We start from the raw sequence: 115,343 nt of genomic DNA, 5'->3' as shown, positions 1-115,343 counted from the left end.
TGTGATGGGACTGGCGGTAGCAGCCCCGGCGCAGACGACTCACAACCTGAAAGTGAATGTTCCGTTTGAATTCCAATTCGGCTCGCAGACGTTTCCGGCTGGTCAGTACACATTCACCCAGCCCGAACAAAATGTAATGGTGCTGCGCGATGCGCGTGGACGCGCTGTCGCCCAGGCTCTCACGGCAGGAATCGAATCGCGCGCTACTTTCAATGAGTCAAAGCTGAAGTTCGCGACCGCGGATGGAATGCACATTCTGTCCGAGGTATGGGACGGCAGCGATACCGGCCAGCAGCTTACGCACGTCAAGGAGCAGGTCGTCATGGCGAAGCGTCGCTCGACCGATTCTCGCGAGGCGGCGGAAGGAAGCCAACCGTAACAACGTTGCTCGGTACTTAGTTAGATCAGTCAGGAGAAGAGTGAATGAGCTCCGTACGTACTGTGGCTAACCCGGCTGCGTTGAATGGACATATTGAGGAAGTGGTCCATTCAGCGCAGCACGAATTAATTCAGCTTCTACGCCAGCGGTCTGAACTCATGAAACGCATCGGGACCGTGAAACAGACTCTCGTCTATCTCGAGAAAGTCTTTGGTGACGAAGTACTGACTCCAGAGGTGCTGCATTTGTTGGGACGCATCCCGGCCCGCAAGCAGCCCGGACTCACGCGGGGCTGTCGCGCGGTTTTGATGGAGTCAACGACGCCTCTGGAAGCGCGTCAAGGATTACGGGAAATGCAACGCCGATTCCCGGGTCTGATCGAACATCACAAGACTCCGCTTGCGTCGGTGACGACCGTATTCAATCGTCTGGTCGCGTCCGGAGAGGTAAGGGCGTTTTCCAACGGCAAGGGACGCCGGGTCTGGGAGTGGATCGCCGAGTCCCGGAACGCCGCCGACCTCATCCTCGCATCGACTGCTGAAGAAGATCAGGCGACACCAGAACAGTTGGCGACGAAACAATGAATGGCCTCTGCTGGCAAGAATATTCCGGCCCATAAGGGGCCGGTTTTATTTTGTCGTCTTTTGTCTCCGGGTTTCGATATCTCAAATAGTACCCCGCTTGGCCCACCGCACTGGCGCGGACGCCTGGGAGGGATGTTCGCGCCAGATTTGGGTTCAGGAAGGGGGCGTTCTCGTCACTTCTTCCGCAACGACTAATTTCCAGGAGATTCTATGAAGAAACTCATCATCGCCATCATTGTTCCCATTCTCTGTTCGTTCAGCTTCGCTCAATTTCCGGGCGTAAAACGAGTCCATTCAGCAGTCAGCCCCCGACAGCAGGCAGCGGCCGGATTGGCGCAAAAGAGCGCCTCACAATCCAGGTTTCATAGTCCGACGGCCACCGGCGCATGTTCCTTCACCTTTACCTCGGGCACAAACCTCAGCTTTTTGAAATATTGCGTGACCGCGAATGGCAACATCACGCAACTGGAAACTCCTGAAGGCCAGGAACACATCAACGTTGGGCCCGACGGTATCAACGGTGAGGGGTACGGCATCTGTGACTTCGATGCCAACGTTGAATATGACGACTACGCGGAGTTTGGGGATACCGGTAATTGGAATTCTCCGGTCGTGATCAGCCAAAGCGCGAAGATGCTCAAGATCGCGCGTACGACCGCGGACGGCGCATGGACGTTAACCCAAACCATTTCCCAGATCGCCGGCGGGTCGCCGTCGGTCAAGATCGTGATGGCGCTGAAGAACAACGCGAAAGTAACGAAAACAGCATTGCTGCTCCGTTACGCGGACGTGGATGCGGATGGCCTTTTTGCCAACAATCTGGATGCGACTCTTGGAAGCGCGTTCGCCTGGAATTCGATCAGCTTCAACAATCCGTTCGGATTGGTATTGCAGAATGTTGGGACACCGCAGGCCGGATTGCTGACGGGATTTGTCCAAGCGGGTCCGGGTGGGCCGTCACCCTGCAACATCCAGAGCGCCGACGGTCCGCTGGTAGACACCGATGGATCGGTGGCCATGGGGTACGGCCTTAGGGTTCCACCTGGGGCGTCGAAGACCGTGACGGTCGCTTATAAGGGTTTGTAAAACGTCGACCGCCGGCCCCGCAAGGGGTTGGCGTGTGAAAGCGACTAGAGGTAGCGTCTATCTCCCAACGGAAGGATGCTCAACGTATGTCTATGAGTCTCGATCAACAGATTGAGGAATTGGTGCAGATGGTTGCCGGGCGCCTGGATCTTTGTCCGGTGATGAGCAACGGACTCCGCTGTATCCTGCCGGCAAATCATTTGCCTGCGGAGGAGCACGAATTTAGGATTGAATTCCATCCGTCGACCGAAGCGCCGAGTTGCAGGGAGGATGAGAATGGAAGCTCCACCGTCGCGAGAACCGAATACCGTTGAGCCGGAAGGCCCGCGGTCGCTGCGCGTCATCGAAAAGCCGAAGAAGACGGAGTATCCGGCATACGCTGACATCTACATCGATCTCCTGCCCGGCGACGGACTTGTCCTGCGGCATCTGCAGGACAACCTGAAATCCACGACGGTGTTTCTCGCATCGATTCCAAAAGCTCGCCTGATGCATCGCTATGCCGAAGGGAAATGGACGATCAAAGAAATCGTCGGACATGTTGTCGACGATGAACGCATTTACGCTTACCGGGCTCTGCGCTTTGCCCGTAACGATGCTATCGAGCTTCCTGGATTTGACCAAGACCTCTTTGCGCGGTATTCAGGCGCGAATGACCGCGACATGACTGATCTCCTCTCCGAATTTGTGAGCGTGCGGCAATCGACTATCGCCCTGTTTAACAGCCTCGATGACGCGGCACTCATGAGGACGGGCGTCGCTGACGGAAATCGCGTGAGCGTGCGCGCCCTTGCCTATCACATCGCCGGCCACGAACTGCGGCACGTGGACATCATCAAACAGCGTTATCTGAAATAGGTCTCGATCACTTCCCGTTCCCGCCGAGCCACGGCCCGCCAGTTGTAATCAGAGTTTTACCTCCTCGGAAGATGTCGCTTTTGCCCTTCCTTTTTCGATCTTCCTAGTAGAGGCCCGGTCCTCAGCAGCAGCAATTGTGCTGACGATAGCGGCCCTCTATTCCACCTCAGAAACAAAAAGGATCTACCGATGAATGGCATCGATCAAGTAACGCGAATCTACAGTGACAAGGATGCACTCGAGAACATCGTGATGCATGCTTTTGAAATGCCTTCCGTATTTCGCAAGGCGCTTCTACTCTGCGACCTGCGAGGGTTCTCGGTTGATGAGGCCGCTGCCATTCTCGGTATCAGTTCTACCGCCGTGACGTTGCGTCTTGAACGGGCACGCCGTGAGTTGAACGTACGGTTGGCGGTCGCTTCCTAGTCTGCACCTCCAGGAAACAATCGGATTGCGGCAGGGGAACACGCAACTTCCCCTACAATCATCCCATGTCGCTATCCTTGCCAACTTCGTACAGCAGGAATTCGCTACGCGCATCTTTCGGTTTCCTGATCATCATGTCCTCTTGTATGACGGCCGCAGCGCAGAATGCCGGCGCCGCATCGCAGCAGGTTCATCCCAACCTCTGGCCTGTCGGTCATTCCAGCGTCAAGCAAGATCGCGCCATGGAGGATCGTATTGCTGACCTGCTCTCCCGCATGAGCATTGAGGAAAAAGTGGGACAGGTCATCCAACCGGAGTTTAAGTCCATCACACCGGACGATGTCCGCAAGTATCACATTGGCTCGATCGAGAATGGGGGCGGCTCCGTGCCGGGGGGCAATAAACACGCCTCGGTCGCGGATTGGGTGAACCTTATAGAGCCCTATTACGAGGCATCGGTTGATCCCAAGGCGCACACCGTTGTGATCCCTCTGATCTGGGCGTCCGATGCCGTTCATGGTCACAACAACGTCTTCGGGGCGACAGTGTTTCCGCACAATATTGGTTTGGGCGCGGCGAATGATCCGGACTTGCTGCGACGGATCGGCGCGGTTACGGCTGCCGAAGTGCGTGCAACCGGCATGGACTGGACTTTCTCGCCAACGATCGCAGTCGCGCGCGATGACCGCTGGGGACGCTCCTACGAAAGCTACAGCGAAGATCCCAAGATTGTTGCCGATTACGCCCGCGCCGTAGTCGAGGGGCTTGAAGGCACGGACAAGGCTTTCCTCAATCAGGACCACGTCATTGCAACCGCCAAACACTTTCTTGGAGACGGCTCGACCGATGGTGGCCGTGATCAGGGCGACAGTCTAGCGACGGAGGCTGACCTGGCGCGCCTGCACGGCGCCGGTTACAAGACTGCAATTGATGCCGGCGTGCAATCCATCATGGCGTCTTACAACAGCTGGCACGGCGTCAAGATGCACGCCAGTAAGGGGCTGCTGACCGACGTATTGAAAGATCACATGGGATTCGACGGTATGATCATGGGCGATTGGCTGGCCCAAGGTCAGATACCCGGCTGTACGAATTCAGATTGCGCGATCACATTCAATGCGGGGCTCGACATCTTTAACCAGCCGCAGGATTTCAAACTGATGCACGCCAACCTGGTGCGTGACGTTAAGGCGGGCGTGATCCCGATGAGCCGTCTCGATGATGCAGTGCGGCGCATCTTGCGCGTCAAGTTGCGGGCTGGCGTATTTGATGAACCAGCGCCGAAAGACCGGCCCAATATGTTCAAGGGCGTCGGATCGCCCGAGCATCGGGCCATTGCGCGCGAGGCAGTACGCAAGTCCCTGGTGTTGCTGAAGAACAATGGTCCGGAAAATAGAAAGCCGGTGTTGCCCATCGACGCTGGAGCACGCATTTTAGTAATCGGTGATGGCGCCGACAGCGTCGCCATGCAATCCGGGGGGTGGACGTTGTCATGGCAGGGCAACGACAACGGTCCCGGCGATTTCCCCGGCGCGACGTCAATCTACAAAGGCATCGCCGATGCTGCGCATGTTGGCGGCGGTGAAGCCGTTCTCAGTGCGGATGGTAGTTTCACGCAAAGGCCGGATGTCGCCATCGTGGTTTTCGGCGAGACGCCTTATGCCGAGTTCCAGGGGGACCAGACCGATGTTGCTTTGCATCACGACAACGTTGAAAGTCTGGAGTTAATTAAGAAGCTGAAGTCACTAGGAATTCCCGTGGTGTCTGTGCTGTTGTCGGGGCGGCCTCTTTATATCAATCCCCAAATTAACGCCTCCGACGCCGTGGTCGCGGCCTGGCTGCCCGGGTCCGAAGGTGAAGGCGTCGCCGATGTGCTGCTTGCCGATGCCAAGGGGCAAGCACGCTACGATTTCCAGGGACGACTCGCCTTTTCATGGCCGAAGCGCCCGGATCAGACGCCGCTCAATGTCGGTGATGCCCAGTACGATCCACAATTTGCTTATGGCTTTGGCCTGAGCTACTCGCGGCCGGCGAAAACTCCAATCCTGGATGAGGTCGCAATTACCACGCGCTTCGGCGAACGAAATGTTTATATCACCAAAGGCGAATCGTGGAACGGCTACAGCATGAGCATCGGCGACCACAATGCGCCGCACATGGACTACGTCGGCACGACCACGACTCTCTATGGCAATGCCTCGCTGACGCTCAGTCCCGCCGGCGACAAGAGTCTCCACCTGGTCTGGAACGGCAAGTCGAGAGCATGGTTTGAGGTTGCGGCGAAGACGCCAACCGATATCAGTCGCGAGGCGAATGGCGCGATGATGCTGGCGGTGACTCTGACGCTCAACATTACGGTTCCACCCTCGGAACGCAAAGGCGCGGTTAAAATGGGCCTTGGCTCTGCGTTGCTCGACATTACGAAGAATCTGTCCGACCGTCCCTCAGGATCGCTGCAGAAGATCGCAGTGCCTCTGTCATGTTTTACGAAACCACATCATGCCGATGGTCAGGACTTGAGCCGCACCCCGTCAGTCCTGCGGATCGAAAGCGATGTGCCACTCGATGTCGACTTGATCGACGTGCGGTTGATTGAAGCACAGGGACCTTCCACGTGCCCGTCGGAATAACTAAGGAGCTATGAAACCGGCTTACCCGGTGCTACGTAACGCTTTTGAAGTATTGTCCGGGCCAATTGCGCCCGGTAGTTTGTGTCGCAGCCCTAAAGGAGGACGGTGGCTATGAATTTCAAGAAGGCAGGGAAGCTCGCGCTTGCCATAGTTTTGGCAAGCGGTGTTCTGGCACTGGGGAGTGAAGGCGGCAAATCGATCACTGTCAAAGGCTACGTTCTGGATTCGGCGTGTGCCTTCACCAAGGACTTAAAGAAGCCAATCAGCGGCGAGTGTGCCACCGCGTGTGCAAAGGCGGGTTCTCCTCTGGTGATCCTGGGAGATGGCGGCACGATCTATTGGCCCATTTCCGATGCAACGCCATCCAGCGGACAGAATGACAAACTGTTGCCGTTTGCCGGACAGAAAGTCACGGCGAGCGGAAAAGTGTTTGCCCGCGGCGGGTCGAGCGCCCTGGTCATCGAGAAGATCGAAGCGCAAGCCGATCAGAAATAGACTCTTCGCTAAGGTTGGTTACCCGCAATAACCTTCAGCATAAGTGTGCCATTTTTTACCCGAAAGTCGCACACCCAATGCCCCGAAGCATCGCTGGAGTTAGGGACTACACTAAGCTTGTGAGACATTACACAACCGAACCGATGAATGGCGGCATCACGTTCAAGTGCGTTTCCTGCGAGCACAGCGTGAGCACGCTGGATTATGACACCGCGAATGGCAACCGGCGCACGCAAGCGGCAAAAGCGATGAATCAGCATTCTGCTGAGTCGCATATCCCTTCCTCGCGACCGGCTTCGATGCCTTTCTCCGATGGCCGCAACCGGTATTGATCGTCACGCCTGAAGTGGCGCTCGGTGCCACGCCAGCGCGACTTTGGCGTCCTGGCGGGCGAGATTGGATGTCACGATGGTAGCGCCGAATACTCTTACTCCCAAACAAGTCATGACGGTTCGATGCCCAGTATGCCTGGCTTTGCCCAGAGAGCAATGCAAACTCAGCACAGGCAAGCCTTGCGTGAAGACTCACATGGACCGGCGCCTGCTCGCAGCAAAGATGACGCGAGATGAGAATTTCGGCCAGGCGGCGGTGCGCGTTGTGAAAAATGCGACGACTCGTACCATGGAAATCTTCTTCTCCCAACGGTAGTTTCTCGCCAGGAAATGGGGACCTTATGCTGGATATCCGAAGCAAGCCTCACAGCCTGACTTTCTTTCAGATTCACAAGAACGGCCAAGCCGTCGAGGGAGACAGTTATCCCACTCTCGAGCAGGCGTCTGCCGCGCTCGAACGGGCTGGGCAGGGCGGAGAAGTCACAGAAGTGGACGCAACCGACCGGGTTACCCGGCGCTATACGTTGGAAGAATCACGAGCGGCCGCGCGAAAATTCCGCCACGACACCCACGCTACCGGCCACCAAGGCTACGAATAGGATCGCCACATCCGCTCCGCAATATCCGCGCGTTCTTCGCAGGCGTTTCCAGTCGTGGTTCCAACCGAACTGATTCGCATCGTCCCCATTTAGCATAGGTGCGTGCAGAAGCCGAGGACAGGTCTGGCGCGCGCTCTATCGAAGATGGGTTATTGCTCGCGTTCGCAAGCCGCCGCTTTGATCAAGTCGGGGCGTGTGACGCTGAACGGACGCCTCGTCCGCGATCCCGAGACGCCATCGCGGGTCGAGCACGATCACATCGCGGTGGACGGCGCGCCGGTCGAAAAACGGGCAAGAATCTACTTGATGATGAACAAGCCTCGCGGCCTGGTCACGACCGCGTCCGATGAGGAAGGGCGCGCGACAGTTTACGACCTGCTCAAATCAATCGATACAGCGTCTCCGGATTGGGTGGGCCCGGTGGGACGGCTCGACAAGGCCAGCGAAGGCCTCTTGCTGTTCACGAATGACTCGAAGTGGGCAGCGCAGATCACCGATCCAGATAGCCACCTGCAGAAGTGCTATCACGTGCAAGTCGATTGTGTTGCGGGAAACGAATTGCTCACCCGGATCCGGCGGGGCGTCAGCGCAGGAGGTGAGCGCCTGAGCGTGAAGTCGGTGGGCATCCTGCGCGCCGGGAGCAAGAACAGCTGGCTGGAGATTCATCTCGACGAAGGCAGGAATCGCCACATTCGTCGTTTGCTGGATGGTCTGGGCATGCATGTCTTACGGTTATTGCGAACATCGATTGGTCCGCTGGAGCTGGGCGAACTGAAGAAAGGTATGGTGCGCCGTCTGACCAGCGCAGAGAAAAGAATGATCGACGAGGCGTTGGAAGTAGGGGAGGGATTGGTATCCGCCAAAAGCAACAGGCGCGTGCCGAAGAATGTGGGGTGAGGATGGCGACGGCACGCGCCCTATTAAGTTGAATACAGGTTAGCTTTTGGCAAGACCAATGTCAATGTAAATCTTTTGTATTCAATGCGTTACGGGTTTATTTGGATCACTCTTTCATGCTTCCCGCAAGTGCGTGGATCACACTTCCACGTGATCTACGTTTTCAGCTTCCGGCGGGAAGGCGAGGTGGCCTTTTCAGGGGTGAGACCGTGCTTTTGATGATAGTCTTGAGCCATGCGAAGGACTTTCCGTTCGTTGCTGTACATCAGGTGACGCGCCGCTTCGAGCAGAGGAGTCCAGACCGCTCGTTTCACTTCCACGCGCATCGCGGCCGTGACATCGTCGATTTCTCCTGAGATATAACCCAGCACGTAGAACGTCACGATTTTGAAAACCTTTTCGCCATCCCCCCAATTACGGACATAGACATACCTGGTATCCGCAAGTTTTGCGATGATCTGCGCGACAATGCCGGTTTCTTCGTGGACCTCGCGAACTGCGGTGACGGGAGCCGTTTCGCCGGGATCGACCAATCCCTTAGGAAGGGCGAGAGTGGCTTTGGTGCGTTTGCGAGGGGACTTTGCAGTGGCTGCACCCTCTTTTTCGGAGGATTCTCTTTGCGGTTCAATCAGCGCGACATGCCATACGCCCTCGATTTCTCGCAGCACCACGCCGCCGGCTGAGATTTCGCGAACCATGTCGCCCCAAGGTATCAGGATTTTCCGAGTTGCGTTGCTGCTTGTTGAATCCGTTGCCAGGCTCGTTCCACATGGCGCGCCTGGGTCTGTGTTTGTCCAATGCAGATCCGCAGCGTCAACTTGTTGTCGAGCCGGGTGTGCGTCAGATATAAATCCCCGCTTTGATTCAGTTGGTCCATTAGCTTCTGGTTATCGGCGTCTGCCGAGCGCAGACGGAAGCAGATCAGGTTCAGCGGGACTGGCGCGGCCAGTTCAAAACGTGGATCACTTCGCACCCAACGGGCGAACAGTTGCCCGAGGCGGATGTGTTCACGAACATGTTGCTGCAATCCCTCGATTCCGTAGTGCCGGATCACAAACCACAGTTTGAGCGAGCGGAAACGGCGCCCAAGTGGGATTTGCCAGTCGCGATAGTCGATCACGGCGCCCGATTCGGTGGCCTGGTTGCGGAGATATTCAGGCAACACGGACAGAGTCTGAATCAGGTGCTTGCGGTCGGCGACGTAGAAGCAATCGCAGTCAAAGTTGGTGAGCATCCACTTGTGAGGATTGAAGCAATAGCTGTCGGCAAATTCCATGCCATCGTGCAGGAAGCGGAACTCGGGACACAGCGCAGCGGTCCCACTCATGGCGGAATCCACATGCAGCCACAGATTGTGCTCGCGACAAATCGCGCCAATTTCGCGAACGGGGTCAATCGCGTTCGACGACGTCGTGCCCACCGTTGCGCAGACAAAGCAGGGAAGCAGGCCAGCCTTCTTGTCGTCTTCGATTTGACGAGCGAGCGCATCGGGACGCATCGCGAAGTTCTTGTCGACTTCAATGGCACGGAGGTTTTCAGAGCCAAGGCCCGCTATTTTCACAGCCTTCTCAACTGACGAGTGGGTCTGCGTCGATGCGTACGCGACCAGCCTTCCATCACAGCCGCGGCGGTTGCTGGCATACTGCGTCGCACGTTCTCGAGCAGCAAGCACCGCGCATAGGGACGCGCTCGAGGCGGCATCCTGAATCACGCCGCCGCCCGTATTCGAAGACAGAAATTTGTCCGGCAGACCGAGCATGGGGACGAGCCAGTCGAGAACGTGCGTTTCCAGTTCGGTGCAGGCAGGGCTGGTCGACCAAAGCATGCCCTGAATACCGAGTCCCGTGGAGAGGAGGTCGCCCAGGATGGCTGGCCCTGACGTGCTGGTCGGGAAATAGGCATAAAAATTCGGCGACTGCCAATGCGTGATCCCGGGAAGAATGATGTTCTCGATGTCGGCAAACATCTTTTCGAACGGTTCGCCCTGCTGGGGCGGGGACGGAGGCAACTTGGCGCGGATTTCGCCGGGTTTCACGCGAGAGAGCACCGGGAAGGACTCGACGCGCGCATAGTAGTCGGCGATCCAGTCGACCATCGCGTGACCGTGCCGGCGGAATTCTTCGGGAGTCATGTGGGAAGGCATAAATTCGTAATGTGGTTAATAGTAATTTGGAATCGAAACCGAGCTTTCATCCTGAGCGAAGCGAAGGACCTGCTTTCTTCGGCGCGCGAAGGAAAATCAGATCCTTCGCTCGTCCTCGCCTTCGGCTCAGGACGGCTCAGGATGACAGTTGCAAATAGGGCATCCTTCCTTAATCGCAATTCCGGCGGCGATTCACGCGTTCGTACTATGTCATTCAAATTACCAATTACAAACTAACAGTCACCTCAGTCCAGTTTTCCGTAGAAGACCCGCGTGTTGTACTCGAACTCGATCTTCCCAGCCTGGGCGTGAACGTCAAAGATTCTCCGCAACTCTTGCATCATCGGCGCATGGTTCGGATGTCCGGCGAGGGGCGCGTAGGAACTTGAAAGCAAGCGTCCGGCGGCACCCTCGAAATCAAATTGCTGGCGCATCTCAAAGGTTCGTTCGCGATAGAGGGCAGGCGCGAAGAATTCATGGATGATCGCAGTCGTACGTTCGTGGCGGATTTCTTTGTAGTCGGTCCCGTAAGTCTGAAGAAGTTGCTCGTAGTCCAGCAAGAATGGTGTCGCGTCGGTGCGGCGCTCGTTCCAGATAAGGATGCACCATCCACCCGGTTTCAGGATGCGCGCGAATTCGGCCCGTGACCGTTCGCGGTCAAACCAGTGCGCGGCCTGGGCAGCGGTAACGAAGTCCACCGATCCAGTTCGCAGGGTGGTCTCTTCGGCGGTGCCGGCGATCGAAGTCAGGTTGGGGAATTTCTGCAGTAAGCGATCTCCTGCCTCGCGCATGGCGGCGTTAGGTTCGACTGCAAATACGCGGTTGCCATTCTCGAGCAAGAGCTTGGTGAAAGCTCCAGTTCCAGAAGCGATGTCGGCAACAACATGTTCTGGCCGCAATCCGCAATCTGTCTCCAGAAGTTCGATAACTTGCGGCGGATATCCAGGGCGGTAGCGGACGTAATCTTCCACTCGATCGGAAAAACGGGCGGTTGGAGCCGGGCTCATGACTTTTCAGTGTAACGCGCCCACTGTGGAATCTTCCCCGCGATACAATCTTCGTTTCATGGCCAACGACCGGGTTCGTGGGGTGATCGAGAGTGGACTGGTCAGCGTCGGCGGTCCGGCGCCTGATTTTGAATTGCCGGCGCTGGTTGGTGGTGTCCGGAAGAATATGCGCCTGGCGGAATTTCGCGGCAAGTCCGTGGTACTCGCCTTTTATCCGTTCAACTGGCAGGAGGCTAGCCTGCGCCAGATGACGGCTTTCCAGGCTGACCGTGCACGCGTGCTGGCAAGTAACGCGGAAACGGTAGCCGTCAATGTTGAATCGATCATGAACACGACCGCATGGGAACGGGCTGAGGGGCCCTTCGATTTTCCTTTATGCAGCGATTTTTGGCCGCATGGCGCCGTCAGCAAGCGCTACGGCGTTCTTCGGCAGGCGGGAAGGGATGCCGGCGCCAGCGAACGCGCTATCTTTGTGATCAATCCCAGTGGAGAAATCGTGTTCTGCAGAACCTATGAACCGGAAGAAGTCCCGTTGCTGGATGACGTTTTGCCGTTGCTGAAGAAGAGTTGATATTTCGTAAACGCTATTTTCCAGGAGCCACATGAAACTGGTGTTGAGCGCGGTCCTCTTGTTGATGTTGATCGGTTCGGGTGTGCGTGCGTCCGATGGTCACGGTAAAGAGAATGGTCAGGCCGAAGGGGCTAACCTCGTGGGCTTTCGTGATGTCGCGGGCGAGCGGGATATTGAAAAGCGTTTCCTTGCGGTGCCAGAGGCAAAACTTGCCGAGGAGCATCTGCGCATCCTGACGCAAGCGCCCCATATTGCCGGATCGCCGGAAGACAAAGCCACCGCCGACTATGTGGCCAGGAAATTCCGCGAAGCCGGACTGGATACGGAGATTGTGGAATACAGAGTCTGGCTGAATTATCCGGCGGAAATCAGTGTCGACATGATCGCGCCGGAAGGCGTGACCATGCATGGTCCCCGGCCAGAGCATGTGGACAGCGATCCGTTTCAGGACGACCCGCGCGTGATCAATAGTTACAACGGAATGTCGCCGTCGGGTGATGCCGAGGCGGACGTTGTTTATGCCAACTACGGCGCACCCGAAGACTTCGACAAGTTGAAGCAGATGAATGTCGACGTGCACGGAAAGATTGTGATCGTGCGTTATGGCCAGAATTTTCGAGGAGTGAAAGCCTTCGTCGCAGAAGAACGAGGCGCGGCCGGTGTGATCATTTATTCCGACCCGAAAGACGACGGCTACTACCGCGGAGATGCCTATCCCAAAGGCCCGTGGCGTCCTGCAAGCGCAACGCAACGTGGATCGGTCGGGTACATGTTCCAGTTTGCGGGCGATCCGACCACTCCCGGGATTGCATCGGAACCATCCTTGCCAGATTCGAAACGAGTGACGCCGCCACAGTCCGCGCAACTCTCGAAGATTCCGGTAACGCCTCTTTCCTATGCCGACGCTTCGCCGATTCTGGAGCATTTAGGTGGACCGCCTTCGCCGCGTGAATGGCAGGGAGCGTTGCCATTCACGTATCACGTTGGGCCGGGGCCGGCGAAGTTGAAGATTCACCTGAAGCAGGACTATCAATTCCGCACGATCTGGGATGTGATCGGCAAAGTGCGTGGAACCGTGTCGCCGGATGAGTGGGTGGTCGCGGGCAATCATCGGGATGCGTGGGTGTATGGCGCAGTCGATCCGAACAGCGGCACAGCGGCCATGCTCGAGTCCGTGCACGGACTGGGTGAACTGCTGAAATCGGGATGGAAGCCCAAGCGCACCATCGTGATTGGAAGTTGGGACGCGGAAGAAGAAGGCCTGATCGGCTCGACCGAGTGGGGCGAGGGGCACGTCAAAGAATTAGGTACGGCCGCCGCATATTTCAATATGGATGTTGCAGTCTCCGGTCCGAAATTTGGAGCGTCGAGCGTGCCCACGCTCAAGCAATTCATTCGCGAGATCACGAAAGACGTTCCTGCTCCGCAGGGTGGTACTGTGTACGACGCATGGAAGAAGACCAGTCAGCCGAGTGCGGAAAATACGCGCTCGCAGGAATCGTTGACCGGCGTCTATAAGCCGCCGGTGGCGCAGGTTCGCACCGATGTACCGGTCGGCGATCTGGGCAGCGGCTCGGACTACACTGTGTTCCTCCAGCATCTGGGTGTACCGTCGACGGACATCGGGTCGAACGGAGATTACGGTGTCTATCATTCGGTGTTCGACAACTTTGCCTGGTTCAAAAAATTCGGCGATCCCGATTTTCGCTACGTGCAGCAGATGGCTCGAGTGTTTGGCCTGGAGATGATCCGCATGGCCGACGCCGATGTTCTTCCATACGACTATGAAGACTACGGCAAAGAAATTTCAGTCTATCTTGATGCCGCCAGGAACAAATCCAAAGAACGCTTTGGAAACAAGTCGCCGGATTTCACAGCTGCGGTAGAGGGTGCGCATCATTTGGAGCAGGCCGGCGCCAGGATGTCGCAGAAGCAGCGCAAGCTGCCGAACGATCCAGCACGCATTAACATAGTGTTGCGAGAGACGGAGAGGGCTCTGCTGATTCCCGAGGGCCTGCCCAATCGTCCGTGGTATCACCACTCGATCTATGCGCCGGGGCAGTACACCGGTTACGCTGCGGTGGTGATTCCTGGAGTGAACGAAGCGATTGATGCCGGTGACGCAGGCCGCACCGAACAACAAATCGCTGCGCTGGCAGCCGCGTTGCATCGCGCCGCCATGGCTTTGGAAGCGTACCGGTAAACGACGATGGCATTGTGGAACGCGATGAATCCCGAGATGGCGCTGAGGCACGTGCTGGAAGATCTTCCCACGGCGGCGACGGCGACATTTCTCGCGCTCTTTCCGATTGTGAATCCGCCGGGCGGCATTCCGATGTTCTTCACGTTGACAGGAGAATTCACGCGCGAGGAGCGCAATCGTACGGCCTTGCGGACCGCATTCTACGTAACCGCAATCCTCGTGACGTTCATGCTGGTCGGCCGTTTCGTGCTGAGTTTTTTCGGCATCTCGCTGCCCGTCCTGAAAATTGCAGGTGGATTGATCGTAGCGAATACGGCATGGGGCATGGTAACGGCCACCAGTCGCATGACGACCGAAGAGAGCAGCGAAGCTCTGACCAAGCAGGATATTTCGCTCACGCCGATGGCGATGCCGATGTTGTCCGGTCCCGGCTCGATCGGAGTCGTGATGGGTCTGGCGGCACACGCCAATGGCTTTCTAGCCTACATGGGAATGGTGATCGGAATTGTCCTGGTGGGGCTTTCTGTGCTGATGTTCCTGCGTCTGGGTGGGCCGCTCGTGAAGCGACTCGGTCCCACCGGCATGGGCGCCATCACTCGCATCTTCGGTTTCCTGATCCTGTCGATTGCCGTGCAGTTGGTGTGGGACGGCGTGGCAGATTTCAAGTAGACAGTTTTCTCGGACGTAGGCCAACCTGATTGGTTGAGCCTGCTACTTTCCTGCCTTGCCCGTTCCCGACGGGGATTCCTTTTCCATCGCGCGGCCGACAATTCCGGCGCAGGATTCGACGAATGCTTGCTCCGATGGAATGAAAGCATTCGCAAAATAACTCTCGATACACAACTCCGCCATGACCCGTTTCTTCACGAAAATCGGCACCACGATATTGGACTTCACGAGGTCCGACCCCAGATAGCGTGGATCGGACGCCACATCATTAACGGCCACGGTCTTCCCGGAAGTTGCGGCCGCCCCGCACAATCCTTTGTCGAGAGGAATACGCAGGGTGGGATTGAAGCTGCCCGCGCAGGGACCAAGCACCAGGGCATTGAACGCGGGTGCTTCCATCAGATAAAAACCGACCCAGTTGTAGCGCGTCATCTTCTCATGGAGTTCGTGCGCGACCTGTTGCATGAGAGATTGCGCGCCAGTGGCGGAACGAGCGAGCGTTTCGAATTCCTTCAAAAGCTCTTCAGTCTGTGACATTGAGATCGAGGCCTCCCTTGGGCTCGTAAGCAGGCACACGTCTAACGTTCATTTGGCTGACAAATGCGATCGCAGGTACGTTACTTGATCGTAACCAGCTTGTCGACTAACTCCGAGTAGTCCTTCTTCTCCAGCCCATGAACTTCCTTGTTGTAGTCGTCCACCTTGCTCGAGTAGTTCATGGAGCAGAACTTCGGACCACACATCGAGCAGAACGCTGCCGTCTTGTAGCCTTCCTCGGGAAGCGTTTCGTCGTGCATTGCGCGGGCAGTTTCGGGATCAAGTGAGAGTTCGAATTGTTTTTCCCAATCGAACTTGTAGCGGGCATAGCTAAGAGCGTTGTCGCGGTCCTGTACGCCGGGGCGGCCGCGTGCGATGTCGGCGGCGTGGGCCGCGATCTTGTAAGCGATGATGCCGTCTTTCACATCTTTTTCGTTGGGCAGTCCCAGGTGTTCTTTGGGCGTGACGTAGCAAAGCATGGCCGCGCCGTACCAGCCGATCATCGCTGCGCCGATCGCCGAAGTGATGTGGTCGTATCCGGGAGCGATGTCGGTGACGAGCGGGCCGAGCGTGTAGAAGGGTGCTTCATAGCAGAGTTCGTGCTCTTTTTCGACTTGCTCTTTGATCTTGTGCATCGGGATGTGACCGGGGCCCTCGATCATGACTTGCACGTCGTGCTTCCAGGCAATTTTCGTCAATTCACCCAGGGTCTTGAGTTCGGCGAACTGGGCTTCATCGCTGGCGTCGGCGATGCAGCCGGGACGCAGGCCGTCTCCGAGTGAAAAGCTGACATCGTATTTCTTGAAAATCTTGCAGATGTCCTCAAAGCATTCATAGAGAAAATTCTGTTTGTGGTGATAAGCCATCCATTGGCCGAGAATGGCGCCGCCGCGGCTCACGATCCCGGTGATGCGTTTTGAAACCATCGGCAAGTATTGAATAAGAACGCCGGCGTGGATGGTCATGTAGTCGACGCCCTGCGCGGCTTGTTCTTCGATCACTTCCAGCATCACGCTCGCGTTCAAGTCCTCCACCCGCTTCACGCGCGAGATCGCTTCATAGATAGGAACGGTCCCGATCGGAACTGGAGAGTGGCGCAGAATGGCTTCGCGAATTTCGTGGATGCCGCCGCCAGTGGAGAGATCCATCACCGTGTCGGCGCCGTAGTGGACGGACGTGTGCAATTTCTTCAGTTCCTCACTCACGTTGGAAGTGACGGCCGAATTTCCAATATTGGAATTGATCTTGCACAACGACGCGACGCCGATGCACATCGGCTCGAGTTCCGGATGGTTGATATTGGCTGGGATGATCATGCGTCCGCGGGCAACTTCGTCACGCACCAGTTCGGCCGTTATCTTTTCGCGATGGGCGATGTATGCCATCTCTTCCGTAATGACCCCTTGCCGCGCATAGTGCATCTGCGAAAAATTACCATCGCGATTTTCTGCGCGGCGTTTAGCGAGCCATTCCAAGCGCGGCGTGGGGACCGTGCCAGAGCCGTTGCTGCCATTGCCGTTGCTTGCGTTACCGTTCACTGCGGACATAATCGATTTCACCCATCCTTGGAAGATACAAACTTGGATTATACGCCGCGCGGATGACATCGAATCGGTCCGACATCCGGCGAAATTCCACTCGATCTATTGGAGGCAGGACGCGCGAGAGCGGACTTCACTTTCTGGCGAAAGCGCTGAAGTTGGCGGTGAATTGGTTGTTCGTCGTGCGCGCCAGGCGCTCTAGAACCAAGGCCAGGCCGTTCAAAGCGGGAGTGGCGGTGTAACGCAGGATGGAGCGTAGGAGCCGTGGACTGAATGTGATCAGGGAGACATTCAATGTCCGCACCAGCCCGGAAATCGTGGAACCCTCCGCCGCGATTTCGACGTTGGAAAAGTTGCGCAGCAACAATTGCAGCGAAGACGGCAGAAATCTCCAATATTCCGGGTCCGAATCGCGCGGGAAAACCGCCGGCGCACTGAGGAACAGGCATCCCGACGGACGCAGGACTCGATGGATTTCGTCGATCGCTTCTTGCGGAACCGGAACGTACTCCAGCATCTGGGTACAGAACACCAGGTCGAAGTGATTGTCGGGAAAAGGGAGAGCCTCGGCTTTCCCGACAGCGCTCACCAATGGCCCAGCCACCAGGTCTAACGAATAGTAATCGCGAATTCGGCCGTTGAGCAGGGGACGGTAGGGTTGGATGCGTCCACCCACGTCAAGCACCCGCAGAGTGTTGCCTTCCACGCGGGTGACCCAGGTTGCGAATAGCTTACGGCGTGCCGTCAGGATCAACCAATTCGGGTTTGTAATGTGGGGATACAACCGCTCGCAGGCTTCGCGAGCCACCCACTCGGTAGTCTCTCGATTTCTCATGCAGCGGGCCCCTGCGTGGTTCCTGCACGAGGAAACAATCTTGCTTTAAGGGCGTCCGCGACGACTCGATCATCGTCGTCCAAAAATAGGAGGGAAGTTGCAATAAACACCGCATACCCAAGGACCAAGGCTGCCACAATTGTCGTCCACGCCGGCCACGCGGTGCTCGCGAAATGGCGAACGAGCACTACGAATGCGGTCATCAGAACGCAAGGAACGAGCAGGGCGCGATACTTGCGCAGAGAAGGGCCGATGACGAGAGTGCGATGCACTTCTCCGAGATACCAAAGGTTGCTGGCAGCCGCCACCATCGCGCCGGCCAGGGCCGCGCCGAGCAGCCCAATGCGCGGAATCAAGATGATATTTGCGGACACGAGTATTAGCGCCATCACAAATTGAATCCGCAGCAGCTTCTTTTGGTTTCCCGACATGAGCAAAAGGTAGCCGACGGATCCGACACCACAATTGACTAATTGTCCAAACGTACCCACCGCCAGGACCGGCCAGCCCGGCACAAAGTCAGGACCGAACATTCCCATGATGGATGGCGCAAACAGGATCATCACGGCGGCGAGCGGCAGAGTCAATCCCAGGGTCCATTTGACGAGAGAGCGAAAGAGTCGCGCGAGTAGTTCCATGTCGCCACGAGCGTGCAACTCCGCGATGGTTGGCGAAAAAATCTGATTGACCGACTGCAGTGCCAGCGGCACGAATCCGACCAGCGCGGCGGCGATGGAGTAAATGCCAACCTCGCGGGCATGCAGGAAAATACCCAGAACGATCTTGTCGGTTTGGCCCAGACAAAATTCCAAAACCTGCACAGCAAACAGCGCCAACGAGAAGGAGACGATCTCTCGTTCCAGCAGCGGTAGCTCGATTGCGGGCGGACGCGCTGCTTGGGGAGTCAGTTGCCATGCGGCTCTCCCCAATAGAATAAGCACTACAAAGGCGCTGACGATCTGGGCAATGAGATATCCCTTGAAGCCAAATCCTAGGGTGAGCAGGCCAATCGTGACTGCCATCATCATGGATTGGCCGACGAAACTGGTGATGATCGTGCGCCTGGCGACGTCTTTGTAGCCGGCCAGCACTTGCCCCAGAAAGCCGGTTAGAGCCCCAGTGATCATGATTACGACAAAGAACTGCTGGTACGACGAGAGCGCTGGCGTGTGATAGAGACGCTCTGCGATCCACGATTTGAGCAGCAGTACCGCGAGACCGACCAGCGAGTTGGCGACGAGCAGAATGGCGAGTCCCGACCACAGAAACTGGCGCAACTTTCTGGATTCGCCAGTCGCGGAATACACCGCCACGAAGCGGCTGGCAGCCTGTGGAAGTCCGGCGGCTGCGATCACCGATGCCAGTCCGACTACCGTCATTCCGAGCGCATAGATGCCCAGCGCTTCCGCACCAAGAACCCTGGCCAGATAGATTTTGAAGAAATATCCTGCCCCAGTCGTGAATATCGTCCCCAGCAGGAACACCGAGGATTGCCGCGAGATGCTGCCGACGTGGCTTCGGAAGCCAGAGGACGGCGTCGACGCGATGGGTGAAGTGGCCAAAATGCGTTGTCAGTATTTTTTCGAATTGACGGTGATGGCGGCGGCCGCCAGCAAGTGAGTCTGGACCGCTCGCCTCAGTTCCGCAAGGTCTTGCCCGTCTTCAGAGTGTACTGAATCCGTTCTTGCGTCTTCTTCTCTCCACACAGCGACTTGAAGGCTTCTCGTTCCAGGTCGAGCAGATATTGTTCACTGATCGGAGTTCCCGAGGTGATGTTCCCGCCACAGATCACTTCGGCAATCTTGTTGCCCAATTTTTGTTCGTGGTCGCTGACGAAGGCGCCCTGTCGCATCAAGTACACGCCCATCTTGAGAGCGGCAAGGATATTTTCTCCCGGCGCAGGAATGTCCGTTCTCATGACTGGAGGCTCGTACCCGGCGCGCACCAATTCGAGCGCACGGGCTTTGGCGTCAAAGAGCACCCGTTCGCGATTCATGGTGATGCGATCGGAATTCGATAAGAATCCCAAGCCGCGCGCTTCATGTGCCGAAGTCGCGACTTTTGCGGTGGCGATGGTTTCGAAAATCTTCTTCATTGCCTCCAGCATCTCAACCGAGTCCCCGCGGCCGTCGGATCGGATCGCACGGGCACTGTCCACGGCGCGGAGCAACATCTCTTTACATCCACCGCCGCCGGGCAGAAGGCCGACACCTACTTCGACCAGTCCCATGTACAGTTCGGCGTGAGGTTGGAGGGCTGCCGCATGGAGGGAAACCTCGCAGCCTCCGCCGAGTGCGAGGCCAAAAGGCGCGATCACCACCGGCTTGGCGGAAAACTTGATTGCTTGCGTCATGCCCTGAAATTGGCGAATGGCGAGGTCGACCTCATCCCACTCTTCTTCCTGGACCGACATCAGCAGCAGCATCAGGTTCGCGCCCACTGAAAAGTTCTGCGCGTCATTAGTGATGACAATGGCGTCAAAATTGTCGCCCGGGCCGCCGGGCTTCAGGGTTTGTGTGATCAGCGAGACGATGTCCGCGCCCATCGAATTCATCTTGGAGTGAAATTCGATGCAAGCGACGCCTTCGCCAAGATCCACCAGCGAAGCTCCTGAATTCTTCTTCACGACCCCGTTTGATTTTTTCGCCACTTCGACCGACCAGACACCCGATGGGACCTGCACTGCTTCACGTTTGCCAGTGCTCAGATCCCAGAAGGTCCTACCGGACGCCGATTTTGGGTCGTCCGCGCACCAGGATTTTTGTCCTGCTCCAAGCAACTTCTCTACGTTTGCGGCGATCGGATGGCCTTCGTTCTTCATGCGAGCGACGGTGGCTTCGACTCCCGCCGCATCCCAAAGTTCGAAGGGGCCGAGTTCCCAGTTAAAACCGAGTCGCATGGCTCGATCAATTTCAACGACGGTGTCGGAAATTTCTGGAATGCGGTTAGCGGCATACGTCCAAAGATCGGAGAGAGCCGACCATAGGAACGCGCCCGCCTTGTCTCCTTTTTGAGGGGAGTTGCCTTCGAGGCCCAGCAGCATGCGCACGCGCGCCCCAGTCGCCTCCACATTCTTTGCCATTTCGAGGGCGGCGAACTTCGCCTTCTGACGCGGACGATATTCGAGCGTTTTCCAATCGATTCCTTGACGGTCGTCCTCGCCGCCTTCGCCTTTTACTTTCTTGTAGAAGCCGCCCTTGGTCTTGTCACCCAATAATTTGCGGTCCAGCATTTGTCGATAAAAGTCGGGTAATTTGAGATCGCCGCGCTCGTCGAGAGGCTTCTCTCCAGTCATGTTCCGGACGACGTGACCGAGTATGTCGAGACCGACCATATCGATCGTGCGGAACGTGGCCGAGCGGGGCCAGCCCACGGCTTGACCGGTGAGCGCATCGACCTCCTCGATGCTCATGTCCATTTCCTGCATCAGCCGCATCACGTTGAGTACGGAGAATGTTCCAATCCGGTTGGCGATGAAGTTCGGTGTGTCCTTGGCGAGCACCACTCCCTTGCCAAGTTGCGAGTCGCAGAAATGGGTGACGGCTTCGATCAACGACGGATCTGCGTCCGCGGTGGGAATTAATTCCAGCAGGCGCATGTAACGCGGTGGATTGAAAAAATGAGTTCCGAACCACGAACGTCGAAAGTCTTCAGAAAAGCCCTCCGCAATCTGTGCGACTGGCAGCCCGCTTGTGTTGGTGGTAATGATCGTGCCCGGCTTGCGGATGGCTTCTATTTTTTTCAGCAACGTGCGCTTGATCTCAAGATTTTCAACGACCGCTTCGATTATCCAGTCCACATCGGCCAGGCGTTTGAGGTCATCTTCGAAATTTCCGACTGCGACCAAGCGCGAAAGGGAAGCGTCATAGAAGGCGGCAGGCTTAGATTTGCGGGCTGCCTCCAGTCCGGCGGAAGCGATTGTGCTGCGGCCTGCGGTGTCTGCGGCGGGAGGAACGATGTCGAGCAGGAGCGTTGGCACTCCCGCATTGGCGAAATGAGCTGCGATGCGAGCGCCCATGGTGCCGGCGCCAAGGATGGCAACCTTGTGAATCCGTTTCATGAGAGCACACTCCGAATATGAAGAACCGATAACGACATCTGACGAATTGTGGAAGAAAGGCTACTAAGGAAGTTTATCTATCACCCAGTCGTTCTTGCCAGTGTCGATGACGATGATCTCGGAGAATTGGCGACGAACTCTCGTGCCCGTACGGGTGACGAGGACGACGGTGAACCTGTAACGGCCGCGAATCCCTTGTCCGCGTGCGATTTCAAAGGCTCGGTCGGTGCTCCCCGCAAAGAATTGTTCAAACTTTTCCGGATCATGCGAATGGCGCACTCGATCACTCAGCAGCACCATGCCAGTTTCAAGATCATCGGCTTGCCAGGCATGGAGGAATCGATTGGCGGTTGCCAGGGCGAACACGTAGTCCGGGCTGGGTGGAGGGGGCGGAGTGGAATGACGTTTGCCGGCCCAGCCCGTCACCGTGAGAAGCAGGAGCAGCGCAGCAGTTCGCTTGATTTTCGTCCTCAGGGAATACCTCATCGTCGAGAGCGGGCAGGCTTCTATTGCATGTAAAGGAGAGCTTTGACCGCACGCTCCCGGCTTCATTCGGATCGACTTCTTGTGGGTGACCAGCCTACCTCTCGGTCTCCCGGGAAGTTGCACCTAAAGCACGCAGCGCCCCAGCGGAGTATAACAATAACTAATGGTGGAGTCTGACCTATCCGTTAAGTAGTAGGTAAGAGGGATTTCTATATGAGTACGCCCTACGGGTTGCAGATCACGGAGAATTGTGTGATGTGCAAGCTTCGTCATGCCGGATTCTTTTGTGATCTTCCTAAGCAGGCCATCGATGCCCTCGACAAGATCAAGTATGCCAGTGCGTTTCCGCCGGGAGCGATCCTGTTCGTGGAAGGCCAGGCGCCTCGCGGCGTCTATATCATCTGCAATGGACGCGTAAAACTGACCACCACGTCGCGCGACGGCAAGACGCTTATCCTCCGGATTGCCCAGGCCGGACAAGTCCTAGGATTGCATGGCACAGTATCGGGCAAACCCTACGAGTTGACAGCGGAGACTCTGCAACCCTGCCAGCTGGACTTCGTGCGGAGAGAAGATTTTCTGAAGTTCCTCCAATCCCATGGTGATGCTTGTCTGCATGCCGCGCAGCACCTCAGCCAGGACTGCCAGGGCGCTTATGAAATGATCCGCTCGCTAGGCCTCTCGCATTCCGTTTCAGAGAAATTGGCTCGGCTGCTGTTGGAGTGGGCAAGTGACGGCGAACAAACGGGTGAAGGCATTCGAATCAAGATCGCGCTGACGCACGAAGAAATCGCCCAGCTGATCGGCACTTCGCGAGAAACAGTGACCCGCGTGCTCGGCGAGTTTCGCGAGAAAGAGTTCGCTCAACTTCGCGGCTCCACGCTGCTGATCCGCAACAAAGCGGCGCTCGAAAAACTGATTGGAGCTTGAGTGCGTCGTAGTTCCGCAGCATGATAGACTCCGCTTTCTGCCGCAAAAATCATGTCGTCCGAAATTTTTTCTGCCAGCCGCCTTGCCATTGAAATTCAGGCCAAGTCTATTTCTCCCGTAGAAGCCGCCGGCGTTCACCTCGAGCGCATCGAGCGCCTCAATCCCAAACTGAATGCATTCGTAGACTGGCAACCGGAGCGCATCTTGGAGCAGGCACGCGCTGCCGAAAAAGCGGTGATGCGCGGAGATGAGCTGGGCCCGCTCCATGGTGTTCCTCTTTCCATCAAATCTTCGATCGACGTCGCAGGCCATCGCTGCGAAGCGGGGACTCGCCTGCGTGCCGGTTATGTAGCGGCTCAGGATGCTCCCCTGGTTTCACGCTTGCGTGCTGCCGGCGCCGTGATCCTTGGAGTCACGAATACTCCGGAGCTTCTCATGGCATGGGAGACGGATAACCTTCTTTACGGACGCACGAATAATCCCTGGGACTTGTCTCGCACGGCTGGTGGTTCCAGCGGTGGAGAATCGGCGGCGATCGCTGCCGGACTCTCAGCGGGCGGTGTCGGCAGCGATGGCGGTGGATCCATTCGTGAGCCTGCACACTTCACCGGAATCTGCGGCCTGAAGCCGACTCCGGGACGCATTCCATCAACCGGACATTTCCCGAAATCCGGCGGACCCTTCGCATTAATTGGAGTGGTCGGACCGATGGCGCGCACGGTCGGTGACTTGAAACTATTATTCGACGCGATGGCCGGGCCCGATGATGGTGATCCATCCTCCGCTCCCGTGCCGCTACGCAAGATTCATGAAGCGGAATTCCTCACCACCAGCATCGGAGTCTTTGAAGACGATGGCCGTACTCCGGTAACTCCGGAGACAAGGCTGGCGGTCCGCCATGCGGCGAATCTCCTGCTACAAAGTGGATTTCAAGTTGATTCCTTTCGCCCCGAGGGGCTGGAAGAATCGAGGCAGCTCTGGTGGAGCTTGTTTGGAACCGCCGGCGGCATGATCCTTGGCCCGATGTTGCGAGGGCGAGATTCGGAATTGAGTCCACTCTTGCGACAGTTTTCTTCCTGGACTGCTGCTGAGCCAGCGCATTCGGGCGATTCCCTGCTCGCAACTTGGTTGGGGCGCGATGAGATTCGCGGCAAGATTCTGCAGCAGATGCGGAAGTATCCCGTGCTCTTATGTCCGACGGCTGCGATCCCCGCATTTCGACACGGTGAGCGCGAATGGCAGGTGGAAGGGAAGACCGTGAAGTACCTTGACGCGTGGAGCTACTGCGAATGGTTCAACCTGTTAGGCTTCCCGGCCGCAGTGGTGCCGATGGGGAAGTCCTCCGAGGGCTTGCCAATCGGAGTGCAAATTGTAGGCCGGCCATGGGAAGAAGAATTGGTTCTCGCCGTTGCTGCGAAACTGGAAGACGCGCGCGGCGCGTGGCAAGCGCCACCGAATTTACTCTAGCGCAAGTTTCTGCGCGGATTTGTCGCACGGCTCTACGTAGCCATGCTTCCTAGTATGTTTGTACTATTATCCGGCTCGCCGGGGATGAAATAGGCTGGCCATCTTACGAATTGTTGCTTGCGTGGGGCAAAACAGTTTTTTCTGATGCATAGTGCCGATATGTCCGAGCCCAAAATCTCGACTGCGCAGAAAATACTGCGCGCCCTGATGTTGCTGCTGCTATTCAGCGCCCTGTATCTATATCCGTTCCCGCAAGCCAATGTCCTCTATCCCGCCATCGTGCTGATGCACGTCGTTGGCGGCGTCGTCGCGACGGTCTTTCTACTTGTGCTGCTCTGGCCGCTTTTGCGCCAGGGGAATCTTGTCTGGAAGATGGGATGGCTCCTGCTCTTGGCGGGCGCAATTCTTGGATTGTTTCTGATTCGGACAGGCACTCCGCACAGCGAATTCAGATGGTTATACGCGCATATCATCGCCAGCGTTGCAGGCATCGGATGTTTGCTCGCCGAGGCAATCGGAAAACGGGGCTGGTTGAGTTCAAACGCCTTCGTCCGAGTGGTTGTTTGCCTCGCTGTAGTTGCGGGCGTGGGTTGGGCCGCGCGCTATCAGCGCGAGACGCGTTGGTTGAGCTATTACGTGATCAAGAATCCCACGCTGCCTCCTGCGACGATGGACGCGGAAGGCGATGGTCTACAAGGTGCGTTCTTCCCCAGTTCCGCGCAGGTTTATGGCGGACAGAAAATTCCCAGCAAGTTCTTCATGGAGTCCGATTCCTGCAAGCGCTGCCATGAAGATGTGTATAAGCAGTGGTATAGCTCGGCGCACCATTTCTCTTCGTTCAACAACCAGTGGTATCGCAACTCGATCGAGTACATGCAGGACGTCGTCGGCACCAAGCCTTCCAAGTGGTGTGGCGGTTGTCATGATCCAGCCGTGCTCTATGCCGGGAAAATGGATACGCCGATCAAGCAGATCGTGCACAGTCCGGAAGCGCAGGCCGGATTGGGCTGCATGATGTGTCACGCCATCGCCGACGTGAAGAGCACGATGGGGCAGGCAGATTTTTTCCTGGAATATCCCAAGTTGCATGAACTTGCGGCCAGCAAGAATCCGGTTGTGGTCTACCTGCATGACATGATCACAAAACTGAATCCGGAACCGCACCGGCGCGTGTTTCTCAAACCTTTCATGCGCGACCAGACTGCCGAGTTCTGTTCCTCCTGCCACAAGGTTCATCTGGATGTTCCGGTCAACCACTATCGGTGGATTCGCGGCTTCAACGAGTATGACAACTGGCAGGCCAGCGGCGTTTCGGGTCAGGGCGCGCGATCGTTTTATTACCCGCCGAAGTCCCAGGGGTGTGCCGATTGCCACATGCCTCTCGAGCCTTCGAATGACATGGGCAATGTCGCCGGCAAGGTCCATTCTCACCGCTTCCCGGCCGCGAACACCGCGTTGCCGACCGCGAACGAAGATCCCGAGCAGTTAAAGAAGACAGAAGATTTCCTGACCAGCGGGGCTCTTACGGTCGACATCTTTGCGCTGTCACCGGCGCGTGAAGTGAAAGCCGGAGCGACTGCGCAGCATGAAGTCTCGACGACGTTTGCAGTTGGCGAGGAAGCGGAAGCGAAAATCACGCCGGGAACGGTTGGAGAAGCCGTGCCCGTCACCGCCCCGCTGGATCGAGTGCAGCCCTCCGTGCGACGCGGCGACACGGTGCGCGTGGATGTCGTTGTCCGCACAAAACGAGTCGGCCACTTTTTCCCAGGCGGTACCGTCGATGCGTACGATACGTGGCTCGAACTGAAAGGTGTGGACGAGCGCGGACAGGTCGTTTTCTGGAGCGGCGAAGTCGAGAACAATGGAAATGGTCCGGTCGAGAAGGGCGCGCACTTCTACCGTTCGTTGCAAGTTGATGCACACGGCAATCGCATCAACAAGCGCAACGCATGGGCAACTCGCTCGGTTGTCTATGTACGATTGATTCCGCCTGGCGCCGCCGACACTGTTCATTTCAGGATGAAGATTCCGAATGCCAGCGGCACGGTTGGCGGCAAGATCACGTTAACGGCGCGACTGCTCTATCGAAAATTCGCGTGGTGGGGAACGCAGTTTGCTTTTGGCGGAGTTCCGGAACCGAATCAGCCCGCCGCAGCCGTGACGCCCGATTACGACGACAGGAAATTTGCGGTTAACGGCTCGCTGCAAGGTGTTTCAGCAAAACAAGAGAAAATTCCAGATCTGCCGATCGTGACCGTCGCGCAGAATCAGGTTGCAATCGATGTTCTACCAGCGGGCGCTCCTACGCCTCAACCCAAAACCGATCTTCGCAAGGAAGACTGGCAACGCTGGAACGACTACGGCATCGGACTGCTCCTCCAAGGCGATCTGAAAGCCGCGCAGGTGGCGTTTGAAAGAGTCACGCAGGTCGACCCGCAAAACCCCGATGGCTGGGTCAACATCGGACGCGCCGCTCTGCAGGAAGGTGACGTCGAGCGCGCCCGCACGGTGCTTGAAAAAGCCTTCACGCTCAGTCCCGATCTCGCAAGAGCGCACTTTTTTTATGCGGGTGTCCTGCGTCAGGCGGGCGACTATGACGGCGCCGCACAACATCTCGGAAAAGTGCTGGCGCAATACCCGCGCGACCGGGTCGCGTTGAATAATCTCGGGCGAGTGCAGTTCCTGCAGCGCAAATACGCGGATGCGGTGAAAACTCTGCAGCGGGTGCTCGCGATTGATCCCGAGGATCTGCAGGCGCATTACAACCTGATGCTCTGCTACAACGGACTCGGCGACGAGAAGATGGCCAAGGAGCATCAGACCCGCTACATGCGATTCAAAGCCGACGAATCAGCCCAGACGATTACCGGCCCATATCGTCAGCTCAATCCCGAAGACAACAACGAGCGCCAGAATATTCACGAACATGTCTCCGTGCAGCTGCCGGTCGGGTCTGTCAAGACCGTTGCATCGTTGCCGGCTCAAAAGCGACGGCACATTCCCAGCGACGGCGGTATGGCCTCGGGAGTTGGCCGGTGATCGGAAGCTCAACGGAAATGTTTACCGCAGAGTCACAGAGGCACAGAGAAGAAACTTTTAGGTCTTCCATTTCCGCTTTTCTCTGCGTCTCTGTGACTCTGTGGTGCATGGTTTTGGCCACGTCGAATGCGGTTTTTGGGCAATCCATCACCTTCCGCGACATCACCACGCAGGCCGGCATCCAGTTCACCCACAACAACGCCGCTTTCGGGAAAAAGTGGTTGCCGGAAACGATGGGCCCCGGCTGTGCGTTCATCGACTACGACAACGATGGCTACCCCGACATCCTGCTGGTCAACGGGCAGGATTGGAAGGGCCACGCGAAGAGCGGTCCGACGACTCCCAAGCTGTATCACAACAATCACGACGGCACATTCACCGACGTCACGCGTAAGTCCGGGCTGGGCATTGCACTCTTTGGACTCGGTGCGGCAATCGGCGACTACGACAACGACGGTTTTGACGACATCTTCATCACCGCGCTAGGCCAGAGTCATCTGTTCCACAACAACGGGAACGGAACTTTCAAGGACGTCACTGCGTCCGCCGGCATGGTCGGGCCAAACGAATTTTCAACCAGTGCCGCCTGGGTCGATTACGACCGCGACGGAATACTCGACCTTGTCGTTTCCAACTACGTGCAGTGGTCCGAGCAGGGCGATCTGTATTGCACGCTCGACGGCGCACACAAATCCTATTGCACGCCGGAATCCTATAAAGGCACGTCGGCGCGGCTTTGGCATAACCTGGGTGGCGGGAAATTCGAAGATGCGACGCAGAAGGCAGGATTTTACGATCCCACCTCGAAGAGCCTGGGCATTGCGATCCTCGACTACAACGACGACGGCTGGCCCGACATCCTGATCGCGAACGATACGCAGCCCAACAAGCTTTACCTGAACAAGAAGAATGGCACGTTTGAAGAGCGCGCCGTTTCGGCCGGCATTGCGTTCAGCGAGGATGGCATCGCCCGCGCCGGCATGGGCGTGGATGCTGCCGACTACGACCGTTCCGGTCACGCCAGCCTGATCATCACAAATTTCTCAAATCAGATGCTTTCGCTTTACCACAATGAAGGCAACGGCCTGTTCGTGGACGAAGCGCCGCGCTCCGACGTGGGCCGCGCGACGCTGGTCACCCTCGGCTTCGGATGCTTCTTCTTTGACTACGACAATGACGGCTGGCCCGACATCCTGATTGCCGACGGCCACATCGAAGATCAGATCGAAAAGGTGCAGAAGCGCGTGAGCTACGCGGAGCCTCCGCATCTGTTCCGCAATCTGGGGAACGGTAAGTTTGAAGAAATGACCACGAAAGTGGGACCCGCGTTCGCCGCGCCGAAAGTGGCGCGGGGAGCGGCGTATGCGGACATCAACAACGATGGCGCCCTCGACGTGTTACTGACCACGAATGGCGGTCCGGTACATCTCTATCGCAGCGAAGGCGGGACAAATAAGAGTCTGCGCGTCAAGTTGGCCGGTACGAAATCGAACCGGGACGGCATCGGAGCGGTCGTGCGCGTGTCGGCCGGCAGCGACAAACAATCGCTGACCATGAAGTCGGGATCGAGTTACCTGTCGCAGAGTGAACTGGTGCTGACGTTTGGGCTGGGATCGAAAACGAAGGCCGACGCCGTCGAAGTGCAATGGCCCAGTGGACAGGTAGACAAACTCTCGAATGTTGCCAGCGCGCAGACGGTGACGGTCGAAGAGGGCAAGGGTGTTGTGAGTGCTCGGCCCTACACGAAAAAGTAGCGCCGGTCACGAGCCCTAGCAATCGCGTTTCCAGCAAAATCCAGCCCACGCTCAAGTAGAATCACTCGTAACCCAAGATGATCAAGAAATTCAGCATCGCCCTCACTGCTGTCCTCGCCGCGTCCCTTCTCCTGCTCATGATCGGCGCCGCTGCTCCGGCCGATTCTCACGAGGCTGCTCGCTTGAACAACATTGGCGTTGCCTACATGAACCAGCAGTTGTTCGAAAAGGGGTTGAAGGCATTCGAGGCGGCGGCAGCAAAAGATCCAAATCTGAGAGTCACGGCACTGAACCGCGGAGTGGCGCTCCTGAACTTGCAGCGCGTTGACGAAGCGAAAACACTGCTCCTGAAGGCCTCGCAGGACGATCCGCAAGACGCGCATCCCTGGTACAACCTCGGCCTCTTCTACAAAAACTCCGACAGCCCGCAAGCCGCGGTCGAAGCCTTTCGCCGCGTCACCGAGATCGATCCCTACGACGCCGACTCCTGGTATTTTCTCGGCTCGACTTATGCGCAGGTGAAACAATATCCAGAAGCCATTGAGTCTTTCCAGCACGCACTGAAGGTCGATCCGCTACATGCCTCCGCGCAGTTCGGACTGTCTCGTTCCTACCAGCAATCCGGACAAGCCGAACAGGCCCGCGAAGGCCTGAAGAAATTTCAATACATCACGCAGAACAAATTAGGCACTCCGATCAGCCTCGCGTATGGCGAGCAGGGGAAGTATTCGCGGGCAGAAGAGTCTCCGGTGGTGGTTGAAAAAGTGCTGGCGCAGATTCCGGTGAAGTTCGTGGATGTGACGGAGATCGCGGGGCTTCCGTCAAAGGTGGAAGCAAAGAGCGCCGACGGCGGTGCGTGCTTTCTCGACTACGACAATGACGGTCACATAGATCTTTTCCTTGCGCGCTCAGGATCAGGTGGTGGACCTGCGCTTTTTCATAATCTCGGAAACGGAAAGTACGAAAACGTCTCTGGAAAATTAGGTCTGGATCGAAGTCTTCGTCTCACTGCCTGCACCGCCGGAGATTACGACAATGATGGCTTTTCGGATCTCGCCCTCGCAACCCCCGAGGGTGTGGTCCTGCTTCACAACGACAAAGGCGACAAGTTGACGGACGCGACGCAGGCTGCGGGAATTCTCAGTGAAAGAACGGCAGGAAGCAGCGCAGTGTTGTGGCGTGGCGTGAGCTTCGTGGACTACGATCACGATGGAGACATCGATTTGCTAGGTATCCGGCAAGCGGTTCTTCCCGTCGTAGGCGACGAACCTCACGCATCTTCATTTCCAGCAAGAATGTGGCGCAACAATGGCAACGGTACTTTCACGGATGCAACGGAAAGTTTGGGACTGATTCAGGCCAATGCAATTAGTGGAGTGGGAACGGACTACAACAATGACCGCGCCGTCGACATCGCGGTAGCAGGTTCGGAGCAGGCGCCGACTATTTTCGAGAATCCCCGTGAAGGCAAGTTTCCGGTCCGCCAGCCCTGGTCGTCGCCCATGCCGGGTTCCACGATCGGTCTCGCGGTACTCGATTCCAACCACGACGGATGGATGAACATCGCGTTCACTCACGACAGTGCACCGGGCATCAGCCTCTGGGAAAACAAACTGGGGAAGAAGTTTGATCGTGTACAACTTCCCAATGTGGGATGGGTTCGCGCCTACGGCGTGGCTGCCATCGACTACGACAACGACGGCTGGGTCGACCTGGTAGCTGTCGGCGAAACGAAAGATGGCCGCGGCGAAGTCCGCCTATTCCGCAACCTCGGCCCCGACGGATGGAAAGATGTTACCGCCGACGTCGGCCTCGACAGGATTCAACTGCAAGAGCCGCGCGCTATTATTGCCGGTGACTACGACAACGATGGTGCAGTCGATCTCCTGATCACGCAGAATCATGGTCCCGCCGTCCTCCTCCGCAACGAGGGCGGGAACAAGAACAACTCTCTCCGACTGGCACTCAAGGGCCTCAATGACAACAAGACCGCCATCGGAACGAAGGTGGAAGTATTCTCGGCTGGCTTGCGACAGAAATTCGAAGTGTACGGATCGTCTGGATACCTCGGACAGAATTCGCCCTATCTGACCATCGGCCTCGGACAGGCCAAAGAAGCGGATGTCGTCCGCATGACGTGGCCAACGGGCGTTTTGCAGGATGAAATCGAAATCGCCGCCAACAAAGTTCAGAATTTTCTCGAGATCGATCGTCGCGGCAGTTCGTGTCCCACCCTCTTTGTATGGGACGGCACGCACTACCAACTTGTCGGCGACATGCTCGGTGCGGGCGTAGTCGGTCACTGGGTTGGACCGAATGAACGCAACATTGCCCGACCGACGGAGTACATCAAGCTCGACCGGAACACTGTCCGCGAAAGAGATGGCAAGCTGAGTTTCCGGTTCATGGAGCCGCTGGAAGAATCCGTGTATCTCGATCGAGTGCAATTGATTGCTGTCGATCATCCGGCTGGTGTGGATGTTTATCCCAACGAATATTTCGCGAGCAATCCTCCGTACCCACCGTTCAAGGTTGTGTTCAGCAGCGAGCAGGATGCGCGTCCGCCCGCCGGAGCATGGGACGAGCATCATCACAACGTTCTCCCTGACCTGCTCGCGCACCGCTATTTCGGCGATTTCAAAGTGCTGTCGTTTTCAGGTTTCACCGAGCCCCACTCTCTGGAGCTTGATCTCGGCGAGACCTATCGAGGCGGCCCGCTATGGTTGCTGATGCACGGCGAGATTGAATACTTTACCGCGACCAGCATGTACGCCGCCGACCAGGCGCACCTGCAACCCTTCGCGCCGTATGTTGAGGCGCAGAATTCAGATGGGAAATGGGTTCGCGTAATGGATGATCTGGGATTCCCCGCAGGCGGACCGCGCACGATGACCGCTGATCTAAGTGGGAAGTTGCCAGTCGGTACGCGGCGTATCCGTCTGACCACGAATCTGCAGATTTATTGGAACAGCATCCTCATCAGCCATACGAATCAGAACCAGAGCGCTCGGCTCACTCCAGTGCCGCTCTCGCGTGCCGATCTCAGCTTCCACGGATTCCCGCTCAAGATTGAGAACCAGCCGCCGGGCAATGTGGAATACATCTACGAGAAAGTCAGCGCGACCGGGCCCTACACGCGTCCGGCTGGAGCGTACACACGCTATGGCGATGTGCGTCCCTTGCTCAATGTCAGTGACGACAAGTTTGCGGTGTTTGGATCCGGCGACGAAGTGGCACTCGATTTCGATCCGGCCACGTTGCCGACACTTCCGACCGGCTGGGTGCGCGACTATTTCTTCGCGGCGCATGGCTACGAGAAGGATATGGATTTTTACGCGTATCGCGGCGAATCGGTCGAACCGCTGCCATTCGGTGCGATGGGAACGTATCCGTATAAAGGGAAGTCATTCCCCGGTGACGCCGAGCACTTGAACTATCTGCTGGAATACAACACGCGCTTCATGTCCGGGAATGAGGCTGGCGGATATTCGTTCCAGTATCCGCAGTAGGCACCATTTTTGAGGAACTGTCATCCCGAGCGGAGCGAGGGATCTGCATTTCGCAGCTAACTACAGATCCCTCGCTCCGCTCGGGATGACAGTTCCTATAAAGCGTTCACTGGGACTACAATCACCGTGCATGCGGGCCGGACAGATTTACATTTTGTCGATCGTCTTGACCAGCCTGCTTTGGGCCCAGACCGAACCAAACGGCGCGATGGGACTTTCAGCAAAAGTCCCACCGACACGCGGTGAAAAACCCAACGCACTGTCGAAGCCAAACTCTCTCGTCCCGACCTTTCGCGACATCGCCCTACAGGCAGGTCTGACCACCTCCCACATTGCCTCTCCTGAAAAACTCTACGTGATCGAGTCCATGAGTGGCGGCATCGGACTCTTCGATTGCGACAACGATGGCAAACTCGACATCGTCATGGTGAACGGATCGTCCGTCGATCGTTACCGGCAAGGTGGCGATGCCCTGATCACGCTTTGGCATCAGGATGCGAATCTAAGATTCACTGACATCACGCTGAAGGCTGGGCTCACACGAAAAGGATGGGGTATGGGTGTCGCCGCGGCCGACTTCGACAACGATGGCAATCTCGATCTCTTCGTAACCGCCTATAACGGGAATGCGCTCTACCGCAACAAAGGCAACTGTACCTTTGAGGATGTGACTGACAAGGCGGGCGTGCGCGGCGGTAGGTTCTCCACTGGTGCGGCATGGGCAGACTACGACCGCGATGGTTATGTCGATCTGTTCGTGTCACGCTATGTCCAAGTCGACATGAACAGCCTTCCGGTGCCGGGATCGACCAAATTTTGTCACTTTAAAGGTGTACCCGTGCAATGTGGGCCATGGGGCATGGAAGGGGAGACCGATCTGCTCTATCACAATCGCGGCGACGGGACGTTTGACGAAGTCTCGAAGAAGGCAGGAGTGGACGATCCCGACAAATACTACGGTCTGACCGCGGCTTGGAGTGACTACGACAACGATGGTTGGCCCGATCTATTTGTCGCCGACGATACAACGCCCAATCATCTTTACCACAACAACCACGACGGTACATTTACCGACGATGCGATGGTGGGCGGCATCGCGATGAACGGCGAAGGGCAAGCGCTTGGTTCGATGGGAGCGAGTTGGGGCGACTACGATCACAGTGGTCGACTCTCGATGCTTGTCACCGAATTTGCCGATCAGCCGAACACGTTGTATCGCAATCAGGGTCCGCGCGGATTTGAAGACGTTGCGATGCAATCCCGTCTTGGTCAGGCGAGTCTTCCGCTGGTTGGTTGGGGAACAGCGTTCTTCGACATGGATAACGACGGCTGGCTCGATCTGTTCGTCGTGAATGGACACGTGTATCCGCAGATGGATGGAGTGAAGGGAAGTGCTGCCTACGCGCAGCCCATGTTGCTGCATCGCAATCTGCGCAATGGAACGTTCGAGGAAGTCACGAAGGCTTCTGGCCTGGCTGACATGCCCCTGAAGTCCCGGCGGGGCGCGGCGTTTGGAGACATCGCCAATAACGGCAACATGGACGTCGTCGTACTGAATGTCGGAGAGGCGCCGTCTCTCTTTTTCAACACCAACCAGATCTCAAACCATCGCGTGCTGTTTCGTCTGATTGGAAGCAAGAGCAATCGCGCAGCCATCGGCGCACGAGTGACCATTCATGCGGGGGCGATGACGCAGTTCGACGAAGTCCGCAGTGGCGGCAGTTACTTGTCACAAAGCGATCTGCGGTTGCACTTTGGATTGGGATCCGCTGCCAGGATCGATCTCGTAGAAGTACGCTGGCCGACCGGAAAAGTTGAAAGTTTCAAGGACGTTGCCGGGGACAAGATCTACACCATCGTGGAAGGGAAGGGAATCAACGATGGTGCGGCCTTCAGCGATATAGGGTTTCCCAAGTAACCGGAAATTCTCAACCACGGGGAGCACGGAGGTCACAGGGGAAACCGAGTCTTCTCTGTGATCCCCGTGTCCTCCGTGGTTCAAGTCTTTGAATTTACTTCCCGTAATTCGCGGGCAAAGCCTTCGCGAGGTCCTTCCATCCCACCATCACAAAATTCTGGTCCTTAAGGAACTTCTGAAACTCTGCGCTCTTCACCATATCGACATCGTGCTGTCGCCAGGCTGCTCCCCAATCGGGATGATCGAAAGTTGCGCCGCGCATTTCTTCATCGTCGTAAGCGAGGTGGACAATGACTTCGTACACGCCAGCGGGCAGTGGCGCGAGTTGCTTCTCGTACCATGCGGTCCAATCCTTCGCGTCGATGCCCGGATTGATCTCAATCACTTTCTGCACCAGCATCTCTTCCTTCGGTGCGGACACTCCGTGCGGGCCGTGATCGCCGTCCCATGCTTCCAGAATAGGAAGGGCGTAGGTGTATCCCATCTTCTGGTAGACGCGGAATAAGTCGGTGGTCGTAAACAGGGCGCCCATGTGGGAATCCAGATGGGTCAGGTGGATCTCTGCTGCTTTTGCGCGATCGATCTGCGCATGCAGTTCTGTCTCAACCTCCGCCACGTTTGCATTCTTCGCAACGGCATCGGTTTCGAGCGGCAGGTTGCCGTCAGGTGAAAGAAGACTAGGGACTTTGTCGGTCGAACTTACGGGGCCCCAGCGCAGCGTGGTCCACTCGCTGTTGAGTGCTTGGTGAATTCCAAGATCGGCGTCGGGATGATCTTTCGCCCAACGCGCAACCTCAGGAAACCACGGACACGGAACGAGAATGCTGGAGGAAGTGATCCAATGCTTTTCCAGAGCCTCGAAAGTCGCTCGGTTCACAGAGTGGTTCATGCCCAGATCGTCGGCATGAATGATCAGCAAACGCGCAGATGCGGGATAGCCCAGCCGCTCTTGAACTGTTATTGCCGGCGTCTGTGCCATCACAGTAATTGTCAGACAGAGGATGAGGATGAAGAGAAGGCAGTAAAGATTTGCTGGGTGACGATGAGTCATAAAGGTTTATCCGTGATGCGGGAATTCTCGCCTACTACCTCTACTCTAGTAAAGAATCGTTTTAATATATTTTTTTAGAGTTGACAGATGACGGCATCCATATAAGAATCCAGAAGAAATTTTTCGGGTGCGAGCCCGGAGATCCCTTCCCCAAACCCCGTTATCCTGTTGGATAATGGGGTTTTAATTTTAAGGTGAATTGATGACTTCTTCCGCAAGCACAGGTTCTGGCACAACGATCGACGCCCCACGCCTCAAACGAACTCTTACGCTCTGGGACCTGATTCTTTACGGCATTATCGTGATTCAGCCGACCGCGCCCATGCCGGCCTATGGAGTTTTCAGCAACGCCGGGCAAGGGCATGTCGTCACCTCGATTCTGATCGCGATGATTGCGATGGTCTTCACGGCCATGAGCTATGGCCGCATGGCGCGAGTCTATCCGAGTGCCGGGTCCGCCTATACCTATGTGGGCCGCGCTTTGCACCCTTCGCTTGGCTATGTGACCGGATGGAGCATGACGATGGATTACATCCTTAATCCGTTGATCTGCACGATCTGGTGTTCGAAAGCCATGGCTGATCTGTTGACGGGAACTCGCTATCAGCTTCCTTATCCTGGCCTGCTCTGGCCGATCATTTTTGCGGTGTTGTTCACAGTACTGAATCTGCGCGGCGTGAAGACCTCGGCCCGGATCAATCAAACGCTGTGCGCCATCATGGGCGCGGTGATTATTGCGTTCTTCTGGTACACGATTCGCTACATCTTCCACCTGCCCCAGTATCCGGAGTCGTATTTCTTGCGCCCGTTCTTTAACCCCGAGACCTTCACGGTGGGCCGGGTGTTTCACGGAACCTCGGTCGCGGTACTCACCTACATTGGGTTCGACGGCATCTCGACGTTGTCGGAAGAAGTCGAAAATCCCAAGCGGAATATCTTCCTGGCCACGGTGCTGGTCTGCGTGATTACTGGGTTTCTGGCTTCGGCAGAGGTATACGGCGCGCAGCTACTCAGCAAGCAGTACATTTTTGGGGATGCCGAAGTGGAGAACGCATTCAGCCACGTGTCCGCGATTGCCGGGGGCCCTTTGCTGACGAAAGCGATCAGCCTCACGTTGCTCATTGCCACCATCGGATCCGGCATGGGAGCGCAACTGGGAGCGGCTCGCTTGCTGTATGGCATGGGACGCAGTGATGCGATCCCAAGGAAGTTCTTTGGCGCCATCCACCCGAAAACTCGCATTCCTGCGAACAATGTGATCTTCGTCGGCGTGATTGCGCTCATTGGCGCTTTTATCGTGAGCTACGACAATGGCGCGCAACTGCTTAATTTTGGCGCACTGATTGCATTCATGGGCGTCAATTTAGCAGCGCTTACCCACTACTATGTTCGGGGCGCGGATCGTACGCTCGGACAGTTGATCCCGCCGGTGCTGGGCTTCGTGATCTGCTTCTTTATCTGGATTCACCTGTCGAAACTGGCACTGATTGCCGGTTCAATCTGGATGATCGCCGGCATCGCGTACGGGGCGTGGAAAACGAAGGGCTTCCAGAGCAACTTGGTGAACTTCGACGTGCCCGCGGAAGAGTAATGCAGTAATGCAAGGTCAGAGGTGAGAGGTCAGATTGAAGAGGTCGTTCGAACTCGTAGGAGTTCACCTCTGCAATCCGACCTCAAACCTCTGACCTCAGTTCCTACTCCACGTTCCATCCCTGCACTTCAACCTCCGGCTTCGCGTTACCAAGATCGGCAATGCGATACGTCGCCGTGATCTCGCGCTTTTCGCCAGGGAGCAATGAGACGTAGTTGTCCTGCCAGACCGCCGGAAGGATTTCATCGCCGCCTTTGCCCTTGTTGACTTTCATCCGGACAAAGAAAGCAACACTTTTGCTGGGATTTTCAAGCGATACTCGCGTGATCGCTTCGTGCCCTTTGTTCTCGGTGCGGCTGGAAACATTCAGCTTCACCTTGGGCAACTGCGCGAGCGCCGTATAGTCGGCATAGGTTTCCGTCGGTGTGGTGTACCAGTTGGATTTGGTCCAATCGATGGTTTCGTTCTTGGTGGAGAGCCAGTAGAAGTTCGACCCGACCAATTTCCCGCTGGCGTCCATTACGCGCAGATCCACGAAATAGGCCGTGGACAGGCCGTCCACTTGCGGCAGTTCCAGGACCTTCGCCGTGCTGTCGGCGGGCGCGTCGAGAGTAATTTCTTTCGAAAACTTCTCGGTCGCATCCACGTTCAGGATACGGGCTGTGAGTTTCAGTCCCTTCGCATCTTCGTATTTGCTGCTGACCAGCCATACGGAGTGATCATCGTATCCGTAGACCGGATCGAACGGCTGCGTGGCTTTCTTAGCGCCGAAATATCCGCCGCCCGGCTGCAAATAATAGTCGTAGAGATGCCAGATCATCGAAGGCCAGGCATTGTTAAGCATCCACTGGATCACGCCGGTCGAAGTGTATTTATTGCGGCTATACGCCTCGAACATCGCGCGTACGCCCTCATAGGTCATGAGCTGCGAACGGTACGTGAACTGTTCGGCGCTCGTCGACTTGCCGTAGCGATTGTCCTGCGCGTCGATGAAGACCTGGATGGTCTTGAACGCACCACCGCCGGCGTGGAAATTCCAGTACTCGTCAATCGGCCAGATGTGGTCTTTCGGCACCATTTTCCGGATGCTTTCAATCGGCGGCACGGCTGGTCCCATGCTGGTTTCGGAATTGAAGCCGTAGGCACCGCCGCATCCGCCCGCGTTGCAGCCCTGTTCATTCAACGGGCGGTGTGGATCCGTTGCCCAGTAGGACGGCGCCACATACTCGTATGGACCTGACATCTTCACGCCGCTCGCGCCCGTGATGGTCGCCGGCTTCGCGGTGGCAGAGGACACAATCGGATTCGGCCAGAGCAAATCCTTTTCGATCTTCAAGTACATCTCTTCGACGTCGGGCGGCGGCGGATTGTCGCTGCCGTTCAACCACATCACCATGCTCGGATGACTCCGGAGCCGGTACATCTGGTCGCGCAAGGAAGCCTTGGCGATATCGAAATCTTCCGGCGCCCAATTTCCCCAATGCTCCCAGTGATCGCAGCAGCACCACCCAGCCATGACCAGAATGCCCATCCGGTCAGCCGTCTCGTAAAACAATTCCGGCTCGAGCTTGCCTTCCAGTCGGACCGTGTTCAGGCCCATATCCTGCACGTACTTGAACTCGTCGACCATGCGCGCGGGATCGGGACGAACCATCATGTCCGGAGTCCAGCCCGCCCCGCGAATCAGGATGTTCTTTCCGTTGACCTTGAACAGGAGCTTGAAGCGATTGGGCGCGTGCTCGGCAACTTCCGAAGTGATCTCGCGGATACCAAATTGACTGTGTCCGGAGTCCGAGACTTTGCCGTTTACCTCAAAGGATAAGTCGAGGTCATACAGATTCGGCGTCCCCATCTGGGTCGGCCACCACAAGCGCGGATTGGAAAAATTCAATTGTGAGAAGCTGCTGGGAGTGAAAACAACATCCTTGCTTTCACCAGCTGCCAGCTCCACATCCTGGCTGAATTCAACTTTCTCAATCTTGCCCTTGAGAGTTCCCTTGACCGGCTGATTGGAACCATTCTTGAGCAGCGCCGTGACGGTCAGGTGAGCGGCATTGTTGCCGGGAGAGTCCACCTTCGACACAACCGCCGGATAGCGCACTGCGACTGGTCCGCTGGCTTTCAGGTACACATCTCGCCATACGCCCATGTTCTTATCGGGAGGGGCCGGGTTCCAGTCGACAAACGTGATCGCCAGGCTGGTGTCCGTCGGAGCCCATATCTGGGTGGCAATGACGTTCTCGCCGGGCTTCACATCCGCCGTGACATTGAATTCGTAGGTGCGCCAAGCTCCCACGACTTGATTGGAGTTGGCGATCTGCTTACCGTTCAGCCAGATATTTCCACGATAGTTGATGCCTCGAAAATTCAGCCAGACGGTTTTGCCCGAAAAATCTTTGGGCAGGGTGAATTGCTTGCGATACCACCACGACACGGCGTACGGGCTGTCGGGAGGCATGGGTACATTCGAAAAATTAAAGCCGACTGGATACGACACGCCCGGATACTGCCGGAGGTTCATTCCGAAGAGTGGGTCGGGGAGCAGCCCATTCTTGACCTGGGCCGCGACCACGGTGGAAGGAACATTGGCTTTGATCCAATCCTTCGGCTGAAACGAAGGAGCAGCGATCGCCTCGCCCTTCTCCGAGACTTTGGCAGAGGATTGCAGTGCCCACCCGTCATTCAGGGAGAGCTTTTCATCAGCGGACTTGGAGGCTGGCTGCGCGTAACTCGTAGCACACAGCAAGATGGCGACAACAGCCGAAAGCAGGGGCCGGATCATGTTCATGGAATCCCTCGGAAAAGGCTAAATGTATGCGCCACCTATTCTGCCGGAACAGAGCGTTAGTTCCTAGTGATTTTATTAATACGTTTCAATAAAGAGATTTTGCCGAATTGCCGTGCTTCCGTCGATGTGGCATGAGGGACAGAGCCGCGCTGGTTTATAATCAAGAATTCCGGTTTTTGATCTGGAGCGACCTGAATCATGATTCGAACTCTTCAAAGCGCAGGGCCAACCCTGAAAATTATCCTGGGCGGGATGCTTCTCGTCATTTGTGCTGGCATGGTGATCACGCTCATTCCGGGCGGTGTAGCCTCCAGTTTCGGTATTGGAGCACCTCCCAAGGGCGTTGTCGCCACCATTGGCGATGAGGAAGTGACCTCGCTCGAAGTCCAGCGCGAAGCCCGGATGATGGTTCGGCAACAGTTTCCCAAGGGCGGCGAGCAGGCGGCCATGTTGCTGCCATTCTTTGCCGGCCAGGCTGCCGAGCAATTGATCAACGAGAAGGCCCTGGTTGCCGAAGCACACCGTATGGGACTGCGCGTCAGCGACGACGAATTGCGTGACGAACTAAAGAACGGCCCGCTCTCAACCATGCTGTTCCCTGATGGCAAGTTTGTCGGCCAGGCGGAATACGAAAACTTTGCGCAGCGCGCCGACTTGACGATCCCGCAATTCGAAAATCTCGAGAAGGAATACATCCTGATTCGCAAGTTGCGCGCTCTGATTTCCGGCAGCGCGTTCGTCGGTGATCCGGAGGTCCGCGCGGAATTCGATCGCCGCAATACCAAGATCAAATTCGACTACGCCGTTCTTACGCAGGCTGACATTCTGAAGGGCTTGCATCCGACGGATCAGGAACTGAAAGCTTTCTACGATCGCAACAAAGTCACCTACAACAATTCAATTCCGGAAAAGCGCCAGATCAGATACGCCATCATCACCGCCGTTAAGCCGGAAGACATGGCGGTGAATAACCAGGAATTGCAGGCGTATTACGACCAGCATCGGGATGAGTATCGCGTGCCCGAGCAGGCTAAAGTCACCCACATCCTCATCAAGACTCCTTTGCCCGGTGCGGACGGCAAGGTCGATGAGAAGGGCGTCGAAGCGGCTCGCAAGAAGGCCGATGATGTTTTGAAGCAGGTAAAAGCGGGTGGCGATTTCGCGAAATTGGCATCGCAATTTTCCGAGGACACGGTAAGCGCGAAGAACGGTGGAGAACTCGGCTGGATTGGTCGAGGCCGCACCGTTCCCGAGTTTGAAAAAGCCTCATTCTCGCTCGCCAAGGGACAGACCAGCGACCTGGTGAAGAGCAGCTACGGCTTCCACATTATCCACGTGCTCGACAAGCAGGAAGCACACGTCAAGACGCTCGCGGAAGTGAAGGACGAGATTGAAGGCAAGGTACGGGAAGCGAAATCCGCACATGCCAACGAAGTCGCAGCGAATTCGCTGTTGAGCCAGGCTCGTACGGACGGCCTGGAGAAGGCAGTCGCAGCCAAGGGTTCGCATCTCGTCACCACAGAGTTCTTCAGCCGACAGGATCGCCTCCCCGGGTTGGAAGCGACTCCAGAATTAATGGAGACGATTTTCAACGAGCGTGAAAAGGCCCCGGCAGACGCTGTCCAGGTTCCGCAGGGCGCGGTGATCTTCGAATTGGTAGCGACCAAGCCACCCGCGACACCCACGTTCGAAGAGGCGCATGCTCGCGTGGAAACGGAATTCAAGAACGAACGAGCGAGTTTCCTTTTGCAACAGAAGACGCAGGAACTCTCTGACCGCGCTAAGGCAGGTCACGATCTGAAAAAGGCCGCGAAAGAACTCGGGGCTGCGGTGAAGACCAGCGAACTGGTTGCGCCAGACGGACAGGTTCCGGATGTCGGTTCGCTGGCGGGTGCAGCAAGTTCCCTGTTCAGCCTGAAATCAGGCGAGATCAGTGGCCCCATCACTACGGGTGCGAATGGAGTGGTTGGGCAAATCGTCGACAAGAAGGCTCCCACTGACCAGGATTTTGCGGCGCAAAAAGATCAGATTCGGCAGACTCTGGTGGACGCTAAGCAGAACCAGATGTTCTCGCTCTTCGTTTCGAACATGCGTAAGGACATGGAAAAGTCCAAGAAGCTCAAAGTCAATCAGGAAGAAATCAAGAACCTGACCAAACGCGGCGCCGAAGAAGGATCATAGAAGCCAGTTGCCAGTTCTCAGTTCCCGGTTCTCAGCGAAAAATCGCTGAGCCGGGACTGGGACCTAAAAAGTTTGCCTGAGAACTGAGAACTGAGAACCGAGAACTGGTTTTAATGTCTTTTCCCCGCGCCAGCGGCATCCTCCTCCATCCCACCTCACTGCCTTCCCGCGGTGGGATCGGCGACTTTGGTCCAGCCGCCTACGCGTTCGCCGACTATCTCGCATCTGCGAAACAAGGCCTCTGGCAAGTCCTTCCATTGGGGCCGCTAGGCTACGGAAACTCTCCTTACTCCTCAACATCTGCGTTTGCGGGCAGCCCGCTCCTGATCAGCCTGGAGCGCCTGGCTGACCACGGCTGGATCGACCGCGCGCAAGTCAGTTCCAGTTCCGGCGCCATCGAACCGGTCGACTATCAACGAATTTTCAAACAGAAGATGCCGCTAATCTTCGAAGCGGCTCACAATTTCCTGCAATCGGCTTCGCCGGCCGCTCGTAACCGTTTCGACAGATTTCGCGAAGGCAATCGCTGGTGGCTCGACGACTTCGTCCTGTTTGACGGCTTACGTTCGCATTTGAAGCTGGAGAGTTGGAACCGGTGGCCGCGTGAATTGGCGCACCGTGATCCTGACGCGCTGGAGAAGAAGCGCACCGAACTACACAACGATCTGGAAACTCGCAGCGTGGTCCAATTTTTCTTCTTCGAGCAGTGGCAGGCGCTCCGCGCCTATTGCGCCGAGCGTTCGATTCGCATGGTAGGAGACATCGCCATCTTCGTGAATCTTGACAGCGCCGATGTCTGGACTCATCCCGATCTGTTTCGCCTCACTCCTGAACTCGAGCCCGAAGTCGTTGCCGGCGTTCCGCCAGATTTTTTCAGCAAGACCGGACAGCGCTGGGGGAATCCTCTCTACCGTTGGGACGTGATGCAGACGCAAGGCTATTCGTGGTGGATCGACCGGCTGCGCTGGGCAACTCACAACTTCGACTACATCCGGCTCGATCATTTTCGCGGGTTTTCGCAATTCTGGGAAATTCCCGCCAATGAGAGTACGGCGATCAATGGACACTGGGTCGACGGCCCGAAAGACGATCTGTTTACTCATCTTCGGGATGTTCTTGGAGGCCTGCCGTTCTTCGCCGAGGATCTCGGTTACATCACACCCGATGTCCATGCATTGCGTGAGCGGTTGAACATTCCTGGCATGGCCGTGTTGCAATTCGGTTTTGGCGACGCCGGCGCGCATGCTCACCTTCCTCATCAGTTCTCCGTCGACAAAGTCGTATACACCGGCACGCACGACAACGATACGATCCTGGGATGGTGGGAGTCGGGCACGTCGGAGGAAGAACGACGGCATGCCAGTTCGTACTTTGGCCCCAGCGACGACGGTGTGAACTGGGCAATGATCCGGTGTGCGATCAACTCAGTCGCTGGTCTATGCGTAGTACCGCTCCAGGACGCTCTTGGGCTGGGCAGTGAAGCTCGCATGAATATTCCGAGCAAGCCCGAGGGTAACTGGCGTTGGCGTTTCCGCCCGGAAATGCTACGCGCCGAGCTGGCCGCGAGGCTTTCTGCAATTGCGGAAGTAGCAGACCGCCTCCCGCAGCCCTTACCCAAAGTTACCGTTGAAGAGTGGATAGCCTGACCAATCGCGGTCTCCGGGACTCTCATTGCCATTACCCTCGTGTGCCGCCTGCCGTTGGTATTGTGACCTCCGTCACGATTCGCCAAACTACAAATCGAGTATCTTTCAGGGAGTTACTTTAGGGACACTGTTCACGAACCTTTAACCGTTTCTTCACACGGCTGCAAAGGGAGCTAGGCGAAAATTTGTTATGCGCAGATCGCCAAGCATGAGGAACCGCAGGCGGGACTTCTGGACCGGCTCGCCGCAACTTCCCGGACTTCCCGCGTTCGCGGGCAAGCTGATTCCGATGGCCGAAATGCGCGAATTGTACGAGCGCGTGCGCTCGGCGCCGAACGGATTTCGCCTGGAAACTCTCCTGGAAGAGATGCAGGTGGACTTGGAACTCCAGCCGGCCGATCTAGAACGCATTCCTGCCAAAGGGCCCCTGGTCGCCGTTGCGAACCATCCGTTTGGCGTGCTCGACGGTGCTGCTCTAGGAGTGCTGCTATCGCGCGTTCGCCCGGACGTGCGGGTCATCACCAACTCATTGCTGGAAGGAATCCCTGAACTCAGCGAGCACTGTTTTTTCGTTGACCCCTTCCATTCGCCCACTTCGGTGGAAAAGAACCTCAGGGCATTGAAGCAGGCCATCGAGTGGCTCCAGCAAGGTGGAGCGCTGGCTGTATTCCCGGCGGGCGAAGTTTCACAGTTCAATGTTGGACAAGGTCAGATCGCAGATCCGGCATGGAACACGGTTGCCGCCCGTCTGATTCGCAAGACCGGAGCCAGCGCGCTTCCCGTATATTTCTGTGGACACAACAGCGTGACGTTTCAGTTGTTGGGCATGATCCATCCACGGCTGCGAACGCTGGTGCTCATTCAGGAATTTCTGCAACAGCGCGGCAAGAAGCTGGAAGTGCGCGTGGGCACTTCGATCCCTTCGGAATTGATCGTCAACATCGAGGATGACCGGGAAGCCACCGAGTATTTGCGCCTCCGGACCTACCTGCTCGCCCAGCGCGGCAAGAAATCGCTCTCTCTTCCCACCCGGATGCGGGCTGTGCTCCCGAAAAAGGCCCAGGAGGCAATCACCGCTGCTGTGCCGCAGAGTCTCCTGGTGCACGATATTGAGGCTCTGCCAGCCGACCAACTGCTGACTGAGAGCAGCGAATTTGCCGTGTATGCGGCCCGTGCCGCCGAGATGCCGCATCTGTTGGAAGAGCTCGGACGTCTGCGCGAAATTACCTTTCGCGCTGCGGGAGAGGGCACCGGCAAACGCACCGACCTCGATCAATTCGACAACTACTATTGGCATCTATTGCTCTGGAACAAGCCGAAGCAGGAACTGGCGGGAGCGTACCGCGCCGGTAATACCGACGAGATTATTCGCGCGCACGGGATTAAGGGTCTCTACACGAACACCGTATTCCGTTACGACGAACGCTTGTTCATGAAGATCGGTTCGGCTCTCGAACTCGGCCGTTCGTTTGTACGCGCCGAGTATCAGCGGCAATATGCACCGCTGCTGCAGTTGTGGAAGGGAATAGCCCGGTTCGTTGCTGCCCGTCCAGAAACTCCCGTGTTGTTCGGGGCGGTCAGTATCAGCAACGAATACAGCCGCCTGTCGCGCGAGATGATCGTGCAATACTTCGAGTCCCGTGATGATGGTCGCGAGTTTGTCGATCTCATTCAGCCGCGGACGCCGTTCCGAACTCCGAAATTGCGCGGCTTGGATTGCCGGGCCTTGTGCGATGCGTTGCACAACCTCGACGAATTGGGTGAGCCCATCTCTGACGTCGAAGAAGATGGTAAAGGCGTGCCCATTCTGATCCGTCAGTATGACAAAGTGGGTGGGAAACTGGTCGGCTTCAACCTCGACCGCAAGTTCTCGGATGTCGTCGACGGTCTGGTGATCGTCGATCTTCGCGAGACCGATCCCTCGGTTCTGGAACGTTACATGGGCAAGGAAGGCTATGCTGGCTTCCGCCGTTTCCACAAGATGGATTAGTTCTGTTCAAGCCGTGACAACAATTCCCGTGCACGGTCCCTTACCCAGTCGGTGATAGCTGTGGCGAACGACGCCGTCGAAATACACCGAGTCCCCTTCTTCCAGAACAAACTTGTCTGAGCCAATCGTAAGTTCCAATTGGCCCGCCATGAGGTAGATCAATTCCGCTCCAGGATGCTGGTGGGCTCGGGCCTTCTCCGGGGAAATCGGTTCGAATTCCGCATAGAAACCGTTCAACCTTCGTTCGGTTGCTTTGAAGTCGAGGCTCTCAAAATTGTAGGCAACGCTGCCGCCGCCCGGACTGGCGGGAAAGCGCAAACGCTCGCCTTTACGCGCAATCGCCACCACGTGCCGCTTGCGCTCGTCGGTGAAGAAGTGTTCGAGGCCGACACCGAACACCATGGCGATCCGCAGCAAGGTCGGCAACGTGGGAAACAGCTTGCCCCGTTCGAGTTTCGAAAGCATGGCCGCCGAGAGTCCCGTGTGCTTGCCCAGTTCCACAAGTCCCATGCTCTTGCGGAGCCGCAACGCCCGCAACTTCTCTCCGATGGCATAGGGACGAAGACCGTCATTGATAGTTTTAGTGCTCACATGCCTCCTGTTTTCCTGGCAATCCAATAACCACCCAGAATTTCACCGGCATTGAAATGGATTGCAAATCCTAGCTGATTATCCTGTTGAGATAATAAATGTTCTCTATAGTTAATACATCGCACCCGTGAAAAAAGAAAGCCAAAAGGTGCTTTTCCAGAAAAAGTAAGGCGTAAAAAACGAAGGAGAACAAAGTGAAGGCAACCAGTTTTGCATTGATCCTCAGCGTCCTCGCAGTTGCCATCCCGGCTTCGGCCGGTTCGGCAAAAAAGGACATCGTTGATACGGCCGTAGCCGCCGGCTCATTCCACACCCTGGCTACCGCGCTGCAAGCGGCCGGTTTGGTCGAGACTCTGAAGGGCAAGGGCCCTTACACCGTATTCGCACCGACCGACGAAGCATTCGCCAAGTTGCCCGCGGGCACAGTGGAGACACTTCTGAAACCCGAGAACAAGGAAAAGCTGAAGTCGATTCTTCTCTATCACGTGGTTTCCGGCGACGTGACCGCGAAGCAAGTGATGACGCTCTCTTCGGCAAAGACCGTCGGGGGCCAGGACGTCTCCATCAGCGCAGCCAGCGGAACGGTCATGGTCAATGACGCCAAGGTAATCAAGGCCGACGTAATGGCCTCGAACGGCGTGATTCACGTGATCGACACCGTGCTTTTGCCCAAAGAATAGGAGAAAGGAAAATCAACATGAAAACTCTTGATGTCATCGCAGGTGTACTTCTGGTGGTGGGTGGACTCAACTGGGGGCTGGTGGGTGCAGCCCACTTCGATCTGGTGGCGACGATCTTCGGCATGAAGTTCGGCGAAACCTCCTCGCTCAGCGCGGTCGTTTATGTTTTGGTTGGACTGTCGGCCTTGTACCAGGCAGTTTCTTTCAAGGCGATCCAGAGCCGCTGGGGACACCAGTCGGCGCACGCTCGCTAAGTTCAATGTGATGCGGAATGGCATGCCTGACTGCCATTTCTGCTTGCAGGGCAGCCACCAGACTCGGTGGTTGCCCTTTTTTCTGCGCCGATCAGCAGTCAAGGAAATCGAAGTGCGTTCGATATTCGGGTTCGGCTTTCGCGATAGGAGATGGTGAGCATCGAGTGTATCCGCACCAAGGTTTCTACTGATTTCTCGCACCGCCTTTACTAATCGGCTCCACCCATTGAAAATGAAAAGGTACCCTGTCGGCGGCGCTCTGTTTACCCTGTGCCGCGCGGCCGGAATAACGCAAGGAGCCTTCATGTCTGCCACTGGAGAATTTATTCGTATGATGAACTACGTCGACGACATCGCCGCAACGCTGCGGCGGATCACCGTCGGCGTTCCATCGATGACCGAAGAAGAACGCAAACGCCTGTCGGAATACATGCGCAAGTCCGACCCCAACTTTGTCACGGTGCTCCAGCAACTGGAAGGCGGAGGAAAGTAGTGTCTGACGTGAAGACCGTCGCCGTGATCGGGGCGGGCCTGATGGGGCGGGGAATTGCCCATGCCGCCGCCCTCGGCGGCTATCGCACCATTCTCGAAGATCTCCTTCCCAACGCGCTGCGCAAGGCAGAAACGGAAATCCGCGCCAATCTCGACAAGGCTGTCGAACTCGGCAAAGTCAGTGCGGGAGCGGCCGAAGCTGCATTTGCGCGGATCGAGTATGCGGGTTCCGTCGAGCAGGCGGCGCGCGAAGCCGATCTTGTTATCGAGGCCGTTCCCGAGGAGATGGAATCGAAGATCGAGATCTTCACCTTACTCGACAAGATCTGTCGCCCGACGACGATTCTCGCGTCCAACACTTCTTCCCTCAGTGTCACGGAAATTTCCAGCGTTACCTACCGCGCCAAGAAATGCATTGGAATGCACTTCTTCAATCCCGTACACAAGATGAAGTTGCTGGAAGTAGTACGCGCGCTGGAAACGGACGACGATACGCTGGCCACTGTGGTTGAGGTCGGCAAGAGAATGGGAAAAGAAGTCGTCGTGATCAAGGAATCGCCCGGCTTTGTCACCAGCCGTATCAACGCCATGATCGGCAACGAAGCTTTCTATATGCTGCAGGAAGGCATCGCGAGCGCTGAAGACATCGACAAGGCCCTGAAATTGGGACTGAACCACCCCATGGGCCCGTTTGAGCTGGTTGACCTGGTTGGCCTGGATACTCGACTCCATATTCTCGAATACCTGCACAAGAGCCTGGGTGAGAAATTCCGGCCGTGCCCGTTGCTGGCGCAGTATGTGAAGGCCGGACGATTGGGGCGCAAGTCAGGTCGCGGTGTCTTCGACTATCCGGAAACGAACGTTGAGGCTGCGGCGTCGAAATAGCGAGCGGTTCAATGACTGTTCGGTTTTAGTGCCGGCTGTTCTACACGACCGCAATACCTGTTTCAGCCTGAAGCCTTGGTCCTGAATAGCCCGCCAGGCTTGCCTTTTGCCGGATCTGGCAACATGTTGGCGAGTTGGTACTGAGCTGGCGATTCGCAGCCGGCTGGCATATACTCGTCGCGCGCGGTCTCCCCCGGCGGCAAGCACACTCCAATCCTTTACTCGACCTTGCGGATCTTCAGTGTTCAGCGCGCTGTCGCATTGTGACTCCTCCCTCAGGCGTGTCACACGTGGGGCGGCATGATTCTCCGGTTGGAGAATTTGTCGTGATTTTGTGAGCTGATTTCCCCTGCTATTGCACATTACAGAGTGAAGGAAGAAGTGCGCCTCTTGACGACGCGTGCTCGGTAAACCGCTATCCCAGGAGAATCTATGACCAGGCAATGGAGTGGCAAACTGCATGTGATGGCTTTGGTAGCGGCCATGGCGATCGCCGTGTTCGGAATTCCTGTCGTCCAAGCGCAGTACACCGACCTGCATGACTTCAATACACCTGGCCTCTCGGCGCCGCAGTATCCGGGAATCCTGGCCCAGGGTCGCGATGGAAACCTCTATGGCACGGCTCAATTGGGTGGAACCTCCGGGCGAGGCGGCATTTTTCAAGTCACTCCCGCCGGCGTGTACACCGATTTGTACAGCTTCGATAACACGATCGGCGTGAATCCCTACAGCGGACTCACCATGGCCGCCGACGGCAGTTTTCTCGGTGCGACTTTCAATAACGGCGCCAACTTTTTCGGAACCGTGTTTAAGTTCGTCCCCGGAAGCGCTCCGGTTACACTCCATAACTTCGCGCTCGCCGAAGGAGGAAACCCCTATGCGCCGCCGATTCAGGCTACCGATGGGAACTACTACGGGGTCACATCGACGGGCGCCTTGGGCTTCGGCGCGGTGTACAAGATCACATCAGGCGGGAATTTCAGTGTGCTCTATGCCTTCGACGGCACTCATGGTTCGACTCCGATCGCGCCGCTCATTCAGGCACGAGACGGAAATCTCTACGGCACCACCAAGGTAGGCGGAACCCTTGGATTTGGTACGGCATTCAAGATCACTCCCGGTGGCACCCTCACTGTTCTCTACAACTTCGACTCGACTCACGGTTCCAACATTTTTGCTCCCCTGGTGCAAGGCTCCGACGGCAACTTTTATGGGACGGCACGAGATGGGGGAACCAAGAACAGTGGTGGCATTGTCTTCAAACTCACCGCCAAGAAAAAACTAACCGTACTCTACAATTTCGATCGCACGAATGGGAGTCCTGACGGAAACCAGCCTTACGCGGGCCTGGTACAGGCCAGTGACGGGAAATTCTATGGCGTGACGTCCGCGGGTGGAACCAACTCCGCGGGATCTCTCTTCCGCATTACGTCGGGCGGTGTGTACGCGAAGTTGTATGACTTCGTTGCCGCAACTGGTTCACTCCCGACGGCTACACTCCGGCAACACACGAACGGGAAGCTCTACGGCGAGGCCACGACGGGGGGTGCGGCAGGTCATGGAGCGTTCTTCAGCTACGACATCGGACTCAAGCCGTTCGTCCTTGTGAATCCGTCCTTCGGGGTGCCTTCACAAACTGTCGAAATTCTGGGCGAAGGGCTGCTGGGAACGACGAGTGTCAAGTTCAACGGCCAGCCGGCTTCCGCGAATATTTTTTCTGACACGTACATCACCGCCTTTGTCGCATTCCAGGCAACTACCGGTTTCGTGACCGTCTCGATTGCTCATAGCACGTTGAAGAGCAGCCAGAAATTCCTCGTTGTCCCGGCAGTGGGAAACTTCAGCCCGGGCAGCGGGCCGGTGGGCTCTCAGGTCGTGATCACCGGCAACAGCTTTACCGGGGCCACGAAGGTGGCATTCGGCACCAAGAGCGCCCAGTTCTCGGTGGACTCGTACACACAGATTACCGCCACGGTGCCGGTCGGAGCCAAGTCTGGAGCGATCACGGTGACCACGCCGGGAGGAACTGCCACCAGTGCCACAAAGTTCATTGTGAACTGATGGCGCAGGTGAGTCACGGCTGTCGCAGAGATGGGCGCACACCCTTGCTTCGTGAGGCCTATTTCACACCTTTCTCCGGATCCCAGGAGCCCTGAAGTTTGCGGACGTAAATGATCTGTCCGATGTGATACGCATTGTGTGCCCCGATGTGGGCGATCGTGGACGCCGCGGCTTCCACTTTTTTCTCGTCCGCTGCTTCCACGGCTTTTTCCCACTCCGTCATCACTTCATCGAGTTGCTTTACAGTCGCGGGCCAAGTCTTGCTGTCGAATTTGTTGAACGTCTCTTTGTTGTCGCCTTCGAACTTGGCTGGCTTTTCGCCCTTGAATGTGGCAAGTGCGTGACGGTTCCAGAAGATCAAGTGGTAGGCAAGCTGGCCGACCGAATGATTGCCGTGCCCGTCGGTCCAACTGGCTTGCTCCGGAGTGAGGCCTTCCACTGCGACATTGGCGGGAACAAACCAATCCTTCACGTTGTGCGTGGTTCGTAGTTGCTCCAGTAGAACGGTTTTGAGCGTGGATGCTTTTGGATTCTGAGCCTGGGCGAAAAATGACATGGCCAGAACTGCGAACAGGGCAATTTGCTTCATGCTTGATCTCCTGGATTATTGATGACACGCGGGCACAGGAAAATGCAAGGGCTGCGCGAGTCGGCAGCCCCGCATCATCAGATGCTATTGATTGATGTCCTGCTTCGATTCCAGTTTCTTCACCAGTCCGTCAACGTAAGTTTTCTGATTGTCAGGCGCTTTTTCCAGCGCGATCTTCATTTCCTTCGCCGCGTCATCGAATTTTCCTTGGCCTGACAACACGCGAGCCATCCCGGCATGAGTGAACCACATCTCGGGGTGCTTCTTGGCGTTGTCGCGGAATATTGCATACGCGTCGTCCGCGCGCTTTTGTCCTTGCAGGTTGCGGGCATAGGTGTGCATTTGCAAGGGGTTTGCCAATGCCAGAGCTTTCTTTTCTGCTGCAGCTGCTTCATCCTTGCGGTTGAGTGCCGCGAGCACGTTCGATCTGGTCATCTCGTTGTCGTAGCGTTCTTCGTTCGTAATCGACGCGTCGACATACTTGAGGGCATCGTCGAGCGCAACTTTCTCCGCGAGCAGATAATTCGCCGCGTCGTCGCCGCTGATCCAGGTGTACTGCGACAGGTTACGGAGTTGTTTCTTTAGGCTTGCCTGCACCACTTCATGAACGTCGACGCTGATTTTGAACGGAACCGCGACCTTCTCCCACTCCAGGACGGCCACCGCGGAACTAGCAGTCAACTGGTCGAAATCGTAGGTCAATGCATTGTGCATTTCGGCCGCTTGCGGCTTGACGTTGACGCGCAGCGCATCCTCGGCCTGGTCATAGGTGAAGGCGCCCCAGGAAGTCGAATTCTTCGAAAAGATAATCGTCCAATCGTCGGCGGTGGGGATCATGTGCAGGCCGTAAGTCCCTTTGTCGAGCGGCTTGCCCTCGATCATGACCGGATCGCTGAATGTGATCGTGGTATTTTCGTTGGCCCCAGCACGCCAGACTTTCCCGTAGGGAACCAGGCCGTCCCAGACTTTGCGATTGTTGACCAGCGGACGGTGATAAGAAATCGTGACGTCGGTGATGCCGACCCGTTGCGTGATCTTTGCGCCTTGGCTGGGCCGCGGCAGGTCCAACACGAAAGACTGTGCGGAGCTGAGTCCGCACAACGTCGCTAACATCACGCTGAAAATCATTCCTCGTAGGGCGAAGCGAATCATGGGCGAGAGCCTCCTGGGGCTACCCCGGTAATGCAGATGTTGGTATTCGATCGGGATTCCAGATTCTAGATCTGCATGGAGATAGCGCATGCTTAGACGTGCCCGCGGGTTAGCGGTGAGCGAAATGCTGTGAATATTGCGACGGACCCAGCCGTCCATCGGTGCGCTGCTAACGTCCAACCCGTTGCTGGAGTCTAAGTTAGGAACTGGCGCTTTTTGTGGGAACCGTGCGTCTCGTCCCGCCGTATCAATCAGAGGGCGGGGTGGTGGATGCCCTTTCCTCGACTTGCCCCAGCGGAAACAAGCCTATGCGAATGCTCATTGAGATCGTCCGCCAGTCGTTGGCCACCTTGTGGGCACACAAGATGCGCTCGTTTCTGACCATGTTCGGAATCGCCTGGGGGGTTGGTTCCCTGTTGCTTTTGGTCGGTCTGGGTGAGGGCTTCCGTAGCGGACAGACTCGCCAGCTCGCCACTCTCGGACAGGACATCATGTTCATGTTCCCGGGACGCATCCCGGCGGTCGCGGGCAATTCGCTTTCTGGACGCAGTTACCACTTCACCTATCAGGATTATCTGGCGATACGGCGCGATGCCCACTCCTTAAAGAATATTTCTCCAGTTTTGAACCGCGAGGATATCCGGGCTGTCAGCGACTTCGGTACCACCAATGGGCAGATCTTTGGAATCGCCCCCGAATATAACCAGATTCGCAATGTCCCCGTCGGCACGGGGCGCTGGTTCAACGAGGAAGACAACACCGAAGGACGACGGGTCGCGGTAGTCGGCTGGGAATTGCTGAAAAACATTTTCCCAGGGGGCAATGAGGCGGTGGGTTCAACCGTCCTGCTGAACGGCTCGCGTTTTGAAATTATTGGCGTGGTCGCCAAAGTCGGTCAGGACGGCAATAACGGGACGAATGCCCGCATCTTTATCCCGATCGAAACCATGCGCGGCCTGTTTCCGCTGAAGGAACAGAACTCCGAAGATGCAATCTCATTTCTGAACTATCGTCCAACCACGCCCGCGCAACATCTCCAGGCCCGGAACGAACTGCACGACATCATCGCTCGACGCCACGGGTTCGATCCCAAGCTGGAAGACTCCTTTGGCGACTGGGACACAATCGAAAACAACCAGAAAGTCGGCAAGATATTCGATGCCATGGACTGGTTTCTGGGAGTGGTCGGCGTCGTGACACTCGGCCTCGGCGGAATCGGCATCATCAACATCATGCTGGTATCGGTCACCGAACGCACCCGTGAAATTGGCTTGCGCAAAGCTCTCGGCGCAACCCACCGCGCGATCCTGACCCAGTTCTTCGTCGAGGGAGCATTCCTGACCGCGTTAAGCGGCGGTATAGGACTGCTCGTAGTCGGCGGCTTTGTTTCACTCCTCGCGATGTTGCCGGCGCCCGAAGGATTTGATACGCCGCGCATCGTACCAGCGTCCGCAGTGGTCGCCATTCTCTCGTTAGCGGTTGCGGGCATTGCGGCAGGACTTTATCCAGCGCGCCAGGCGGCATTGTTGCAGCCTGTAGAAGCGCTGCGCCAGGAGTAATTATGGTCCTCGAACTCGGACATCAGGCCTACAACGCGCTCAAGTACAATCGCCGCCGCAGCGTTCTTACGATGCTCGGCATGGCGTGGGGGATTGCGACCGTGGTGCTGCTCCTCGCCTATGGAGCCGGGTTCGAGCGCGGGTTGTGGGTCGCGTTCCGCTCGTTTGGGACAAACCTGATTTTCATTTTCCCGGGACGCACTTCACTGCAGGCCGGAGGCACCAAGGCTGGGGCCGAAGTGAAACTGACCGTCAACGACCTCGACTATCTGCAAGCCGAAGTGCCGTTGATCAAACGGCTCTCTCCAGAAACGTCCAAGCAGAGCACGGCGGGCTACGGGACCCGTAGCGGCAGTTACAGCGTGAGCGGTGTGTATCCCTACTATTCGCGCATGCGCAAAATGGACGTGGAGTTTGGCACGTTTTTTACTGAACTGGACGAAAACACGCATACGCGGGTTGCGGTGCTCGGCTCCGACGTAAAGAGGAAGCTCTTCTCCGGCCAGAACGCATTAGGCGAAAAGGTGCGTGTCGACGGAATCTCCTATGAAGTCATCGGCATTCTGAAGCACGCGGTTCAGAATGGTGACGATGACATGAACAATAAGATTTACATCCCGTTCAGCGCCATGAGTGACATCAAGAACACCTATTACCTGAACGCGGTTGTGATGGAGTACGAAGGCGATCATGAAAAAGTGGCCACCGCGATCCGGCAGTCGATGGCTTTTCATCACGAGTTCGACCCGAAGGACAAGCGCGCGATATTTGTGTTCGACGTGATCGCGGACCTGCTTGACTTGCGCATCATCACGACCGGAATCAAAATATTGCTCGGCTTCATCGGCCTTCTGACCCTCGGCATCGGAGGCGTTGGCCTGATGAACATCATGCTGGTTTCCGTGACCCAGCGTACCCGCGAGATCGGCGTCGAAAAAGCCCTCGGAGCACGAAGCTGGCATATTCTTTTCCAGTTCCTGGCGGAAGCACTGGTGATCACACTGCTCGGCGGACTTGCTGGCGTTGTGCTGGCTTATATCGTTTCGTGGTCGGTGGGTTCACTCACGCTCTGGAGCGCCTTCATGGAAAACGCCAGCGAAGGCGACATCCATCTGACCATTGATTCCACCACCCTGATTGCCTCAACGCTGATCCTGGGATTTGTCGGTGTCATCAGTGGCATGCTGCCTGCGATCAAGGCCTCCCGCCTCGATCCTATTGAAGCGCTGCGCTACGAATAAGGCCAGCAAACAACCGGATAGCCCCGCGAAAGCCGCGTAGGTGGGGCACTACACCAGGCCTTCCCTGTGATATATTCGTGCCGATTTCCCCGGAGGAAGCCATGCGCCCACTTGGCGTCACCTTGATCGGCATTTATCAGATACTGCGCGGTGTGTTGGGAGTGTTGTTTGGATTGAGCCTACTGCTGTTTACCAGCCTGGCCGCGAAACTGGCATCGTTGGCCGCCGAAGGCAATGCGCTCGAACGCATGCTCCACAGTCTCGGACGTATGGCCGGACTTGGCATCATTGTGTTCGCCCTTCTCCACGTGATCGCCGGATTCGGACTCCTCAAAATGGAAAACTGGGGCCGCCTGCTGACGCTCCTGTTCTCGGCGATCGGTCTCATGGCGTTGTTGCCGGTCCTGATCGCTTCCCACGGCCTGCCGCTTGTCTTTGCGGCGATCAACGCGGTCAGCATCTTTTACCTGGCACTGCCTCCCATCAAGCGCATCTTTCATGGCAACCGGGGTGCACTCCGGGCGGCTGCGTAATCTGTGCGGTCCGGTACTCGGATACACACGCTTCCATCACATATCTCGGGCTGACCTGGAGACGCGGCAAGCCGCGTCTTTCCACTAGAATTCCAGCGAGGCCCGGCGATGTCACTCCGCGAACAGATCGAACAGGAAATCCGCGCGCGCGGCCCGATCCCGTTCTCTCGCTACATGCAAATCTGTTTGTACGATCCTGTCGCCGGATACTACTCCCGCAATGCAGAGCAGTTCGGTAAAGCGGGAGACTTCTACACGTCAAGCGACGTGCATGCAGTCTTCGCGCGGCTGCTGACCCGTCAATTCGAAAAAATGTGGCGTACCCTCGACCGTCCGCCAGAGATTGAAATACTCGAACTTGGCCCTGGCCGCGGCCTGTTCGCCCGCGACGTGCTGGACTGGTCACGCAAGAAGTTTCCTGAGTTCTTTGCAGCTCTTCGCTACACATTGCAGGAGTCTTCGCCCGGTTTACGGACGAAACTGCACGAAAACCTGCGAGACTTCATCGCGGCCGGCAAAGTTACGATTGGGGAAGGCCAGCCAGAATCCGTCCAACGCACCACGCCGCACGATGTTCCCATGATTGTCTTCGCTAATGAATTTTTCGACGCCCTTCCCGTCGAAATATTGACCCAGCAAGGCAAGCTTTACCTGGGCATCGAAAACACTCGCCTGCGCGAAATGTGGCTCGCGCCAACGAAGGATGAATTCGAATACCTCGATTGCTATGGAGTGCATCCGGAACCCGGTGAGCGTATCGAAGTGCCGCGTCTCTCGCAGTCGTGGACGAAGTCTATTGCCGACTCGATGTCGCGAGGTTTCGTCGTGGTGATCGACTACGGCTATACCCGCGCCCAGCAACTCGCTGGACATCATCGCGGAACTCTCATGGCCTATCGACGTCATTCCGCCACCGGCGATCCGTATCAATCTCCCGGCGATCAGGATCTCACTGCCCACGTGAATTTCACTGCGGTCGCCGCGGCCGCCAGCGCCCAGGGAATGGAAGTTCAACCGCTCCGCACGCAGTCGCAATTCCTGATGAGTCTGGGCGAAGAGAATCAGTTTGCGGATGCCTTTGAAGACTGCCGGCTACCCCAGGAGCGCGCCAAAGTAGCGCTTCAACTCAAACACCTCATCACGCCATCGGGGATGGGCGAGACCTTTCATGTCCTGATCGCAAGTCGTGGCCAAATCTCATCACGTGCCACCCGCTAGAGGCAAAAGGCCTCGTACCAAAGTGCACACTTTACGATGCAATTTCATCTTCGTGAAATATCTTCAAGGTAGTCTACTGATAGGTATGGGTGCGTCTCGAACAACCCGATCCACACTGCCGCTGCGGGTGGCGGCGGTTTGCTATCGCCGGCGCAACTCACACGCTGAGTTTCTTTTGGTGAACACCAACGGTGGCAGCAAGTGGACGTTCCCAAAAGGCATGCCTGAAGACGATCTATCTCACAGCCAGGCCGCAGAACGCGAGGCCATGGAAGAAGCGGGCGCTACAGGAATCATCGAGCCGCGACACTTCCACATTTACACCTACTCGAAAGGCGTCTTCTGGCAGAACGGAGGCGTGCAGGAGTACGCCGTCAAGGCCTTCCTCATGGAGGTGCAGCGCACACGCAATCCTGAGGAACCCTTTCGCAATCCCACCTGGTTTGCCCCCGAAGAAGCGCGTGTCACGCTCGCTAAGGGCAGGGAAGTGAAATACGCTCGCGAACTCCAGACCGTGGTCGATCGAGCCCTGGACCACCTGGGCATTGCCCGCCTCGTCGCCGCTCGCTAGTCGGTTATGGATACGAAAGCGCCCACGGAGCGCTAACGTTTGTTCGTGTCCTGAGTCCCACGATGGTTGTCCCCGTCATTGCGCAATATTGCCGATGATTTCTGAAACTGGGCAGGCGGAGCACCCGTATAAATGGAAAGGTTTTCTCGCGTTGTGTTCTCGATGACAAGTCGCCTGCCCGCACTCCTTTGGCTGCTGATGTTGGCCACACCCCTGGTGGCGCGTGACGATCACGCTGTAGCGGGGCATCCCGAGGCGTTTGCCAACCTGCACATTCCCAAACTGGAGCATGGTCCTGTGCTGGCCGATTTTCTGAACATGCAGCCTTCTCCCGCATTTGCCGGGAAGATGCTGAAAGTCGAAGGCTTCGTTCAGAGAGATCCCAAAGATGGTGCCCCGGTCTCGCAGAAGACGGAAGTGTATCTCGGGTATACCGACCGCAACCTCTACATAGTCTGTGTGTGCTTCGACTCGGAGCCCAGCAAAATTCGTGCCCGCAGGGCACGCCGCGAGCTGATTAACGAGGACGATCAATTCGGAATTGTTCTGGATACCTTCCACGATAAAAAACATGCTGTGTTTTTCTTCGTCAATCCAGAAGGTGTGCAGCAGGATGGCATCTGGAGCGATCAGGAGCCGGATCTTTCCTTCGACATGTTGTGGAACTCGGATGCCAAACTCACCGCGCAAGGGTATCTGATCTGGTTTGAGATACCCTTCAAGTCGCTGCGTTTTCCTGCGAGCGCTACACAAAATTGGGGGTTGTTCTTCGAGCGCGACATCAGGCGCAATAACGAATACTCGTTTTATCCGCACATTACCAGCAATGCCCAGGGCTTCTTGAGCCAGGAAACGGTTATGGACGGGCTGGAGAAGATTTCGCCCGGCCGGAACATGCAGTTCATTCCCTATGCATCCGTCCGCACCTTTCGCGATCTGGATGACCGCGACCCCCAGAATCCGCATTTCCACGGCAAGCACATTGAGCCACGCCTGGGTCTAGATTCGAAAGTTGTGATCAAGGACGCTTTCGTACTCGATGCCACGATCAACCCGGACTTTGCGCAGGTTGAGTCCGACGAACCGCAGGTTACGGTGAACCAGCGCTTCGAAGTATTCTTTCCGGAGAAACGCCCATTTTTTCTGGAGAACGGCAGCTTCTTCGACACTCCGATACCGTTGCTCTTCACACGGCGCATCGCCGATCCCGAATACGGCGTACGGCTCACCGGAAAACTGGGGCCATGGGCGCTGGGCGCGCTGTTTGCCGATGACAAGTCTCCGGGCGGAAGTGTTCCTCCCAACGATCCGCTGAGCGGCCAGAGGGCCTATTACACGGTACTGCGCGTGAATCGCGATATCGGGAAGGAATCGACCCTCGGATTCATCTACACCGACCGCGAACAAGGGACGGTGCCGCTCACGCTCTGTCTCGATACTCCCTGCACCGTAGGGTCAAACCGTGTCGCGGGAATCGATACCAAGATCAAGTTGAATTCCAAGTGGACCGCGCAGGCGCAGGCGGTGTTCTCCCACAGCAAATTCAACGATGGCACGCATCAAGGCGGACCAGCGTACTGGGCCTTTGTCGAACGCAGCTCCCGCCAGCTGGAATTTAACTCTCTGTACCAGGACACGGCTGCGCATTTTGCAACGGAAACGGGCTTCTTCCGCCGCCCGGACATCCGTCGGTTCAGCAATTTTGCGAGGTATTCATTCCGGCCTGAAGGGAAGCATCTGGTGTCGCACGGACCTGGGTTGTTCACCATCAATAACTGGGATCACACAGGCACTCGGCTGGAATACTTTGCCAACGCCAACTATCGCTGGAACTTTCAACGACAAACGGTCTTCGGTGTTTTCACCAATCTGGGCCATGAACGGCTGCGTCCAGTGGATTTCAACACGCTTGCAGGCAACCGCGATTACGCTCACCGCCATTCCGGTTTCTTCTTCGACAACGGGTACTTCAAACAGGTGACGCTCAACGGAGAACTGGGGTGGGGCACGGACACAAATTTTGACACCGCCGTGGGCCCGCCTGTCCTGGCCGGCTCCAGCTACGCGCAGATCATGGCCACCATCCGCCCGGTGAAGGGTCTCACCGTGGATAACACCTATCTAATGACGCGTCTGCAAGACCTGAAGACGGGAGCGAATATCTTCAACAACCACATCATCCGCTCGAAGTGGAACTATCAGTTCACACGCGCGTTTTCGTTGCGTGTCATCGGACAGTACACCGCCACCCTGAGCAATCCCGCGTTGACCTCTCTGCAGAATACGAAAAACCTGAATGCTGATGTCCTGTTTACCTATCTGCCTCATCCCGGGACAGCGGTTTACGTGGGCTACAACAGCAATCTTCAGAATCTGGATCGCTCCCTCAGCGTTGATCCCAATGGAAACCTGTTGCACACACGGGACAGCTTCATCAACGATGGAAGGCAATTCTTCGTGAAGGTCTCGTATCTGTTCCGCTACTAGACGGCGAAAAAGCGCTAGTGCTGTAAGATGACCCGCAGAGACTCATGGTGAAGAAGACCGTAAAGGCTGCTCAGTCCGCATCACCCGCCCAGCAGATGGTGGGATTCATCGCTAAGTTCGATCCCGGGATCGCTAGGCAGATACGCGCGGCGCGCGGTTTGCTGCGCAAGACATTTCCAACTGCCAACGAACTCGTATATGACAACTACAATTTTTTCGTGATCGGGTATTGCACCACAGAACGCACTTCAGACTGCCTGTTCTCGCTCGCAGCGGACGGGCATGGCATCAACCTTAGTTTTTATTGGGGATCAAAGTTGTCCGACCCGCTCAGGATTCTGCGAGGCAGCGGTACCCAGAATCGCTTTCTCCGGTTGGAAAGCGCGGCCACGCTCGCCAAACCAGAAGTCCAGGCCCTGCTGAACGAGGCCGTCGCCCAGGCGAAGAATCCTCTGCCGCAGACTGGCCGCGGCGCCACGATCATCAGGTCGATCTCGGCCAAGCAGCGGCCCCGAAGGTTGGCAGAGAAGTAGTTGTATCGCGCTGCCGACCAGAAACCGCGTGTTATAAATCTCCTACATGCCGAATCGCCAAGGCTCGATCCGCATCTTCAGCTATTCCGGAATAAATGTCTTTCTGCATTGGTCCTGGTTCGTAGTGGCCTTCTACGAGATCAACGCTCGGGGCAGATCCTATTCGTCCGTTAGCTGGAATGTGCTGGAGTACCTCGCGCTGTTTCTCATCGTGACCATGCATGAATTTGGCCATGCTCTCGCCTGTCGGCAGGTAGGAGGCGCGGCCAATCAGATCGTGCTCTGGCCTCTCGGCGGTGTCGCGTATGTCGACCCGCCACCGCGACCGGGCGCCACGCTCTGGAGCATCGCCGCCGGGCCGCTCGTGAACGTGGTGCTGGTTCCGACCCTGTCGATCCTGGGCTGGCTTGGGCGATCGTCCGGGTGGTCTCAGGCAAACCCCAATGCTCACATGCTGCTGCGCAACATCTGGTGGATCAACCTGGTCCTTCTGATCTTCAACATGCTGCCTGTCTATCCTCTCGACGGCGGGCAGATTCTTCGTTCACTGCTTTGGTTTGTCCTGGGACGCGCGCGCAGCCTGATGGTAGCCGCGATCTTTGGCTTTGTCGGTGTGATTGGGATGGTGGCCCTGGCGTTTTGGATGCAGTCGGTCTGGACCGGCGTCGTAGCGGTCTTTGTCCTCATGAATTGCTGGGGCGGACTGCTGCAGGCTCGAGCGTTATCGCGGCTGGCAAAGATTCCGCGTCGAAACGGGTTCGCCTGTCCCTGGTGCAAATCCGAGCCGCCCCTCGGTGAATTCTGGAAGTGCGCCAAGTGCGGCGCGTCATTCGACACCTTCCAGACGCACGGCGTTTGCCCGCAATGTTCGACCCAGTTTCCTATGACGCACTGCTTGGATTGTCGCCGGGCGTTTCCCATCAGCGAGTGGATGGTGTCGTCCATCGCGCCTGCAAAACTGTAAGAGGGATCGCGCCCATTTCGTTGCCGCTCGTGAGACCATAACCACAGTCCCATGATTCAACTTTCCGGCGCCGGTAAGCGCTATGGCCACAAACTCCTCTTCGAAGACGCCGACTGGCTGATCACGCCGGAGTCCCACATCGGACTCGTCGGCGGGAACGGCACCGGCAAATCCACCGTGATGAAAGTTCTGGCGGGCCTGGAATCGCTCGACTATGGCTCCATCTCGCGTGCGAAGGGAATTTCCGCCGGATACCTTCCGCAAGACGGCCTGACTCTCAGCGGCAAATCCATTTTCGAAGAATGTATGTCAGTATTCGCAGGACTCCACACCATGGAGAAGGAGATGGAGTCTCTGGCGCAAAGTATGTCGGAACTCGATCAGACGAGCGCCGCTTATGCCGATGTCGCTGACCGCTATCAGAAACTGGAACATGAATTTCGCGCCCGCGATGGCTACACGCTGGAAGCCGAAGTCGGCAAAGTGCTTACCGGGCTTGGCTTTCATCGCGACGACTGGACTCGGCTGACCGACGAGTTTTCCGGCGGCTGGCAGATGCGCCTCGCGCTCGCCAAGCTTCTACTTTCAAAACCGAACCTCCTTCTGCTCGACGAGCCCACCAACCATCTTGATCTCGAAGCCCGCAATTGGCTCGAGGAATATCTCACCAGCTATCCCTGCGCGTATGTTCTGATTTCGCACGATCGCTATTTTCTCGATGTCACGGTAAAGCGCATCGTCGAAATCTGGAACAAGCAAATGCACTTCTATGCTGGCAACTATGACCAGTATCTAAAGGCAAAAACCACACGCAGAGAACAACTCGAGGCCGCTTACAAAACGCAAAAAGAGCGGATCGAGCAGCTGGAAGTATTCATCAACCGCTTTCGCTATACCGCGACCAAAGCCAAGCAGGTCCAGAGCCGCATCAAGGAACTCGATAAGATCGAGCGCATCCAGATTCCAGAGGAAGAAAAGACCGTCCACTTCACCTTTCCGCAGCCCAAGCCCAGCGGGCGGATCGTCGCCGAGTTCTCGAACGTCGCCAAGAGTTACGGTGACCATCGGGTGTTCGAGAAAGTGAACTTCAACATCGAGCGTGGGGAACGGATCGCGCTGGTCGGGGTCAATGGAGCAGGGAAGTCGACCCTCATCAAGTTGCTCGCTGGCACCGAACCCGTGACCGCCGGCAAATTTAAATTAGGCCACAACGTCGACTTCGATTACTTCGCGCAGGATCAATACAAGGAACTCGATCCCGAAGCGCGAATTCTTGAAGACCTCGGCGAGAAATCAGGCACGTCCACGCAGACGGAATTGCGGAGCCTGCTTGGCTGTTTTCTCTTCTCAGGTGATGACGTGTTCAAACGAATCGGCGTGCTTTCCGGCGGCGAGCGCAACCGCTATGCGTTGCTGAAAATGCTGCTGCATCCGGCAAATTTCCTGCTGCTCGACGAGCCGACCAACCATCTCGACATCCGCGCCAAAGACGTTCTGCTCGAAGCCCTGGAAAAATACACGGGCACAGTCGTATTCGTATCGCACGACCGCTATTTCATCGACAAACTCTCCACGCGTGTCTTCGAAATTGGCGATGGCAAGGTCGAAATCTATCCCGGAAATTACGAAGACTACCTCTGGCGCAAGCAGGGCGGAGCAGCCGAACTGGAAGCGCAGACGGCGAAATCGGTCGGCATCGAAACGACGCCCGCCAGTGGGAATCAGCCATCGCCTGTGGTCACGCCGGCGGAATCCAAAGCTAAGCGGATGAACCCGATGAAGCGCAAGCAGATGGAAGACCGTCTACACGAACTCGAAGCAGAAATCGCGCAAACCGAAGCCGCCATCGCGCACTGCGAGACGCAACTTCAGAATTTCGTGAGCGCCGAAGAAACCGCCCGGCAGGGACAGGAACTTAGCCAGAACAAATTGTTCCTGGCAGGATTAATGACGGAATGGGAAGAGCTGTCAGGCCAACTGGAAACCACGGTCTAAGCAAGTCTGCGACGCAGGATTGGTGGGATTTTACTGAGAACCGGGAACTGAGAACCGAGAACTGTCTTTAGCTATCCGCCCTGCTTCAACTCGGTCAAAACCTGGCGCGCGATTTCCTTGAGGGTCTCGAACACGCCCACACCCTGAAACGCCACTGACTCGATCACCGCTTCGTTTTTCTTACGCAGTTCTTTGGAAAGTTGATCGACGGCCAGCACGTTGGGCAGATCGCGCTTGTTGAGTTGCAGGACATACGGGATCTTGTTGAAGTCGTAGCCGTGTTCCTTGAGGTTGTCCATCAGGTTGTCGAGTGCTTCGACATTGGCGTCCATGCGCTCTCCCTGCGAGTCGGCGACGAACACAATGCCGTCTACTCCGCGCAGGATCAACTTGCGGCTGGCGTCGTAGAAAACCTGGCCAGGGACGGTGTAGAGGTGGATACGGGTCTTGAAGCCGCGTACCGAACCCAGGTCCAATGGCAAGAAGTCGAAGAACAGGGTACGGTCAGTTTCGGTGGCAAGCGAGATCATCTTGCCCTTCTGCTGCTCGGCGGTTTTTTGATAGATAAATTGCAGGTTCGTCGTCTTGCCGCCTAATCCGGCGCCATAGTAGACGATCTTGCAGTTAATCTCGCGAGCTGCGAAGTTGATGAAACTCAAAGGCTTCCTCAGAGACGACGCGGAACATTCCCCATGCGGGAGTCGTTCCTGCACAAATCCCTAAAATTCTAGTTTCGGATACTGCAACTTTTTATATCACACCCGGAGGGGTACCTGCAGGTTACTCACGTTACTAAAAGGCCACAGGCTCAATCAGTTCCAGTTCTCAGTTCCCAGTTCCCATTCGGTTCAGGAACGCGGATTTCTCCTCGAGGGAACGATTTTCTTGGCGGTTTTCAACTACGTCACAACTGAGAACTGAGAACCGGGAACTGAGACCAGCCTCATTTCGGCGTCGGCAGCGGGTAGTAGCCGTCTTTCGCGTAGACCTTCACGTCCGGACGTCGTACCCGTACCTCGATCTGGCGATATTGGCCCCCTCCTGGCCGCGCTGAGTATGCGAGCGTGTACTGGTTGCGAGCGTCGCCAATGGCCCGGGCATAGGCCTTCTCAATATCGAGTTTCGCATTCTCCGCGTAGACCGTTCCTCCGCCCGTTGCCGACACATACTTTGGCAGAATATTGCCGTAGCCGAAGTTGATGTCAGGAAGGCCGGGGGGCATCGGTATTTTTGGAACGTGAATTTTTTGGAGCTTCCCATAGCCTGGAAGCGCGGCCCCTTCCACGCCGACCGCGTAGACGGTCACATTTTGCGTGAGCAGAACTTTCAGAGTGTCGCTATAGCCGGCGTCGCTTCCAATCTCGCGTCCGTCGCTGATCACGAAAATGATCTTGCGGCGGGTGCGATCGCGTTTAGAAAGATCGCGCGCCGCTCGCAGAATGGCATCGTTCATTACGTGCGACTGCCGGGGCGGCGTGATCACGGGCTGGATCGGCGAATCGACAGGATGCCCATTGATGGTCGGACCTTGCGGACCGAGCGGTCCTCCGGTGACCGGCGGCCCATTGTTGCGCCCGGAATAGGTCTTGATCTGGTTCAGGACCGCCGTCAGCCGCTGGCTCACAGAGGTGAAGTCCGAAACCTGGCTGACGGTGCTGCTGTAGGTGTAGATCGCGACCTCGTCGAACTGGCTGAATGCGCCTTGCAGTGCCGGGAGCGTTTCCTGAATCTTGCGCACGCCTGAGTCCGACATGCCAAGATCGAAAATCACTGCCGCCGACAGCGGGAACGGGTCGCTGGTGAAGAACTTCAGCGGCTGTTTCTGCCCGTTTTCGAGGACGGTGAAATCCTTGGGCAACAGGCCGGGGACCAAGCGTCCATTGTTGTCCTTCACCATTACCGGAACCACCACATAGGTCACAATGACAGGTGGAAGCTGATAGAGCTTTTCTCGAGTGTTGTCGACGTCAGTCGCGGCACCATCATCCGGGGGCACAGAACCCTCAGGCACAGTCTTGACCGGTGGCATGGGCGGTGGCGCTGTCTTTTCTTCGGCATCGGGGCTGGCCGCCGGGGCATCGCTGCGAGGAGGCGCATTCAGGACCGGATCAGCTTCCTTGGGTGGTGTTTTGGGCTGGTCCGCGCTTGAACTCTCGCCCTGATCACCTTGATCCGCGGACGGCCTGCTCGTTGGCAACGCGGGCGGCGGGATCGGTCGACTAGCAGACGGGGCGTCCGGGACTTCTTCGGTCTTTTGCTGCTGTGTCCAGCCTGCTCCTGCCAGCAACAAGATCAGTGCCGCGAATCCGATCGCGCTGGATTTCTTAGCCATTTCCGGGAAACCCGCCCTTCCTAAGCATGAACCTTGGCACGCACCAGGGCTATTTTTGGAACCGCCCCGTCATTAAGATGCCCGCAGCGCGCGCTTTGGTGCATCTAAGTCTTACAGGATAGACTAGCAAAGTTTCGGGATGAAAACTCACATGTCCAAGCTGCATTTCAGGTCGTACTTCGCTGTACCTGTTTCTGTCATGGTTCTCGCGCTCGCCGGTTCGCTAACCGCGCAGACGACCGATACGCCTCCCGCCCCAGCAGATGATCAGCCGACAGTCACTTTTAAGTCCAATGTCGAGGTGGTGCAGCTCTTCTTCAACGTCAAGGACAAGCACGGAGCCCTCATCCCGAGCCTCACCAAAGACAGTTTTGACATCTTTGAAGACGGTAAACCTCAGACGATCAAGTACTTCAAGGCGGAAAGCGATCTTCCCCTGACGCTCGGTATTCTGATCGACGCCAGCGGCAGCCAGCGCCGTGTTCTGGAAATTGAACAGGAAGTAGGCGGCTCTTTTCTGGAAAATACGCTGCACGATCGCGACATGGCTGCGGTTTTCAGTTTCGACGTGGACGTGAATCTGTTGCAGGACTTTACCAGTTCTGTGTCGCGACTCAAGAAAGCGCTGAACTCGGTCAAGATCAACTCCGGGACCGGTGCCTGCGCCAATCTGCCCGGCCTGGGCGGCGGCCCGATCCCGTGCCCTTCGACCGGTCCGCGCGGTACGGTGCTCTATGACGCTGTTTACGTGGCGTCGCACGACGCTTTCTCTCAGGAAGTCGGCCGGAAGGCAATGATCCTGCTCACCGACGGCGAAGACCAGGGTAGCCGTCTGAAGATCAGGGATGCCATCGAGGCGGCTCACAAATCGGACACGATCTGCTACGTGCTCTTGATCGCCGATCGGGGCATCAGCATGGGCTTTGGCGGCGGCGATATGCACAAACTGACCGCCGAGACGGGCGGCCGCGTGATCGAAGTCGGCAACAAATTCGACAAGCTGAAACAAGCTTTCGACCAGATTTCGCAGGAACTGCGCTCGCAATACAATATCGGCTACACGCCCACGAATAACAATCGGGACGGCTCGTTCCGAAAAATTGAAATTAAGGCCAAGGGCGGAGAGTACAAAATTCAAGCTCGCAGTGGCTACTACGCGATGCCCCGCAAAGAAGAATAGGCAATCGCCGCTAGCTTTTCGAATTGGCGCTATTGTCGTCGCGAAAGACTACGCCGAGAGCACAGCATCCAGAAAATTAGATTGTCATCCTGAGCGAAGCGAAGGACCTGCTGTCCTGTGCTGCTGCGGAAATCAGGTTCTTCGATTCACTCGGCACGATAACTCGGGGAGGGCCGCTTCAGCTCTTCGGCCGGTTCTTCACCGGAATTACAAATTTCAGCCCCGACCACACCTCGGTGACCGCGCACACCTTCACGTCGACCAGGCCGATGCCGAGTCCAGTCTGCCGGATGACATCTTCGGTCAGATCAGTAGCAACTCCTGAAGATTTCTTCGGCCACGAAATCCAAATCATTCCGGCGGGTGCGAGCGCCTTGGCGGCTCGCAGCATCTCTCGCTCCAACTCGCGACGCGACTTGGAAAACAGGTGGATGAAATCCAACGGGCCAGCCAGATCCTTCACAATGCGACATCGCGCCAAAGCATCCTGAAGTTCAGCGTGCACGTCCGGCGGCATGCGAATCAGGCGGACGCGCAACCCTTCCTTGATACCCAGCTTTTTTGGTAAGGGAGTTCCAGAATATCCCGGCATAAATGACTTGCCGCAAGCTCGCGGCTCCAAGCTCGTAGCTGACAATTCCAGCTAACGTTTCGGCGCGTAATACCCCTTGCGGGTGCGAACGTGAAACGCCTTTTGTTGCGCGAGAATCTCGATGGTGCGGAAATGCCCGTCGGCGACAAAGTCTGCAGGCCGGTAGGTCATCGCGTACTGGCTGCGTAGCTCATCCTGGATGGAGGCGAACGCGTCCGACACGTCTCGAATTTGAAATGGAAAAAACGCGCGGCCGCCGGTGGCTTCCGCAATGCGCTCCAGAACTTTATCGGATTTCGTCTTCGAGCCTGTGATGTTGGTGCTGATCGTGTACACGATCACTTCCGCGCGTTGCGCCATTTCGATCGATTCCTCGCGGGTCACGTGGCTCGAATTGTCGTCGCCATCGCTGAGCAGGATGATCGCACGCCGCACCGGGCCAGTCTGCGGTTGCTTCATGAGGTGGTCGCGGCAAGTGGCGTACAGAGCGTCGTACATCGCGGTGCCACCGCCCGCTTTCAAGGAGCGCACACCTCTCGAAAGCAATTCGGTATTGTCGGTGAAATCCTGCGTCACATCGGGAGTCGAGTCGAAGCCGATGGTGGCGGCCACGTCAAAACGCGGACGAATGATGGAGTTTAGAAACTCAATCGCGGCTTCCTGCTCGAACTTGAAGCGGTCGCGAATAGAATTGCTGGCGTCGATGACCAGTCCGACTTGCAGAGGAAGGTCGGTCTCACTGCGAAAACTATTGACCCGAACGGCGGGCTTGTGATCGTCCAGCACGCGGAAATCGTTCTGCTTCAAATCCTTGATGTAACGGCCGTGCTTGTCGGTGACAGTAAAAATGGCGCGCACTTCGTTCACGCCCACGACGAACTGAGCCACGGCTTCGCTGGGATTTGCTCCCGGCATGTTCTCCAGTTGCGGTGCTCCCGGCGTAGACGGCGGCGCTTGCTGCTGAGTCGTCGCGGCAGGTGTAGTGGCCGCAGGCGTCTGCGGCTCAGGCTTTGCGGTTTCCTCGACCGGCGGAGCGCTGGGTGCCGTGCTGGACGGCGGAGTACTGCTGGGAGGTGTGTTGTCCCCGGGCTTCAGTTCCTGAATCGGCTTTTGCGGTTTCTGTGCCGCAGGCGGCTTGCTGTCGCTTGCCGGCGGCTGTTTGGCAGGAGCATTTTCCTGCACGGTCGCGGACGGTGCGGACGGAAGATCCTTATCGGTGCTCTGGCCGACTGCGACTCCGGCAAGTATCCAGCACCCTGCCAACAACATGGGAAAACGGAAACGGAGAAAGCTCATGGGATGTCCCACATTATAGCTGCTAACCCAGCACGGACAGTATCACGGTCGTAACCCTCCGCGACGGGCATAGGATTCGCAGGGCAGGTTATGTCTCTTGTCCCAAACTCACCAGCAGGGCTTCGAGTTCCGGCGGAAGCACGGACGAGAAGTGCATCGTCTCTCCCGTTTTTGGATGCTTCAATTCCAGCTCCGCAGAATGCAGGAAATTTCGATCGAGGGACACGCTGCGCGATTGTCCCGCAGCCCGAACCTTACCGGATTCGCTTTTCATCTCACCCGCCGCGCCGTAGAGCGTATCGCCGACCACTGGATGATGAATCGACGACAGGTGCACGCGGATCTGATGGGTGCGTCCGGTTTCAATCTTGAGTTGAAGCAGCGCGAACTTGCCATACACCGTACTTAGTTTGCGCTGCACGACATAATGCGTCACCGCTTCGCGTCCACCGGGACGGCCCGCGGTCATGCGAATCCGGCGTTGGGAGTCGCGGCTGATGGACGTGCGAATCGTGCCGCGATCCTGCTTTGGCCAGCCCTGGACGAGCGCGAGGTAAGTCTTGTGAACCTCGCGAGAGGAAAATTGCTTGGCCAGCTTGCGATGAGCCTCGTCATTCTTGGCGACCACCATCAGCCCGCTGGTAGCGCGGTCGAGGCGGTGCACGATCCCTGGCCGCAGATCGCCACCCACTTCTGACAGCGTTCCAAAATGATGCAGGAGGGCATTGACCAGTGTGCCGCGATTGCGGGCATCGTCGGTAGCGCCGGCGCCAGCGTGCACCATCATGCCGGCCGGCTTATTGACGATCGCTATATCTCCGTCCTCGTACACGATGTGGAGAGGAATCTCCTCTGCAAGAGCCCGCAGGGGAGCAGCGTGCGGCGGGCCGGTAACGACCACCTCTTCTCCACCTTTAAGGCGCAAAGAGGCGCGCGCTGCCTTGCCCCCAACCAGCACCTCGCCGTTCGCAATCAGTTGCTGAACCCGCGCGCGACTCACCTCCGGCAGTTTCGACACCAGATACTGATCAAGGCGCTGGCCCGCGTCGTCAACGGCGAAAGTAAGCGTGAGTGGGAAAGTGGACATGAAAAATCAGGTGTCAAATTTCTTTGTACAAATAGTCATCCTGAGCGAAGCGAAGGATCTGCCTTCTTTGGCTGCGGACACACGCAGGTCCTTCGCTTAGCTCAGATGACAATTCTATAGGGTATTTTGGAGACCTGAGACCGAGGCCTTTCGACCTACTTGATTTCCTGCACCGGCAGCATTGATCCGTAGCCTTGCCCGGAAGGATCAATGGCGCGGGCCGCGATGCCGGCAAACCCATCACGAAACTCGGGAAACCTGGTCACCAGAGCCTTGATCAGCGCGTTGTTCGTCTGAAATGTGCGCAGCGTGTCAGAAATATCAGCTGCCCTGTACCGTACGACTAGATCAAGTTCGCCACCGGTACCCAGAGCGAAGATTGCGGTGAGTTGATACGTGACGCCCCCCGCGGCCAGATCGACAACATTCCCGTCGATCGGAAGGTCAGTAGGCTGCACGGCCTGAGCTTCGTCGTAGAGCTTGTCTGTCGCCTGTGTGCTCATGATATCGGCGGGCGTGGTCAACATGATAGCTTCGCGGAAATAGAGCCAGGCGTTTCGATTCTGACCCTTCGTTTTGAACTCCCGCGCACGTTGCGTGAACCACGCCGCATCGTGGCCTCCGATCTGCGAGGCTCGCACGAAGACGCCGGCCAGCTTCCAATCTGCGCCCAGTTGTTGCAGGATCATCGTCATCGCCCGGGCGTCGTCGGTTCCAGTTGCGTCCACGATCGCGACCCCATACTTGCCGGGCGGGAGATTGGCCAATACAAAAACGGCGCTGTCTCTGGTCTGGCCCAAAGATCCAAAAACGCCGCACAAGAATTCGGCGCGCGGCAGCGGGTCCTTGCCTTCGGCGCTCAGCAGAAACGGCGGTCGAACCGTGCCCTTCGCTCCAGCGAAGGCGGCCTGGTTTTCTTTGACTGCGGCCGCGATTCCGCTAAAGTCCGCCGCCAGGGAGGGGATGGCACTCTGTTGGAGCCCGGTGGAATCTCCGCGCGAGACCATTTCAAAATAACGCTTGGCCGTGGTTTCCAGTGCGCTGCGGGCGGGGGCCTCCATATCGGAGGCAGTCTGGCAGGTCTGTGCCCGGGCGCTGAGCGATGTCCAGATCAGCGAGAGGGCAAAGCCCACGAACTGACACATCCACGCTGCCTTGGAATATGCTTTGGGCACAGGACCCTTTCCCTTGCTATTTTACGCCGCCGTTTGCTCTGGTTGTGTGTAAATCCTTGCAGAAGTTATACCTGCAAAAGGCGTCCCCAACCTTGTTCGCAAGAAATAACGGTCGGGAACGTTCTGTAAACAGTGCTAAGATTCAGCAGACGGCAAACCGGTCGTATCGGCCGCTGGCGTGATGTTTGGGGGATTTTATGGCTGCAGCTAGCATGAAGGTCCGTTGGGTATTTTGGAGTCTTCCCCTATTCGTCGCCTGCTCATTTGGACAGTCCCAACTTCGGGCTGGCGTGCTGGTAGCAAAACCGGCAGTCCGCCGGGGTGCCAATCCCACGCCGGTGCCGGCGGTGGTGACTCCTCCTCCAGCGCCTCTTACATTGGCTCAGCAACCCTCCTCTCCACCCCAGGTCCACTACCAAAGCGGGATGCTCACAATCGTGGCTGAAAACTCGAGTCTGGGCGACATCCTGCGCGAAGTGCACAAGAGTACCGGGGCGGTGATTGATGTTCCGGCCAATGCCAATGAGCGGGTTGTGACACGGCTGGGCCCAGGGCCCGCGCGCGATGTCCTCGCAGACCTTCTAAACGGATCGACGTTCAACTACGTGATGACCGGTTCCGCTGCTGACCCGGCAGGCCTGTCCAGCGTGATGCTCATGACGAAAACTGGTGGTGCTCAGACCGCCAGCCCGCCTCCGGTGCAGTACGAACCACAGCAAGCCGTGATGGCCCCGGGAATGGGCCCTGGTGGACCCGTTGTGCAACAACCGGCCTCTGACGAGGAGGCTGATGCCGAAGACAAAGAGGAAGACGATACCGGCGATGAGGATCAGGCCAAGGATCAGGGTCAGACTCCACCCGGTGCAGTTCCTCCAGCCGACGGTTCCCAACCGAATGCCGGCCCCAAGTCGCCAGAGCAGATTCTGGAAATGCTGCGCCAGCATGCACCGAACGGAGGAAGATTGTTGCCCAATCCTCAACCCCAGTCAGACGACAACAATTAAGATCACGGGAATTAAGGTAGGGCAGGTGTCGCTCCTCGCTTTGCGAAAAGACGAGGCTAGTCGCCGCTAGCTGAACTTTGCTGCGGAACGAGGACCGGACCAGTGCGGGATATGGGACGGGAAGGATTGCAGGCTGCCAGCAGTCCGGTCAAAGCGTAGTAGGCGCTGAAAACGCCGAGTGCCACACCAATAATTGCAGTACTTCCAATCGCAAGAACAACTAAAAGGGCGTTCACAGTTCGATCACCTTTACCAGCAACTGCTTGGATGTCAGCCAGCGGCCAAATGTTTACTGTATCCGTGTTTGACGCCCGTTCCTGTTAACGACTAAGATACGGTAGTCGAACCACGTATACTCACTCTCCAACATTTCTGGGGCCCCGTCCACGTTACGGAAGTCCATTATTTTGCGTTCTGATGGCCATTACGAAGATTTCAGTGCGCGGCGCGCGCCAGCACAACCTGAAGAATATCGACGTGGAGATCCCACGGAACACTCTTACGGTGATTACCGGATTGAGCGGTTCCGGCAAGTCTTCGCTCGCGTTTGACACGATTTACGCCGAAGGCCAGCGGCGGTACGTGGAAACCCTCTCCGCTTACGCCCGCCAGTTTCTCGATCAGATGGAGCGTCCCGACGTGGACGCCATCGACGGCCTGAGCCCGTCGATCTCGATTGAGCAGAAGACCACCAGTCGTAGTCCTCGATCGACGGTAGGAACCATTACCGAGATTTACGACTACCTGCGCTTGCTGTACTCCTCGATTGGAATACCGCACTGCCCCACGTGCGGCAAGCCCATCACGCGCCAATCGGCGGAGCAGATCGTGCAGCGCGTTCTCGCTCTAACTCCGGACGACCGCGTCATGATCATGGCGCCGATCGTACGCGGCCGCAAAGGCGAGTTCAAAAAAGAAATGGAGAAGCTGGTTGAACACGGCTTCAGCCGCGCCCGCGTCGACGGGGAACTGGTCAATCTGGAAGACGATCTCAACCTTGACAAGCGGAAGAATCACACCATCGAAGTCGTGATTGATCGTCTGCTCGTGAAGCCCGGGATCGAGCATCGCCTGGAACTTTCGGTCGGGCTCGCCATGAAGCTGGGCGGCGGCCTGGTGCTCGTTTCTGTCGTCAACGGCGATGAGACTTTGTACTCATCCCGTCTCGCATGCCCCGATTGCGGAATCAGTGTGCCGCAACTCGAGCCCCGATCGTTTTCGTTCAATAGTTCTTACGGCGCCTGCCCGGAATGTCACGGCCTCGGTAGCCGTTACGATTTCGATCCGGCGAAAGTGATCGTGGATTGGTCAAAACCCGTGCTTGACGGCGGTCTTGGTCCGGGATCCGCATCACAAAATCTGACCCATGGATTGCAACTGGTGGCGGAAGCGTACAAGGTTGACTTATCTACGCCCTTTGAAAAACTTCCTGACAAGATCCAGAGTCTTCTGCTCTACGGTGAACCAGCTCGCGGCGGCAAGACCGGCTTCCTCGGAATTCTCGGTCACCTGAAACAGAATCTCGAAGGGTCCAGCTCCGATACCTACCGCGAATATCTGCTCGACTACATGTCGGCGACGGTGTGTCCGGTATGTCATGGCAACCGCCTTCGCCCGGAAAGTCTGGCCGTAAAGGTCAACGGTATGTCGATCGCTGATTTCACTTCGCTCCCGGTGTCGCGGGCCCTCGACACTGCGCGCAAGATCAAGCTCGCGGGCAGGGAAGAGACGATTGCCGGACGCATTGTGCACGAGATCACCGAGCGCCTTCAGTTCCTGCACGAAGTTGGGTTGGGATACATCTCGCTCAGCCGCTCGGCAGCAACCCTTTCTGGCGGCGAAGGGCAGCGTATCCGCCTGGCAACGCAGATTGGCTCCAAGTTGCGCGGCGTTCTCTACGTTCTCGACGAGCCCTCGATTGGCCTGCATCACCGCGACAATGGCCGCCTTCTGTCGGCCCTTGAAAACCTGCGCGACCTCGGCAACACCGTGCTGGTCGTCGAACACGACGAAGAGACGATCCGCCGCGCCGACTACGTAATCGATCTTGGACCCGGCGCCGGACGTCACGGCGGCGAACTCGTCGCCAGCGGCACGCCCAAACAGATTCTGGATTCCGCCGATTCCCTTACCGGCGCGTACATGTCCGGACGGCAGAGCATCACCATGCTGACCGAACGGCGCAGTCCCAATGGCAAAGCAATTGCGATCCTTGGCGCGCGCGAGAACAATCTGAAAAATCTCGACGTGGTCTTTCCTCTCGGAGTAATGACCGTGGTGACCGGCGTCTCCGGTTCGGGGAAATCGACGCTCGTGAATGACATCCTGTACCGCGCGTTGGCGAAACAGCTTTACCGTTCCCGCGAAGAACCCGGCGCGCATAAATCCATCACTGGGTCTGATCTGGTCGACAAAGTGATTCGCATCGACCAGTCGCCCATCGGACGCACGCCGCGCTCGAATCCGGCCACCTATACCGGAATGTTTTCTCAGATCCGCGATCTCTACGCCATGTTGCCCGAGTCGCGCGAACGCGGTTACAAGCCCGGCCGTTTCTCGTTCAATGTCTCCGGCGGACGCTGCGAAGCATGCCAGGGAGAAGGCCAGCGCCGCATCGAGATGAACTTCCTGCCCGATGTGTATGTCCAGTGCGAAGTCTGCGGCGGCCGCCGCTACAATCACGAAACTCTCGCCGTCCGGTACAAGGGATATTCCATCGCCGACGTGCTCGAGTCTCCGGTCTCGGACGCGCTCACGATTCTCGAAAACATTCCGCAGGTAAAACAGAAACTGCAAACGCTGGTCGACGTCGGACTGGGATACATCCATCTCGGTCAATCTGCCGTGACCCTTTCCGGCGGTGAAGCGCAACGCATCAAACTGGCGCGCGAACTGAGCAAGCGCCAGACCGGCAAGACTCTGTATCTGCTGGACGAGCCGACCACAGGCCTGCACTTCGATGACGTCCGCAAACTGCTCGACGTTTTGCACCGCCTTGCCGATCTCGGAAATTCCGTGATCATCATCGAGCACAACCTCGACGTCATCCGCAATGCTGATTGGGTTGTCGACCTTGGCCCTGAAGGTGGAGAAGAAGGCGGACGCATTGTCGCCCAAGGCACTCCGGAGCAGGTCGCGCGCGTGAAAAAGTCTTACACTGGACAGGCGCTCGCCACCTATTTCAACGGTGTGAAACCGGCTGGGAACGCACAACCCAGCGCGCAGGAAGTTCATTGAATTCATTTCCAGAAAATGCGGATCCAGCACCCGTAACCGCCAGCGAAGCGGTTGTGCCCGGCGTTCCCGACGCGCCACCCGCCATCGTAAGCGTCGCTCCCAAAGATCCACCCTGGAGCGGCTGGGATGTTCTCCGCATTCTCCTGATGGGAGTAGTCGCGCTGTTCGCGACCGTGGTCGTGCTGCTGCTCATTAGTTCCGGCTCTTCCCTGAAAGGTCGAGCCAATGCCCTGGGTGCGCATCCGGAACTGGAAATCATCGGACAGATGGGAGCCTACGTGGCTCTGCTCGGCTACATGTACATCCTGGTGACCAGGGAGCGGCATTGTCCCCGGTTTTGGGATGCCATTCGCTGGAATTGGCCACCATCGACGAGTTGGTATCTGCTCGGCGGAGTACTGCTGCAGGCGATCTTCCTGGTGATCGAATGGAAACTTAAACGTTTCATTCCCAAAGAAACGCCTTTCGATGCACTCATGCGACGCCCTTACACAGTGGCTCTGATCGCGATTTTCAGCATCACGCTGGGCCCGCTGATGGAAGAACTATTCTTTCGAGGATTTCTCTATCCGGTATTGAAGCGTCGTTTCGCGGTGATCGCGGGTGTCTTCGTCACCACGCCGGCGTTGCAGCAGCGTTGCGGGGTGGCCGTAGGAGTCTTCATCACCGCGCTGGGATTTGGACTGGTGCATGCCTCCCAGTACGGCTACTCGTGGCTCTCAGTGTCGCTGATCTCGATCGTCGGCGTGGTGCTCGCCATTGTTCGTGAAAATAAGAACTCGGTGGCCGCGGGATTCCTTGTGCACGTCGGGTACAACGCAACCATCATGACGCTGCTCTTCGCCGCCACCGACGGCTTCCGGCATATGGAAAAACTGAATCAGTAGCAGAGCAGTTCTCAGTTCCCGGTTCTCAGTGTCTGATGGCAGCGGTATTTTCTGAGAACTGAGAACCGGCAACTGCATCTCTGCTATCGTAGAACTTCATGTCCATCGCACGACAAGAGCTGTTGGAAATGCTAGCGCGGCAGTCATTTCGCCTCGGGGAATTCAAGTTGTCATCCGGCGGAACCAGTGACTATTACGTCGACTGCCGCACCACGACGCTCGACGCGCGTGGGGCGCAATTGACGGGGCAAGTTTTTCTCGAGACAATCCGCGAGCAAGGCTGGGAACCGGATGCGATCGGCGGGCTCACGATGGGTGCCGACCCGATCGTCGTCGCAGTCGCAGTCACCAGCGGCAAGATTCATGGCTTCCTGGTTCGCAAAGCAGAGAAGCAGCACGGCACCGGCCGCCGCATCGAAGGGTTTGCTCAGAAAGGCGCCCGCGTAGTCATCGTAGACGACGTCTGCACTACGGGATCATCGACGATACAAGCCATTGAAGCCGCCCGCGAATTTGGATTCGACGTGATCGGTGCGATGTGCCTGGTCGAACGAGAGGAAGCCAAGGGCCGTCCCGACGTAGAAAAAGCCGCTGCGAGCGCACCGTTTGTTTCGATATTTACTGCCAATGATGTGAGGAAACAACACCTGAAAGGCAAGTGAATAGTGGCCAGTGGATCATGATTGAGTTGAATTTGTTATCCACTAATCACTAGTCACTATCCACTGACTCCCATGATTCAAACTCTCGAATGGACCGCCCAAGGCGTCCGCTTCATCGATCAGACGAAGCTGCCGACCGAAGAAGTTTACGTAAACTGCACCACCCACCAGCAGGTCGCGGACGTGATCACCACGATGGTGGTGCGCGGAGCGCCGGCCATCGGCGTCGCTGCAGCGATGGGTATCGCGCTCGGCGTTCAGAACTCCAAGGCCGAAAATGGTGCCGATCTCAAACGCGACTTCGATGCGATCTGTGAGGTCATTCACCAGACACGCCCGACCGCGGTCAATCTTTTCTGGGCGATCCGCCGGATGCAAGCGAAGTTTGAAACCCTGCGCGTGCGCCCGATCCCTCAGATCAAACAGGCTCTCATCGAAGAGTCTCGGCGCATGCACGCCGAAGACATCGCCGCCAATCAAGCGATGGGACGGCACGGAGCCGTGCTGATGCCCGCAAGCGGAGGCGTCCTGACGCACTGCAATGCCGGGGCGCTCGCCACTGCCGGCTACGGCACCGCATTGGGTGTGATCCGCGCAGCAGTCGAAGCCGGAAAGAAGATTCACGTCTATGCCGACGAAACGAGGCCCTTCCTGCAAGGGTCGCGTCTGACGGCATGGGAGTTAATGAAGGACGGCATTCCAACCACCGTGATTTCAGACAACATGTCCGGTGCGATGATGAAGCAAGGCAAGATTGGCGCGATTGTTGTCGGCGCCGACCGCATCGCCGCCAACGGAGACGTCGCTAACAAGATCGGCACCTACACCGTCGCGGTGCTTGCGAAAGAACATGGCATCCCGTTCTACGTCGCGGCTCCGATCTCGACGGTCGATCTCGATACCCCCGATGGCAGCAAGATTCCCATCGAGCAACGCAATCCTAGAGAAGTCACGCACATTGCCGGCAAACAAATGGTCCCCGACGGCGTCGAGGTCGAGAACCCTGCTTTCGATGTGACACCCGCGAAGTATGTGAACGCCATCATCACCGAACGCGGCATTGCGCGCGCTCCGTATGAGCAATCCCTACGCGACCTGGCAAAGGATCATGCGTAGAGGCGCGGCTTGCCGTGTCTCCGCCTGCACGACCCGAAATGATTGCCTATGCCCACGGTTTCTGAATCGCAATTGACATTCGAGAGCGGAGGCAAACCCATCCGCCTCGATGCCTACCTCCCGGACACAACCGGACCGCACCCAACCGTCCTCGCGCTTTACGGTTCAGGCGGCGGAGTCGCGGGCATGAACGAGCCTGCGACTATGTTGGCGGAGCGGGGTTTTGCCGTGTTCGTTCTTCACTATTTCGATCGCACCGGCACAACTGAAGCCACTGACAAGCAGACCATCTTCCGGAATTTCCCCGCGTGGGGAAAGACTGTTTGGGACGCGATCAGTCACATCGAAAAACATCAGCAGGTTGACGCATCGCGCATCGGAGTTCTCGGATTCTCACTCGGTGCTTACCTTGCTCTCTCCGTAGCGTCGGTGGATTCACGCGTCAAAGCAGTGGTTGAATTTTTTGGAGGTCTGCCCAAAGAGATGCGATTCTTCATGCGGCGCCTCTGTCCCACGCTCATTCTCCACGGCGAGAGCGACACTACAGTACCAGTGCAGGAGGCGTACGACTTGCAAGACCTGCTGGTAAAGAAGGAAATCCCCTACGAGATCAAAATCTATCCGGGCGTCGCCCACGGCTTTGATTCCGAGACCTGGAAAGATGCCGGAGTCCGTAGCCTTCAGTTTCTGCAGCGCTATTTGTAAACAAGACCAACTGGAGCGGCGCGAACCCACAAATTCCAAGAACAGTTATTTCGGTTTGACGCCGACGATTTGCACAACTGCTCCCGTGCCCATATGAAACTGTCCCTCATTCACGTCTCGATCCAATTCTGCTGCATGCATCAAGGTGAGTCCTTCGAGTTCCGCGCGTAACTCGGAGAGTGACATGAGCATATCGGCCTGCTCACCGCGTGGTCCGCCGATGCCCCCGATTTCAACTTGGCGTGGAGTGTAGGCCTCAAGTAAAAATACTCCGCCGGGTGCAAGTCCCTGCACCACCCGTCGATGGAGAGGCTTTCTCACAGCTGGCGGCGTATGCCCAAAAATGGACACAATGCCTTGCCACGAGCCGGGCTGGATCTCGAAGTTGGCCAGATTTCCAACTTGCGTATGTAAAGAGACTCCCTGCTCCGCAGCGAGGGACGCAGCTTTGGCGAGTCCCACATCGGAGAGATCGACCGCTACCACTTCGTAGCCCAACTTCGCCAGGTAAACCGCATTGCGGCCTTGGCCTTCCGCCAGACAAAGCACACGTCCAGCGGGAATCTTCTGCGCTACCGATACCAGAAATTCATTGGGTTGTGTTCCGTAGGCGTATCCGGGTTGTCCGTATCGCTCATTCCAGAAAGTATTCATGAAGGGGGCAGACCCATTTGCGGGAACTTCTTCCTGCAACTATCGTATCTGTAGCAGGGAGTATTGTGCCATGATCGCGTTTCTTCTTTGGTGCCTTCTGTTCGTTCTGTGCTGGCCGCTGGCGCTCCTGGCGCTGGTCTTGTATCCGATCGTGTGGCTCGTGCTACTGCCGTTTCGATTGTTGGGAATTGCAGTCAACGGAGTGCTCGCCTTGGTGTGGGCGGTAGTGATGTTCCCGGCGAGATTGCTGAGCGCTCCCTTCCGGCTTCGCCATACGTAGGACTGCACGCGGCATTCAGCGCTTCAGCTGAAACTGCGTGTGGCCTGTGGAATTGTGTCTGGAGTGTCTAGCCTTGCATGACCTTGAGAGTTGGGCTGACACGCAGGTGCGCTTCTGTCGCACGCTGAACTTCCTCAGCGGATACGCCCTGCGCGACTTCCTCCAACACCAGTCCCTGCGGCGTCACGTTGATATACGCCATCTCCGTCACGATGGTGTGCACGACTCCCACACCCGTCAGCGGTAACGTGCATGTTTTCAGAATTTTCGGCTGGCCGTCTTTGGTGGTGTGTTCCATGGCAATGATGACGCGCCGCGCGCCTGCCACCAAATCCATCGCGCCACCCATGCCTTTGACCATTTTGCCGGGAATCATCCAATTTGCGAGGTTGCCTTTCTCATCCACTTCCATTGCACCCAGCACGCTCAGGTCAACGTGTCCGCCGCGGATCATCGCGAAAGAATCAGCGCTCGAAAAGTAAGCGGTGCCGGGAAGCTCGCTGACCGTTTCTTTTCCGGCATTGATCAAGTCCGCGTCTTCCTGACCCTCGATCGGATACGGTCCAATGCCGAGCATCCCGTTCTCGCTCTGCAGGACAACATCCATGCCCGCCGGGACGTAGCTGGCAATGAGCGTGGGAAGGCCGATGCCGAGGTTCACATAGAATCCGTCCCGCAATTCGCAAGCAATGCGCTTCACGATTCGTTCGCGCTTGTCGGCGTCTTTGAATTTGATTTCTGCTGACATGGTGTCTTCTTTGGCCTGGATGTCGTTGGTCGTTCGTCGCTCGTCGTTCGTCCTTCGCTATTCGCCCTTTCGTGATTCGTCTGCCGTCTCTGGGTGTTAGCGAAGGCGCCGGGCGGGCAGTCGCGGTCTCCAGCGAACCGCGAACGACGAACAGCGAACGACCAGCGACTGACGACTCTTCACCCTTTCCTCACCATTCTCTTCTCAATCCTCTTCTCAAACACCGCACCCTGAAAGATTCTCTTCACGAACACGCTGGGAGTATGCACGAGGTCGGGATCGAGTTCTCCCGGTTCGACCAGATGTTCCACTTCCGCAATCGTTACTTTGGCGGCGGTGGCCATCATGGGATTGAAATTCCGCGCCGTCTTGCGATAGGTGAGATTGCCCCACCGATCGCCCTTCCAGGCCTTGATAAACGCGAAGTCAGCTTTCAGAGCGCGTTCCATGATGTAGGAACGTCCATCGAACTCGCGCGCTTCTTTGCCCTCGGCGACCACCGTGCCGACTCCCGTCGGAGTAAAGAATGCGGGAATCCCCGCGCCACCCGCGCGAATACGCTCGGAAAAAGTCCCCTGCGGCACCAGGTCGAGTTGCACAGTGCCAGCCAATACCATTTTCTCGAGCAACTTGTTCTCGCCAACGTAGGTTCCGATATGGCGGCGAATCTGTCCATTGGCAAGGAGCAACCCCACGCCCAGGCCGTCCACACCGGCGTTGTTGCTGATGGTGGTCAGATTCTTCGTGCCCTTCTGAGCGAGAGCGCGGATCAGATTCTCCGGCATCCCGCACAGGCCGAATCCGCCAATCAGGATGCTGGCTCCGTCGAACACGTCCTTGATCGCTTCTTCGGCGCTGACGACGACCTTGTTCATGGCAGAGAAATTCTATCGGAAGCAGAAATATATTGCAGAAGTGAGAAGTCAGAATGAAGAATATCTACAATCTGATTTTCTACTTTTTCAACCGCTTTGTTGGAGTCTTCCTCAACTGGTGTGCCCGCTCGAATTCTTCGGCCAGTTGTTTCGTGCCCAGGTTCTCCCGGATGTGCGCTAGCCGTTGTTCGATCTTCAGCAGCGCGTCTCCCAGATTCGCTTTATTTGTGATCGCGATATCGCGCCACATCGAGTAAGGACTGCCGGAAATCCGCGTCAATTCGCGCAGGGCTCGTCCGCCGATATCGAGCAGAGGCGCATCGGCGCCGAATTCATCGACCAGCGTGGCGGCGACGGCGGTCGAAATCATTTGCGGCAGATGGCTGATCCAAGCACAGAAGCGATCGTGAACCGCAGGATCAAGCAGGGCCACCTTTGCGCCCAGCTTTTCGACGCAGTGCAAGAATTCGCCGCTCAATCCGGCATGAACGTTCTGACGAGGCAGAGGCGTGAATAGCCAGGCGGCGCCTTCGAAAAGATCAGCGTCGGCAAAATCCACGCCTGCTTGTTCTTTTCCAGCCATCGGATGCCCACCCAGGAAACGTTGCCCAGCCGATTTCCCAAACGACTTCGATGCGCGCATCGCAACTTCTAGTTTGGTGCTGCCAACGTCGGTGACGAGCGTACGCGAAGGGAGCGCGGGCCCGAGGCGGTCAATGTGGTCGAGGATCGCCATCACCGGTGTAGCCAGGACGACGAGGTCGCTGCCCCGCACCGCATCGACGGGATTCGCAGTGCCGGCGTCGATTGCGCCACGGTCTTTCGCGCGCTCCAGCACCGGAGCGCGATCGCAACCGATTACCCGGCTGACCAAGCGCCGCTTTTTGAGCGCCAAGCCGAACGATCCGCCGATCAGCCCGGTTCCGATGATGGTGACTTGTTTGAAGACCATGGTGAACCGTCGTTAGCCCATCGTCGTTAGTCGTTCGCTTTGTGCCATTCGCCAGCGACCAACGACTAGCGACGCTGTTTAAGCGATTTCGCGGCCGACTGCCGGCGCGATCATGCGGAGCTGGTCCATGAGTTTCGCGAACTGTTCCGGATAAAGAGACTGCGCGCCGTCGGAGAGCGCCTTGTCCGGCTGATGATGGACTTCAATCAACAGCGCATCGGAACCCGCAGCGACCGACGCCAGTGCCATGGGCGCGACTTTGTCGCGCCGTCCGGTGCCGTGGGATGGATCGGCAGCCATGGGCAAGTGCGACAGCTTGTGAATGATCGGAATGGCAGAAATATCCATCGTGTTGCGCGTGTAAGTCTCAAACGTGCGAATGCCGCGTTCGCACAAAATGATTTCGTAGTTCCCGCCGGAGAGCAAATATTCCGCGGATAGCAGGAGTTCTTCCAGAGTGGCGGCGATGCCGCGCTTGAGCAAGACGGGCTTGCGCACTTTTCCGAGTTCGCGCAGTAAATTGAAATTCTGCATGTTGCGCGCGCCCACCTGGAAGATATCCACGTAGGGCAGCATGATCGGAATCTGCGAAATCTCCATCACCTCGCTGATCACCAGCAGGTTGAACCGATCCCCCGCTTCACGTAGCAATTTCAGTGCTTCCACGCCCATCCCTTGAAACGAATACGGAGACGAGCGCGGCTTGTATGCGCCCCCACGGAGCGCGAGTGCTCCGGCTTTCGCAATCTGTTCCGATACCGCAAAGAGTTGCTCGCGCGACTCGACCGAGCACGGGCCCGCCATGACGACGACTTTGGGTCCGCCGATCTCAACGCCGTTGGAAAATTTTACGATTGTGCCTTCGGGACGGAAATTCCGTCCTGCAAGTTTGTAGGGAGCAGAGATGCGATGAACTTCCTGCACTCCTGGCATCATCTCGATTTCGCGGATATCGAAATCATGCGGCGCGCCAACGCCACCGAGCACAGTCTGCCGGGCGCCCGTGGAGCGATGAACTTCAAAGCCCATCCGGACCAGTTGATCGATGACTTGCTGGATCAGGTCTTCGGAGGACGCTTCCTGCATTGCGACGATCATGCTTGTCCCCGTATTGATTGGCGGCTCGCCGGGAGTGAATTGTGGCGGCGGCCAACAGGACTCTGGCTCTGCTCAGGATGACAATTCATAAGATTTCCAAAGTGCGTATTTTCACGCTAGTCGTTCGTCTGCGAATCAATCTCCGTGCCATGCGGTTTGGGATCGGCATCCGGGACGAATTCGTGTTTCTGAATGGTGCGCATGACATCCATGATGCGTTCGTAAATCTGCTCCAGGTCGCGGCTGCCCAGCGGTCCGGCATTGACCTTCTGCACGTGGGCAATCACTTCGCGCTCACGTTGTGGCTCGTATATGGGCAGATTGGTATTACGCTTCAGTCTCCCGATGCCGATCGCCGCACTGGCGCGCTGGTTGAGCAGTTCCACCAGTTTCTGGTCGAGTTCGTCGATTTTCTTGCGCCAGTCAGAAATGTCCATAGGAGCTGCGGGCTACGAGCTGCGAGCTGCGAGCGAACCTACAAATTCTGCCACAGACACGGCTTCCCGTCCGGGATTTCGTTCGATTATTTGCACAATCGCGCTGCCAATGACTGCTCCCTCGGCATATTTGCCTACGGCGGCGAACTGTTCCGGCGTCGAAATTCCGAAGCCGACTGCCACCGGCAATTTCGTAAATCGTCGCAACCGCTTCACCAGTCCATTCGCATCTTCCGGCAACTGCTGGCGTGCCCCCGTGACTCCCGTGCGGGAGACCGCATAAACAAAGCCCGTGGAGACTGCCGCAATCTGTTTCAGGCGCACGTCGGTGCTGGTGGGAGCCACCAGGAAGATCGTCGCGAGATCGTTAGAACGCGCTTCACGAAGATATCCTGCTGATTCTTCGACCGGAAGGTCCGTGATCAACACGCCGTCCAGGCCCGCATGCCGCGCGATTTTGCAGAACTTCGCGATTCCCATCTGCAGGATCGGATTGAGGTACGAAAAGATAATCAGGCCGACCGACTGCGAATGTTCGCGGATTTCCGCTGCCAGTTTCAATACTTGTTCAAGAGAGGTCCCATGCTTCAACGCTCGCTCGCTGGCTCGTTGAATTACGGGCCCGTCGGCCAGCGGGTCGCTGAACGGCACACCTAACTCGATAATCCCCGCTCCCGCCTCAATAGCCGCGATGATGATCTCGCGCGTGGTTGCGAGGTTGGGGTCGCCGCAGGTTACGTAGGCGACGAGAGTCGGTTTATTTTCAAAATGAAAGGGCATGGAAAAATTGGTGATTTACAGTTACAGATCTCTCAGTCCAGCTTCAAGTTCTCGCGCATGATCCCGACATCCTTATCGCCTCGTCCCGAAACATTCACGATCAGAATTTCGGACTTTTTCATTTTCGGCGCGCGCTTGATTGCTTCGGCCACCGCGTGTGCCGATTCCAGTGCCGGGATAATTCCTTCGGTTCGCGCCAAAACAGTAGTTGCCTTCAAAGCTTCCGTGTCCGAAGCCGACACATATTCTGCGCGGCCAGAGTCCTTGAGCATCGCATGTTCTGGCCCAATCGAAGGATAATCGAGCCCCGCCGAAACCGAGTGAGTCAATGAAATCTGCCCCGCTTTGTCTTGCAGCACGTAAGAGAACGTTCCCTGCAATACCCCAGGTGATCCACCGTGAAACCGGGCCGCGTGCTCGCCCAGCGCATTGCCGCGTCCGCCCGCTTCCACGCCGATCAACTGAACTTTCTTGTCTTTCAGGAAGTCGTAGAAAATTCCAATGGAATTCGATCCGCCGCCCACACAAGCGATGATTGCGTTGGGCAATCTACCTTCTGCTTTGAGAATCTGCTTCCGCGCTTCGCGTCCGATGACGCGGTGAAAGTCCCGAACCATCGTCGGATACGGATGCGCACCCAGAACGCTGCCGAGAAGATAGTGCGTGGTGCGGACGTTGGTGACCCAATCGCGCATCGCTTCATTGATTGCGTCTTTCAGCGTGCGCGATCCCGAATCGACGCCACGAACCTCGGCCCCCAGCAAGCGCATCCGGAAGACGTTCAATTCCTGGCGCCGCATGTCCTCGGTGCCCATGTATACGACGCACTCGAATCCCAGCAGAGCGCACACGGTGGCCGTGGCGACTCCGTGCTGTCCAGCGCCGGTTTCCGCGATCACGCGATGCTTGCCCATACGCTCGACCAGCAATGCCTGGCCGATGCAGTTGTTGATTTTGTGCGCGCCGGTGTGGAGCAGGTCTTCGCGTTTCAAATAAATCTTCGCGCCGCCCAGTTTCTTTGTGAGTCGCTCGGCATAGAACAGCGGCGTTGGCCGTCCCGCAAACTGTTTGAGAAGGTAGTCGAGGCGCTGCTGAAACTTGCGATCCTTCTTGGCCTTCTCATACTCGAGTTCCAGTTCTTCGAGCGCGGCCATTAGCGTTTCGGGCACGTAGCGTCCGCCGTAAACGCCAAACCGTCCCGCAGTTAACGCAGGCTTTTTGACGGACTTTCGTGCTGCTTGTCGTGTGACGCTAGCGGTTGCCATAGTCAGTCGCTCTCATCTGCCGCGCGCACGGCTTCTACAAATGCACGGATCTTGTTCCGGTCTTTTTTCCCCGGCGCACTTTCTACGCCCGTCGAAACGTCCACGCCCCACGGATGGAGAATGTGAATCGCCTCCTGCACGTTGCCCGCGTGCAGTCCGCCGGCCACGATCAACTTACTGATGCTGTTGATGATTCCTGCCCACGGTTGCACCCGCTCCCAATCGAAAGCCTGTCCGGTGCCGCCCCGCTGGTTGGAATTGGAAGAATCGAGCAACACTCCCGTGATAATACCGGGACGAAATCCATGCGTTTCGAGAAAAAGATCGCCGTTCTGTGCGACATGAATTTTTTGGACGCGCTTGCCCTTGTACGCTTCGTCGGGCTCGACCAATCCACTCGTTACCGGATCCCATCCGACACTCTGATCCGCTGGCTTATCGAAGATGTGCGCCGCACAAGTCCGAAAAATAATCGGCCTCCGCAAATCTTTCGACAGGGCGCGAAAAAGGGCACGCGAGAATTCGGCATCTTCATCGCCATGCAGCTGTACTGCCGTGAGACCGGTTTCGGACACGATCTTCTGAATACCCTCAACAGTCTCATTCACGAACACGCCAATCTTTTCCACCTTCAGCGGGAGTTCGGCGACGATCGACTTGACTGTATCTACGCTTACGAAACGCTTGCTCTTGTCGTAGAACACAAATCCCAGAGCGTTCGCGCCCGCCTGCACGGCAGCCTGCGCGTCCTCAGCGTTCGTGTTCCCGCAGATCTTGATCCAAGTCATAAGAAACAGTGGTCAGTGGCTAGTGGTCAGTGGCTAGTGAAACTTTCAGCTCAACCCACTACTACTTTTGCTTCGTTCAACAACTGTTGGAGGGCTTCTCCCGGACGCTCTGCTCTCATCAGCGATTCGCCAATCAGGAAAGCGTCATATCCCGCGTTGCGCAATTGCGCAATGTCGGCGCCGGAATGAATGCCACTCTCGGCCACGCGCACACATCCCGACGGAACCTTCTCGCCCAGCCGAAACGTGGTCGCCAGATCAACGTGAAACGTTTTGAGGTCCCGGCTATTGACGCCGATCAGGTCGCATCCGGCATCCAGCGCTCGCTGCAACTCAGTTTCATCATGGACTTCGCACAGCACATCGAGTTCGTGGGCCCGCGCAGCGCGGTCGAATGCAATGATTTCTTTCTGCTCCAGCGCAGCCAAAATCAGCAGGATCGCATCGGCACTATAAGCGCGCGATTCCAGGATCTGAAACTCATCGACCATAAAGTCTTTGCGCAGACAGGGAAGAGTGGTCGCCGCGGAAGCCTGTTCGAGGTAAGCCAGCGATCCCTGGAAAAACTCTTCGTCGGTTAGCACCGAAAGAGCGGCGGCGCCTGCCTGCTCCAACTGCAACGCCAACTCGGACGGGCGAAACTCCGCACGGATCAATCCCTTTGATGGCGAGGCTTTTTTTAGTTCCGCGATGATGGCGGGATTGCCGGTCGACATCCGCCTTAGTTGTGCGCGGAAGCCTCGGGGTTTGTGTTCTGCTGCTTTTCGCTCCAAAGCTCGCAAGTCCGTACCTCGCCGGCTTTCGGAAACACGTTTCCGAGTGGCGGATACGATGGAGTCGAGGGAGGCAGGCATGTTTATTGATTATACGGAAGCGAGCCGCCGTTAAGGGTTTTGCGTTGTCGCTGAATTTCCGTTCGATTCTATTCGTTTCGAGGCCCCGTGGCAGAGTTGGAACCAGCGACCTGTATCCGTTGACCTAACCCACTCAAGATGCTATAAACATTGGTCCCGTGCCGGAGGTGTGTGGCCTGTCATGCAGGCGAACCGGCGGCACGAGCATTTTCGACGCGGCCAAATCGGCACTCATCAATTGTCTTGATTCTGTCTTAACGGTGGAAGCGCGTTCGGAACTCCGGCAGCGAGTGGCCGGCAAAGCCACCCGTAGTGATCCCTGAATATCAGTAACCGATCCTTGGAGGATTTGAAATGCGCACTTGGATGGAGACCCTCGCGTCCGGGGGATTCCGGTTGTCGAAAACTTTCGCGACTTTTGCGACTTTGTTGCTCCTGACCGCCGCCACGGCGGTCGCTCAACCAACGGAAGAAGCCGGTGAGGCCGCACTCAAGCTTCCTGACCTTTCGTCGGTGTCGTTCCTGGGCATGGACGGCCACCGCATTCTCTTGATCGGCCTGCTGTTTTGCGTCTTCGGCCTGGGCTTCGGCATGGCAATCTATATGCGCCTGAAGAACCTGCCGGTGCACAAGGTCATGCTGGAGGTTTCGGAACTCATCTACGAAACCTGCAAGACCTATCTCGTGACCCAGGGCAAGTTTCTGATGCTGCTGTGGGCGTTTATCGCAGCCATCATCGTCCTCTACTTCGGTGTGTTGCGGCACTTTGAAATTCCGCGCGTGATGATCATCCTGGTGTTCAGCCTGGTCGGTATCGCGGGCAGCTATGGCGTGGCCTGGTTCGGCATTCGCGTGAACACCTTTGCGAATTCCCGCACCGCGTTCGCGTCACTCCATGGAAAGCCTTACCCGGTCTACCAGATTCCTCTCGAAGCAGGCATGTCGATCGGCATGATGCTGATTTCGGTCGAACTGCTGATCATGCTCTTCATTCTTCTCTTCGTGCCGGGCGACTACGCGGGTCCATGCTTCATCGGATTCGCTATCGGCGAATCGTTGGGCGCGGCTGCTCTGCGTATCGCTGGCGGCATCTTTACCAAGATTGCCGACATCGGCGCCGACCTGATGAAGATCGTCTTCAAGATCAAGGAAGACGACGCTCGCAACCCGGGCGTAATCGCCGACTGTACCGGTGACAATGCCGGCGACTCGGTCGGGCCGTCTGCCGATGGTTTCGAAACTTACGGCGTCACAGGCGTGGCGCTGATCACGTTCATCCTGTTGGGCGTGAAAGAGCCGATGGTTCAAGTCCAGCTTCTGGTCTGGATCTTCGTCATGCGCATCATGATGCTGATCGCCAGCGCGCTGGCGTATTTCATCAACAGCGCGATTGCGAAAGGCCGCTACGGCAGCGCCGATCACATGAATTTTGAGACGCCGCTGACTTCGCTGGTTTGGATCACCTCGATCGTTTCGATCGTCGCCACCTACATCGTTTCCTATCTCATCATCCCCAACTTGGGTGGCGATACGACACAATGGTGGAAGCTGGCTTCGATCATCTCCTGCGGAACGCTCGCAGGCGCAGTGATTCCGGAATTAGTGAAGGCTTTCACGTCGGTGGAATCGCGGCACGTCAACGAAGTCGTCACGTCGGCAAAAGAGGGCGGCGCATCGCTCGGAATTCTTTCCGGCTTTGTGGCCGGCAACTTTTCCGGTTACTGGCTCGGACTCACCATGGTCGCGTTGATGTCGGTCGCCTATTTCTTCAGCCTGATGGGCCTGACCGCGGCAGCCACCATGATTGCCGCTCCCGTCTTCGCCTTCGGCCTGGTCGCCTTCGGCTTCCTCGGCATGGGGCCGGTGACGATTGCGGTCGATTCTTACGGCCCGGTTACCGACAACGCACAGTCGGTGTACGAGCTTTCACTGATTGAGCAAGTCCCCAACATCAAGGCGGAACTCAAGAAGGACTTCTCGATCGACGCCAACTTCGAACGCGCCAAGGACCTGCTGGAAGAAAACGACGGTGCCGGCAACACCTTCAAAGCCACCGCCAAACCAGTGTTGATCGGAACCGCAGTCGTCGGCGCGACCACCATGATTTTCTCCATCATCATGGCTCTGACCAGCGGTCTGACCACGAATGTCGACAAGCTGTCCTTGCTGCACGCCCCGTTTTTCCTCGGACTGATCACCGGCGGTGCCATGATTTATTGGTTCACGGGCGCTTCCACGCAGGCTGTGACTACGGGTGCGTACCGTGCCGTCGAGTTCATCAAAGCCAATATCAAACTCGAAGGCGCAACCAAAGCGTCGGTCACTGACAGCAAGAAGGTCGTCGAGATCTGTACCAAGTACGCGCAGAAAGGTATGTTCAACATCTTTCTGGCCGTGTTCTTCGGCACACTGGCGTTCGCGTTCGTGGAGCCGTTTTTCTTCATCGGCTACCTGATTTCGATTGCGATCTTCGGCCTCTACCAGGCCATCTTCATGGCCAATGCCGGAGCTGCATGGGATAACGCCAAGAAGATCGTGGAAACGAAACTCAAGCAGAAGGGAACTCCTCTGCATGACGCAACCGTAATCGGCGACACCGTCGGAGATCCTTTCAAGGACACGTCTTCCGTGGCCATGAATCCGGTCATCAAGTTCACGACGTTGTTCGGACTCCTGGCAGTGGAACTTGCCGTCTCGCTCACCCGCGATCAGGGCTCGAACCTGACGCACGTCCTGGCGCTGGCTTTCTTCGCGGTGTCAGTGTTCTTCGTATACCGGTCGTTCTACGGGATGCGAATTTCGTCTGAGTAAATTTGTCTCAAAGCAAAAAGAAAACGCCATCCAGTCTCTCTGGGTGGCGTTCTCTTTTTTTGGTTGCAATATGCCTATTGTTGCTTGGTCAGAACCAGAGTCTGACTTCCCAATCCGGAGCACTCATCTGACGTGCTGTCGTAATCTCCAGTCATGCTAGTGGGGTTTGTAATGCTATCCAACGCCACATTGGAGTACCCGAAGCCGCTTTGTGCGCTGATGTTGACCACGCTTCCGGCGACCGACGACAGGGTTAGTGCTACGGGTTCGACGCACGCCGTCCCGGTGTAGGTCAGGGTGCCGGTCAGTTCGAAGGAACCATTTTCCGCTGCCGCGGCCGATTGGACTAATGCCACCGAGACTCCGACCGTGGAGATTCCATTCCCGCGCCCAAAGACGGGCGTGAGAGTTCCGTTCCAGGTGCCGCTGAGTGAGGGCACAGCGCCGGCCGTGATTGTGCCTTCATCGGCGCAGCCGCCCGTGATCGTATAGTTTCCAGTCAGCGAGTCTTTCGTCCCGGACGCCGTAACACTGATTACGTTGCCGTCGAACGCTGCCGAGGTTAGTGTGATGTCGCTGCCTTTCACCGTGCCGGTGAAGGCGAGAGTCTGATCGCTGATGCATCCGGAGTTGCTGACGGACAAGGTTCCCGTCAGCTTGTTGCCGCTCTGGGAAAGGTTTCCGCCAAGAACATATGTCGAGATCACTTTATTCAGCTTGGGTGCGGTCGATGTTGCCACGAACGCCCAGTTTCCCTGCGTGAATGCCGTGTTGCTGATGGTCGAGCCGCAACCGACGAGCGACAGGGCCAGGAACGCGGCCACTCCGGCCAGCGCTACAAACTTGAGAATACCTGAGAGCTTCATAATTCCTCCGAGACCGGTGCACGCCTGTTAGGTCATGTACTGGTGGACGTATTTCAACCTGACTCGGTAATGTTGGGAAGATTACGAATGTAATCGCCTGCCTTTGTTGTCAGCGTCTTGGCGAGGCTGGTCGCAACATAAGCGCAACGATTTCAGATTTCCTTCGACTTCGGCAGACGTGCTAATTTGTTGCCATGTTCATCGGACATTTCGGCGTGGCCTTTGCAGCGAAACGGCTTGCGCCCCGTACTTCGCTGGGCTGGATGGTGTTGGCGGCGCAGTTCCTCGATTTTCTGTGGCCGATTTTTCTGCTGTTCGGCATGGAACATGTTCGCGTCGTGCCGGGCATTACCAAAGTGCAGCCGTTGGACTTCTACGACTATCCCTTTTCCCACAGTTTGACGATGGCTCTGCGCTGGGGACTCGCCCTCGGACTCGTCTACTACTTGCTGCGCCGCTATGTTCGAGGAGCCTGGGTGTTGGCAGCGCTCGTGATCAGCCACTGGGTGCTGGACTACGTTTCTCATCGTCCAGACCTGCCCCTGTGGCCCGGCGGCCCCAAGGTCGGGATGGGTTTGTGGAATTCGTGGCCCGCATCGATCACGGTTGAATTGCTGATTTTTGGAGTAGGAATCTGGCTTTATCTCAGCGCCAATCCGGCACGCCCTCGAGGAGTCAACTGGCAACTCTGGAGTTTGGTAGCACTGTTGTCGCTAGGTTGGATCGCCGCCCTGCTCGCGCCCCCTCCAACTGACACCCACCAGTTGGCGCTCGGCACCTTAGTGATGTGGATTACCGTTCCCTGGGCGGCATGGGCAGACAGAAAGGCGACAGCTGGCAGTTAGCCTTTGGCACTGAGCCTTTAGCCACACCCTCCCGCATGCGGGGATATGGCTAAGTGTTAGGCGATGGGGTTAGTATGCGTCCTTCATCTTGTCCTTCACACTCTTCGCCAGTTTCTCGATCTCCTGCGCCTTCTTGACCACGTCGATGGACAGAATGTTGGGATTCGTCTTGTCGACGTTCTGCTTGAGTTCTTCGGCCAGAGCGAGAAGCTTCTCGGTATCGCGACGCAGAGCGATCTGCCGTTCGATAAAAATATTCTTGAGCGTCGCCTGTGCCAACCGTTCGCGAGGCTCGACCCAGTTGTCGGCAATGGCCGTGCGACGGATTTCGGCGTCGCGGGCGATGCCCGGGTTTTGCGTTTGAGCGACTTCCTTGGCTGGGGGTTGTGACTGCGCTTGCAGGGCGGACGTGCCAAACAACAAGATCAAAGGTAGAACGTAATTCCGCATACCGTGCTCCTGCACCTCTTTAGCACGGTCTGCCTGTGGAATAGACGAGTGAATGTCGAAGGAGAGAACGAAGGTAACAGTAGAAACGCTGCGAGCTTCGAGCCTGACCCGAAGGTCTCAGGTTTACTCGAAGCCCGTAGCTCGAAGCCCGCAGCGCTCTACCTACAACGAACTCATCTTTGCAAGGAACTCACTGTTAGTCCCAGCCTTGGCCAGGCGCTCGATCAGCAGTTCCATGGCTTCGACGGGCGACAGCGGGTTCAGCACTTTGCGGAGCACCCAGATACGCGTCAGGTCTTCCTTCGGAATCAGCAGCTCTTCTTTTCGCGTGCCGGAGCGCTGAATGTCGATCGCTGGGAACGTGCGCTTATCAACCAGTTTGCGTTCCAGGATGATTTCCGAATTGCCCGTACCTTTGAATTCTTCGAAGATCACATCGTCCATGCGGGACCCGGTATCGATCAAAGCAGTAGCGATGATCGTGAGCGAGCCGCCTTCTTCGATGTTGCGAGCCGATCCGAAGAAGCGCTTCGGACGCTGCAACGCATTCGAGTCCACGCCGCCGGAGAGCACTTTGCCCGAAGGCGGAACAATCGTGTTGTAGGCGCGAGCCAGGCGAGTAATCGAATCAAGCAGGATGACGACATCACGCTTGTGCTCGACCAGGCGCTTCGCTTTTTCAATCACCATCTCGGCGACCTGGACGTGACGGGCAGCCGGTTCGTCGAAGGTCGAAGAAATAACCTCGCCCTTCACCGAGCGCTGCATATCCGTAACTTCTTCGGGACGTTCGTCGATGAGGAGCACCATCAACACAACTTCAGGATGATTCGCAGTAATCGAGTTCGCGACATTCTGCAAGAGCATCGTCTTGCCGGCGCGGGGCGGGGAAACGATCAGTCCACGCTGCCCTTTGCCAAGTGGCGTAAGCAGGTCCATGACGCGGGCGCTGATGTTCTCGCGGGTGGTCTCGAGCTTCAGACGTTCCTGCGGATACAGCGGCGTCAGGTTGTCGAACAGGATCTTGTTCCGCGCTTCGTCGGGCGACTCAAAGTTGACCGCCTCGATCTTCACCAGCGCGAAATACTTTTCGCCTTCATGCGGCGGACGTACCTGGCCGCTGATGGTGTCACCGGTCTTCAAGTCGAACTTGCGGATCTGCGACGGCGACACGTAAATGTCGTCCGGGCCCGGCAGATAGTTGTAGTCAGGCGAGCGCAGGAAGCCGTAGCCGTCGGGCAGGATTTCCAATACACCTTCTGCGAAAATGTGGCCTTCTTTTTCACTTTGCGCCTGCAGGATCTTGAAGATAAGGTCCTGTTTGCGGAGTCCGCTGGCGCCCGGCAGTTCCAGAGATCGGGCGATCTTGGTCAGCTCGGTAATATTCTTTTCTTTCAGTTCTGCGATGGTCATATTCACCTACGGGATGGATTTTTCTCGGGAGGGATTCTCTCGGGGGGATCAAGCCGCCGTGTGGGCACACGGCGGAACTGCACTAAGCAGCCCGCCTTTGTGCCTCGGCGAAGTTCTCCGGTTCACTCAAAATGTCATGGCGCTGCGCGCCCGCGATCTTGTCGAAAACCTGGTTCATGGTTTCCTGGATGCGAGTGTTCGGCCGATGAAACTTGCGCGTTGCCTTGGATGCCAACTGGCAAAGCATGTAACGGTTCCGCAAAGTCTCGACTGCGTCAAATACACGATCAGAGCGCATTTGCTTTGTTCTCCTGACTAGTAAGGATTGATGCGACTAAGGCATTCCATCTTCCCGCCCACTGGACGACGGCTACCCTGGTAGCTGGCCAAAATACATTTGGGCTGGGTTGGTAAGGAAAAAGCCAGAGTCACCCAAATAGATGCCACACCCACCGCGAAAGTTGCTAGTTTCTTGGGATTTGACGCGCTTTGCGCGGGCGGAGGTTCGTCAGGACGGCCAGTACTACCTGTATGTCCGAGGAACACGTTAGTGTAGCAGAACCTGGCGGCAGGTCAAGGAAATTGTACGTACCGCGCCGCCCATGCTTCGTCGTGCCGTCTATTTCAGAGCGCTTAAACGCTTGCCAAGGCGGGACTTATACCGCGAAGCCGTATTTTCGTGCAGTACGCCCTTTTGGATCGCCTTGTCGAGCGCCGAAACCGTCGCCCGGTACACGGTCGAAGCTTCCGTCTTGTTGCCTTTTGCGAGGCTCTCGCGCATGTCGCGCAAGGCGCCGCGCAACTGCGATGCGCTCACGCGATTGCGAGTGGTTCGTTTCTCTGTCTGACGGGCGCGCTTCACCGCCGAAAAATGATTCGCCATGTTGCTTATTTACCTTCGATTGTCCCGGAATCCACCAGGAAGATATTCGGAGTAGACCGAACAAACATTCTACGGGAGCAAGTTGCGTCCGGTCAAACAGTCGGGGAGGGGGTAGGCTCAGCTTGCCCGAGTTTTTACCACGAACGACACGAAGGTGCGCCACGAAGCTTCGCGCGCCTTTGTGATACTTAGTGCCCTTCGTGGTGGCGTTTCTGCGAGCGGCCGGGATGATGGGAATTGTCCGGGTTGAGCCTTCTTCCCCACAATGACATTTCAGAGTGCGGGGTCGCCTCCTTCTGGTGCGTCGTTTCCACGAACGCCAGGCTAGATTTGACTGAACTGGCTCATTGATTTGACCGATCTCAGCAACAGAGGGTTCGATTTATCGATTCACCCTCGTGTGCTCGGACCCCGGATGGTCACTATGCCTGCAAATCTCGCGACTGCTCCCAGTCAAGGCAGTTGTCGCCCTGACAACTGGATTGTCGCTGGTGGCGAGATGGGCAAGCTGATTCGGTCCATGGACTGGTCCCAGACGCCGCTGGGACCGATTGACTCGTGGCCGCAGAGCCTGCGGACGACCGTCAGTCTCTGTTTGGCCTCGAACTTTCCCATCTCGCTGGCGTGGGGACCGAAGCATGTACAGATCTACAACGACGGCTACTGGCCGATCTGCGGTGAGAAACACCCGACCGCGATGGGGCAAGACTTCAGTGAGTGTTGGGCCTCGGCCTGGCCTGTCATTGGGGAAGCGTTCGAACATGCACTCGCCGGAGAAACATTTTTTCTCGAAAATCAGCGGATGTTCCTCGATCGCAACGGATACCTCGAAGAAACGTTCTTTACGTTCTCGTTTAGTCCCATTCGTGACGAGACCGGTGTCGCCGGGCTGTTCCACCCCGTGACGGAAACGACGAGCCGGATGTTGAGCGAGCGCCGCATGCTGGCCTTGCGCGACTTGGCCGCCCGCGCGGGGAAAGCGCAGACGATCGAGGAAGCTTGCTCGCTGGCCGCGCAGACATTATCCGACGACCAACTGGATGTTCCCTTTACCCTCTTCTATTTGCTGAATGCCCAGCGCAAGGAATTTCAGCTCGCCGCGTGTACAGGCCTGCCCCAAGGGACGATTGTGTGCCCGACCGTGGTGGACCTGAACATGCCGCAACAGCCCTCCTGGCCGCTGGCCGAGACGGTGCATTCTGGCCGGAGCCAATACATCACTCACTTGGAAGACCGATTCGGCCCGCTCATTTGCGGTGAGTATCCTGAGCCCTTGAAGGAAGCACTGGCGTTGCCCATTACTCCACCCGGTTGCGAACGGCCAGTGGCTGTCCTCGTAGCGGGTGTCAGCACTCGCTTACCGTTGAATGAAACGTACCGCGCATTCTACGACCTGCTGGCAGCAGGCGTAACCACCGCAGTTGCGAACGCGCGCGCATACGAGGAAGAGCGCAGGCGAGCGGAAGCCCTCGCCGAAATCGATCAGGCGAAAACCGCTTTCTTCTCGAACGTCAGCCACGAATTCCGCACACCGCTCACTTTGATGCTGGGACCGTTGGAGGAGGAACTTGCTGAGCGCGACCATCCCTTGCCGCCCGCCAGCCGCGAACGCCTGGAGACGGCGCATCGAAATAGTCTGCGGTTATTGAAACTGGTCAACAGCCTGCTTGATTTTTCCCGCATTGAAGCCGGCCGCACCCAGGCCAGCTACGAACCAACTGATTTGGCGGCTTACACAGCCGAATTGGCGAGTGTCTTCCGCTCGGCAATCGAAAAGGCAGGATTGGCTTTAGACATCGATTGTCTATCTCTGCCTGAGCCCATCTACGTTGACCGCGAGATGTGGGAAAAAATCGTCCTCAATCTCCTCTCCAATGCCCTCAAGCACACATTCGAAGGGGGCATCACCGTCAAACTTCGTTGGTTCGGAGATCATGCAGAGCTCTCCATAGCAGACACCGGAATTGGCATTGCTGTCGCGGAATTGCCGCGTGTGTTCGAACGCTTCCACCGGGTAAAGGACGCCAGGTCTCGCACCCACGAGGGCACTGGCATCGGCTTGGCTCTGGTAAAAGAATTGGTCTCTCTGCACGGTGGGAAGGTATGCGTCGAGAGCGAAGAGGGCAAGGGCAGCGTGTTTTCCGTCTCCCTCCTCGCCGGAACCGCACACCTTTCGCCGGACCGCCTCGGCGCCGCGCGGACCGTGGCATCGACGGCGACGCGGGCTGCGGCATACGTCGAAGAGGCCATGCACTGGTTACCCAAAACACAAGAAGCGGCCGTTCCGGAGACTGACTCCGCCGTAACGAATGCCGCGTCAACCCCTGGTAGGTTGGTCAAGATCAATGGCAAACACCGCTCTCGAATCCTCTGGGCGGATGACAATGCAGACATGCGGGACTATGTCCGCCGCCTGCTCGCCGAGCGTTACGAAGTACTCGCGGTTCCAGACGGAATAGCCGCCTTGGCCGCTGCTCAGGATGCCCCTCCCGACCTGGTCTTGACCGACATCATGATGCCTGGCTTGGATGGACTCGGCCTGCTTCGTGAACTTCGGAACGACCCGCGCACGTGTACGGTTCCCGTGATTCTGTTGTCCGCCCGGGCCGGACAGGAATCGACGGTTGAGGGCCTGGGCGCAGGGGCAGATGACTATCTCGTCAAGCCTTTTTCTGCTCCCGAACTCCTTGCTCGCGTAAAGACCCATCTCGAACTCTCTCGCGTGCGCCACCAATGGGCGAAGGAGATTGAAAGGACAAACCAGGAACTGGAAACGTTTTCTTACACCGTTTCCCATGATCTCCGGGCGCCTCTGCGTTCGATCGACGGATTCAGCAAAGCCCTTCTTGATGAGTACGGCAAGAAACTGGACCCGCAAGCCGACCACTACCTTCACCGTATCCGTTCGGGAGCCCAGAAGATGTCGGGCCTGATTAATGACCTTCTTGATCTGTCGCGAGTCAGCCGCGCTCCCCTCCGGAGGGAGCCCCTCAGCCTTACAAAGCTGGCGCGGGACGTGGTCGTCGACCTGCAGCAACGGGAACCAACACGCCAGCCCGCCGTTGAGATCGCGGACGGACTTTCCACCAACGCAGACACACATCTGATCACCATTGTTCTCGTGAACCTGTTGGGGAATGCCTTTAAATACAGCTCGAGGCAGCCGGATGCTCGCGTCGTGTTCGGTTCGGAGAACAACGGCGAGGAAGATGTGTTTTTCGTCCAGGATAACGGCGTCGGATTCGATATGGCATACGCGGACAAACTCTTCGCGCCATTCCAGCGCCTTCATCGGGATGCTGAGTTTGAAGGAACCGGAATCGGATTGGCGACCGTGCGGCGCATCATCTCACGACACGGCGGCCGCATCTGGGTCGCAGCAGCGGTTGGCCAGGGCGCCACTTTTTCTTTCACTTTGGGTAAACCACAATGACAATGCGGCAGCAAGTGATTCTCCTGGTCGAAGACAATGACGACGATGCTGAACTGGCAATGCTGGCGTTTCATCGTGCCAAGATTACCAACCCAATCGTTCGTGTGTGTGACGGGGTCGAGGCTCTTGATTACCTGTTCGGAAGGGTCGAACACGTCGCCAGGGATGTGACGGACGCGCCGGCAGTCGTTCTCCTCGATGTGAATCTCCCCAAGCTCAGCGGCTTGGATGTTCTCAAGGCGGTCCGCGCAGAAGAACGCACCAAGCATCTCCCGATCGTCATTCTTACTTCCTCGAATGAAGATAAAGATCGGCTGGTCGCCTACGATAACTTCGCCAACAGCTATGTCGTCAAGCCTGTCGATTTCGACCAATTCGCAGCCGCTGCTCTCCATCTTGGCCTCTACTGGACAGTCTTGAATGTTCCTGCGCCCAGGAAGCAACGGTAGCCCCTGATAACCGGGATGTCTGAGCAGTACCCGTTTCTCGCTTGGCCAGAGCCAGAGAAATCGGTGGGGCTTGTTGCGTTATTACCTTCGATTGTCCTGCCTTCGACCGCGAAGTGATCGTAACGTAACGGCGCAGTATCCTACGGGAGCCTAAGGCTATCGAACGGATATGAACGCGCTCGAACGACTCAAGGTCCTGATCAATTCTTCGACTCCGATCATCGTGATGGAGACGGCGGAGGAAGTCCGCGCCCTTTCGCTGGTGCGAGCGGCCTGTACCGAACTGAACATGGCCGTGTTCGAGTGGACAATTGCCGATGGCCTCGTCCGCTCTGGCGTCAATGGCGCAACGGCGCCTGTCGCCGACCTTCAAGCACGCATCAACGCGGCCCGTCATGCGACCGATCCCAACGCTCCTGAATCGAGCAAGGCTGCGATCTACAACACCGCCGACCCGGTGCAGGCGCTTGCCAACCTGGAAGCGATGACCCTCGAAGCGGTGTTTGTGTTGAAAGATTTCCATCGCCATCTAGACAGCCCGGTGGTCGTCCGCCGCCTCCGCGATGTCGGACAGAAATTTTCCGCCAACCGCCGGACGCTGATTCTCACAGCGCCCTCGATCCCGATGCCTCCGGAACTGGCGAGCCTGGTTGAGTTTCTCGATCTTCCGCTGCCGGATGCCGATCGCCTGCGCGACCTGATCCGCGAAACCTATACGCGTATGGCGGGAACACACACTCTCAAGCTACAACTGGACGCTCCCGGCGTGGACGCCATGGCCGCCAACCTTCGCGGACTGACCGAAGAAGAAGCGGAGCGCGCCATCTCGCAGACCCTGGTAGCGCGTTACGCCCTCACCTTAGCCTGCGTCACCGATGTTCTCGAAGCCAAGAAGTCTATGCTGAAGCGCTCCGAGATGCTCGAGTTTGTCGACGCCAACGACAATATGGCCAGCGTCGGCGGCCTCGAAAATCTCAAGCAGTGGCTGGCGCAGCGCCGCGGATCGTGGGACCCGCAGGCTCGCGAGTTCGGTCTCGATCCGCCGAAAGGCGTCATCATTCTCGGTGTGCAGGGATGTGGCAAAAGCCTCTGCGCCCGCGCCGTCGCCGGAGAATGGAAGCTGCCGCTGGTGAAATTCGACACCGCGGCCGTCTACGACAAGTACATCGGCGAGACAGAAAAGCGCATTCAGAAAGTCTTCAAAGTCGCCGAGGGCCTGGCGCCGTGCGTTCTGTGGATCGATGAGCTGGAAAAAGTCTTTGCCGGCAGCGGCCCCGATTCGGCTTCGGCTGACGCGGGTGTTTCGTCGCGGCTGCTGGCGTCGTTTCTTTCCTGGATGCAGGAACGCAAGTCACCCGTGTTCGTCGCCGCGACTTGTAACAACGTGACCGTGCTGCCCCCGGAGTTGATCCGCAAGGGGCGCTTCGACGAATTGTTCTTTGTCGACCTGCCCAGCACTGACGAGCGCAAGCAGATTTTCTCGATTCAACTCACTAAGCGCAAACGCAATCCCGCCGGCTACGATCTGGACCAGGTTGCCGCTGCGGCAAAAGGATATTCCGGCGCGGAGATAGAATCCGCGGTGCAGACCGCGCTGTACGCGGCCTTCTCGCAAAAGCAAGACCTCTCGACCGACCACCTGCTGACCGCGCTTTCTTCCACGGTGCCGCTCTCGATCACACGAGCCGAAGAGATTGCCGACTTGCGCGCCTGGGCAAAGAACCGTGCCGTGTGGGCAAGTGCGCCGGAAGCACGGCGCGAAGGGGCTTAGAAAACGCGCCCCAATCGTTTCGCGACGGTAGCGCCAATCACGCCTGCCTGCGTCGTATTGCCTCGCGCGCTTCACGCCTGACTGGCTCCCAGCTAGGTTCGATACGTCCGTCTGAATACTGAGTTGTTCCTTCGCGTTTATCGCCAATACTCTCCTCGATCAGCTTCAGCGATTGCAGGTCGCCAACCGTACGCATCGCGCACAGCGCTAGGTGAGTCTCTGTGCCGTTCGAAAAGAGTGAGTTCGCCGCTTCGGCGAGACGAATTCGCTCCAGTTCCGATAGTGCTCGCCAGGCGGCCTCAGCCTCGGGTGTTACGCCGAGATTCACCGCGTAAACCAAGTCACTCAAATGAGTGTTCTGAGCATCTCGGATACGGAGATTATCTGCGAGAACGAGTGCTGCCCGCAGCCGCGAAGGAGCATCCCGGCGAGGGTCGAGGTACCGCAACGCGTGTAGCAACATACCGGGCTCAGGCCATGAAGCAGCAAGGGCGGCAAGGTCTGCCGCGTCACGAGCGGCGAGCGTGGCCTCGATCAAACCGCGATCACCCTCTGGAACATCCGCCAAGGCTCCGCGTATCCGTGCCGCCAGATCGGGCACGCGACCCAATGAGCGCAGCAAACCGTCAGCCTTGCGGTCATGGGAGTGAGCCAGAAGCAGTTGCTGATATGCGTTTGCTCGTGGTCTCTTGGAAAGATCGTATTTAAGGGAATATGTGTTCCATGCGTTTTCAAGGATCTGTAAGGGTGGTGGGTGACCGTAGCCTTCCGCAGCCTCCAGATACGCTCCGTAGCTCTGATCAAGGAACGCCCTAGCGCCCACTCGGATGTGTTCACTCAACAAAGCGATCTCATCGCTCGCGTGCGCCAGTTCGTCCTTGCCCTCCGCTGTAAGCTGTTTCCGTTCCTCAAGAAAGCGCAGCAAGGCAAAAATGTGTTCCCACCCCGCTCTACGCGGCAAATGTGCGGGAAACGATGGGGCATCGAAGTGCCATTTTCCTTTGTCCCAACAGGTGCTCAGCGACACTGGCGGCGGTGTAGTTAGTTCTTGATCGGATGCGGTCGACCGCCTCATGCCTGAGATTGTAATCGCAGAACTGTCGGCGCCTCTGGCATCTCCCGGGGCGCCCAGCTAAAGTGGTGTGCCTGAGGAGCGAAGACTAACTATGCCTCACTACTGTCCCGGATGCCGTCAAAGCTCATTACAAGTCAGACTTTCGATTCTGCTGATCCTCGCGCTCCTCGCGATCGTACCCTCCGCCGCCGCCGACAAGATCACCATTACCATCGACGCCTCCAAGCCCGGCGCAAAAATCGACCGCAACATTTTCGGACAATTCGCCGAGCACCTCGGACACGGCATCTACGACGGCATCTGGGTTGGACCAGACTCGCCGATCCCAAACACCCGAGGTATTCGCAACGACGTGGTCGCCGCGCTGAAGGCGCTTAGAGTCCCGAACGTCCGCTGGCCAGGGGGCTGCTTTGCAGACGAATACCACTGGCGCAAAGGCATCGGCCCGCAGCGACCGGCAACTCTCAATCCGAACTGGGGAGGAGTCATCGAGCCGAACACGTTCGGCACCCACGAGTTCATGGATTTCCTCGATCAGATCGGCTCGAGTGCCTACCTGTCGGTGAACGTAGGCTCAGGCACTCCGCAGGAAGCGTCCGAGTGGCTCGAGTATCTGACCACCGCGCAGCCCACAACTCTGGCGAAAGAGCGCGCTGCCAACGGCCATTCCGCGCCTTACAAGATTCCGTATCTCGGCCTCGGGAACGAAAGCTGGGACTGCGGCGGCAACATGACTCCCGACTACTACCTCAGCCAGATGAAGATCCACAACCGCTTCGTCCGCAACTTCAATCCCGACCAGCAGGACAAGCGTTCGATGCTGAAGATCGCAGTTGGCCCCGGCGGTGACGGCCCGCGCTGGACCGACTGGACCGAAACCATCATGAAGGCCTATCAGCAGCACACCTGGAGCTGGGATATTGACGGCCTCTCCATGCACAGTTACACGGTAGTGAAGTGGCCGCCGTCGTATGCCTCCGTAGGATTCGGAGAGGCCGAGTACAGCCAGATTCTCAAATCCACGCTGGAGATGGACGACCTCATCACCAAACACTCAGCCATCATGGACAAGTACGATCCCGACAAAAAGGTGGCGCTCGTCGTGGATGAATGGGGCGCGTGGTACGCGCCGCTGCCGGGCAGCAATCCTGGATTTCTTGTGCAGCAGAACAGCCTGCGCGACGCGATCCTCGCCGCCCTGAACTTGAACATCTTTGCCCGCCACGCTGACCGAGTACGCATGGCCAACATCGCGCAAATGATCAACGTGCTCCAGGCGATGATCCTGACCGACAAGGAAAAGATGGTCCTGACCCCAACCTATTACACCTACAAGATGTATCTGCCATTTCAGGGAGCCACGTTTGTCCCCGTAACTTTCGACGCCGGCACCTATCGCCAGGGCGACATGCGACTACCGCGAGTGGATGTCCTCGCCGCGAAGGATGCAAATGGCAAGCTATGGCTGGAGATCACGAATCTCGATCCTAATCAGCCAATCGAGATCGAGGTCACGATGCCCGGAATCACCGCCAAATCAGCCACCGGGGAGACACTGACCGCACCCAAGGTGGATAGCGTCAACACGTTCGCAGTGCCGAGCATCGTCGTGCCGAAGCCCATCACGGGGAAAGTGATGAATGGCAACCTTACTCTGACGTTGGAGCCCAAGTCGGTGACGGTCATTTCCATTGAGAAGTAAGAGACGAACGAAATCGCGTCGCACGATTCAGTGCAACGCCAACATCCTGAGGCCGGGCCTACAATACGGCCAGAGGTACTCCGCGTGCGCATATCCGTTCAGATCATGTTTGCAATCCTGATGGCACTCGGTTATTTGGTGACGCCAGTTGCGCTGATCTGGGGTTGGACAAGATGGGCACGCCAGCAGGAGCAGCGCAGCGTTCCGGCGATTCTGTCATTGCTCGGATTCATTTTTGCAACCGCCTCAGCCGTCATTGCCGTTTCGTTCGCTGCTTATGCTCAGCTTCATCACTTTCCCTATTACGATCCATTGCTCCTGAGGATATTTCGATGGGGAGTTTTGCTTTCCCTCTCCGGAATTTTGTTTGCCATCGGCGGTGTGTGGCGATCCGGTCCGTTGCGGTGGCATGCGCTTGTTTGTGGGCTGGGAATGTCCGCGTTCTGGTTGTTAGCGGCAGAAGGTGAGTAATTGGACAGAGGACAGAGCAGGGCTGGGTTGTTTGTGTAATGGCGATGCCCTCGATCTTCAGGCCAGCTGTTTCCTGCCATTGACTCCCTCGCCCTGCCCGCGCTACGCTTAACTCAAATGATGTCCATCCGCGCCCTGCTGGCGCGCGTTTCGGTCGGTCCCACTTCAGAGAAATTTCTTTGCCTGCAAAAACCGGCAGCACTGACATACCTGATACCGGGAAACCACATCCAAAAGCGAGCCCCAAGCTGCGGAAGGCGGCATCCACGACCCTGAATGAAGAAAAGTATTGAGATCAGTCCCAACCTCGTGACCCTGTTCGGCACCCGTGATGAGAATCTGCACCTGCTCGAAGATGGTCTCAACATCAACATCGACCTGCGCTCCGATCATATCGATCTCGAAGGCGCTCCTCGAGATGTAGCGCGTGCCGAGCAGCTCTTCGCCGACTACGACCAGCTGTACCGCGGCGGCTACCAGTTTCAGAACGGCGACTTGAACAGCATGTTGCGCGTGGTGGTCGGAGATCCCAACGTAACTTTGCGCGGACTCGCCGAAGCCGGACGGCAGCGTTCTACCGGGCGCCGCACCGTGCAGCCCAAGAGCCCCAACCAACGCCGCTACCTCGATGCCATCGAAAACCACGACATGGTGTTCGGTGTCGGACCGGCCGGAACAGGGAAGACTTATCTCGCGGTCGCGATGGCGATCTCGGCTCTGCTGAATAAGCAGGTCAATCGCATTATCTTGGCGCGCCCGGCCGTTGAAGCCGGTGAGCGTCTAGGATTCCTGCCGGGAACGCTACAGGAAAAAATCGATCCTTACCTGCGCCCACTCTACGATGCGCTTTTCGACATGATGGATCCCGAACGCGTGGAGCGCTATCTCGAGAAGAACGTAATCGAGATCGCGCCGATCGCCTTCATGCGCGGACGCACGTTGAACGATTCATTCGTCATCCTCGACGAAGCGCAGAACACCACGTCCGAACAAATGAAGATGTTCGTGACTCGTCTGGGATTCGGATCCAAGGCGGTGATCACCGGAGACGTGACGCAGATCGATCTGCCGAACGCGCGCCGCAGCGGACTTCTCGAAGCGATCGATATCCTGAAAGACGTGAGCGGGCTGGCCTTCGTCCATTTCGATGATACCGATGTTGTCCGGCATCACCTGGTGCAACGCATCATTCGCGCCTACGACGATTTCAAAACCAGGCAGGCCGGACCGCAGATGTCGCTGCTGGACCCAAAGCCTGCTATCCCAGAGCCGAAAGCGGCCGCGAACGGCAATAACGGGAAGCCCGACAGTGGATCCGCAATATCGTCTGGACCGCAATCCGTCGTTCCGCGTGCCCGCGATTAGTCAGTCAGAGTCATCCGAGGAGGGAGCCGGAACGGGCCCTCCTTTTTTGCTTTTGATGTATCGTATGTCGCAGTAGCGGCGGATAAAATTAGTTCCTTGAAATGTTAGTTGGGCATCAGGTATCAAGACCACTTTGGTCATTCTCCAAAAACGCGTTGTGGGTGTCACCGAGCTGGCGCTCGACCGCTTTGTGACGCGCGCCCGTCGCGCCGCCGGACTGCGCACTGCCGTCAATGTCATGGTCACGACGAACGCGGAACTCAAGAAGCTCAATCGCAGCTTTCGTGGCAAAGATCAGCCCACCGATGTCCTCTCATTCCCTGCGCCGCTCGATGTGAAACCAAAGTACGCAGGTGACATTGCGATCTCCGCGGAAATCGCGACTCACAATGCGCGCACTCTCGGACACACAGCCGCAGAGGAAATCAAGATTCTCATCCTTCACGGGATCCTGCATCTGCATGGATACGATCATGAACGCGACAATGGGAAGATGGCCCGTCGAGAAGAGAAATTGCGCCGTGAATTACGTCTTCCCGTCGGCTTGATTGAAAGAGCGACGCAGCCGTCAAGTCGGCGGAGGCACAGATGATCGGTGCCGGCCTTGCACTCGTCTTACTGATCGCGCTGCTGACACTCGTCTCGTACGTTGACCGCGTGTACCAGGAAATCGGCAAGTTTCTTTCCCGAGAATTTCAGGACAACATCGATTCCTTCGAGCAGGTGGTCGAGCCGCGCCTGGGAGTCGGCCGCGAGCGCGCTGCGCTTTCGATGGCCATTCTCTCCCAGTTGATCATGGCGGCGATCGCGATGATCGTCGGCTTCACCGTGTTTCGCGAGCGGGCATGGGACGTTTACGCCGTTCTGGAAGCCACGCTCACGCTGATTCTCATCATCATCGTATTCAACCGGCTATTGCCATTCGTATTTTTCTCTCGCACCACTGGACGCTGGCTGTCCCAGTTTGCCCTGCCTCTGCGGCTGCTCATTTATCTGATTCTGCCGATCACGCTGGTGTTGGGATTCTGTCAGTCCGTCGCCGCTTTGACTCGCGAACATGGAGACGCCGTGCCCGAAACGCCTGCCGAAGCTGTCGACGCGCTCATCGAGGCCGGTCAGGAAGAAGGCATTCTTCAGGAAGGCGATCGCGACCTGATTCAATCGGTTGTCGAATTCAGCGGCAAGATCGTTCGCGACGCCATGAAAGCGCGCCCCGACATGGTTGCCGTCCCAATCACGACGACAGTCGAGCAAGTGATCGAACAGCTGAAAGCCAAGCCCTACTCGCGCATTCCCGTCTACGAGACTTCCATCCACAACATCAAAGGCATTCTCCACACGCAGGACATTCTCCAGGTCCCCGACTCCGAAGCCCACACGCGCACGGTCGATACCCTGATGCGGCGGGATGTTTACTTCGTGCCTGAAAGCAAACTGGTCAGCGATCTGATGCGTGAAATGCAGCGCAGTAACCACCGCATGGCAATTGTTGTCGATGAATACGGTGGCGTCGCTGGACTGGTAACGATCGAAGACCTGGTGGAAGAAATCGTCGGAGAAATTGGCGACGAACACGAAAAGGCGCAGGTTGTTCGCGAAAGTGACCGGTCCTATATTGTGCCGGGCAATCTCGATGTCGATTTATTGGACGAACTGTTCGGTGTGCGTCCCGAAGGCCGCGAGTCGGCGACGATCGCGGGCCTGGTCAGCGAACTAGCCGGACGAATTCCAAAACGTGGCGAGATCGTCGAAGACGACACTCTAAAATTCGAAGTGCTCGACTCAACTGACCGCAAAGTCGAACGCGTTCGGATTACCGCCGTCGAGCCGAAGCAGATGAAGTTGATGTGAGATATAGGCTGCGGGCTTCGAGCCGCGCGCTTCGAGGCCATCCATGAATAATCAGAATCCGTTTCCCAAGAGGAATGTCTTTGGCCGTCTGTCAGTTCCGGCAGGAAACATCCTGCAAATTGCCGGAATCGTAGCGGCAGGCGGTGCTCTCGCCGCAGCGCGTTCGGCCAGTTCAAAGCCATTGGCTATCGCCGGCATGACCTCGGCTTGGATACTCCTCTATTTCTTCTGCCACGGCATCGCACATTGGTTTGTCGGGCGCCTCGTCGGTATTCGCTTCGCCTTCTACACGGTTGGTGGGACCGGCAATCCGGAAGCGTATCCCGGAGTACTGCGATGGGTGTTCGAACGTCTCCCGTTTTTCGGCGTGCAGACGGAGAAGGTCTCAATGCAGGCTGCGAGCCCGATGGCGAAAGCAATCATGTGGTCGGCAGGCGTAACCTCCTCGGCGCTGGTTCCGACTCTGGGCGCGGTCTGTGCGTGGCGTGCACGCGTACCGGCAAGCAAGCCTTTCCTGATCTTCGCCGTCATCTGGGCCCTCGCAACCCTGGCCAGTAACTGGACCAGCCGCACTGGCGATTTCTCCAAGGCGCGCCGCGCACTAGGATCTCGATGACGGTTTAGGACTTGGAAGTCCGCTGTCGCTGACCCCATGATTGTCCCTTCCCGCGAAAACGTGTTCTCATAGTGTCTGAGCTGAACGCTAGACGCCAGGAGCTAAGAGCTGCATCAATGTCCTTCCACTCCGGATTCGCCTGTATTCTCGGACGCCCGAACGCGGGCAAGAGCACGTTGCTGAACGCGTTGGTCGGCGAGAAGATTGCCATCATTTCGCCCAAGCCGCAAACCACGCGCAACCGCATCCTTGGCATCATCAACGTCCCCGTGAAAAAGGGGCGCGATGCCGGACAGATCGTCCTGATCGACACGCCCGGCGTGCACCGTCCCGATTCATCGCTAGGCCGCAAGATGATGTCCGACGTGCAGGAAGCTCTGCATGGATGCCAGCTGATCCTGCTGATCGTCGACGCCAGGCGCAAATGGTCGGACGAGGACGTGGTGGTTCTCGATCTGGTCAAAAAATCCGGCACTCCTGTCTTCCTGCTGCTCAATAAGATCGACTTGCTCGCCGACAAGCGCGACCTGTTGCCACTGATCACAAAGTTCCAGCCACTGCACGATTTCAAGGAAATCATTCCCATCTCCGCGTTGCGAAAAAAAGGGTTGGACGAACTCCTGCAATATGTTCTGAAAGCGATGCCAAAGGGCCCGCGCTACTTTCCCGAGGATCAGGTCACGGACCAGCCCCTGCGTTTCATGGTTGCGGAATCAATTCGCGAACATGTCCTGTTTCAGACGCGCGAAGAAGTTCCGCACGCGGTTTCGGTGATGGTGGATCAATATGAAGAGGGCGCGAAACTCACGCGCATCGCGGCGACGATTTATTGCGATCGGCCAAGCCAGAAGGCGATTCTGGTGGGCAAGGGCGGCTCCATGTTGAAAACGATTGGGACGCACGCCCGCATGGATATCGAGAAAATGGTTGGCACGAAGGTCTACCTCGAACTCTTCGTGAAAGTGCAGCCGGGATGGCGTGAGTCGCGGCAGTTCGTGGAAGAACTGGATTGGCGGCGGCAATTGGAGCAGATCGCCGGGCCGGTACGGCCCGAGAACATGCCCGAAGTGTCCGAAAACTGGACGTTCAAGAAAGCTAAAGTCTAGACCCTAAAGGGCGAATCCCTGGCCATAAGAATATTTGCAACTCTGTCCCCGAATGCCTAGAATCGCAGAACGGCCTTTTGCATCTTAATAGTGGCAGTTTGCAGCATGAGGCCCGAGATGAGAACGCTCCAGCCACCTATGTCCGATTCTTCCTCACCGACCGATCCACAACAGCCGGGCTGTAACTTTGACTCACAAAAGCTGGTCCTGAAGCTCAGTGTGACACTTTGCGCTGACCGCAAGGCCGTCGATCCCGTGGTGCAGAGCGTCATGAACGTGGTCCGGGAAATGAAATGCGCGGAAGGGCGCGAGGACAGCATTGAGCTTGCGTTGGCGGAAGCGCTGTCGAACGCGGTGGTGCATGGCGCGAGTTCCGATCCCACAAAAATTATCGAATGCGATGTAGCCTGCGACGAAACTCACGGGATGTTGATTGTGGTGCGCGATCCCGGTCCCGGTTTCGATGTCAGCAAGATTCCTGATCCCTGTGCGGGCGACAATATCTTTTCCAACCACGGCCGCGGCATCTACCTCATCAACCAGTTGATGGATGAAGTCCGGTTCCACAAAAACGGAACCGAGATTCATATGATCAAAAGGTAGAGACAGGTCTCAGGTATTAGGTGTTAGGTCTCAGGAAAAACCAAAACTACTTCAGATTGTCCTTCCGCACTGCTAAGCGAGCGTGATGTTGTTTTTCCTGACACCTGACAACTAGGACCTGACACCTGTTTTTCTGACACCTGTCTTTTCATTCTTTAGCTGCGATTCCCAGGCTCTTCATCTTCCGGTACAGATGGCTTCGCTCCAGCCCCAGCACTTCCGCAGTGCGGCTTACGTTGCCGTGATTCTCGTCGAGTTTCTTGAGGATGTAATCGCGCTCGTAAGCGGCGCGTGCCTGGTGCAGTGTCGAGCCCTCGGTGCCAGCGGCCCGGCGGCTGCCGTCGCGATAGACCAAGGGCGGCAAGTGCTTGCGCTCGAAGCGCGTGGTCGTCGGATTCATGATCACGATTCGCTCGATCACGTTGCGCAGTTCACGCACATTGCCTGGCCAGGAATAGCGGCTCAGAACGGAAATGGCTTCATCGGTAATTTCGCGCAGGCGTCGCCCGTAGGCAGACGCAAATTCCTTCATGAAATGTCGCGCGAGGAGAGGGATATCTTCCTTTCGCTCGCGCAGCGGCGGCACGACAAACGGAATCACGTTGAGCCGGTAGAAGAGGTCTTCGCGAAAGTTTCCGCGTGAAATTTCTTCTTCCAGATCTTTATTCGTCGACGCAATCACGCGCGTATCGACCGTGATGTCATCGTCGCTGCCCACCGGCGTAAATCTTTGCTGTTCGAGTGTCCGCAACACTTTGGACTGCGTTTTCAAACTCATGTCGCCGACTTCGTCCAGAAACAGTGTCCCGCGATCCGCTTTTTGAAATTTACCTTCTTTGTCGTCAGTTGCTCCCGGAAAAGAAAGCTTGCGATGACCGAATAATTCGCTCTCGATCAGATCTTCAGGGATGGCTGCGCAGTTGATCTCGACGAAAGTTTCGTCCTTGCGAAGGCTTTGCATGTGGATGGCATGCGCGACCAACTCTTTGCCAGTGCCAGACTCGCCGTAAATCAGAACGCGTCCGTTGGTCGGCGCCATCAGTCCAATTTGTTGGCGCAACGCTTTCATGGGCACGCTATCGCCAACGATTACGCTTTTTACCTGCAACTGTTTCTTGAGATCGCGATTCTCATGCCGCAGGCGCCGTGCCTCGACGGCATTCTTTACCAGGATGAGAGTTTTCTCCAGCGAGAGCGGCTTTTCCGCGAAATCGTAGGCTCCGAGTTTGGTCGCGCGAACCGCCGTCTCAATCGTGCCATGGCCTGAGATCATGATCACTTCCGGTGGATCTTCAAGCGCGCGAATTTTCTCGAGTGCTTCCAGTCCATCCATCCCCGGCAGCCATATGTCGAGCAGGACGACGTCGAAGCTGGATTTGCCCAGCCGTTCAAGGCAATCCTCTCCACTCGGACTTGCAGCGGCCTGGTAGCCTTCGTCCTCGAGAATGCCCGTAAGGGATTCGCGGATCCCGGATTCGTCGTCCACAATGAGAATTTGCGCCATGCTTAACTTGCTGCCGGAGTGCTGATCGATTCAATCGCTATTGGCAACTCCACTATAAAGCGACTGCCCATGGGTTTGTTTTCTTCCACTCGAATCGACCCGTGATGATCTTCCACGATCCGGCCAACAATCGCGAGACCTAGTCCTGTGCCGCGCTGCTTGGTGGAAAAATAAGGAAGGAAGAGCCGCTCCTTGACTTCAGGAGACACGCCGTGGCCAGTATCGGACACGACCAGTTCCACCGTGTCGTGGCTGGCGAGAAGCGCGGTCGAAATTCTGATTTCGCGAACCATGGTGTCCCGCATGGCCTCGGCCGCATTGTCGACCAGGTTCGCGATCGCTCTCTTGATCGCTTCCGGATCGGCCATCACGCTTGGCAAGTCCGCAGACAGTTCGGTGTGCACACGAATTCCATCCAATCTTCCATTAAACATCGTGAGTGCGCTCTCCACCAGTTGGTTCAGACTGGCGGGTTGCGGATGAGAAGCGGGGAAGCGAGCCAGCACAGAAAATTCATCGACGAGTTCCCGAACCGTGGCGACCGCGTTCCCGATGGTTTCCGCGCACGCGAGAATCACTTTCTGGGAAGCTTCGTCAGGAACGCCGCCGCGTCCGAGATGGCGCTGAATGCGCTCCGCGGAGAGCGCGATTGGAGTCAATGGATTCTTGATCTCATGGGCCACCCGGCGGGCAACTTCCCTCCACGCTGCTTGTTTCTGCGCGCGCAGCAGGTCCGTGAGGTCCTCAAACACAAGCACGTATCCCAGGCGTTGCGCGCCATGGGCCAGTGCAGACACGGTAACTGCCACATTCAATTTCGCGTGCGGAGTTGTCAGCTCCAGGTTGGAAGCCGTCATTCCCATGCGGTCGGCGCGTCGCAGGAGTGGTTCGAGATCGTCGAGCATGTCGCCCGGCAAAACGTCTCCCACGCGCTCGCCAGTCAGGGCTGACGGGTTGGTATGGTCCGGCCGGTCGGAATAGAACATCCGCAACAGCGCTGCATTCACCAACGTCACGCGGCGCGAGGCGTCGATCGAAATCACGCCCGTCGGGATACTCTCCAGGATGGTTTCGATGTAGCGACGGCGTCGTTCGAGTGCTTCGTTAGCCGCTCCGAGATCGCGGCTGGACGCTTCAATCATGGTGCGGCTGGATTGCAGCTGCTCCGCCATACTATTGAACGACTGCACCAGTTCCGCCAGTTCGTCGGTCGCGCGAATATCGACGCGATAGTCGAGTTGTCCCTTGGAAATTGCTTCCGTCCCTGCCGCGAGCGCAGCCACGGGCCGGTTCACCAGTTTCGACAAGAAAAGTGCCAGCCAGGTCGAAGCGAAAAGCACGAGCACCGTAAGAAGAGACAGAAAACCGATGTACGTCCGGCGCACGAGTTTGCGTTGCTTGGCCAGTTCGATGTAGCGCTGCTGGCTTTCCTGAATCTGTTTTTCGGTCTCTGCAAACTTCGCAGGCAACGGCATGGCAACGACAATCGTGTGTGTTCCCGCCTTCGCCGCTCCCACCATGTAATCCATCTGTTGCCACTGGAAGTGTGGATGCTCTCCGCGCAAAGCTGCTTGCAGCGGGAACCTGTCTTTGATCTCGATCCACGACATCGGCATTGAAAGGCTCACTACAATGTTCCCGTTGGTGAGGGCGATCACGAATCCACCCTGCAACGTCGCTATATGCTCGTGGAGTTCTCCTTGCACCGCCGAAAAATTTCCGCTGTCCAATCCTTTCTGGACCTCTTCCGTTTGTGCGATCGATTGCGCTTCCGTGGTCACGTTTTGACCGGCATAGGCTGAAATCAACGATGCCATTGCGGCCGTGTCCGCACGTACCTCTTCGACCGGCTGGGAAAACCATTTGTCGATCGAACGGTTCATCAATCCGTAAGAGAACCAAAACATGACAATCACTGGAAGGATGGAGAGCAGCAGGCTGACCACGACCAGCCGGGTACGAAACTTCGATCCTGCCACGCCCATGCGGCGTTCCGCACAGAGCTTGAGAAGATTGCGCGCCAATACTACGGAAAGAAAAACAAACAGCAGAAAGATCAGAGCCGAGAGCGCGACGAAGAAAAGGAGCTGCTGGTTGCTGTCGGGGCTGATGAATTTCAGGTTGAAGGATCCTTGGGAAACCAGGACCACCAAGAGCAGAAAAGCCGCGACCGCCAGTGTGATTACGGCCTTGAGGCGGCCGGAGGTCTTGCGTTCGTCGCGGTTTGGAATCGGATCGGGCACAGGTCGCGTGGCCCATTATAGAGCGCGGCGGAGCTGGTTGCTGGTGGGCCATTGTAAGGAGTTGCGTTGCTGTAGGCGTCCGGAACCTAACGACAAACGACCATCGCCTAACGATGCTTTTGGTTCAGCACACTCCGCAGCGACTCATAGGCGGGCTTCGGCCGATACCCACGATCGAACAGCAGCGCCGCTCCTTGCGTGTGCTTCGAGAACCACGGGATCCAGGAGTATTTGTCTGTGAATCCCCAGGTCTGGATCGCACTGCAGCCCTTATGCGCCAGACAGGCTGAGGCAATCTGGCGATAGGTGTCGGCTTGCAGTTGGAGGTCGGCAGGATTGGCTTTGCCCTCCGCATCCACGGGGAGCGCTATGTCCAACTCGGTAATGTGCACCTGCACGCCCAGTGCGGTGAGGCGCGCGATGTTTGCAGAAATGGACTCGACATCGGGATGAAGATGAATGTGCATCTGTAGCCCCACTCCGTCAATCGGCACGCCCCGTTGCCGGAAATCCTTCACCATCGCATAGACGGCGTCGGATTTCTTGTTCATGACTTCTCCCCCCGCCTCGTTATAGAAGAGAAGCGCATCGGGATCCGCCGCATGCGCCCACCGGAAGCACTGCTCAATGTAGGAGGTTCCCTTGTCCGACATGCCGATGCCCGGCTGGTCATACCAGAGCGTGCTCCGCAATTTTCCCTCGTTCTTGCCCTCATCGAAGGCCTCGTTCACTACGTCCCAGGCAAACACCTTGCCGCGGTAATGGCCGACAACAGTCTTGATGTGCTCCTCCAGAAGCTTGGCCAGTTGGCCCGGAGTGCGCTGCCCTTTCGTCAGCCATGGAGGATTCTGTTGATGCCAAACCAGAGTGTGACCGCGAACGTTCATCTGATGCGCAGCTGCAAACGCCGCGAGCCGGTCGCCCTGCGAGAAATCAAACTTGTCTTCGCTCGGATGCACCACTTCCCACTTTAGAGAGTTTTCCGGCTCGAGCATGCTGAACTCGCGCGCCAGGGTTGCTCCATACAATGGCTCGGTCAGTTGCTCGGGCTGAGCCGCTGTACCTATCAGGACGCCTGCGCGCGCGGCAGATTCCCGCAGCGTTTGGGATGACGCCGATCCTATCGCCAACGAGCAGCATGCAATGCACAGCAGGATTCGATTCATTCTCAGCATCATACCCCCGGCATTTTCTTAAGAGTGCCTGCGCAGACCGGTTGTGTTCGCCAAAGGTCCGTAGCTCGGGCGTCCTCACGAAACATGTTGCCGGATCGTTCCTCGCATGCACTAAAGATCATGTACTGGAGCTCTTCGATGGAGGCGTGAATCGTGTGTTTCTGGCTAGAAGAGCCTCGACTGGCGCGGTCAATCGCTTTCTGCGATGGAGTACAGGTACCTAAGTTACTTTTTGGAATTACCCATTGCGTTGACAATTTGTGTCAGTGCGAAAAACCCTCCGCTGATCCCTTCGGAAATCAGCGGCTTCGCATCCCCCCAGGTTCGCGGGAAACAGGAGAGATATGTCGCAACGGCTGGGCGACCTGCTCGTCAAAGAAAAGGTCATCACTTCCGAGCAGTTGGAACAAGCGACCAAACTCCAGAAGGAAGCGCATCTCCGTCTGGCGTCGGCGCTCGTCAAGTTGGGATTCCTCTCCGACGAGGACGTCACCAACTTCCTTTCTCGCCAGTACGGCGTGCCCGCCATCAATCTTTCCTATTTCGAAATCGATCCTGCTGTCGTCAAGTTGATCCCGTATGAAACCGCCAAGCGCTACCAGATTCTCCCGCTCAGCCGCGTAGGCGCGTCGCTCACCATCGCGATGGTCGATCCGACCAACGTGTTTGCGATGGACGATATCAAGTTCATGACCGGTTT

General features: G+C 57.0%; 98 protein-coding genes (1 of these 98 running past the window's edge). 59 read left to right on the top strand and 39 right to left on the bottom strand.

Annotated elements, in window-relative coordinates; all coding sequences use genetic code 11:
• From HY010_18350 to HY010_18305, 10 genes are all read left to right on the top strand, one after another.
• On the top strand, positions 1–379 hold the 3' portion of the coding sequence (locus HY010_18350) for a hypothetical protein (GenBank protein MBI3477699.1). Its footprint begins 44 nt before the window's first position; the window shows 379 of its 423 coding nt (coding positions 45–423); its start codon lies off the left edge, out of view; it ends in the stop codon at positions 377–379.
• A 44-nt stretch (positions 380–423) separates the two neighbouring features.
• Positions 424–963, top strand: a complete 540-nt coding sequence (locus tag HY010_18345) for a hypothetical protein (protein ID MBI3477698.1) — start codon at positions 424–426, stop codon at positions 961–963.
• Between the two features lie 210 nt (positions 964–1,173).
• Positions 1,174–2,049, top strand: a complete 876-nt coding sequence (locus HY010_18340) for a hypothetical protein (protein ID MBI3477697.1) — start codon at positions 1,174–1,176, stop codon at positions 2,047–2,049.
• A gap of 333 nt (positions 2,050–2,382) precedes the next feature.
• Complete coding sequence (locus HY010_18335) at positions 2,383–2,907, top strand: DinB family protein (GenBank protein MBI3477696.1); 525 nt, start codon at positions 2,383–2,385, stop codon at positions 2,905–2,907.
• A 189-nt stretch (positions 2,908–3,096) separates the two neighbouring features.
• Complete coding sequence (locus HY010_18330) at positions 3,097–3,333, top strand: hypothetical protein (GenBank protein ID MBI3477695.1); 237 nt, start codon at positions 3,097–3,099, stop codon at positions 3,331–3,333.
• Positions 3,334–3,467: 134 nt separating this feature from the next.
• Positions 3,468–5,963, top strand: coding sequence for a glycoside hydrolase family 3 C-terminal domain-containing protein (locus HY010_18325; protein ID MBI3477694.1), 2,496 nt, complete (start codon positions 3,468–3,470; stop codon positions 5,961–5,963).
• A gap of 111 nt (positions 5,964–6,074) precedes the next feature.
• On the top strand, positions 6,075–6,458 hold the full coding sequence (locus tag HY010_18320; protein ID MBI3477693.1) for a hypothetical protein: 384 nt from the start codon (positions 6,075–6,077) through the stop codon (positions 6,456–6,458).
• A gap of 119 nt (positions 6,459–6,577) precedes the next feature.
• The gene (locus HY010_18315) at positions 6,578–6,790 is read left to right on the top strand and encodes a hypothetical protein (GenBank protein ID MBI3477692.1); all 213 of its coding nucleotides are present in this window, start codon (positions 6,578–6,580) and stop codon (positions 6,788–6,790) included.
• A 341-nt stretch (positions 6,791–7,131) separates the two neighbouring features.
• Positions 7,132–7,389, top strand: a complete 258-nt coding sequence (locus HY010_18310) for a hypothetical protein (protein ID MBI3477691.1) — start codon at positions 7,132–7,134, stop codon at positions 7,387–7,389.
• A gap of 123 nt (positions 7,390–7,512) precedes the next feature.
• Positions 7,513–8,286, top strand: a complete 774-nt coding sequence (locus tag HY010_18305; protein ID MBI3477690.1) for an rRNA pseudouridine synthase — start codon at positions 7,513–7,515, stop codon at positions 8,284–8,286.
• A 155-nt stretch (positions 8,287–8,441) separates the two neighbouring features.
• Here the strand turns inward: HY010_18305 and HY010_18300 are convergent, their stop codons facing one another.
• From HY010_18300 to HY010_18290, 3 genes are all read right to left on the bottom strand, one after another.
• Entirely contained in the window at positions 8,442–8,984 is a 543-nt protein-coding gene (locus HY010_18300; protein ID MBI3477689.1) for an NUDIX domain-containing protein, read from the bottom strand.
• Between the two features lie 14 nt (positions 8,985–8,998).
• Positions 8,999–10,417 (bottom strand): aminotransferase class V-fold PLP-dependent enzyme, encoded by a 1,419-nt coding sequence (locus HY010_18295; GenBank protein MBI3477688.1) that lies wholly within the window; start codon positions 10,415–10,417, stop codon positions 8,999–9,001.
• Between the two features lie 257 nt (positions 10,418–10,674).
• Positions 10,675–11,436: a class I SAM-dependent methyltransferase gene (locus HY010_18290; GenBank protein MBI3477687.1), complete on the bottom strand. Its 762-nt coding sequence runs from the start codon at positions 11,434–11,436 to the stop codon at positions 10,675–10,677.
• Between HY010_18290 and HY010_18285 the strand changes: the two genes are divergently transcribed.
• The 3 genes from HY010_18285 to HY010_18275 all read left to right on the top strand — a co-directional run bounded on the left by HY010_18285 (position 11,435) and on the right by HY010_18275 (position 14,879).
• Entirely contained in the window at positions 11,435–12,007 is a 573-nt protein-coding gene (locus tag HY010_18285) for a redoxin domain-containing protein (GenBank protein MBI3477686.1), read from the top strand. The two genes, HY010_18290 and HY010_18285, sit on opposite strands and share 2 nt — an antisense overlap.
• 64 nt (positions 12,008–12,071) lie before the next feature.
• Positions 12,072–14,210 (top strand): M28 family metallopeptidase, encoded by a 2,139-nt coding sequence (locus tag HY010_18280; GenBank protein ID MBI3477685.1) that lies wholly within the window; start codon positions 12,072–12,074, stop codon positions 14,208–14,210.
• Between the two features lie 36 nt (positions 14,211–14,246).
• The gene (locus HY010_18275) at positions 14,247–14,879 is read left to right on the top strand and encodes an NAAT family transporter (protein ID MBI3477684.1); all 633 of its coding nucleotides are present in this window, start codon (positions 14,247–14,249) and stop codon (positions 14,877–14,879) included.
• 42 nt (positions 14,880–14,921) lie between these two features.
• Here the strand turns inward: HY010_18275 and HY010_18270 are convergent, their stop codons facing one another.
• The 6 genes from HY010_18270 to HY010_18245 form a co-directional block, all read right to left on the bottom strand.
• Positions 14,922–15,416, bottom strand: coding sequence for a GAF domain-containing protein (locus tag HY010_18270; protein MBI3477683.1), 495 nt, complete (start codon positions 15,414–15,416; stop codon positions 14,922–14,924).
• An 80-nt stretch (positions 15,417–15,496) separates the two neighbouring features.
• Positions 15,497–16,963, bottom strand: a complete 1,467-nt coding sequence (thiC, locus tag HY010_18265) for a phosphomethylpyrimidine synthase ThiC (GenBank protein ID MBI3477682.1) — start codon at positions 16,961–16,963, stop codon at positions 15,497–15,499.
• A gap of 127 nt (positions 16,964–17,090) precedes the next feature.
• Positions 17,091–17,792 (bottom strand): class I SAM-dependent methyltransferase, encoded by a 702-nt coding sequence (locus tag HY010_18260; protein ID MBI3477681.1) that lies wholly within the window; start codon positions 17,790–17,792, stop codon positions 17,091–17,093.
• On the bottom strand, positions 17,789–19,354 hold the full coding sequence (locus HY010_18255; protein ID MBI3477680.1) for a flippase: 1,566 nt from the start codon (positions 19,352–19,354) through the stop codon (positions 17,789–17,791). Before HY010_18255 ends, HY010_18260 begins: the two co-directional genes overlap by 4 nt.
• Before the next feature lie 74 nt (positions 19,355–19,428).
• Entirely contained in the window at positions 19,429–21,852 is a 2,424-nt protein-coding gene (locus HY010_18250; GenBank protein ID MBI3477679.1) for an enoyl-CoA hydratase/isomerase family protein, read from the bottom strand.
• Positions 21,853–21,915: 63 nt separating this feature from the next.
• Positions 21,916–22,404, bottom strand: a complete 489-nt coding sequence (locus HY010_18245; GenBank protein ID MBI3477678.1) for a hypothetical protein — start codon at positions 22,402–22,404, stop codon at positions 21,916–21,918.
• 147 nt (positions 22,405–22,551) lie between these two features.
• On the opposite strand from HY010_18245, the gene HY010_18240 reads away from it, so the two are divergent.
• The 6 genes from HY010_18240 to HY010_18215 all read left to right on the top strand — a co-directional run bounded on the left by HY010_18240 (position 22,552) and on the right by HY010_18215 (position 34,955).
• Entirely contained in the window at positions 22,552–23,268 is a 717-nt protein-coding gene (locus tag HY010_18240; protein MBI3477677.1) for a Crp/Fnr family transcriptional regulator, read from the top strand.
• A 51-nt stretch (positions 23,269–23,319) separates the two neighbouring features.
• On the top strand, positions 23,320–24,735 hold the full coding sequence (locus HY010_18235) for an amidase (GenBank protein MBI3477676.1): 1,416 nt from the start codon (positions 23,320–23,322) through the stop codon (positions 24,733–24,735).
• 207 nt (positions 24,736–24,942) lie between these two features.
• Complete coding sequence (locus HY010_18230; GenBank protein MBI3477675.1) at positions 24,943–27,774, top strand: tetratricopeptide repeat protein; 2,832 nt, start codon at positions 24,943–24,945, stop codon at positions 27,772–27,774.
• A gap of 107 nt (positions 27,775–27,881) precedes the next feature.
• Positions 27,882–29,528 (top strand): CRTAC1 family protein, encoded by a 1,647-nt coding sequence (locus HY010_18225; protein ID MBI3477674.1) that lies wholly within the window; start codon positions 27,882–27,884, stop codon positions 29,526–29,528.
• A 77-nt stretch (positions 29,529–29,605) separates the two neighbouring features.
• Positions 29,606–33,037, top strand: a complete 3,432-nt coding sequence (locus HY010_18220) for a VCBS repeat-containing protein (GenBank protein ID MBI3477673.1) — start codon at positions 29,606–29,608, stop codon at positions 33,035–33,037.
• A gap of 130 nt (positions 33,038–33,167) precedes the next feature.
• Positions 33,168–34,955: a CRTAC1 family protein gene (locus HY010_18215; GenBank protein ID MBI3477672.1), complete on the top strand. Its 1,788-nt coding sequence runs from the start codon at positions 33,168–33,170 to the stop codon at positions 34,953–34,955.
• A gap of 94 nt (positions 34,956–35,049) precedes the next feature.
• Here the strand turns inward: HY010_18215 and HY010_18210 are convergent, their stop codons facing one another.
• Entirely contained in the window at positions 35,050–36,006 is a 957-nt protein-coding gene (locus tag HY010_18210) for a polysaccharide deacetylase family protein (GenBank protein MBI3477671.1), read from the bottom strand.
• A 202-nt stretch (positions 36,007–36,208) separates the two neighbouring features.
• Here HY010_18210 and HY010_18205 point away from each other — a divergent pair, with 202 nt between their 5' ends.
• A complete protein-coding gene (locus HY010_18205) occupies positions 36,209–37,597 on the top strand; it encodes an APC family permease (GenBank protein MBI3477670.1) in 1,389 nt (462 codons plus the stop codon).
• A 103-nt stretch (positions 37,598–37,700) separates the two neighbouring features.
• Here HY010_18205 and HY010_18200 read toward each other — a convergent pair whose 3' ends face one another.
• Positions 37,701–40,385: a beta galactosidase jelly roll domain-containing protein gene (locus tag HY010_18200; protein MBI3477669.1), complete on the bottom strand. Its 2,685-nt coding sequence runs from the start codon at positions 40,383–40,385 to the stop codon at positions 37,701–37,703.
• Between the two features lie 198 nt (positions 40,386–40,583).
• On the opposite strand from HY010_18200, the gene HY010_18195 reads away from it, so the two are divergent.
• The 3 genes from HY010_18195 to HY010_18185 all read left to right on the top strand — a co-directional run bounded on the left by HY010_18195 (position 40,584) and on the right by HY010_18185 (position 46,202).
• A complete protein-coding gene (locus HY010_18195) occupies positions 40,584–42,566 on the top strand; it encodes a peptidylprolyl isomerase (protein MBI3477668.1) in 1,983 nt (660 codons plus the stop codon).
• A gap of 113 nt (positions 42,567–42,679) precedes the next feature.
• A complete protein-coding gene (gene malQ / locus HY010_18190) occupies positions 42,680–44,212 on the top strand; it encodes a 4-alpha-glucanotransferase (GenBank protein ID MBI3477667.1) in 1,533 nt (510 codons plus the stop codon).
• A gap of 208 nt (positions 44,213–44,420) precedes the next feature.
• The gene (locus tag HY010_18185) at positions 44,421–46,202 is read left to right on the top strand and encodes a lysophospholipid acyltransferase family protein (GenBank protein MBI3477666.1); all 1,782 of its coding nucleotides are present in this window, start codon (positions 44,421–44,423) and stop codon (positions 46,200–46,202) included.
• 6 nt (positions 46,203–46,208) lie between these two features.
• Here the strand turns inward: HY010_18185 and HY010_18180 are convergent, their stop codons facing one another.
• Positions 46,209–46,793, bottom strand: a complete 585-nt coding sequence (locus HY010_18180) for a helix-turn-helix transcriptional regulator (protein MBI3477665.1) — start codon at positions 46,791–46,793, stop codon at positions 46,209–46,211.
• A gap of 194 nt (positions 46,794–46,987) precedes the next feature.
• Here HY010_18180 and HY010_18175 point away from each other — a divergent pair, with 194 nt between their 5' ends.
• The 5 genes from HY010_18175 to HY010_18155 all read left to right on the top strand — a co-directional run bounded on the left by HY010_18175 (position 46,988) and on the right by HY010_18155 (position 51,165).
• Positions 46,988–47,473, top strand: a complete 486-nt coding sequence (locus tag HY010_18175) for a fasciclin domain-containing protein (protein MBI3477664.1) — start codon at positions 46,988–46,990, stop codon at positions 47,471–47,473.
• Between the two features lie 17 nt (positions 47,474–47,490).
• Positions 47,491–47,727, top strand: a complete 237-nt coding sequence (locus HY010_18170) for a DUF378 domain-containing protein (protein MBI3477663.1) — start codon at positions 47,491–47,493, stop codon at positions 47,725–47,727.
• Between the two features lie 304 nt (positions 47,728–48,031).
• Positions 48,032–48,220, top strand: a complete 189-nt coding sequence (locus tag HY010_18165; GenBank protein MBI3477662.1) for a hypothetical protein — start codon at positions 48,032–48,034, stop codon at positions 48,218–48,220.
• Between the two features lie 8 nt (positions 48,221–48,228).
• Positions 48,229–49,104 carry a 3-hydroxyacyl-CoA dehydrogenase gene (locus HY010_18160; protein ID MBI3477661.1) on the top strand — a complete coding sequence of 292 codons (876 nt, stop codon included), beginning with the start codon at positions 48,229–48,231 and terminating at the stop codon, positions 49,102–49,104.
• Between the two features lie 432 nt (positions 49,105–49,536).
• On the top strand, positions 49,537–51,165 hold the full coding sequence (locus HY010_18155; GenBank protein ID MBI3477660.1) for a hypothetical protein: 1,629 nt from the start codon (positions 49,537–49,539) through the stop codon (positions 51,163–51,165).
• Positions 51,166–51,223: 58 nt separating this feature from the next.
• Here the strand turns inward: HY010_18155 and HY010_18150 are convergent, their stop codons facing one another.
• Complete coding sequence (locus HY010_18150; protein MBI3477659.1) at positions 51,224–51,754, bottom strand: DinB family protein; 531 nt, start codon at positions 51,752–51,754, stop codon at positions 51,224–51,226.
• An 84-nt stretch (positions 51,755–51,838) separates the two neighbouring features.
• On the bottom strand, positions 51,839–52,867 hold the full coding sequence (locus tag HY010_18145; GenBank protein ID MBI3477658.1) for a DUF2911 domain-containing protein: 1,029 nt from the start codon (positions 52,865–52,867) through the stop codon (positions 51,839–51,841).
• Between the two features lie 347 nt (positions 52,868–53,214).
• Between HY010_18145 and HY010_18140 the strand changes: the two genes are divergently transcribed.
• The 9 genes from HY010_18140 to HY010_18100 all read left to right on the top strand — a co-directional run bounded on the left by HY010_18140 (position 53,215) and on the right by HY010_18100 (position 64,007).
• Positions 53,215–54,465: an ABC transporter permease gene (locus HY010_18140; protein MBI3477657.1), complete on the top strand. Its 1,251-nt coding sequence runs from the start codon at positions 53,215–53,217 to the stop codon at positions 54,463–54,465.
• Between the two features lie 2 nt (positions 54,466–54,467).
• Positions 54,468–55,706 carry an ABC transporter permease gene (locus HY010_18135; protein ID MBI3477656.1) on the top strand — a complete coding sequence of 413 codons (1,239 nt, stop codon included), beginning with the start codon at positions 54,468–54,470 and terminating at the stop codon, positions 55,704–55,706.
• Between the two features lie 101 nt (positions 55,707–55,807).
• The gene (locus HY010_18130; protein MBI3477655.1) at positions 55,808–56,239 is read left to right on the top strand and encodes a hypothetical protein; all 432 of its coding nucleotides are present in this window, start codon (positions 55,808–55,810) and stop codon (positions 56,237–56,239) included.
• Between the two features lie 108 nt (positions 56,240–56,347).
• The gene (locus HY010_18125) at positions 56,348–57,457 is read left to right on the top strand and encodes an SAM-dependent methyltransferase (GenBank protein MBI3477654.1); all 1,110 of its coding nucleotides are present in this window, start codon (positions 56,348–56,350) and stop codon (positions 57,455–57,457) included.
• 85 nt (positions 57,458–57,542) lie between these two features.
• On the top strand, positions 57,543–58,028 hold the full coding sequence (locus HY010_18120) for an NUDIX domain-containing protein (protein MBI3477653.1): 486 nt from the start codon (positions 57,543–57,545) through the stop codon (positions 58,026–58,028).
• 132 nt (positions 58,029–58,160) lie between these two features.
• Positions 58,161–60,515: a carbohydrate binding family 9 domain-containing protein gene (locus HY010_18115; protein ID MBI3477652.1), complete on the top strand. Its 2,355-nt coding sequence runs from the start codon at positions 58,161–58,163 to the stop codon at positions 60,513–60,515.
• Positions 60,516–60,559: 44 nt separating this feature from the next.
• Positions 60,560–61,048: a hypothetical protein gene (locus HY010_18110; GenBank protein ID MBI3477651.1), complete on the top strand. Its 489-nt coding sequence runs from the start codon at positions 60,560–60,562 to the stop codon at positions 61,046–61,048.
• Positions 61,049–61,094: 46 nt separating this feature from the next.
• A complete protein-coding gene (locus tag HY010_18105; protein MBI3477650.1) occupies positions 61,095–62,012 on the top strand; it encodes a site-2 protease family protein in 918 nt (305 codons plus the stop codon).
• Positions 62,013–62,063: 51 nt separating this feature from the next.
• Positions 62,064–64,007, top strand: coding sequence for an ABC-F family ATP-binding cassette domain-containing protein (locus HY010_18100; protein ID MBI3477649.1), 1,944 nt, complete (start codon positions 62,064–62,066; stop codon positions 64,005–64,007).
• A 71-nt stretch (positions 64,008–64,078) separates the two neighbouring features.
• Here the strand turns inward: HY010_18100 and HY010_18095 are convergent, their stop codons facing one another.
• Complete coding sequence (locus tag HY010_18095; GenBank protein ID MBI3477648.1) at positions 64,079–64,666, bottom strand: GTPase domain-containing protein; 588 nt, start codon at positions 64,664–64,666, stop codon at positions 64,079–64,081.
• A 284-nt stretch (positions 64,667–64,950) separates the two neighbouring features.
• On the bottom strand, positions 64,951–66,339 hold the full coding sequence (locus tag HY010_18090) for a VWA domain-containing protein (GenBank protein MBI3477647.1): 1,389 nt from the start codon (positions 66,337–66,339) through the stop codon (positions 64,951–64,953).
• 199 nt (positions 66,340–66,538) lie between these two features.
• On the opposite strand from HY010_18090, the gene HY010_18085 reads away from it, so the two are divergent.
• The gene (locus tag HY010_18085) at positions 66,539–67,519 is read left to right on the top strand and encodes a VWA domain-containing protein (protein ID MBI3477646.1); all 981 of its coding nucleotides are present in this window, start codon (positions 66,539–66,541) and stop codon (positions 67,517–67,519) included.
• Positions 67,520–67,697: 178 nt separating this feature from the next.
• On the opposite strand, the gene HY010_18080 is transcribed toward HY010_18085, so the two are convergent.
• The 4 genes from HY010_18080 to HY010_18065 all read right to left on the bottom strand — a co-directional run bounded on the left by HY010_18080 (position 67,698) and on the right by HY010_18065 (position 71,669).
• Positions 67,698–68,111, bottom strand: a complete 414-nt coding sequence (locus HY010_18080; protein ID MBI3477645.1) for a DUF3052 family protein — start codon at positions 68,109–68,111, stop codon at positions 67,698–67,700.
• A gap of 51 nt (positions 68,112–68,162) precedes the next feature.
• Positions 68,163–69,026: a VWA domain-containing protein gene (locus HY010_18075; GenBank protein ID MBI3477644.1), complete on the bottom strand. Its 864-nt coding sequence runs from the start codon at positions 69,024–69,026 to the stop codon at positions 68,163–68,165.
• 469 nt (positions 69,027–69,495) lie between these two features.
• Entirely contained in the window at positions 69,496–70,494 is a 999-nt protein-coding gene (locus HY010_18070; protein MBI3477643.1) for an RluA family pseudouridine synthase, read from the bottom strand.
• 155 nt (positions 70,495–70,649) lie between these two features.
• Positions 70,650–71,669: a hypothetical protein gene (locus HY010_18065; GenBank protein MBI3477642.1), complete on the bottom strand. Its 1,020-nt coding sequence runs from the start codon at positions 71,667–71,669 to the stop codon at positions 70,650–70,652.
• A gap of 197 nt (positions 71,670–71,866) precedes the next feature.
• On the opposite strand from HY010_18065, the gene HY010_18060 reads away from it, so the two are divergent.
• From HY010_18060 to HY010_18035, 6 genes are all read left to right on the top strand, one after another.
• A complete protein-coding gene (locus HY010_18060; GenBank protein MBI3477641.1) occupies positions 71,867–72,673 on the top strand; it encodes a hypothetical protein in 807 nt (268 codons plus the stop codon).
• A 417-nt stretch (positions 72,674–73,090) separates the two neighbouring features.
• Positions 73,091–75,910 carry an excinuclease ABC subunit UvrA gene (gene uvrA / locus HY010_18055; GenBank protein ID MBI3477640.1) on the top strand — a complete coding sequence of 940 codons (2,820 nt, stop codon included), beginning with the start codon at positions 73,091–73,093 and terminating at the stop codon, positions 75,908–75,910.
• Complete coding sequence (locus HY010_18050) at positions 75,907–76,797, top strand: CPBP family intramembrane metalloprotease (protein ID MBI3477639.1); 891 nt, start codon at positions 75,907–75,909, stop codon at positions 76,795–76,797. The genes uvrA and HY010_18050 overlap by 4 nt, the downstream gene beginning before the upstream one ends.
• Before the next feature lie 98 nt (positions 76,798–76,895).
• Positions 76,896–77,459 (top strand): orotate phosphoribosyltransferase, encoded by a 564-nt coding sequence (gene pyrE / locus HY010_18045; protein MBI3477638.1) that lies wholly within the window; start codon positions 76,896–76,898, stop codon positions 77,457–77,459.
• A gap of 72 nt (positions 77,460–77,531) precedes the next feature.
• Positions 77,532–78,575 (top strand): S-methyl-5-thioribose-1-phosphate isomerase, encoded by a 1,044-nt coding sequence (gene mtnA, locus HY010_18040; protein MBI3477637.1) that lies wholly within the window; start codon positions 77,532–77,534, stop codon positions 78,573–78,575.
• Positions 78,576–78,623: 48 nt separating this feature from the next.
• Positions 78,624–79,280 carry a dienelactone hydrolase family protein gene (locus HY010_18035; protein MBI3477636.1) on the top strand — a complete coding sequence of 219 codons (657 nt, stop codon included), beginning with the start codon at positions 78,624–78,626 and terminating at the stop codon, positions 79,278–79,280.
• A gap of 45 nt (positions 79,281–79,325) precedes the next feature.
• Here the strand turns inward: HY010_18035 and HY010_18030 are convergent, their stop codons facing one another.
• Positions 79,326–79,934: a class I SAM-dependent methyltransferase gene (locus tag HY010_18030; GenBank protein MBI3477635.1), complete on the bottom strand. Its 609-nt coding sequence runs from the start codon at positions 79,932–79,934 to the stop codon at positions 79,326–79,328.
• Between the two features lie 70 nt (positions 79,935–80,004).
• On the opposite strand from HY010_18030, the gene HY010_18025 reads away from it, so the two are divergent.
• On the top strand, positions 80,005–80,214 hold the full coding sequence (locus HY010_18025; GenBank protein MBI3477634.1) for a hypothetical protein: 210 nt from the start codon (positions 80,005–80,007) through the stop codon (positions 80,212–80,214).
• Between the two features lie 67 nt (positions 80,215–80,281).
• Here HY010_18025 and HY010_18020 read toward each other — a convergent pair whose 3' ends face one another.
• From HY010_18020 to trpC, 9 genes are all read right to left on the bottom strand, one after another.
• Entirely contained in the window at positions 80,282–80,962 is a 681-nt protein-coding gene (locus HY010_18020) for a CoA transferase subunit B (GenBank protein MBI3477633.1), read from the bottom strand.
• A gap of 179 nt (positions 80,963–81,141) precedes the next feature.
• The gene (locus tag HY010_18015) at positions 81,142–81,837 is read right to left on the bottom strand and encodes a CoA transferase subunit A (protein ID MBI3477632.1); all 696 of its coding nucleotides are present in this window, start codon (positions 81,835–81,837) and stop codon (positions 81,142–81,144) included.
• A 79-nt stretch (positions 81,838–81,916) separates the two neighbouring features.
• On the bottom strand, positions 81,917–82,789 hold the full coding sequence (locus tag HY010_18010) for a prephenate dehydrogenase (GenBank protein ID MBI3477631.1): 873 nt from the start codon (positions 82,787–82,789) through the stop codon (positions 81,917–81,919).
• Between the two features lie 78 nt (positions 82,790–82,867).
• Positions 82,868–83,887 (bottom strand): 3-deoxy-7-phosphoheptulonate synthase, encoded by a 1,020-nt coding sequence (gene aroF / locus HY010_18005; protein ID MBI3477630.1) that lies wholly within the window; start codon positions 83,885–83,887, stop codon positions 82,868–82,870.
• 116 nt (positions 83,888–84,003) lie between these two features.
• Positions 84,004–84,324: a chorismate mutase gene (locus tag HY010_18000; GenBank protein ID MBI3477629.1), complete on the bottom strand. Its 321-nt coding sequence runs from the start codon at positions 84,322–84,324 to the stop codon at positions 84,004–84,006.
• A gap of 12 nt (positions 84,325–84,336) precedes the next feature.
• Positions 84,337–85,104, bottom strand: coding sequence for a tryptophan synthase subunit alpha (locus HY010_17995; GenBank protein ID MBI3477628.1), 768 nt, complete (start codon positions 85,102–85,104; stop codon positions 84,337–84,339).
• Positions 85,105–85,136: 32 nt separating this feature from the next.
• Entirely contained in the window at positions 85,137–86,369 is a 1,233-nt protein-coding gene (trpB, locus tag HY010_17990; GenBank protein MBI3477627.1) for a tryptophan synthase subunit beta, read from the bottom strand.
• 2 nt (positions 86,370–86,371) lie between these two features.
• A complete protein-coding gene (locus tag HY010_17985) occupies positions 86,372–87,157 on the bottom strand; it encodes a phosphoribosylanthranilate isomerase (GenBank protein ID MBI3477626.1) in 786 nt (261 codons plus the stop codon).
• A gap of 50 nt (positions 87,158–87,207) precedes the next feature.
• On the bottom strand, positions 87,208–88,011 hold the full coding sequence (gene trpC / locus HY010_17980) for an indole-3-glycerol phosphate synthase TrpC (protein ID MBI3477625.1): 804 nt from the start codon (positions 88,009–88,011) through the stop codon (positions 87,208–87,210).
• A gap of 366 nt (positions 88,012–88,377) precedes the next feature.
• Between trpC and HY010_17975 the strand changes: the two genes are divergently transcribed.
• Positions 88,378–90,822, top strand: coding sequence for a sodium-translocating pyrophosphatase (locus HY010_17975; GenBank protein ID MBI3477624.1), 2,445 nt, complete (start codon positions 88,378–88,380; stop codon positions 90,820–90,822).
• Positions 90,823–90,896: 74 nt separating this feature from the next.
• Here HY010_17975 and HY010_17970 read toward each other — a convergent pair whose 3' ends face one another.
• Positions 90,897–91,688, bottom strand: coding sequence for a hypothetical protein (locus tag HY010_17970; protein MBI3477623.1), 792 nt, complete (start codon positions 91,686–91,688; stop codon positions 90,897–90,899).
• Between the two features lie 194 nt (positions 91,689–91,882).
• Here HY010_17970 and HY010_17965 point away from each other — a divergent pair, with 194 nt between their 5' ends.
• The gene (locus HY010_17965; protein ID MBI3477622.1) at positions 91,883–92,533 is read left to right on the top strand and encodes a hypothetical protein; all 651 of its coding nucleotides are present in this window, start codon (positions 91,883–91,885) and stop codon (positions 92,531–92,533) included.
• A 69-nt stretch (positions 92,534–92,602) separates the two neighbouring features.
• Here HY010_17965 and HY010_17960 read toward each other — a convergent pair whose 3' ends face one another.
• The 4 genes from HY010_17960 to rpsT form a co-directional block, all read right to left on the bottom strand.
• Positions 92,603–92,983: a hypothetical protein gene (locus tag HY010_17960; GenBank protein MBI3477621.1), complete on the bottom strand. Its 381-nt coding sequence runs from the start codon at positions 92,981–92,983 to the stop codon at positions 92,603–92,605.
• Positions 92,984–93,145: 162 nt separating this feature from the next.
• Complete coding sequence (gene rho, locus HY010_17955) at positions 93,146–94,396, bottom strand: transcription termination factor Rho (protein MBI3477620.1); 1,251 nt, start codon at positions 94,394–94,396, stop codon at positions 93,146–93,148.
• Between the two features lie 82 nt (positions 94,397–94,478).
• Complete coding sequence (locus HY010_17950; protein MBI3477619.1) at positions 94,479–94,694, bottom strand: DNA-directed RNA polymerase subunit omega; 216 nt, start codon at positions 94,692–94,694, stop codon at positions 94,479–94,481.
• Between the two features lie 321 nt (positions 94,695–95,015).
• Entirely contained in the window at positions 95,016–95,279 is a 264-nt protein-coding gene (gene rpsT, locus HY010_17945; protein MBI3477618.1) for a 30S ribosomal protein S20, read from the bottom strand.
• Positions 95,280–95,703: 424 nt separating this feature from the next.
• Between rpsT and HY010_17940 the strand changes: the two genes are divergently transcribed.
• The 3 genes from HY010_17940 to HY010_17930 all read left to right on the top strand — a co-directional run bounded on the left by HY010_17940 (position 95,704) and on the right by HY010_17930 (position 100,932).
• Positions 95,704–98,712 carry a response regulator gene (locus HY010_17940; GenBank protein ID MBI3477617.1) on the top strand — a complete coding sequence of 1,003 codons (3,009 nt, stop codon included), beginning with the start codon at positions 95,704–95,706 and terminating at the stop codon, positions 98,710–98,712.
• Between the two features lie 2 nt (positions 98,713–98,714).
• A complete protein-coding gene (locus tag HY010_17935) occupies positions 98,715–99,161 on the top strand; it encodes a response regulator (protein ID MBI3477616.1) in 447 nt (148 codons plus the stop codon).
• Between the two features lie 169 nt (positions 99,162–99,330).
• A complete protein-coding gene (locus HY010_17930) occupies positions 99,331–100,932 on the top strand; it encodes an AAA family ATPase (GenBank protein ID MBI3477615.1) in 1,602 nt (533 codons plus the stop codon).
• Positions 100,933–100,969: 37 nt separating this feature from the next.
• On the opposite strand, the gene HY010_17925 is transcribed toward HY010_17930, so the two are convergent.
• Positions 100,970–102,007 (bottom strand): hypothetical protein, encoded by a 1,038-nt coding sequence (locus HY010_17925; GenBank protein MBI3477614.1) that lies wholly within the window; start codon positions 102,005–102,007, stop codon positions 100,970–100,972.
• Between the two features lie 91 nt (positions 102,008–102,098).
• Here HY010_17925 and HY010_17920 point away from each other — a divergent pair, with 91 nt between their 5' ends.
• The 8 genes from HY010_17920 (at position 102,099) to HY010_17885 (ending at position 109,721) form a co-directional block, all read left to right on the top strand.
• Positions 102,099–103,709: an alpha-N-arabinofuranosidase gene (locus HY010_17920; protein ID MBI3477613.1), complete on the top strand. Its 1,611-nt coding sequence runs from the start codon at positions 102,099–102,101 to the stop codon at positions 103,707–103,709.
• A gap of 84 nt (positions 103,710–103,793) precedes the next feature.
• Positions 103,794–104,180 (top strand): hypothetical protein, encoded by a 387-nt coding sequence (locus HY010_17915; protein ID MBI3477612.1) that lies wholly within the window; start codon positions 103,794–103,796, stop codon positions 104,178–104,180.
• Between the two features lie 276 nt (positions 104,181–104,456).
• Positions 104,457–105,545, top strand: coding sequence for a PhoH family protein (locus tag HY010_17910; GenBank protein MBI3477611.1), 1,089 nt, complete (start codon positions 104,457–104,459; stop codon positions 105,543–105,545).
• Positions 105,546–105,678: 133 nt separating this feature from the next.
• On the top strand, positions 105,679–106,137 hold the full coding sequence (gene ybeY / locus HY010_17905) for an rRNA maturation RNase YbeY (GenBank protein ID MBI3477610.1): 459 nt from the start codon (positions 105,679–105,681) through the stop codon (positions 106,135–106,137).
• The gene (locus HY010_17900; protein MBI3477609.1) at positions 106,134–107,396 is read left to right on the top strand and encodes an HlyC/CorC family transporter; all 1,263 of its coding nucleotides are present in this window, start codon (positions 106,134–106,136) and stop codon (positions 107,394–107,396) included. The genes ybeY and HY010_17900 overlap by 4 nt, the downstream gene beginning before the upstream one ends.
• A gap of 43 nt (positions 107,397–107,439) precedes the next feature.
• On the top strand, positions 107,440–108,012 hold the full coding sequence (locus tag HY010_17895; GenBank protein ID MBI3477608.1) for a hypothetical protein: 573 nt from the start codon (positions 107,440–107,442) through the stop codon (positions 108,010–108,012).
• A gap of 116 nt (positions 108,013–108,128) precedes the next feature.
• Positions 108,129–109,118, top strand: coding sequence for a GTPase Era (era, locus tag HY010_17890; GenBank protein MBI3477607.1), 990 nt, complete (start codon positions 108,129–108,131; stop codon positions 109,116–109,118).
• A gap of 138 nt (positions 109,119–109,256) precedes the next feature.
• Positions 109,257–109,721, top strand: a complete 465-nt coding sequence (locus tag HY010_17885) for an ATP-binding protein (GenBank protein MBI3477606.1) — start codon at positions 109,257–109,259, stop codon at positions 109,719–109,721.
• Positions 109,722–109,869: 148 nt separating this feature from the next.
• On the opposite strand, the gene HY010_17880 is transcribed toward HY010_17885, so the two are convergent.
• From HY010_17880 to HY010_17870, 3 genes are all read right to left on the bottom strand, one after another.
• Positions 109,870–111,225 carry a sigma-54-dependent Fis family transcriptional regulator gene (locus tag HY010_17880; GenBank protein MBI3477605.1) on the bottom strand — a complete coding sequence of 452 codons (1,356 nt, stop codon included), beginning with the start codon at positions 111,223–111,225 and terminating at the stop codon, positions 109,870–109,872.
• A gap of 2 nt (positions 111,226–111,227) precedes the next feature.
• Entirely contained in the window at positions 111,228–113,468 is a 2,241-nt protein-coding gene (locus tag HY010_17875; GenBank protein MBI3477604.1) for a HAMP domain-containing protein, read from the bottom strand.
• Positions 113,469–113,575: 107 nt separating this feature from the next.
• The gene (locus tag HY010_17870; protein ID MBI3477603.1) at positions 113,576–114,634 is read right to left on the bottom strand and encodes an endo-1,4-beta-xylanase; all 1,059 of its coding nucleotides are present in this window, start codon (positions 114,632–114,634) and stop codon (positions 113,576–113,578) included.
• Positions 114,635–114,987: 353 nt separating this feature from the next.
• Here HY010_17870 and HY010_17865 point away from each other — a divergent pair.
• Positions 114,988–115,343, top strand: a 356-nt coding sequence (locus tag HY010_17865; GenBank protein MBI3477602.1) for a type II secretion system protein GspE, incomplete at its 3' end; no start/stop codon positions are given.

The sequence above is a fragment of the Acidobacteriota bacterium genome, assembly GCA_016196065.1.
In the GTDB taxonomy this organism is placed as follows: domain Bacteria; phylum Acidobacteriota; class Terriglobia; order Terriglobales; family Acidobacteriaceae; genus Acidiflorens.
This window is presented reverse-complemented; position numbering and strand designations above follow the sequence as displayed.

Bases quoted from the DNA above. Each gene is read 5' to 3' on its own strand.
- HY010_17920 (MBI3477613.1), top strand. From the start codon at position 102,099: ATGCCTCACTACTGTCCCGGATGCCGTCAAAGCTCATTACAAGTCAGA.
- HY010_18240 (MBI3477677.1), top strand. From the start codon at position 22,552: ATGAGTACGCCCTACGGGTTGCAGATCACGGAGAATTGTGTGATGTGC.
- HY010_18025 (MBI3477634.1), top strand. From the start codon at position 80,005: ATGATCGCGTTTCTTCTTTGGTGCCTTCTGTTCGTTCTGTGCTGGCCG.
- HY010_18060 (MBI3477641.1), top strand. From the start codon at position 71,867: ATGGCTGCAGCTAGCATGAAGGTCCGTTGGGTATTTTGGAGTCTTCCC.
- rho (MBI3477620.1), bottom strand. From the start codon at position 94,396: ATGACCATCGCAGAACTGAAAGAAAAGAATATTACCGAGCTGACCAAG.
- HY010_18035 (MBI3477636.1), top strand. From the start codon at position 78,624: ATGCCCACGGTTTCTGAATCGCAATTGACATTCGAGAGCGGAGGCAAA.
- HY010_18020 (MBI3477633.1), bottom strand. From the start codon at position 80,962: ATGTCAGCAGAAATCAAATTCAAAGACGCCGACAAGCGCGAACGAATC.
- HY010_17995 (MBI3477628.1), bottom strand. From the start codon at position 85,104: ATGCCCTTTCATTTTGAAAATAAACCGACTCTCGTCGCCTACGTAACC.
- HY010_18260 (MBI3477681.1), bottom strand. From the start codon at position 17,792: ATGAGAAATCGAGAGACTACCGAGTGGGTGGCTCGCGAAGCCTGCGAG.
- HY010_18235 (MBI3477676.1), top strand. From the start codon at position 23,320: ATGTCGTCCGAAATTTTTTCTGCCAGCCGCCTTGCCATTGAAATTCAG.
- uvrA (MBI3477640.1), top strand. From the start codon at position 73,091: ATGGCCATTACGAAGATTTCAGTGCGCGGCGCGCGCCAGCACAACCTG.
- HY010_18130 (MBI3477655.1), top strand. From the start codon at position 55,808: ATGCGCCCACTTGGCGTCACCTTGATCGGCATTTATCAGATACTGCGC.
- HY010_17910 (MBI3477611.1), top strand. From the start codon at position 104,457: ATGAAGAAAAGTATTGAGATCAGTCCCAACCTCGTGACCCTGTTCGGC.
- trpC (MBI3477625.1), bottom strand. From the start codon at position 88,011: ATGCCTGCCTCCCTCGACTCCATCGTATCCGCCACTCGGAAACGTGTT.
- HY010_17975 (MBI3477624.1), top strand. From the start codon at position 88,378: ATGGAGACCCTCGCGTCCGGGGGATTCCGGTTGTCGAAAACTTTCGCG.
- HY010_18310 (MBI3477691.1), top strand. From the start codon at position 7,132: ATGCTGGATATCCGAAGCAAGCCTCACAGCCTGACTTTCTTTCAGATT.
- HY010_17985 (MBI3477626.1), bottom strand. From the start codon at position 87,157: ATGACTTGGATCAAGATCTGCGGGAACACGAACGCTGAGGACGCGCAG.
- HY010_18170 (MBI3477663.1), top strand. From the start codon at position 47,491: ATGAAAACTCTTGATGTCATCGCAGGTGTACTTCTGGTGGTGGGTGGA.
- HY010_18030 (MBI3477635.1), bottom strand. From the start codon at position 79,934: ATGAATACTTTCTGGAATGAGCGATACGGACAACCCGGATACGCCTAC.
- HY010_18290 (MBI3477687.1), bottom strand. From the start codon at position 11,436: ATGAGCCCGGCTCCAACCGCCCGTTTTTCCGATCGAGTGGAAGATTAC.
- HY010_17885 (MBI3477606.1), top strand. From the start codon at position 109,257: ATGTCCGATTCTTCCTCACCGACCGATCCACAACAGCCGGGCTGTAAC.
- thiC (MBI3477682.1), bottom strand. From the start codon at position 16,963: ATGTCCGCAGTGAACGGTAACGCAAGCAACGGCAATGGCAGCAACGGC.
- malQ (MBI3477667.1), top strand. From the start codon at position 42,680: ATGTCTTTTCCCCGCGCCAGCGGCATCCTCCTCCATCCCACCTCACTG.
- HY010_18000 (MBI3477629.1), bottom strand. From the start codon at position 84,324: ATGGACATTTCTGACTGGCGCAAGAAAATCGACGAACTCGACCAGAAA.
- HY010_18195 (MBI3477668.1), top strand. From the start codon at position 40,584: ATGATTCGAACTCTTCAAAGCGCAGGGCCAACCCTGAAAATTATCCTG.
- HY010_18210 (MBI3477671.1), bottom strand. From the start codon at position 36,006: ATGACTCATCGTCACCCAGCAAATCTTTACTGCCTTCTCTTCATCCTC.
- HY010_18140 (MBI3477657.1), top strand. From the start codon at position 53,215: ATGCGAATGCTCATTGAGATCGTCCGCCAGTCGTTGGCCACCTTGTGG.
- HY010_18285 (MBI3477686.1), top strand. From the start codon at position 11,435: ATGACTTTTCAGTGTAACGCGCCCACTGTGGAATCTTCCCCGCGATAC.
- HY010_18200 (MBI3477669.1), bottom strand. From the start codon at position 40,385: ATGAACATGATCCGGCCCCTGCTTTCGGCTGTTGTCGCCATCTTGCTG.
- HY010_18155 (MBI3477660.1), top strand. From the start codon at position 49,537: ATGACCAGGCAATGGAGTGGCAAACTGCATGTGATGGCTTTGGTAGCG.
- HY010_18295 (MBI3477688.1), bottom strand. From the start codon at position 10,417: ATGACTCCCGAAGAATTCCGCCGGCACGGTCACGCGATGGTCGACTGG.
- HY010_17965 (MBI3477622.1), top strand. From the start codon at position 91,883: ATGTTCATCGGACATTTCGGCGTGGCCTTTGCAGCGAAACGGCTTGCG.
- HY010_18165 (MBI3477662.1), top strand. From the start codon at position 48,032: ATGTCTGCCACTGGAGAATTTATTCGTATGATGAACTACGTCGACGAC.
- HY010_18330 (MBI3477695.1), top strand. From the start codon at position 3,097: ATGAATGGCATCGATCAAGTAACGCGAATCTACAGTGACAAGGATGCA.
- HY010_18220 (MBI3477673.1), top strand. From the start codon at position 29,606: ATGATCAAGAAATTCAGCATCGCCCTCACTGCTGTCCTCGCCGCGTCC.
- trpB (MBI3477627.1), bottom strand. From the start codon at position 86,369: ATGGCAACCGCTAGCGTCACACGACAAGCAGCACGAAAGTCCGTCAAA.
- HY010_18100 (MBI3477649.1), top strand. From the start codon at position 62,064: ATGATTCAACTTTCCGGCGCCGGTAAGCGCTATGGCCACAAACTCCTC.
- HY010_18275 (MBI3477684.1), top strand. From the start codon at position 14,247: ATGGCGCTGAGGCACGTGCTGGAAGATCTTCCCACGGCGGCGACGGCG.
- HY010_18250 (MBI3477679.1), bottom strand. From the start codon at position 21,852: ATGAAACGGATTCACAAGGTTGCCATCCTTGGCGCCGGCACCATGGGC.
- HY010_18215 (MBI3477672.1), top strand. From the start codon at position 33,168: ATGCGGGCCGGACAGATTTACATTTTGTCGATCGTCTTGACCAGCCTG.
- HY010_17925 (MBI3477614.1), bottom strand. From the start codon at position 102,007: ATGAGGCGGTCGACCGCATCCGATCAAGAACTAACTACACCGCCGCCA.
- HY010_17870 (MBI3477603.1), bottom strand. From the start codon at position 114,634: ATGAATCGAATCCTGCTGTGCATTGCATGCTGCTCGTTGGCGATAGGA.
- HY010_17930 (MBI3477615.1), top strand. From the start codon at position 99,331: ATGAACGCGCTCGAACGACTCAAGGTCCTGATCAATTCTTCGACTCCG.
- HY010_18205 (MBI3477670.1), top strand. From the start codon at position 36,209: ATGACTTCTTCCGCAAGCACAGGTTCTGGCACAACGATCGACGCCCCA.
- HY010_18300 (MBI3477689.1), bottom strand. From the start codon at position 8,984: ATGGTTCGCGAAATCTCAGCCGGCGGCGTGGTGCTGCGAGAAATCGAG.
- HY010_18320 (MBI3477693.1), top strand. From the start codon at position 6,075: ATGAATTTCAAGAAGGCAGGGAAGCTCGCGCTTGCCATAGTTTTGGCA.
- HY010_17880 (MBI3477605.1), bottom strand. From the start codon at position 111,225: ATGGCGCAAATTCTCATTGTGGACGACGAATCCGGGATCCGCGAATCC.
- HY010_18120 (MBI3477653.1), top strand. From the start codon at position 57,543: ATGGGTGCGTCTCGAACAACCCGATCCACACTGCCGCTGCGGGTGGCG.
- rpsT (MBI3477618.1), bottom strand. From the start codon at position 95,279: ATGGCGAATCATTTTTCGGCGGTGAAGCGCGCCCGTCAGACAGAGAAA.
- HY010_18245 (MBI3477678.1), bottom strand. From the start codon at position 22,404: ATGAAGCCGGGAGCGTGCGGTCAAAGCTCTCCTTTACATGCAATAGAA.
- HY010_18145 (MBI3477658.1), bottom strand. From the start codon at position 52,867: ATGTTAGCGACGTTGTGCGGACTCAGCTCCGCACAGTCTTTCGTGTTG.
- HY010_18010 (MBI3477631.1), bottom strand. From the start codon at position 82,789: ATGGTCTTCAAACAAGTCACCATCATCGGAACCGGGCTGATCGGCGGA.
- HY010_18325 (MBI3477694.1), top strand. From the start codon at position 3,468: ATGTCCTCTTGTATGACGGCCGCAGCGCAGAATGCCGGCGCCGCATCG.
- HY010_17895 (MBI3477608.1), top strand. From the start codon at position 107,440: ATGAATAATCAGAATCCGTTTCCCAAGAGGAATGTCTTTGGCCGTCTG.
- HY010_18085 (MBI3477646.1), top strand. From the start codon at position 66,539: ATGGTTCTCGCGCTCGCCGGTTCGCTAACCGCGCAGACGACCGATACG.
- HY010_17940 (MBI3477617.1), top strand. From the start codon at position 95,704: ATGCCTGCAAATCTCGCGACTGCTCCCAGTCAAGGCAGTTGTCGCCCT.
- HY010_18280 (MBI3477685.1), top strand. From the start codon at position 12,072: ATGTTGATCGGTTCGGGTGTGCGTGCGTCCGATGGTCACGGTAAAGAG.
- HY010_18075 (MBI3477644.1), bottom strand. From the start codon at position 69,026: ATGCCGGGAGCAAATCCCAGCGAAGCCGTGGCTCAGTTCGTCGTGGGC.
- HY010_18105 (MBI3477650.1), top strand. From the start codon at position 61,095: ATGCCGAATCGCCAAGGCTCGATCCGCATCTTCAGCTATTCCGGAATA.
- mtnA (MBI3477637.1), top strand. From the start codon at position 77,532: ATGATTCAAACTCTCGAATGGACCGCCCAAGGCGTCCGCTTCATCGAT.
- HY010_17900 (MBI3477609.1), top strand. From the start codon at position 106,134: ATGATCGGTGCCGGCCTTGCACTCGTCTTACTGATCGCGCTGCTGACA.
- HY010_18225 (MBI3477674.1), top strand. From the start codon at position 27,882: ATGGTTTTGGCCACGTCGAATGCGGTTTTTGGGCAATCCATCACCTTC.
- HY010_18125 (MBI3477654.1), top strand. From the start codon at position 56,348: ATGTCACTCCGCGAACAGATCGAACAGGAAATCCGCGCGCGCGGCCCG.
- era (MBI3477607.1), top strand. From the start codon at position 108,129: ATGTCCTTCCACTCCGGATTCGCCTGTATTCTCGGACGCCCGAACGCG.
- HY010_18135 (MBI3477656.1), top strand. From the start codon at position 54,468: ATGGTCCTCGAACTCGGACATCAGGCCTACAACGCGCTCAAGTACAAT.
- HY010_18270 (MBI3477683.1), bottom strand. From the start codon at position 15,416: ATGTCACAGACTGAAGAGCTTTTGAAGGAATTCGAAACGCTCGCTCGT.
- HY010_17935 (MBI3477616.1), top strand. From the start codon at position 98,715: ATGCGGCAGCAAGTGATTCTCCTGGTCGAAGACAATGACGACGATGCT.
- aroF (MBI3477630.1), bottom strand. From the start codon at position 83,887: ATGATCGTCGCAATGCAGGAAGCGTCCTCCGAAGACCTGATCCAGCAA.
- HY010_18345 (MBI3477698.1), top strand. From the start codon at position 424: ATGAGCTCCGTACGTACTGTGGCTAACCCGGCTGCGTTGAATGGACAT.
- HY010_18015 (MBI3477632.1), bottom strand. From the start codon at position 81,837: ATGAACAAGGTCGTCGTCAGCGCCGAAGAAGCGATCAAGGACGTGTTC.
- HY010_17950 (MBI3477619.1), bottom strand. From the start codon at position 94,694: ATGCGCTCTGATCGTGTATTTGACGCAGTCGAGACTTTGCGGAACCGT.
- HY010_18080 (MBI3477645.1), bottom strand. From the start codon at position 68,111: ATGCCGGGATATTCTGGAACTCCCTTACCAAAAAAGCTGGGTATCAAG.
- HY010_18185 (MBI3477666.1), top strand. From the start codon at position 44,421: ATGAGGAACCGCAGGCGGGACTTCTGGACCGGCTCGCCGCAACTTCCC.
- HY010_18070 (MBI3477643.1), bottom strand. From the start codon at position 70,494: ATGTCCACTTTCCCACTCACGCTTACTTTCGCCGTTGACGACGCGGGC.
- HY010_18115 (MBI3477652.1), top strand. From the start codon at position 58,161: ATGGAAAGGTTTTCTCGCGTTGTGTTCTCGATGACAAGTCGCCTGCCC.
- HY010_18150 (MBI3477659.1), bottom strand. From the start codon at position 51,754: ATGAAGCAAATTGCCCTGTTCGCAGTTCTGGCCATGTCATTTTTCGCC.
- HY010_18110 (MBI3477651.1), top strand. From the start codon at position 60,560: ATGGTGAAGAAGACCGTAAAGGCTGCTCAGTCCGCATCACCCGCCCAG.
- HY010_18230 (MBI3477675.1), top strand. From the start codon at position 24,943: ATGTTGCTGCTGCTATTCAGCGCCCTGTATCTATATCCGTTCCCGCAA.
- HY010_18340 (MBI3477697.1), top strand. From the start codon at position 1,174: ATGAAGAAACTCATCATCGCCATCATTGTTCCCATTCTCTGTTCGTTC.
- HY010_18090 (MBI3477647.1), bottom strand. From the start codon at position 66,339: ATGGCTAAGAAATCCAGCGCGATCGGATTCGCGGCACTGATCTTGTTG.
- pyrE (MBI3477638.1), top strand. From the start codon at position 76,896: ATGTCCATCGCACGACAAGAGCTGTTGGAAATGCTAGCGCGGCAGTCA.
- HY010_17960 (MBI3477621.1), bottom strand. From the start codon at position 92,983: ATGCGGAATTACGTTCTACCTTTGATCTTGTTGTTTGGCACGTCCGCC.
- HY010_17970 (MBI3477623.1), bottom strand. From the start codon at position 91,688: ATGAAGCTCTCAGGTATTCTCAAGTTTGTAGCGCTGGCCGGAGTGGCC.